Origin of the sequence: Rhodopseudomonas pseudopalustris (genome assembly GCF_900110435.1) — a bacterium.
Lineage (GTDB): Bacteria > Pseudomonadota > Alphaproteobacteria > Rhizobiales > Xanthobacteraceae > Rhodopseudomonas > Rhodopseudomonas pseudopalustris.
Window position 1 is genome coordinate 451,907 of sequence record NZ_FODT01000001.1, and the last position, 111,845, is coordinate 563,751.

The following is a 111,845-nucleotide window of genomic DNA, read 5'->3' on the forward strand; positions in this document are numbered from 1 at the left end:
CTTCGGCTCCAGGCCTCGCCGCCATACGCGCGTTTCAGGCTGTCGATCCGCTGCCTGCACCCGAATTGTCCTGACTTTCCGCTTTCGCCTGGATCGGCGCAAAGCACCAATGTTAAAATGCGCTTTGAACCGCGCCAGGTCAAATTACCGTTCAATCATTTACGGCTTGCGCAGGCTCGGGTTTCGGGGCCTGCTATGCCTAACGCCGGCTTGGCGAGAATCGGCGGACCGATCCGGCAAAAGCGGCGTCGCGCGCAATTGACGAGACCAGGTCGGTCCCGTATAAGCCGCGCCAACTGTCCGCGATGGCCCGGCTCGACCGGGGCGGTTCATTTTTTGGGCTGCTTACGGCTCATCTGTGAGCCTCATCATCGGGCTTACCTCAATCTTCTGAATAACTTACCCGGCCTGCGGAGAACGACCCGTGAAGCGGACTTATCAACCGAGCAAATTGGTGCGCAAGCGCCGTCACGGCTTTCGTGCCCGTCTTGCCACCGCTGGTGGCCGAAAGGTGCTGGCGGCGCGCCGCGCCCGCGGACGCAAGCGTCTGAGCGCCTGAGCGGGCCATCCCGAGATCAGATCATGGACCGGTTACGGCAGCGGGCGGACTTCATCGCCGTTGCCGGCGGGCTGCGGATCAGTGGGCCTGCCTTCGTGCTGCAAGGCCGACGCCGCGATGACGAAGGCCCGGTCCGGGTCGGGTTCACCGTGACCAAAAAGATCGGCACCGCGACCGAGCGCAACCGGATTCGCCGCAGAATGCGCGAATTGGTCAAGCGCGCGGACCGCAGTTTCATGCTGCCAAACAGCGATTATGTGCTGGTCGGCCGCCGTGCGGCGTTGAGCCGCGACTTTGCTGTCATGCTCGGCGATTTGCGCTCCGCGCTCGACCGCATTGCGCGGCGATCGTCGAAACCGGATTGAAGCGAGACCTGACCCGATGACCGACAATCGCAACACCATCCTCGCCGTGATTCTGTCGGGCCTCGTGTTGCTCGGCTGGCAGTACTTCTTCAACATCCCGCAGATGGAGAAGCAGCGCGCCGCACAGCAGGCGCAGCAGCAAGAGGCTGCCAAGCAGCAGACCCCGCCGGCGGCCACGACTCCCGGCGCGCCGAATGCTCCGGCGGCTCCGGGTGCTCCGGGCGCGCCTGCCAACCAGCCGGCCGCCAATGCGCCGGTGGTCAGCCGTGACGCCGCGATTGCGGCCTCGCCGCGGATCAAGGTCGAGACCCCGCGGCTCGACGGCACGCTGTCGCTGAAGGGCGCGCGGATCGACGATCTGTCGCTGAGCCAGTACCACGAAACCGTCGATCCGAAGTCGGCGCCGATCCATCTGTTCTCGCCGTCCGGCAGCGCCAATCCCTATTACGCCGAGTTCGGCTGGGTCGGCGCCGCGGGCTCGAACGTCAAGCTGCCCGACCAGAACACGCTGTGGGAGCAGGAAGGCAGCGGCGCGCTGACGCCGGCCAATCCGGTAACGCTGAAATGGGACAACGGCGAGGGCCTCACCTTCCGCCGCCAGATCGCGGTCGACGATCGCTACTTGTTCACGATCAAGGACGACGTCACCAATGTCGGCGGCGGCCCGGTGACGTTGTATCCGTTCGCGCTGATCTCGCGCCACGGCACCCCGCATGTCGAAGGCTTCTACATCCTGCATGAAGGCCTGATCGGCTATCTCGGCGAGCAGGGTCTGCAGGAATACGGCTACGCCAAGATCGACGAAGCCAAGACGGTCGGTTTCAAGGCCACCAACGCCTGGATGGGCATCACCGACAAATACTGGGCGTCGGCGCTGCTGCCCGACACCAATGCGCAGCTTCAGGCGCGGTTCTCCTCGAACCAGGTCGGCGCCACCCGGACCTACCAGACCGACTATCTCGAAGACGCCAAGACCGTTCCGATTGGCGGCACCGCCACCGCGACCGCGCGGCTGTTCGCGGGCGCCAAGGAAGCGCGCGTCGTCGGCATCAACTTCCCGTTCGCGGGGCTCGGCGGCTACAACCAGCAGCTCGGGCTGAACCATTTCGACCTGCTGATCGACTGGGGCTGGTTCTACTTCATCACCAAGCCGATGTTCCTTGCGCTCGACTTCTTCTTCCACCTGGTCGGGAATTTCGGCGTCGCCATTCTGCTGGTGACGGTACTGGTCAAGCTGATCTTCCTGCCGCTGGCGAACAAGTCCTACGCCTCGATGGCGAAGATGAAAGCGATCCAGCCGCAATTGCTTGCGCTGAAAGAGCGTCATCCGGACGACAAGGCGAAGCAGCAGCAGGAGATGATGGAGATCTACCGAAAGGAGAAGATCAATCCGGTCGCCGGCTGTCTGCCGGTGCTGCTGCAGATCCCGGTGTTCTTCTCGCTGTACAAGGTGTTGTTCGTCACCATCGAAATGCGGCACGCGCCGTTCTTCGGCTGGATCCACGACCTCTCGGCGGCCGATCCGACCAACCTTTTCAATCTGTTCGGTCTGATTCCCTATGATCCGAGCACGCTGCCGGTGATCGGGTCGTATCTGGTGCTCGGCGTCTGGCCGCTGGTGATGGGCTTCACGATGTGGTTCCAGATGAAGCTCAACCCGCAGCCGCCGGATCCGACGCAGCAGATGATCTTCGCCTGGATGCCGGTGATCTTCACCTTCATGCTGGCGCACTTCCCGGCGGGTCTCGTGATCTACTGGGCCTGGAACAACACGCTCTCGGTGATCCAGCAGGCCTACATCATGCGCCGCAACGGCGTGAAGGTGGAGCTGTGGGACAATCTGAAATCCGCCGTCGTCAAACCAAAGAAGACGGCCTGACGTAGCACCTGACGTCGCTGTCACCCTTCGGCGCGCGACGCTTCGCGTCGCGCACCACAGATGACGGCTCCGGAAACCGGCATCCCCGTTTACGGATCATGCTCTGGAGCTTTTCCGGTTCTGATAGAATCAGAACCGGAGCTCTGACTTTTTGGTCTGACGCGTTTTCTTCACGCGAACCGGTACCCGCTTCGCTCGAAAACGCTCTAGGACTCACCGTGGCGCCGTCATCCCGAGGTGCGAGCGCAGCAAGCCTCGAAGGATGACCCGCTGCAAACGGGACGTCATCATATGACCGACGCGATCAATCCAACGCTGATCGAACGGGGCCGCAAGGTCTTCGCCGGCGACTGGCATTTCATCTGGGCGTCGCCCTCGATCGAGACGCTGCCGCCAATGGCGGGCCTCGAGGTCGCCTTCGCCGGCCGCTCCAATGTCGGCAAATCCAGCCTGATCAACGCGCTGACCGGCCGCAATGCGCTGGCGCGGACCTCCAATACGCCGGGCCGCACCCAGGAGCTGATCTTCTTCGACGGCCCAAAGGATGCCGGCCTGCGGCTGGTCGACATGCCGGGCTACGGCTACGCCGCCGCCTCGAAGGCGAAGGTGGCATCGTGGACGTCGCTGATCCACAGATTCCTGCAGGGCCGGGCCACGCTGGCGCGGGTCTATGTGCTGATCGACGGCCGCCACGGCCTCAAGGACGTCGACCTCGACATCCTGAAGACGCTCGACAAGTCCGCGGTCAGCTATCAGATCGTGTTCACCAAAGCGGACCAGGTCAAAGCAGCCGAACTCGAACAGCGGATCGCCGCCACCAAGACCGTGCTGGCGAAACATCCCGCCGCTTTTCCCGAATTGCTGATGACCTCCTCGCGGACCGGCGCCGGAATGCCTGAGCTGCGCGCGGCGATGATCCGCCTGCTCGACGAACGCGGCGCATGACGCCGCTGCTGCGCGTTTTGATCGTCTGCGCCGGAATCGCAGGCGCCGCCGGCGTGGCGCTCGGCGCCGCCGCCGCGCACGTGCCGGATGCCTCCCGGCTCGCCCCGGCGTCGTCGATGCTGCTGTTCCACGCCAGCGCCATTCTGGCCGCCGTCCTGCTATGCGAGCGCGGCATCGTCCACCGCATTCCCGGACTAGCTGCCGGGTGCGGCTTCGTCATCGGCGCCGCCTTGTTCGCGGGCGACCTTTCGCTGCGGCAGTTCAGCGGCCACGCGTTGTTTCCGATGGCCGCGCCGACCGGCGGCATCCTCCTGATTGGGAGTTGGCTGCTGCTTTCGGTCGCGGGGCTGTGGCCGCGGCGCTGACGGCGAACGCGGGCTGCGGATTCCGCACCCGGACCATGATCCCGAAAAGTGGATACCGGTTTTCCGAAACGATCATGCGCAGACAGGAAACCAGCGCGGCATGACGATTCAGGGATGCGTCATCCTGCTCTAGGATCGGCCGCGCCGAAATGCTAGCGGTTCTCCCCGCCAACCGTTCCGAGAATCCTACGACACAGCGAAAGACCCGCTTCATGACCGACGCGCCCGTTATCAGCCCGATCGATCAGGCCCGGATCCTGTCCGAGGCGCTCCCGCATATGCAGCGCTATGACGAGGAAACCATCGTCATCAAATATGGCGGCCACGCCATGGGCGCCGAAAACGACGCCAAGGCCTTCGCCCGCGACATCGTTCTGCTCGAGCAGACCGCGGTCAATCCGGTTGTGGTGCATGGCGGCGGTCCGCAGATCGCCACCATGCTGAAGCGCCTCGGCATCAAGTCGGAATTCGCCGCCGGGCTGCGCATCACCGACGGCGCCACTATCGAGATCGTCGAGATGGTGCTGGCCGGCTCGATCAACAAGCAACTGGTCGGCTACATCAACGAGGCCGGCGGCAAGGCGGTCGGCCTGTGCGGCAAGGACGGCAACATGGTCACTGCCTCCAAGGCGACCCGTACCATGGTCGATCCGGATTCGCGGATCGAGGAAGTGGTCGATCTTGGCTTCGTCGGCGAGCCGGAGAAGGTCGATCTGACGCTGCTGAACCAGCTGATCGGGCACGAGCTGATCCCGGTGCTGGCGCCGCTCGCCACTTCGGCCACCGGCCAGACCTTCAACGTCAACGCCGACACCTTCGCGGGCGCGGTCGCCGGCGCGCTGAAGGCGAAGCGGCTGTTGTTGCTGACCGACGTACCCGGCGTGCTCGACAAGTCGAAGCAGCTGATCCCCGAGCTGTCGATCAAGGACGCGCGCAAGCTGATCGCCGACGGCACCATCTCCGGCGGCATGATCCCGAAAGTCGAGACCTGCATCTACGCGCTCGAACAGGGCGTCGAAGGCGTCGTCATCCTCGACGGCAAGGTCCCGCACGCGGTGCTGCTCGAATTGTTCACCAATCAGGGCACCGGCACGCTGATCCACAAGTGATGACGGGCGCAAAGGCCACCAGTTCGTGTCCCGGGCGCGGCGCAGCACGAAGTGCTGCACCGCAGACCCGGGACCCCGGTTCGGCTGAGCCACACAAACCGGGACCCCGGATCATCAGCGCACCACGCCGCGAAGGGCGGCGCGCTGCGCTGCATCCGGGGCACGCTTGTCTTTTCGTCGCAACACTACTCGCATCATTGGCTGGCAACACCGCCGCCCATGCCGACCTCAAGCTCTGCAACCGCATGAGCTATGTGATCGAGACCGCGATCGGGATCGACGACAAGGCGACGACCGCGACGCGCGGCTGGCTCCGGATCGATCCGGCGCAATGCCGCGTCGTGCTGCAAGGGGCGCTGAGCGCCGATCGGGTGATGCTGCATGCCCGCGCGCTCGCGGTTTACGGCGCGTCGCCGATCCCCCAGAACGGCACCGACCGACTATGTATCACGCCGGAGAACTTCGTGATCGCCGCCGCACGGCAGTGCCGCAGCGGCCAGACGCTGGCGCCGTTCACCGAGATCAAGCCGACGCAGCAGGACGACGGCAACATGGTCGCGTATCTCGCAGAGGACAGCGAATATGACGACGAGCAGGCCAGGCTCGCGGCGATCCAGCGGCTGCTGGTGATCGCGGGCTACGACGCCGCCCCGATCGACGGCGTCGATGGCCCGAAGACGCAAGCCGCGCTCGCCGCGTTCCTGAAAAGCCGCGGCCTCAAGCCTGACATCGTCAGCGCGCCGGATTTCTTCGACACCATGATCAAGGCGGTGGAGTCGCCATCGGCGACCGGCCTGACCTGGTGCAACGACACCAGGAGCAGGATCATGGCCGCGATCGCCGAGGACGACGGCAAGACCATCACCAGCCGCGGCTGGTACCGGATCGAGCCGGGCAAATGCCTGCGTCCCGACCTCAGCGCCCTGCCGAAGCGGGTGTTCAGCTTCGCCGAAGCAGTCGACGGCAATGCACGCCCGATCACCCTCAAGGACAAGCCGCTCAACTGGGGCGGCGCGACGCTGTTGTGCACGCGCGAGAGCAAATTCGAGATCAGCGAGCAGGGCGACTGCTCGGCGCGCGGACTGAACGCCACCGGCTTTGCGCCGGTCGACCTCTCCGGCGGCGGCAAGACAGTGCGGTTTGCGACGCCATGACGAAGCTCTCGAAGCGCGGCTTCGGCCATGTCGACACCTGGGTGTTCGACCTCGACAACACGCTGTATCCGCATCACGTCAATCTGTGGCAGCAGGTCGACGGGCGGATTCGCGATTTCGTCGCCGACTGGCTGAAGGTGACGCCGGAGGAAGCGTTCCGGATCCAGAAGGATTACTACAAGCGCTACGGCACCACGATGCGCGGGATGATGAGCGAGCACGGCGTCAGCGCCGACGATTACCTCGCTTACGTGCACGCGATCGACCATTCGCCGCTCGAGCCCAATCCGGCGATGGGCGCTGCGATCGCGCAATTGCCCGGCCGCAAGCTGATCCTGACCAACGGCTCGACCGATCACGCCGGCAAAGTGCTGGAGCGACTCGGCATCGGCCATCATTTCGAGGCAGTGTTCGACATTGTCGCCGCCGAACTCGAACCGAAGCCGGCGGCGCAGACCTATCACCGCTTCCTGACGCTGCACGGCGTCGATCCGGCGAGGGCTGCGATGTTCGAGGACCTCGCCCGCAATCTCGCAGTGCCGCACCAACTCGGCATGACCACGGTGCTGGTCGTGCCGGATGGTAGCAAGGACGTGGTGCGCGAGGACTGGGAGCTCGAAGGCCGCGACGCCGCCCATGTCGATTACGTCACCGAGGATTTGACCGGATTTCTGGCGGGGTTGAACGAAGCGGTATGAATCCTGCTTCGCGCCTCGCCTTGACTCTCTCTGTCCGAATCCGGACAACACCTCACCAAAACTCTCCCTAACAAGCCGCCCAAGGACCTTTCGATGTCGCTCTCCGCCCTGGAAAACACCATCAATACCGCTTTCGACGCGCGCGATACGATCAGCGCCGCGACCAAGGGCGAGGTCCGTGACGCGGTCGATCAGGCGCTCGACCTGCTCGACCGGGGCGAGGCCCGCGTTGCCGAGCGTGACGCGTCGGGGACCTGGACGGTCAATCAATGGCTGAAGAAGGCGGTGCTGCTGTCGTTCCGGCTGAACGACATGCACACCATCGCGGGCGGCCCCGGCGGCGCGACCTGGTGGGACAAGGTGCCGTCGAAATTCGAGGGCTGGGGCGAGAGCCGGTTTCGCGAAGCCGGCTTCCGCGCCGTGCCCGGCGCGATCGTGCGCCGCTCCGCCTTCATCGCCAAGAACGCGGTGCTGATGCCATCCTTCGTCAATCTCGGCGCCTATGTCGACGAGGCCACGATGGTCGACACCTGGTCGACGGTCGGCTCCTGCGCCCAGATCGGCAAGCGCGTGCACATCTCCGGCGGCGTCGGCATCGGCGGCGTGCTGGAGCCGCTGCAGGCCGGACCGGTGATCATCGAGGACGACTGCTTCATCGGCGCGCGCTCCGAAGTCGCCGAGGGCGTGATCGTGCGCCGTGGCGCGGTGCTGGCGATGGGCGTGTTCCTCGGCGCCTCGACCAAGATCGTCGACCGCGAGACCGGCGAGGTCTTCATCGGCGAAGTTCCGGAATACGCCGTGCTGGTGCCGGGCGCATTGCCGGGCAAGCCGCTGAAGAACGGCACGCCGGGCCCCTCGACCGCCTGCGCGGTGATCGTCAAGCGCGTCGACGAACGCACCCGCTCAAAGACGAGCATCAACGAGTTGTTGCGGGACTGAGAGGCCCAGTGACCCATCGGTGATTCTCGACTGATCAACAGCCTGAAGAAGACGTTGGCGGCAACGCTCGACAAATCCAGCGCCCGACTAACGTCTGCAACGCAAAGTTGAATTTCATGATGACCGGTCCGATTTCTATGGGGTAGAAAGCGACGGCCCTCGGCGCGGATCAAGTTGCTCTGGGCCCTTAGAAATTCGGGGTATGGAGCTTCTCATGGCTGAATTCCGTCGGATCATCATCAAGACTGCTGAAGTCATGATGGTTCTACTTGTCATCATAACAATTCTCGCGACAGCAGGTCTCGGTGCAATCTCCGGCAGCGAGACCAGCGGAGCACTCGCTGTGGCTGGTTTCGTGCTGGGTGGGGTCGGCGGTCTGATCGTCTCGTCAATCTTCGCGTCATCGTTCTTCCTCATTCTCGAAATCGCCGAAAACACCCGGCAGGTGCTGAGATACTACGAGCCCAAAGTTGACGGCGCGAGCCGCTGACGACTATCAGGGGCGGCATGACATCATCGCGTGACGCCCTCTCCATCGCTCAAGCCCTGCTGCGCTGTCCGTCTGTCACGCCGGCCGACGCCGGCGCGCTCGGTGTGCTGGAGACGCTGCTGAAGGACGCCGGCTTCACCACGCATCGCGTGACCTTCAGCGAGCCCGGCGCCGCCGACATCGACAATCTCTACGCACGGATCGGCGATGGCGCGCCGCATCTGTGCTTTGCCGGCCATACCGACGTGGTGCCGCCGGGCGACGCAGACGCGTGGAGCCACGGCGCGTTTTCCGGCGATGTCGAAGGCGGTCTGCTGTACGGCCGCGGCGCGGTCGACATGAAAGGCGGCATCGCCTGCGCGGTCGCCGCCGTGCTCGATCATCTCGCCGCCCATGGCGGCCGGCCAAAGGGATCGATCTCGTTCCTGATCACGGGCGACGAGGAAGACGTCGCCGTCAACGGCACCGTCAAGCTGCTGCAATGGGCGGCGGATCGCGGCGAGACATTCGATCATTGCATCGTCGGCGAGCCGAGCAATGTCGAGGCGATCGGCGACACCATCAAGATAGGCCGGCGCGGCTCGCAGTCCGGCGTGCTGATCGTCGACGGGCTGCAGGGCCACGTCGCCTATCCGCATCGCGCCTCGAACCCGGTGCCGGATATCGCGGCGCTGATCACTGCGCTGAACGACGAGCCGCTGGATCAGGGCTCGGCGCAGTTTCAGCCGTCCAATCTCGAATTCACCTCGGTCGATGTCGGCAATCCGGCGACCAATGTGATCCCGGCGCAGGCGCGGGCCAAGTTCAACATCCGCTTCAACGATCACCACACCCAGGATTCGTTGAAGGCGCTGATCGAGCAGCGGCTGGCGGCGGCGTGCGGCAACCGCATCCGCGCGCGGATCGAGTGGCTGCCGTCGAACGCCGACGTGTTCGTCACCAAGCCCGGCAATTTCACCGATCTGGTCACCGCATCGATCGCCGACGTGACCGGCCGCACGCCCGATCTCAACACCGGCGGCGGCACCTCGGACGCGCGGTTCATTGCCAAATACTGCCCGGTGGTGGAGTTCGGCCTGGTCGGCCAGACCATGCACCAGATCGACGAGCGCACGCCGGTCGCGGATCTCGACCAGCTCACCGCGATCTATCGCGGCGTGCTGGAGCGATATTTCAAGTCATAACTCACCACCGTCATTCCGGGTTCGCGCTACGCGCGCCCCGGAATGACGTCATTGAACAAGGCACAGCGCGCTCCCTCTCCCGCTTGCGGGGGAGGGCTGGGGTGGGGGCGACGCGAGTCGTCGACTCTCGGCCTCGTCGAAACGCCCTCTAACCCGGATCATTGCTTCGCGCTGATCCGACCTCTCCCCGCAGGTGGGAAGAGGCGAGGAACTTAGTAATCCACCTTCACCAGATACAGCCCGTCCGGCGGCGCGACCGGGCCGCAGGCGGAGCGGCGGCGGGCGGCCAGCGCAGCCGCGAGATCGTCGGCGGTCCAGCGGCCCTCGCCGACCCACACCAGCGAGCCGACCATCGAACGCACCTGGCTGTGTAGATAAGAACGCGCCGAGGTGACGATATCGACGTTGTCGCCGTCGCGGATCACGTCGAGCACGTCGAGCGTCTTTTCCGGCGAGGCCGCCTGGCATTCGGTGTCGCGGAAGGTGGTGAAGTCGTGCTTGCCGATCAGCACCTGCGCGGCGCAATGCATCGCGTCGGTGTCGAGCGGCTTCGGCACCCGCCACACCTTGCCGATCTCGAGCGCGAGATTCGAGCGGCGGTTGACGATGCGATAGCGATAGTGCCGCCGGATCGCGGAGAACCGCGCCTCGAAACTGTCCGGCACGATCTCCGCCGACAGCACCGCGACCGGATACGGTCGCACATGGGCGTTCAGCGCGTCGCGCAGCCGGTCGGCGCGAAACGGCTTGGCGATGTCGAGATGGGCGACCTGCCCCAGCGCATGGACGCCGGCGTCCGTGCGTCCCGCGCCGTGCACGCGCACCGCCGCGCCGCAGGTCGCCAGCGCCGCCGCCTCCAGCGCGCCCTGCACCGACGGCAGCACCGGCTGCAACTGCCAGCCGCAGAACGGAGCGCCGTCATATTCGATGGTGAGCTTGTAGCGGGGCATTCGACATCTCTGCTGGCCGAGGCGTTTTTTCACGTCCCCGACGTCATCGCCCGGCTCGACCGGGCGACCCAGTATTGCAGAGCGTTGTTAGCAACCGCCGACGCTCTGGGATACTGGGCCACCCGCTCTCGCGGGTGGTGACGGCCGGATGCGAGGGAGGGCCGACCCCAGGCTCAGACGATCACTGCGCCCGCCGCGATCGGCGTACCGCGCAAAAACTCGTCGGCCTGCATCGGCTGCTTGCCGGCGCGCTGCAATTGCAGCACCCGGATGGCGCCGTCCTGGCAGGCGATGGTGAGTCTGTCGTCCAGCACCTGCCCCGGCGCGCCGCCTCCGGTGGCCGACGCACAGCGCAGGATCTTGACGCGCACGGCTTCGCCGTCGATCGGCAGTTCGCACCAGGCGCCGGGAAACGGCGACAGCCCGTGGATGTGCCGCAGCACGGCCTGCGCAGGCCGCGCGAAATCGATCTTGGCTTCGGCCTTGTCGATCTTGGCAGCGTAGGTGACGCCGTGCTCGCTCTGCCGGGTGAGTTGCAGCTGATCGCGCTCCAGCGCCGCCATCGCCCGCACCATCAGATCGGCGCCGAGCCGGGCCAGCGAATCGTGCAGATCGGTGACCGTCATGGCGTCGGTGATGGCGATCCGCTCGGCCATCGCGACGTCGCCGGTGTCGAGGCCGGCGTCCATCTTCATCACCATCACGCCGCTCTCGGCGTCGCCCGCCATGATCGCGCGGTTGAGCGGGGCGGCGCCGCGCCAGCGCGGCAGCAGCGAGCCGTGCAGATTGTAGCAACCGAGCCTGGGCGCATCGAGGATCGCCTGCGGCAGGATCATGCCATAGGCGACCACGACCGCGGCGTCGGCGTCATGGCTGCGGAATTCGGCGAGCGCCTCGTCGGTCTTCAGCGTCTTCGGCGTCAGCACCGGAATGCCGAGCCGTTGCGCCTCCTGCGCCACCGGGCTGTGCTGCAATTTCATGCCGCGCCCGGCCGGCTTGGGCTCGCGGCTGTAGACCGCGGCGATGTCGTGCCCATAGGCCGACAGCGCCAGCAGCGTCGGCACCGCGAAGTCCGGCGTACCCATGAAGACGAGGCGAAGGGGCATGGCGTGAGGGTCCCGGACAGGTCTGGGCCGACGGAGGGCCGCGCGCCGCAACGCGTCGGCCGGTCATCTACGCGAGCGCTCAGACGTATTTGATACCGCGCTTGGCGGCCTTCTCGAACTTGCGCACGACCATGGCGCGCTTCAGCTTCGACAAATGATCGACGAACAGCACGCCGTCGAGGTGGTCGATTTCGTGCTGGATGCAGGTCGCGAACAGGCCGTCGGCGTCCTCTTCCTTCACATTGCCGTCGAGATCGGTGTAGCGGATCCGGACCACTGCCGGCCGCTCGACATCGGCGTAATATTCGGGGATCGACAGGCAACCTTCCTCGTAGACGTTCATCTCCGCCGAGGCGCCGACGATTTCCGGATTGATGAAGGCGCGCGGATCGCTCTTGCCGTTGCCCTCCTTGCGCACGATGTCCATCGTGATGAGCCGCACCGGCTCGGCGATCTGAATCGCCGCGAGCCCGATGCCGGGCGCGTCGTACATGCTCTCGAACATGTCGTCCGCGAGCTTGCGGATCTCCGGCGTCACCTCGGCGACGGGCTTTGAGATTTCACGCAGCCGCTTATCCGGCAGGATGATGATTTCACGCAGGGCCATGGCGGCGATTTAAGGCGCAGCGGCGGTCGGGTCAATCCGGGACCGACCGGAGGTTATGCCACTTTTGGCGCGAGCCGGGCTTAAAGATCCGTTCAGAGTAATGTTCTCTCTTCGTTCGCAAGGACTGTTTAGTCTGCTACGATCCGGCGATGAACGAGACCCTCTTCTATCTTGGCGACGCTCCGGTCAGCATTGGCGCGGCGCTGTTCGGCGCGAGCGCGATGGCGTTGCTGTTGCTGCTGGCGATCGTGCTGGTGATCGCGCACGGGCTGCAGAGCGGCAGCGCCGCGGCCCTGGCGCAGGCCCGCCGCGCCTCTGACCTGGAGCAACGCCTGTCGGACCTGATCAGGTTCCAGAGCGAAGCCAATGGCCGGGTCGACGCGATGGGCCGGGCGCTGGCGGGGCGGCAGGCCGAAATGGCGCGCGCGGTCAGCGAGCGGCTGGATACGGTCACCCACCGGGTCGGCCAGTCGATGACGCAATCGACCCACCACACCATGGAAAGCCTGCAGGCGCTGCACGAGCGGCTCGGCATCATCGATCGCGCCCACGACAACCTCACCGAGCTGACCGACCAGGTGACGTCGCTGCGCGACGTGCTCGCCAACAAGCAGGCTCGCGGCGCGTTCGGCCAGGCGCGGATGGAGTCGATCGTGCAGGACGGGATGCCGAAGGGCGCCTACGCCTTCCAGTACACGCTCTCCACCGGCAAGCGGCCGGATTGCGTGGTGTTCCTGCCCGACCAGCGGCCGCTGTGCATCGACGCCAAGTTTCCGCTCGAGGCGGTCACCGCGCTCCGCGAATCCCGCAGCGACGGCGAGAAGAAGGCGGCGTCGCAGCGGCTGCGGCTCGACGTGATGCGGCATGTCGACGATATCGCGGCCAAGTATCTGATCCCCGGCGAGACCCAGGACACCGCGTTGATGTTCGTGCCATCGGAATCGGTCTATGCCGAGATCCATGACGGCTTCGACGATGTGATCCAGAAGGCATATCGCGCCCGCATCGTGCTGGTGTCGCCGTCGTTGCTGATGCTGGCGATCCAGGTGATGCAGCAGATTCTGAAAGACGCGCGGATGCGCGACGCCGCGGATCAAATCCGGACCGAAGTGCTGAGCCTCGGCGACGATCTCGCGCGGCTGCGCGAGCGTGTCACCAAGCTGCAAACCCATTTCGGCCAGGTCAACGACGACGTCCGCCAGATCCTGATCTCGGCCGACAAGATCGAACGCCGCGCCGTGCGGATCGAGGAGCTGGATTTTTCCGCGGTCGAACCGTCGACCGGCACGCAAGCGCCGCTGGCGCCGGAAGCCAGAGACCTGTTCGCGTCCCGCGCGTTCAAAATCGACGAAGTCGCTTCAGACTGAGTCGGCGCCACGAAATCAACCGTCATCACCCGCGAAAGCGGGTGACCCCGTCTTCCAGATCGTCGGTGCTCAGCGAGCAATTCGCGATCATTCTTTCGTGCTTCGCAACGTAGGGCGGTGAGCACTGGGTCGCCCGGACAAGCCGGGCGATCACGGCGAACCCTGAGGCGGATGTCCGGCGCCCGTTCGAATCTGCTACCACCCTCGTATGACCGCTCCCGACGCCTCATCGAATCCAGAACCGCTCCCCCCCGTTGCCCCGGCGTCCACCTGGCGCGAGGCGATGACGGTGTATCTGCAACCGCGAGTGCTGATCGTCCTGTTTCTCGGCTTCTCGTCGGGCCTGCCGCTGGCGCTGTCGGGCTCGACGCTGCTGGTGTGGATGCGGGAGTCCGGCGTCGATCTCGGCACCATCGGGCTATTCGCGCTGGTCGGCACGCCCTACACGCTGAAGTTCATCTGGGCGCCGCTGGTCGATGCGCTGCACGTTCCGCTGCTGTCGCGGCTGTTCGGCCGCCGCCGCGGCTGGCTGGTCACCTCGCAACTGCTGCTGATCGGCGCGATCCTGCTGCTGGCGCTGACCGACCCGGCGCATGCGCCGCTGTTCGTCGCGATCGGTGCGCTGCTGGTCGCGGCTGCGTCCGCGACGCAGGACATCGTGGTCGATGCGTTTCGCGTCGAGAGCCTGCCGGAGAACGAGCAGGCCGCCGGCATGGCGTCCTATGTCGCGGCCTATCGGATCGGGATGCTGATCTCGACCGCGGGCGTGCTGTTTCTGGTCAGCGCCTATGAGGGCGCCGGGCTTGAGCGCTCCACGGCGTGGATGTGGGGCTATGTCACGATGGCCGGAATGGTGCTGATCGGCACCGTCACCGCACTGCTCGCGACCGAACCCGAGCAATCACGCCGCGCCGAAGCCGCCACCAGCGGCGAGACCGCGTTCACCCGGGTGACGCGGGCGGCGATCGGCGCGTTCTCGGAATTTCTCGGCCGCACCGATGCGCTGGCCGTGCTGGCTTTCGTGGTGCTGTTCAAATTCACCGACGCGTTCTCCGGCACGATGACCGCGCCGTTCGTGATTGACCTCGGCTTTTCCCGCAACGACTACGCCGCGATCGTCAAGGGCGTCGGCCTCGCCGCGACGCTGGTCGGCGGGTTTGCCGGCGGTTATCTGGCGCGGCGTTACACGCTCACGACCAGCCTATGGATCGGCGCGGTGCTGCAGGCGCTGTCGAATCTGGCGTTCGCGTGGCTCGCGACCGTCGGCGTCAATCAATGGGCGCTGGCGCTGGCGATCTCGGTGGAGAACTTCACCGGCGCGATCGGCACCGTGATCTTCGTCGCCTATCTGTCGGCGCTGTGCCAGAACCCACTGCACACCGCCACCCAATACGCGCTGCTGACGGCGCTGTCGGCGGTCGGGCGGACCTATCTGTCGGCGGGTGCGGGCTATGTGGCGCAGGCGACCGGCTGGCCTGCGTTCTTCATGATCAGCGTCGCGGTCGCGGCGCCGAGTCTCGTGCTGCTGATCTGGCTGCAGCGCCGCGACCATTTCGCAGCACTCGGACCGGTGAAAGTCTGACGCGATACGCCACGCCCGACGCCACCTCCTACTTCGCGACCATGCTCCACTTCGTCACCACGGCCTCGCTGTACTGCCCGGCCTCCTCGGCACAGGCGACCGCCTCGACTTTCAGCGCAATCTGCTTGCCGAGATGCGATTTGAGCTGCGCCGCCTGGGCGTCGCCGGCGGGCACGATCTGGAACGTTTCCGGCCCGTTCTCGAGATTGCACAGACCGGCCGGCGGCGGCAGCCGGCGCGGCTCGCTGACAAGCTGATACACCGGGATCTTCTTGCCTTTGCCGTTCGCCCGCGACCGCATCGCGGTGAGTTCGCCGTTGAGAACATCGCCGACCTGCATCGCCATGGGCTTCGGCAGCGCCGCCCGGCTCTCCGTGCCCTGCGCGTATGCGGGCGCGGCCGAGAGCGACAGAACGGCGGCGAAAATCATCGAGGGCTTCAGGATCAGGTCAGTCATCAGGTCCACTTCCAGTCGTTCAGAACAGGGTCCGCTGCCGCATCGCGGCCGACAGCGTGCCTTCGTCGAGATAGTCGAGTTCGCCGCCCACCGGGACACCATGGGCAAGCCGTGTCACCTTGACGCCCGCCTCCTGCAGCAGATCGGTGACGTAGTGCGCGGTGGTCTGGCCGTCGACGGTGGCGTTGAGCGCCAGAATGATCTCGCTGACCGCGGGATCATGGGCGCGCGCCACCAGCGCGTCGATCGTCAGATCATCGGGGCCGACCCCGTCGAGCGGCGACAACGTCGCGCCGAGCACATGATAGCGGCCGTTGGTGGCGGAAGCGCGTTCGAGCGCCCACAGATCGGCGACGTCGGCCACTACCACGATGATCGACGGATCGCGGCGCGGATCGGTGCACACCGTGCACGGATTCCGGGTATCGATGTTGCCGCAGCTCTTGCACACTTCGATCTTGTCGATCGCGACCTGCAGCGCCGAGGCGAGCGGCGTCATCAGCGCGTCGCGCTTCTTGATCAGATGCAGCGCGGCGCGCCGCGCCGAGCGCGGGCCGAGACCCGGCAACCGCGCCAGCAGCTGAATCAAACGCTCGATCTCGGGGCCTGCGACCGCAGTGGCCATCGGGACAGCACCATCCGTTACGGTGAATCAGATCGGCGACAGGCGTTGGCACGCCTGCCTGCGGGTCTGCCTGCACGTCTGCGAGACTGTGCGAATCGGTATCAGTCGAAAGACTAACCCAGGCCGAGGCCGGGCGGCAGGCCGAGCCCGCCGGTCAGCGCCTGCATCTTCTCCTGCATCGCGGCCTCCGCCTTGCGATGCGCGTCGGCATGCGCCGCAACCAGAAGATCTTCCAGCACTCCGCCCTCGTCGGGCTTCAGCAGCGACGGGTCGATCGAGACCCCGCGCACTTCCATCTTCGCGCTCATCCGCACCTGGACGAGGCCGCCGCCGGACGAGCCCTCGACCTCGATCTGGTCGAGTTCCGCCTGCATCGCCTTCATCTTCGACTGCAGCTGCGCCGCCTGTTTCATCATGCCGAGGAAATCAGCCATGATCGGTTCCTTTTCGAAAGAGCTATCAAGAGACCTAGGATTCGTCGTCGTCGTCGACCGGCTCGGCCGGGTCTTCGATCCCGGCATCGGCTTCGGCCAAGTCGGTGGCGAGCCGCCGCACCTCGAATTTGGCGCCAGGAAATTTCGCCAGCACTTCACGCACCCGCGGATCGCTTTCCGCGGCGCGTTCGCGTTCGTTCTTTTGCGCCTCGCTCTGCGACCGCAAGGTCGGCTGGCCGGGCTCGTTCGACACGATCACGGTCCAGCGCCGGCCGGTCCATTGTTCGAGCTTGCGGCCGAGGTCGTTGATCAGGCTGCGCGACGCGGTCCGCTCCAGCGCCAGTTCGAGCCGTCCATCGTCGATCCGCACCAGCCGGACGTCGGCCTCCAGCGCCATGCGGGTCATCACGTCGCGCTTCTCGGACGCCAATGCGACGAGCTGCGGGAAGGTCGTGATCTTCAGCGCGGCGTCCTGCTGCGGAGCTGCGGCGAGCGCGCTGATCTGCGGCCGGGCCATGCTGTCGGCGCCGCCACGCGCCATCGTCGGCGCGCTGCGCGGCGGCATCGCGGCGGCGGCGGGCGCCGCATAGGCTGAAACCACGGATGTGGCGGACACCGGCGGCGAGGATGCGCCGCGCGGCGCGGCGCTTCCGCCGGACGGCAGCGGCGTTGCGCTCCCACCATCTTGCGCGAGCATCCGGAGGGCTTCGTCCGGCGTCGGCAGATCGGCGGCGTAGGCGATCCGCACCAGCACCATTTCGGCCGCCGCGGCGGGCCGCGTCGCGCCCTGCACCTCAGCGATGCCCTTCAGCAGCATCTGCCACATTCGCGACAGCACCCGCATCGACAGCTTGGCGGCGAATTCGCGCCCGCGCAGCCGCTCGGTCTCGCCGAACGCGACATTGTCGGCGGTCGCCGGCACGATCTTCACGCGGGTGACGAAATTGACGAACTCGGCAAGATCGCTGAGCACCACCACCGGATCGGCGCCGGTGTCGTATTGATCGCGAAATTCCTGGAAGGCGCTGGCGATATCGCCGCGCGCCAGAGCGTCGAACAATTCGATCACCCGTGTGCGGTCGGCGAGGCCGAGCATCTGCCGAACCTGATCGGCGCGCACCAGCCCCGCCGCATGGGCGATCGCCTGATCGAACAGCGACAGCGAATCGCGCACGGAGCCTTCGGCGGCGCGGGCGATGATGCCGAGCGCTTCGGGCTCGACCTCGACGCCTTCCTTCGTGGCGATGCCGGCGAGGTGTTTCATCAGCACGTCGGCCTCGACGCGGCGCAGATCGAAGCGCTGGCATCGCGACAGCACCGTCACCGGCACCTTGCGGATTTCGGTGGTAGCGAACACGAATTTGGCGTGCTCCGGCGGCTCCTCCAGCGTCTTCAGGAAGGCGTTGAACGCCGCCGTCGACAGCATGTGGACTTCGTCGATGATGTAGACTTTGTAGCGCGCGCTGGCCGGCGCATAGCGGACGCTGTCGTTGATCTGGCGGACGTCGTCGACGCCGGTATGCGAGGCGGCGTCCATTTCCAGCACATCCATGTGCCGGCTTTCCATGATGGCTTTGCAATGCACGCCATGCACCGGCATGTGGATGGTCGGCCCCTTCACCGAGCCGTCCGGCAACTCGTAATTCAACGCTCGCGCCAGGATGCGCGCAGTGGTGGTCTTGCCGACGCCGCGCACGCCGGTGAGGATCCAGGCCTGCGGAATCCGCCCGGTGTCGAAGGCGTTGGAGACGGTGCGCACCACCGCTTCCTGGCCGATCAGATCCTCGAAGCTGTTGGGACGGTATTTGCGCGCCAGCACCCGATAGGCGCCGGCCGGAGCTGCGCCCAAACCGAGGCCGGTCTGTTCCGAATCGCCTGAAGGGATCGCGGGAGGGCCGGAATCGGTCATCGGTCGTTCCCCACCGAATCTGTCCGTACCGAATTTGTCCGCAAAGCGTCGTTCCGCAATGTGTTCTCTCTCGGGGCCGCATTGCGGAACGGGGCGGAGGCTGTACGGCGGGGGTTCATCCGGTTGGCCCGACACCCGACACATGCCCGGCACCTGGCAAACCCTGCCAGGTCGGGCCGATACGCCACCTTGGATAGACCGGCGCGCGCAGCGGCCGGAAAAATAGGTAGGAGACTGACGAGCGACCCGATCCGGACCTCGTTAGGGCTGCTTCCTTCCGGACCTGACCCGGTTGGCGAGTGGCTCGTCCACCGCCAATCTCCCGGTCCCTATTTGGAGGCAAACGGGCCGGAATGCAAGCGGGCGGCCGCGACCTTGAACCATCGGCCAAGCAGGTCGCGCGGCCGGCCTGCGCGCGACCGGACCGATCCGCGGCTTTCGCCGCTCCGGCCGGCTTGATATGGATGTGTCGGGGTCCGTACCCGCAACCACGCAAGAGCCCGCTTGCCAACGGGCCGATGGAATCGACATGCCCTCCGACTGGTCGCTGAATTCTCAACTCGAGAAAGACACCATCAACATCGGCGACCTGCCGCTCAGCCGCGTGCTGGTGATCAAGGACGCGCATTATCCGTGGCTGCTGCTGGTGCCGCGCCGCGCTGACGCGGTCGAGATCATCGATCTCGACGAGGTCGAGCAGGCGCAGCTGATGACCGAGATCTCCCGGGTCGGGCGCGCGCTCAAGGAGGTCACCAAATGCGACAAGCTGAACATCGCAGCGCTCGGCAACATGGTGCCGCAGCTGCATGTCCACATCATCGCGCGCCGCTCGAGCGACGCCGCCTGGCCGCGCCCGGTGTGGGGGGTGATGCCGCCGCTGCCGCACGATCCAGAGGAAGTGCAGCAATTCATCAGCGCGCTCCGGCGCAAGATCTGGCTGGGCTGAACCGATGAGCAGCGCGTTTCCGCTCGGCCAGCCGGCTTTCGTCAGCAACATCCTCGACCGCGCCGCGCATCTGCGCGCCGATGACGCCAGGCTGATGGCGATGGAGGACCGCAGCGACACCCGCGCCTATGTGGTGCATCGCGATTCGCTGGTGGTGAAGCACGAGGACGGCGGCCCGCGGGCGCTGCTGTCGATCAAGGAGGCGCTGGCGCTCGGCGCCAATCCGGGGACGATCTTTCTCGGCCTGCGCGACGGCGCGGCGGTGTTCGGCATGGGGATCGGCGCGGCGGCGATCGAGACATTGGTGACCCGCAGCGACGCCGGCATCGCCGAACTGCGCGGCATGGCGATGCAGGGGATGCTGCCCGAGGAGCAGCTCTCGGCGATCGCAATGGCGAAGTCGATGGTGAACTGGCATCAGCGCCACGGCTATTGCGCCAATTGCGGCCAGCGCACCGCGATGGCGCAGGGCGGCTGGAAGCGCGATTGTCCGGCTTGCAAGGCCGAACACTTTCCGCGCACCGATCCGGTGGTGATCATGCTGGTGACGTCGGGCGACAAATGCCTGCTCGGCCGCCAGAAGCAGTTTCCCGTTGGGATGTATTCGTGCCTCGCCGGCTTCGTCGAAGCGGCGGAGACGATCGAGGATGCGGTGCGCCGCGAGATTCTCGAAGAGTCCGGCATCCGCTGCGCCGATGTGCGCTACTACATGACGCAGCCCTGGCCGTATCCATCCTCGCTGATGATCGGTTGTACGGCGATCGCCACCACCGAGGACATCACCATCGATTTCACCGAACTCGAAGATGCGCGCTGGTTCTCGCGCGACGAGGCCGCACAGATGCTCAATCGCCAGCACCCGGACGGCCTGGTCGGGCCGCACCCGTTCGCGATCGCGCACCATCTGGTCGGCCGCTGGCTGGAGCAGGACACATGACCGATAAAGCCAAGCGAAAACCCCGCATTCTGTGCATCGGCATTCCGGTGCGCGATCTCACTTTCAGGGTCGAGGCGGTGCCGGGTCGCGGCAACAAGGTCCCCGCCAGCGCCTATAAAGAGATTGCCGGCGGCAACGCGCTCAACGCCGGGATCGGCATCGCCCGGCTCGGCGGCGCCGCGACGATGTGCGGCCCGATGGGCGACGCCGGCGAGACCGCGGCGACCTTCATGTTCGACAAGCTCGGCGAGGAAGGCATCGCGACCGATCGTCTGATCCACATGCCCGGACTGGTGACGCCGATCTCCGCGGTGCTGGTCGACCCGACCGGCGAACGCACCATCGTCACCTTCCGCGATCCGAAGCTGTGGAACGTCGATCTGCCCAGCGCCGAGACGCTGCTCGCGGATTGCGATGCGATCATGATCGAGAGCCGCTGCGCCGGATTCGCCACGCCGGTGTGCGCCGAGGCGATCCGGCGCGGCATTCCGGTGGTGGTCGATATCGACAGTGCGATGTCGCTGAACGAAGGCCTGCTGACCGCGTCGTCGCATCTGATCTTTTCGGCCGAAGCACTGCACGCCACCGCCGGCATCAATGACGACGCGGCGGCTTTGAAAAAGGTCGCGACGCTGACGCATGCGTTCATCGCCGTCACCCGTGGCCCGAAGGGCACGTTGTGGCTCGACGCCGATCAGAATTTCCAGGAGACTCCGGCGTTCCCGGTGCACTCGGTCGACACGCTCGGCGCCGGCGACATCTTCCACGGCGGGTTCGCGGTGGCGTTCAGCGAAGGCCAGGACATCCCGAGCGCGCTGCGCTTCGCCTCGGCCGCGGCGGCGCTGAAATGCACCCGCCCCGGCGGCGCCTTCGCCTGCCCCGATCGCGCCGAGGTCGAGGCGTTTCTCGCCGCCCAGCCGCGCTGATCGATCAAGCCGCCCTGATCGAACAAGCCACGCCGATCATCCCGCCGGCTGCGGCCGCCGTGATGGCGGCCGATAGTAAGCTTCGGGAATTTCGCCGAGCACGGAGTGCTGCAGCCTGCCGAGCGCCAGGCCGTAATACTGCTGAAAGCTCATGATCAGCGGCCGCCATTTGTCGGGATCGATGCGGTCGTCCTGTCCCTCCATCACGATCGAGGGATGGACGTGGATGCGGACGACGCTCAGCTCCAGCGCGACCAGATGGCCCCGCCACACCACATCCTCCTCCGCCATCGGGTGAGCCTGCATCAGCCGCGCCTCGATCTGGACCGGGCATTCCAGCGCGCGCGGCGCAGCCACCGCGTCGCCCTTCTGCGGCGTCAGGCGACTCACGCCGAATTTGTCGGCCTCGAAGCGATAGCCACGGTGGAGCTTCCCCTGCGGCACCGGATCGGAGCCCGTCGTGCGCGCCAGGCGGTCGACAGCGCCGACCAGATCGGACGACGGCAGATTGAGCACGCACTCGCCGCTGCGCAGGATATTCCCGGTGGTCTTGGAATTGCTCGCCAGCCCGAGCATACAGCGCTGGCCGACCCACCACGCCGACGACATCGGCGCCAGATTGAACGAGTCGTCGTCATTGCACGATCCGATCAGCACCACCGGCGTGCCGAAGTACAAGATCGCAGGGTCGATGATTTGCGACGACAAACGAAAATCTTTGCGTGCGGCCAGCGTCATGTCAGTCCTCCCGTTCGATGAGGTCTGATCTAGGCTGTTAGTTGAGCGTCACCCACCCGTTTCCCGATGATGCAGTCAGCGGCGAAGCGGCGACCAGTCCGGCGGCGCCAATTCGAAATGCTCGAACGCGAAGCCGGGCGCCACCGTGCAGCCGACCAGGGTCCAGTCGCCGGTCGTGACCGCAGCCTGCCAGGCGAGCGGCGGCACGATCGCCTGCGGCCGTTCGCCGGCCGCGACATCGGGGCCGAGCCGAATCGCGCGATGGCCGTCGGCGTCGGCGATCTCCAACGCCAGCGCCGCGCCGGCGTAATAGTGCCAGACCTCGATCGCATCGATGCGGTGCCAGTGCGAGCGCTCGCCGCTCGCCAGCAGGAAGTAGATCGCGGTCGAGAAGCTGCGGCCGGAGGCGTCGCAGCGCGGGTCGCGAAAGGTCTCGCGAAAATGGCCGCCTTCGGGATGCGGCTGCAGCTTCAGCCGCGCAATCATCTCGGCCGCCGACGGCATCGGCGCGCTCACGAGTTGTTCTTGCGCTCGCGGAGTTCGCCGAACACGTCGGCCGCGCTTTCACCCGGCAGACCGACCGCGGCGGCGACCGACGGCACGTCGGCGCGCAGGAACAGATTGGCCTGCTTCTCCTCGCCGAGCGTCACCGGAATCGTCGGCTTGCCGGCGGCGCGCTGCTGCTCGACCTGTTTGGCGCGCGCCTGCAATGCGGCGTTGTCGGGCTCGATGGTCAGCGCGAACTTGACGTTCGAGGCGGTGTATTCGTGGCCGCAATACAGTTTGAAATCGTCGGGCAGCTCGCGCAGCTTCAGGAGCGACTCCCACATCATCGGATAGGTGCCCTCGAACACCCGGCCGCAGCCGATCGAGAACAGCGTATCGGCGGCGAACAGCGCGCGGTCGTCGTCGAACACGTAGGAGATGTGATCGAGCGTATGGCCCGGCGTCTCCAGCACGCGCGCGCTCAGCCCGCCGACGCGAACGACATCGCCCTCCTCGACGCGCAGATCGATGTCGGCGATCTTGGCATTGGCGTCGTGCGGCGCGACGACGCGGCACTGATACTTCTTCTTCAGCTCGGCGACGCCGCCGACGTGATCGCCGTGATGATGCGTCACCAGAATGTCGGTCAGCTTCCAGCCTTCCTTCTCCAGCGCCGCGATCAACGGCGCGGCTTCCGGGGCATCGATCGAGGCGGTGGCGCCGCTCGACGGATCGTGAATCAGATAGCCGAAATTATCGGTGAGGCAGGGAACGATACGGATGTCGGCAGCCATGAGATCTCCCGGAAATTGGCGCAGCGAACGCTGCCCGCCGCTGTTGCGGGTCGCGGGTCGACGCAGCACAAAGTCTACCACGGACGGCGACCGGGACGAAATCCACGCAAAACTGCGTGGCCACGCCGCAGTCAACCACTTTGCCGGAGCGTCGGCTGGCGTGGTAAAAGCCGCGCATGACGATCGACGTTGTCAATCTGCGCGATTTTTACTCCAACCGTCTCGGCCTTGTGGCGCGGCGCCTGATCAACCGCGGTATCCAGACGCGTTGGCCCGACGCGCGCGGTCAGCGGGTGCTCGGGCTCGGCTATCCAACGCCGTATCTCGGCCTGTTTCGCGACGATTGCGAACGCTGCATCGCCTTCATGCCGGCGGCCCAGGGCGTCTTGAAATGGCCGACCGCGCGCGCCACGCTGTCGACGCTGGTCGAGGAACGTGCGCTGCCGCTGCCCGACGCCGCGGTGGACCGCATCCTGCTGGTGCATTCCCTGGAGATGTCCGAGGACCCCGACGCGCTGCTGCGCGAGGTCTGGCGGGTGCTGGCGCCGTCCGGCCGGCTGCTTGCGGTGGTGCCGAATCGCCGCGGGGTCTGGGCGCGCAGCGACAACACCCCGTTCGGCCATGGACGGCCCTATTCGCGCTCACAGATTTCCGACTTGTTGCGCCGGACCTGGTTCACGCCGGTCGGCTGGAGCGAGGCGCTGTTCATGCCGCCGCTCGAGCAAAGCTGGCTGCTGCGCTCTGCGCCGGCGTGGGAACGAGTCGGCGCCGCGGCCTCGCTGCCGTTCGCCGGCGTCCATGTCGTCGAGGCCACCAAGCAGGTGGTGCGCCCGATCCAGGCCAAGCGCGAGCGCACCCGGCTGATTCCAGCGCTGGGGCCGTCGCTGGTGCCGTCGCCGATGCAGGCCGACGACTCCGATCTGCCGGCTCGGCCGCGCTGAACGCAAAAGGGCCGCGCCGAAGCGCGACCCTTGCAATCCTGAGATATTGGTCGACCGGGCCTATTCGTTGCCGGGCGTGGCGTCTTCCGCCGGCACGGGAGCCGCGGCTGCGGCGCCTTCGCCACGCGGAACATGCGGCCGCCGGCGTCGGCGCGGCGGGAAACGCTCGGCGCCGCCGGCGCCCTCGAACGCCGCAGGGCTGATCTGCGGCTGCGGACCGGTGATGAACGACGGCAGGCGATCGACGGCTTCGACGCTCGGCTGCGGCTGTTCGGCGCGCGGCGTAAACTGCGGCTGCGGACGATGCTCGCGCGGCTGCGGCTGTTCGCGCGGCGCAAATTGCGGCTGCTCGGCGCGGGGCTGCTCGCGCGGCTGATAGGGCTGTTGCTGCACCGGAACGAGACCGGGCTCGGCGCCGAAGTTCGAGTAATCGGCCTCGCCCTCGTCGTCATTGTCCGACATGTCGTTGTCGACGCGCTGCTGCTGCTGCGGCTGATTCTGCCGGAACTGCTCCTGGGCAGCGGCGATCAGCCGGAAATAATGCTCGGCGTGCTGATAGTAGTTTTCCGCCGCGACCGGATCGCCCGAGGAACGCGCATCGCGTGCGAGCTGAACGTATTTCTCGGCGACGTGAGATGCGGTCCCGCGGATCTTGATATCGGGTCCATTCGACTCGAACACCCGAGTCATCGGGTTCTGGCCGCGCCGGTTGTTATTGTTGTTATTATTATTGTTGCTACCGCTGTTGCGGTTACGCAGCCGCTTGTTGTTCTGCCCGTTTCTCATGTCTTACCTTCTTACCAAACCCCGATTGTGTCCCGATGTCGTGTGCACGATTGTCATGCCGTGCATCGCCGGCGTGCGACGACGCCGGACGCACTGCGCCCACCCGAATAGCTGACCCGCCTGGTATCGTTAGCGCCGTGTGTCGCGTTCAACAAAGACGCGTTCCCCAACTCCGGAGCGCCGTGCCGCGCTGGCCGGACCAATCAACGAGCCCGCCAAAGCAGGCTCAGCTTCGCTTGTGTGAGTTGTTCAAGCGTAAAATCAGGCTTTCGTTCGCTTCGCGGTCGCGAGCAGCGCGGCTGTCTCAGCCTTCGCGCTCTTTCGAACCCGCCGTTTGGGAACCCTTTCGATCCGGGCTCTCGACAAGAACTCTGTTCTTTTCTGGCCTTTGACCGCAGACCCGCGGGACCAGTCACCCCGGACCGATATCCTAGCCGGAACGTAGTCGCTCTCAGCCGATATTCCAAGCGTTTTTTGCAATCTATTCCGACATTAACCTATCAAATTACGCCCCATCAGCGCCCGAAAAATGCCGCCGAGATCGCGGCGAGGCGGCCCCGAGACGGTGAGCCCGGCGGCCCTCATCAGCGCGGCGACTTCGTCGCTCTGTCCCTGCCCGAACTCAACCACCAGCGCCCCGCCCGGGCGCAGCAACCGCATCGATTCGGGGACGATCCGGCGGTAGGCGTCGAGTCCGTCGTCGCCGCCATCCAGTGCACGGCGCGGATCGTGATCACGGACCTCGCGATCGAGCGCGGCGATGTCGCGCGCCGGAATGTAAGGCGGGTTGGAGACGATCAGGTCGAACGGGCCGATCAGCGCCGACGCGTAGTCGCAGACGGTGAAGCCCGTGCGATTCGACAGACCGAGACGGATCGCATTGCTCTGCGCGGCTCGTAGTGCCCCGAGGCTGATATCGGTCGCGACGCCGAACGCGGCGGGACACTCCGACAGCAACGCCAGCAGGATCGCGCCCGAGCCGGCGCCGATGTCGAGAATCAGCGGTCGCGCGGGCGCCTCGGCGCGGAGATACTCCAGCGCGACCTCGACCACCGTCTCGGTGTCGGGCCGCGGCACCAGCGTGTCGGCGGACAGCGTCAGTGGCAGCCCCCAGAATTCGCGAGCGCCGAGAATTCGCGCCACCGGCTCGCCGGCGAGGCGGCGCGCCACAAAGCCGTCGAGCAGCTCCGCATGATCGGGCGCGAGCAATCTCTCGGCCTGTACGATCAGCCCGGTGAGATCGAGGCCCGTCACCTCCCCGATCAGCAATCGCGCGTCGAGCTCCGCCGATTCGATGCCGGCGTCCTTCAACCGCCGGCCGATCGCGCGGCGCGCGGCGGCAATGGTCCTGACTGCGGGAGATCCGGTCACGCGCGGCGCGCCGCCGGACGCGAACCTCGACGCGGCCGCCGCCTAGGCCGCATGGCCCTGCGCCGCGAGCTGGGCGGCCTGGTGCTCGGTCGTGAGCGCATCGATCAGTTCGCCCAGCGCCTCGCCGGCGATCACCTGCGGCAGTTTGTAGAGCGTCAGATTGATGCGGTGGTCGGTGACCCGGCCCTGCGGAAAATTATAGGTGCGGATCCGCTCCGAGCGGTCGCCGGAGCCGACCTTCTCCTTGCGCTCGGCCGAGCGCGCGGCATCGAGGCGCTGCTGCTCGGCGTCGTAGATCCGCGAGCGCAGAATGTTCATCGCCGAGGCGCGGTTCTTATGCTGCGAGCGGCTGTCCTGCATCATCACCACGATGCCGGTCGGCAGATGGGTGATGCGGATCGCCGATTCGGTCTTGTTGACGTGCTGGCCGCCGGCCCCTTGCGCCCGCATGGTGTCGATCTTGAGATCGTCCGGCTTGATGTCGACGTCGACCTCCTCGACCTCGGGCAGCACCGCGACCGTCGCGGCCGAGGTATGGATGCGGCCCTGCGTCTCGGTGTCCGGCACCCGCTGGACGCGATGCACGCCGGATTCGAACTTCAGCTTGGCGAAGGCGCCGCGGCCCTTCACCTCGGCGATGATTTCCTTGAAGCCGCCCATCGAGCCTTCGGAGGCCGAGATCACCTCGACGCTCCAGCCCTGCAGCGCGGCGAATTTCTCGTACATCCGGAACAGGTCGCCGGCGAACAGCGAGGCCTCGTCGCCGCCGGTGCCGGCGCGGATTTCCAGCATCACGTTGCGCTCGTCCATCGCATCCTTGGGCAGCAGTGCGACGCGGATTTCCTGGATCAGTTCCTCGCGATGGGCGTCGAGCGCGTCGCGTTCGGCTTCCGCCATCGCCCGCATCTCGGAATCCGTGTCGGGATCCTCGAGCAGCGCGTCGACATCGCCGAGTTCGTCACGGACTTCCCGATACGCCTTCACCGCCTCGACCAGCGGGTTCAGCTCGGATAATTCGCGGGTGATCCGCACATATTCGCTGGCGCCGACCTCGCCGAGCAGTTGCGCTTCGAGCGAGGCGTGATGCGCGAGAAGAACGTCGAGTTTGGCTTCGGGCAGTTTGGACATGGATGGGTCTCGGACAACGGAAACGGCACAGCGGCGGCGCGGACGGCGTCGCTACAAAGAGAGCCCGTGAGCCTCGGCGAATTCCGCGAGCTTGTGCCGGATCGAGACGCTGCCCGCGGGCGCGTCGAGCAGCGGCAAGATCGCCGCCTCGGCCTTGGCGGCGTCGACCTCCAGGATCATCGCCTTGATCGGGCCGTGCGACACCGCCGACACCGACAGCGCGCGGTAGCCGATCGCGATCAGCGCCAGCGCCGACAGCGGCTGCGACGCCATCTCGCCGCACAGCGACACCGAGCGGTTTGCGGCCTTCGCCTTGCGCACGATGTGGCGCAGCGCGCGCAGGATCGGCGTCGACAGCGTGTCGAAGCGATCCGACACTTTCGAATTGCCGCGATCGACCGCGTACAGGAACTGGAACAGATCGTTGGAGCCGACCGAGATGAAGTCGACCTTCTTCAACAACTCGTCGAGCTGATAAAGCAGCGCCGGGACCTCGACCATGGTGCCGACGTCGACGCGCTCCGGCAAGGTGTGGCCGTGCTGACGCAGATAGGTCAATTCGCGCTCGACGATCGCCTTGGCGGCGTCGAACTCCGCGACCTCGGAAATCATCGGGAACATGATGCGCAAGGAGCGGCCGCCGCCGGCGCGCAGCAGCGCGCGAATCTGGCTGCGCAGCAGGCCCGGCCGGTCGAGCCCGAGCCGGATCGCGCGCCAGCCCAGCGCCGGATTCTCCTCGACCACCGTCTCCATATAAGGCAGCGCCTTGTCGCCGCCGATATCGAGCGTGCGGAACGTCACCGGTTTCGAGCCGGCGGCGTCGAGCACGGTGCGATACAGCGCGAGCTGGTCGCTCGAGCGCGGCAGGCTCTGGCCGATCATGAACTGCAGCTCGGTGCGAAACAGGCCGATGCCGGACGAGCCGGTGTCGTCGATATGCGGCAGGTCGATCGCGAGGCCGGCATTGATCATCAGGTCGATCGGCTGGCCGTCCTTGGTGACGCAGGCCAGATCGCGCAACGCCGAATACTGCGCCTGGCGGCGGGCGCGGAAGCGCACGCGCTCGCCATAGGCGGCCTCGACTTCCGCCGATGGCCGCACATAGATCGAGCCGGAGGTCGCATCCACGATGATCGCGTCGCCGGGATCGGCGATGCCTGGCGCGTTCGGAACTTCGCCGACGGCGGCGATGCCGAGCGCGCGCGCCACGATCGACACGTGCGAATTCGCGGTGCCCTCCTCGAGCACCAAGCCTCGCAGCCGGGTCCGGTCGTAGTCCAGCAGCGCCGCAGGTCCCATCGAGCGTGCGATCAGGATGGCGTTGTCGGGCAGTTGCTCGCGGGACGGCGCATGATTCTGTCCGACGAGCTGGCGCATCAGCCGGTGGCCGAGATCTTCGAGATCGTGCAGGCGGTCGCGCAGATAGGGGTCGGTCGAGCGCAGCATCCGGGCGCGGGTGTCGGACTGCACGCGCTCGACGGCCGCCTCCGCGGTCAGGCCGGTCGCCACCGCCTCGTGCAGCCGGTGCGACCAGCCATGGTCGTTGGCGAACATCCGGTAGGCTTCCAGCACCTCGCGATGCTCGCCGCCGTCGGCGACGTCGCCGCGCTCCAGCAACCGGTCGAGATCGGCGCGCAATTTCGCCAAGGCGGCATCGAGCCGCTTGATCTCCTTGGGGAGATCCTCGGCGATGTAATTGGTGATGACGACGCGCGGCTCGTGCAGCACGACATGGCCGAGCGCGATGCCGTCCGACAGGATCGCGCCGGTCTTGTGGATCGAGTGCCGCGCCGCCGGTTCGGCGCCGGGCTGCGCCAGGGCGGACAATTCGCCCGAGGCGATCATCTCGGCGAGCACCATCGCGGTGGTCTGCAGCGCCTCGACTTCTTCTTCGACATAAGTGCGCTTGGCGCGGTTCTGCACCACCAGCACGCCGAGCGTGTTGCCGGCGCGCAGGATCGGCACGCCGAGGAAGGAGTGATAGATTTCTTCGCCGGTTTCCGGGCGGAACGAGAACGCCGGGTGGCTTTGGGCGTCGGAGAGATTCAGCGGCGTCGCCTCGGAGGCGACCAGGCCGACCAGGCCTTCATGCGCGTTGAGCACGGTCTGGTGCACGGCTTCGCGGTTGAGGCCTTCGGTGGCGTAGAGTTCGAGCGTGTTGTCGACCCGCAGCACATAGGTCGAGCACACCTCCGCCACCATGTTGGCGGCGATCAGCACCACGATCTTGTCCAGCCGTTCCTGCGCGGAGACTTGCTCCGCCATGGTTTCACGGAGCCGTCTCAGCAAGACGCGGGGGCCGCCCGACGTGCTCCGCATGTGCCGATATCTCCTTTGAACAGCAATCCCGACGCCGGCTGCGGCGCCGGCGACGAACCTCTCGACGCGACGTCGCAGGCTACGCGCCGCACCAGCCTAGCCCGGCGCGGGCCGGCAACGAGCCGTTTGACGGCCCGGGCCAGCTTCGCAACGAAGCCGGAACCGGCTTTCTCAGCCGCCCTGGCCGCGCCGCGCGCCCTTCAGGCCGTATAGCGAATTGACGCTTGATTTGCCAAGCAAAACGCCTGCCACGAGCGAGGGCAAACGGCGCCCCGCCCGGCCTGAAATCACTGCAAAATTGTTCTAAACTTGATCCAACCCGTACAAAGTATGCAACGTCCGCACCGCGAGTTCGGTGTAGGCGGCGTCGATCAGCACCGAGAACTTGATCTCCGAGGTGGTGATGGCGCGAATATTGATGTTCCGGGCGGCCAGCGCGGCGAACGCCTGAGCCGCGACGCCGGCATGGCTGCGCATCCCCGAGCCGATCACCGACACCTTGGCGACATCGGTCTCGCTGTCGAAGCGGGCGTAGCCGATCTCATCCTGCGCAGAGGTGATGGTCTGCTTGGCGCGGGCGAAGTCGGCGGCCGGCACGGTGAAGGTCAGGTCGGTGGTCTTGCCGTCCTCCGACACGTTCTGCACGATCATGTCGACATTGATGTTGGCGTCGGCCAGCGGCCCGAAGATCGACGCCGCCACGCCCGGCTTGTCCTCGATCCGGCGCACCGAGATCTGGGCTTCGTCCTTGGAAAAGGCGATGCCGGTGACGACGTGGTTCTCCATGATAATCTCCTCGCTGCAGATCAGCGTGCCCGGCGGCGTGCCGTGCGGATCGATGTCTTCCGGTTTGTCGAACGAGGACCGCACGAAGATCGGCATGTTGTGCACCATGCCGAGTTCGACCGAGCGGACCTGCAGCACCTTGGCGCCCTGCGACGCCAGTTCCAGCATTTCCTCGAACGCGACCTTGTCGAGCCGCTTCGCCTTCGGCACCACCCGCGGGTCGGTGGTGTAGACGCCGTCGACGTCGGTGTAGATGTCGCAGCGGTCCGCCTTCAGCGCCGCCGCGATCGCCACCGCCGAGGTGTCGGAACCGCCGCGGCCGAGCGTGGTGATGCGGCCGGTCTCGGGATTGATGCCCTGGAAGCCGGCGATCACCGCGACTTCCTTGCGGTCGCCGAATCGCTTGATGATCTCGCTGCCGTCGATGTCGGTGATCCGGGCCGAGGCGTGGGCGTCGCTGGTGCTGATCGGCAGCTGCCAGCCCTGCCAGGACCGCGCCTGGATACCGACCGCCTGCAGGGCGATCGCCAGCAGACCCGACGTCACCTGCTCGCCGGACGCCACCACGGCGTCGTATTCGCGCGCGTCATGCATCGGCGAGGCTTCACGGCACCAGGCGACCAGCTCGTTGGTCTTGCCGGACATCGCCGACACCACCACGGCGACCTCATGCCCCGCATCGACCTCGCGCTTGACGTGGCGCGCGACGTTCTGGATGCGCTCGATATTGGCGACGGACGTGCCGCCGAATTTCATCACCAGCCGGCCCATGACGAATAGTGCAATCCCTGCAGACAACGAGTAATGATAGCGCCGAGTCCGCGAGGTGGGCGCCGCGAGGCGCGTATACACAGCGGCGGGGTTTCGGGCAAGCAATCGGGCCGCCACGGCGGAACCGACCGGAATATTCCGCCGGGGCGGACGTTTGTCGGTCGAATCAAGGGCATCGGAATGGGACGGACGATCGAGATCCTGCGCCCCGGGCGGAAAGTCCTGTTTTCCCTTCCACCCAGCTGGATCATGTCCGTGCCGGCGGTCGCCGGCGCGGCGCAGGATCCTGACCAGACCGCCGCCGCACCGCTGGCGTTCCAACATTTCAGACCCGCGCGATAGGAGCACGGCGTATCCCATGGCACTGCAATCCGAATCCACCGGCCCCGTCTCGCCCTCCGTCGATCCGGCCGAAATCGCTAAATTCTCCAGGCTGTCGGCGGAATGGTGGGACCCGACCGGCAAGATGGCGCCGCTGCACCGGATCAATCCGCTGCGGATCAGCTTCATCCGCGACGCCGCCTGCCGCAAATTCGAGCGCAACGCCAAAAGTCTGAGCTGCCTGTCCGGGCTGCGGATGCTCGACATCGGCTGCGGCGCCGGCCTGCTGTGCGAGCCGTTCACCCGGCTCGGCGCGCAGGTGATCGGGATCGATCCGTCGGCGACCAATATCGCGGCCGCCAAGCTGCACGCCGACAAGTCGCATCTGGCGATCGACTATCGCTGCACCACGGTGGAGGAGATCGACCCGCGCGAGCGCTTCGACATCGTGATGGCGATGGAAGTGATCGAACACGTCAACGACGTGCCGGCGTTCCTCGGCCGCTGCGCGGCGCTGATGAAGCCGACCGGCATCATGCTGGTGGCGACGCTCAACCGCAACTGGAAGAGCTTCGCGCTCGCCATCGTCGGCGCCGAATATGTGATGCGCTGGCTGCCGCGCGGCACCCATCAATGGGACAAGTTCGTGACTCCGGACGAACTCGAGCAGCACCTGCAAGGCCTCGGCCTCGTCGTCACCGAACAGTCCGGCCTCGTCTTCAACCCGCTCGCCGACCGCTGGCGGCTGTCGACCGACATGGACGTGAACTACATGGTGGTGGCGGAGACCGCACCGTAATCTCGCATTCGTCGTAGGGTGGGTTAGCGCGCAGCGCGTAACCCACCGGGGGTCACGCATCACGCAAAGATGGTGGGTTACGGCGCAAGGGCGCCTAACCCACCCTACGTCAAACTCCCCTCAAGATAATCACCGTCGGCGCACTCGGCAGGGTGTCGCGTGAGATCCGCAGGCTACGTTCGCCGCGCTGATCGATCGCGAACGACTTGCCGATGCGCTGCATGAACTCGTCGAGCGGCGTCATGAAGCGGTGCATCGGCAACACCACCGAGGCGCGCAGCCGCTTGGTGATCTCCGAGATGCCGTCGAGCGACATCGTGTAGCTGCCGTCGATCGGGACCATCAGGATGTCGATCCGTCCGATCGCCGCGAAATGACTGTCGTCGAGCGTGGTGTGCAGATGGCCGAGATGGCCGATGCACAGGCCTGCGACCTCGAAGATGAAGATCGAATTGCCGTCCTTGATCATGCCGCCTGCGCCATCGCCGAAGATGGTGCGGCGGATGTCGGTGGTGACGTTGCGGATCAGCACGTCGCCGAATTGCAGCCGGACGCGCGCGGGCTGGCCGTCCTCGCCCCAGCCATGCAGCACATGGGCGATGTTGCGATCCGGAGACAGCGTGTAGTGCGTCGCGTGGGCGCGGTTCATGGTGACGACGTCCGGCGCCCGGCCGGTGTCGTAGGTCCCGCTGTAATCGGTCGCGATCATCACGCCGCCCGGGCTTTCGATCGTGTAGGTCGAGTGCCCGCGATAGGTGATCAGCACCTGATCGGCCGCAGCCAGCCGGCGCAGGCTCGCCGGCATCACGCGCGGTGGCGCCTGGGCCATCGCCAGGCACTCGCTGCCGCGAAAGCCGTCCTCCGCCGAGGCCGGTGACATCAGCGCGGCGCAGAGCACGGTGAAGGCGGCGAGGCAGCGCAGCATGGCGTCACTCCGGTCGGACCCCGCCGAAGTGTAGCGTCGAATCGCCGAGATACCAGCGCGCGGATGCCGCGCAACGCTGGCATGACCCGGTTCCGGTTGACCGCGGCGACCTGTCCGGCCACGGTGCCGCGCCCTCCAGCCCCGATCCGTTCATGCTCAGCCTCGCCTCGCTCTGGATTCCGTTCACGCTCGTCGCCGCGATCGGTCAGGTCGCGCGCAATGCGATGCAGCGTTCGCTGACCGGGCCGCTCGGCACCTGGGGCGCGACCAATATCCGCTTCCTGTTCGGCTTTCCGTTCTCCATCGTGTTCTTCGTGGTGGTGATCGTCGCGACCGGCGACACGGTCGCCTGGCCGGGGCTGGCGTTCTGGCCGTGGCTGCTGCTCGGCGCGCTGTCGCAGATCGCCGCCACCGGGCTGATGCTGGCGGCGATGAACGAGCACTCCTTCGTGGTGACCACCGCCTATCTCAAGACCGAGGCGATCCAGACCGCGATCTTCGGCTTCGTCTTCCTCGGCGACCATCTCGGCGTGCTGAAGGTGGTCGCGATCCTGATCGCCACGATCGGCGTGGTGACCACCGCGCTGCGGCCGGGAGCCGCGCGCAACCTTGCGAGCCTGCGGCCGACGCTGCTCGGGCTGACCGCGGCCGCAGCCTTCGCGCTGTCGGCGGTCGGGTTTCGCGGGGCGATCATCGTGGTGCCGGGGGTGAGCTTCGTCACCGCGGCGACGTTCACATTGGTATTTGCGCTCGGCGTCCAGACGCTGGTGCTGACGATCTATCTGCTGGCGCGCGCGCCGCAGGTTTTGCGCGATATCCTGCAACTGTGGAAGCCGTCGATGCTGGCGGGCTTCACCGGCGCGCTGGCCTCGCAGTTCTGGTTCCTCGCCTTCGCGCTCACCGCCGCCGCCAATGTCCGCACGCTGGCGCTGGTCGAGGTGCTGTTCGCGCAAGCGGTGGCTTACTACTCGTTCAAGCAGCCGCTGTCGGGCCGCGAGCTCGGCGGCATCGCGCTGATCGTGCTCGGCGTCGCGCTGCTGGTCGCGGCCTGATCATTTCACCGCGATGATCACCGCGCCGGCGGCGATCAAGGCGATGCCGAGCCAGTGGACGCCGCTCGGCCGCTCACCGAGAAAGGCGAAAGCGAACAACGCCACCAGCACCACGCTCAGCTTGTCGATCGGCGCGACCAGGCTCGCCGGCCCGAGCTTCAGCGCACGGAAGTAACACAGCCACGACGCGCCGGTGCACAGCCCCGACAACACCAGGAACAGCCAGGTCTTCGCTGTGATCGTCCCGCTCACGGAGAACTGCCCGGTGGCGGACAGCACCATCGCCAGCGCCGCCAGCACCACGACGGTGCGGATAAAGGTTGCGATGTCCGAATTGATATCGGCGACGCCGACCTTGGCGAAGATCGCCGTCAACGCCGCGAACACCGCCGACAGCAGCGCCCAGACTTGCCACGGCCAGATTGTTGCGGACATCACACCACCTTAGTCACCAAGCCACGCGATGATAGAAAGAGTTCGTCATTCCGGGGCGCGAGCGCAAGCTCGCGAGCCCGGAATCCATACTCCGCAGCATCAGCGGTGAGGACCGGTGCGTCGATCACTTCGTCGATATTGATAGCGCAGGGGGTTATGGATTCCGGGCTCGCGCAGCTTCGCTGCGCGCCCCGGAATGACGACAACGATCAATTCCGGTCTTCCGGCAGCACCGGCAGCGGCGCGACTTCGATGCCTTCGTCGATCAGGGCCTTCGCTTCGGCAGGCGAGGCCTCGCCGAAGATCGGACGGTGCTCGATGTCGCCGTAATGCATCTTGCGGGCCTCGTTGGGGAAGCTGTCGCCGACATTGTCGGCGGTCTTGACGATGTAGTCGCGCAGTTCCTTCAGCTTGGTGCGCAGCTCGCGCTCCTGCGCCAGCAACAGCGGCGTGGCGGATTCGGCAACCGGCGACTCCGCCGCTTGCGGTGCGACCGCCGTGCCGGCGGCGACTTCATGCGCCGGCTCCGGCGCGCGGCCACGGCCTTTCTTGCCGACGATCTGCGGCGCCATGATCGCCTTCTCGACCTTGACCGAGTCGCAGGCCGGACAGTTCACCAGCTTGCGCCGGACCTGTGAGTCGTAGGCCGACGAGCTCTGGAACCAGCTCTCGAACGAGTGACCGCATTCGCATCGCAGATTGTAGCGGATCATGTCTGGCCCCGGACCAGATGCAGATGCTCCGGGCCGTGCTTGGCGTCGACCACGGTGAAGCGGCGTCCGTGCTGCAGCGACGGCACCTTGCCGCGCGCTTTCGCAACTGCGGCCGGATCGATCCGCGCCATCACGAAGCCGGGGTCGACGCCGCCTTCGGCCAGCACCACGCCCCACGGATCGACGATCAGCGAGTGGCCATAGGTCTCGCGCTTGTTCTCGTGCAGCCCGCATTGCGCGGCGGCGAACACGAAGCAGCCGTTTTCGATCGCGCGGGCGCGCAGCAGCACATGCCAATGCGCCTCGCCGGTCGGCCGGGTGAAGGCCGCCGGCACGGTGATGAACGACGCGCCGGCTTCGGCCAGAGCGCGGTACAGCGCCGGGAAGCGCACGTCGTAGCAGATCGTCAGCCCGATCCGGCCCCACGGCAGATCGGAGATCACCGCGGATTCGCCGGGCTGGTAGTTCGTCGATTCGCGGTAGCTCTCGCCATTGCCGAGATCGATGTCGAACATGTGGATCTTGTCGTAGCTCGCCAGAACGGCGCCGGACGGATCGATCAGGAACGAACGGTTGACCGCGCGATCCGGCGTCGCGCGCAGCGCCAGCGAGCCGATATGCAGATGAATGTTCAACTCGCGCGCCAGATCGCGATAGGCCTTCAGCGACGCATCGTCGGCTTCATCGGCGAGATGCTCGAACAGCGCCTCGCGGTTGAGCTGCATCATGTTGCTCACCTCGGGTGTGAGCACGTAGTCGGCGCCGGCCGCGGCCGCCTCGCGGATCAGCTTCGTGCCCTGTTCGAGGCTCGGCCCCGGCAACAGCCCGGTGCGCATCTGCACCATCGCGGCATTGAACGGCACCTCGATCATGAGATGGCCTTTTCACCGGCCGCAAGTTCGCCGGCCAGCAGCGCGTCGAGCTTGCCTTCGCGGTCGAGCGCATAGAGGTCGTCGCAGCCGCCGACGTGAAAACTGCCGATGAAGATCTGCGGATAGGTGGCGCCGGGGCCGGCGCGCTCATCCATCTTCACCCGGAAGCCGGGATCGACCGAGACGTCGTACTCGGTGAACGCCGCCTTCTTGCGGTTCAGCAGCGACTTTGCGGCGCCGCAATAGCCGCAGCCGGGGCGCGTGAAGATTTCGATCGCAGCGGACATCGCAGCTCCAAAGGTCAGCAGGGGTCGGCGGTGTTGAAGCAAGACGCGGATTATATGGGAGATTTCAGCGTATCCACAACCCGGGCGAAGACCAGCACATCGACCGATCGGGCCTTGGCCCGGAGCAGCGCGCGGGCGCAGGCGTCGACCGTGGCGCCGGAGGTCAGCACGTCATCGACCAGCACGATCCGCCGGCCCTGCACCTCGGCCTTGCGCTCCGGCGGAACCTTGAACGCACCCTGCACATTGGCGGCGCGCTCCGCCCGCGACAGCCCGATCTGGTGCGCGGTCGGCCGGATTCGCTTCAGCGCCTCGATCGCCAATGGCAGCCCGGCCTGCCTACCGATCGCGCGGGCCAGCGCGCCGGATTGGTTGTAGCGTCGGGAAAACCCGCGCCGCCAATGCAGCGGCACCGGGATCAACAGATCGGCATCTGCGAGCAGCGGCTGGCCGGCATGGGCCATCCAGCGCCCCATGGTCGGCGCGAGATCGACGCGGTCGTGGAATTTCAGCGCGTGCACCAGCGTCTTCGCCACCTCGTCGTAACGCACCGCCGCGCGGGCGCGGGCATAGGCCGGCGGATCGGCGATCGCCTGCATCGACAGGAGACCGGGGCCGGGATCATAGACGAAGGGAATGCCGAGCTTCTCGCAATAAGGCGGCGCGATGAACGACAATTGCGACCAGCATGGCGCGCACAGGCCGTCGCCGGCCACCGGTTCGCGGCAGGCGACGCACAGCGTCGGCAGCGCGACGTCGAGCGCGAGATGCGCGGCGCGCGTCCAGATCCGGCGCACAGCGCCGAACGCCTTGAAAAGGCCGCCGCCGTCCGCTTTCGCACCCGAAGCCGTGATCGCCTCCGCCTGCATTGCGCGAGGCTAGCGCCGCCGCGCGCCGCGTCAAGGAAAACAACCGGGTAGTGTCCGGCGCGCGAATGGCGCAAAAGGACGGCACGCGCCGCACCATGTGAGGAGATCGCCGTGTCCGAGCCAGACGATAAATCCGCCGACTCCATCACCTATGTCGACATCCCGACCGCACCGCACGTCTATTTCGACATCGCTCCGGCGCATGGCGTCATGGCCAATGGCGTCGAGATCGAGCTCGCCGCGCGGACGCTGAATCCGCTGGCGGACGGCACCGTCGAGGTGAAATTCGTCACCACCGCGCGGCTGCGCTGCAGCCAGGCCGGCGCGTTGCATCTGCGCAACGCGCTCGACGCGGTGCTGAAAATGATCGAGGCCGCGCAGCAAAGCCCCGCTGCGGCGTCGAAGCTGAACTGATCATGGCGGCGATGCGGGCACGGCGGTTGCCGGGCACCGGCCTGATCATGGGCTGACGCGCATGACCGACGCCGCGCCTCTGTTGTTCGATCGCAGCCTGCTCGCGGCCCGGCTCGCGCGCGCCCGCGCGCTCGGGCCTGCGAGCTTCCTGCTCGACCGCGTCGCCGACGAGATGGGCGAGCGGCTGCACGCGGTGCTGCGCGATTTCAACGCGGTCGCCGACATCTGGACGCCGGGCGATGCGCTCCCGGCGGAGCGCTTTCCCGGCATCACCCGCGTCGCGATCGATCGCTCCGGCGACGAAGCCTTGCGACTTCCGCCCGGCTCGCTCGATCTCGCGGTGTCGGCGCTGGCGCTGCAATTCGCCAATGACCTGCCCGGCGTGCTGGCGCAGATCCGCCGCGCGCTGAAGCCCGACGGACTTTTGCTGGCGGCGCTGACCGGCGGCGATACGCTGACCGAGTTGCGTCAGGCCTTCGCCGCCGCCGAGGCCGAGATCGAGGGCGGGGTGTCGCCGCGCGTCGCGCCGACCGCGGATTTGCGCGATCTCGGCGCGCTGTTGCAACGCGCCGGCTTCGCGCTGCCGGTCACCGATATCGACCGCGTGGTGGTGCGCTACGATCACGCGTTTGCGCTGATGCAGGATCTGCGGCGGATGGGCGCCACCAATGTGCTGGTGGAGCGTCGCCGCACGCCGCTGCGCCGCGCGACGCTGCTGCGGATGGCCGCCATCTACGCCGAGCGCTTCGCCGACCCCGACGGCCGCATCCGCGCGACCTTCGAGATCGTCTGGCTGTCCGGATGGTCCCCGCATGAAAGCCAGCAACAGCCGCTGAAGCCCGGCTCGGCGAAAACGAGTCTGGAGCAGGCGGTGAGGGGAAATCAGCCCAAGTAACAAGTGCAGCGTCATGCTTCGAAGCTCGCCCTGCGGGCGAGCACCTCGGCATGACGACGAACTACATCAGCAACTCGATCAACGGCGGGATCAGCGGGATATCCGCTGGCGGCATCGGGTAGTCGCGCAGCTTGTTGGGCCGCACCCACGCCAGTTCCTGCCCCTCGCGCGGCATCACCAGGCCGTCCCAGCGCCGGCAGACATAGAGCGGCATCAGCAGGTGAAAGTCCTCGTAAGCATGGCTCGCGAAAGTCAGCGGCGCCAGGCAGGCTTCCTTCACGGTGATGCCGAGTTCCTCGTCCAGCTCGCGGATCAACGCCCCCTCCGGCCGCTCGCCCGGATCGAGCTTGCCGCCGGGAAACTCCCACAACCCGCCGAGCTGCTTGTGCTTCGGCCGCTGCGCGATCAGCACGCGATTGTCGGCGTCGATCAGCGCCACCGCAACGACGAGGAGGAGTTTCATACAGCGCCCCGCGTCAGCAGCACATTGCCCGCACATTTTTCGGCGTCATGCCCAGCGAAAGCGGGGCACCCAGGAGTCCAGAGCGCCAGTGATAGATCGCGAGCGCCACAGCGTACTGGGTCGCCCGCTTTCGCGGGCGATGACGGCCTACAAAGATGCAGCGCCGCGCCCTTCACGACCGATAGTCGCCGTTGATCTCGACGTAAGCCTTGGTGAGGTCGCAGGTCAGCACGCGATCCCGCCCCTTGCCGAGGCCGAGGCTGACCTTGATCTGGATTTCCGGCTTCTTCATCGCGGCCGAGACTTCGGCCTCGTTGTAGGACGGATCGCGCGCGCCGCTCTTCGCCACGCGGATGCCGTTGAACGCAATCGAAAGCTTGTCGCGATCGGCCGGCTCGCCGGCCTTGCCGACCGCCATCACCACGCGGCCCCAATTGGCGTCCTCGCCGGCGATCGCGGTCTTGACCAGCGGCGAATTGGCGATCGACATCGCGATCTTGCGCGCCGACGCCTGCGAGGTCGCGCCGTCGACGATGATCTCGACCAGCTTGCGGGCGCCCTCGCCGTCGCGCGCGACCTGCTCGGCGAGATCGGCCAGCACCGCATTGAACGCCTTGACGAACGCCTTCAGCCGCGGGTCGGACGCCCGCGAAATCTTCGGCGCGCCGGCCTTGGCGGCGGCGCCGGTGGCGAACGCCAGCAGCGTGTCCGAGGTCGAGGTGTCGCCGTCGATCGTCACCGCGTTGAACGTATCGGCGACCCCGGCCTTCAGCAGCGCCTGCAGGCAGGACGCCGACAACGGCGCGTCGGTGAAGACAAAGGACAGCATCGTCGCCATGTCGGGCGCGATCATGCCGGCGCCCTTGGCCATGCCGTTGATGGTGACCTTGGTCTTGCCGATCTTCACGGTGGCGGTCGCCACCTTGGGGAAGGTGTCGGTGGTCATGATCGCACGGGCCGCGTCCATCCAGCCGCCCGGCTGCGCGGTCTCGGCGAGCTTGCCCAGCACGCCGTCGAACTTCGTCGCGTCGAGCGGCTCGCCGATCACGCCGGTGGAGGCGAGGAACACTTCGGCCGGCTTGCAGCCGATCGCCTTGGACGCGATCGACGCCGTCAGCGTCGTCGCCTGCCGGCCGGTTTTTCCGGTGAACGCGTTGGCGTTGCCGGAATTGACCACCAGCACGCGGGCGCTGCCGCCCTTGAGCTTGTCGCGGCACCATTCGACCGGCGCCGACGGACATTTCGACTTGGTGAACACGCCGGCGACCGCCGTGCCGGGATCGAGCGCGACCAGCAACACATCGGTGCGGCCCTTGTAGCGGATGCCGGCCGCCGCGGTGGCGAGGCGAACGCCGGCGAGGTCCGGCAGCGTGGGAACGTTGGTCGGCGCGAGCGGGGAGACGGAAGAGGACATCGGGGCGCTTTCGGCAGGTTTCGCAACTCCCTCGACGCGGGAGCATCACCCCTCTCTCACAAGCGCATGGCAATGAGAAGAAGAATTCGGATCGAGGTCACTACATCACCACGAGTCGTCCCCGCGCAGGCGGGGACCCGTAACCCCTGGCCTACCAGGTGTTGCGAGACTTCTGCCACGGCGGCCCAATCGCGACGCTGCGGCGTATGGGTCCCCGCCTGCGCGGGGACGACGTGAGGAATAGTTACGCGTCTGAATGCGACCCGCGCTCAGACCCGTTCGAGCGATACCGACACTTTGGGGCCGTTCTTGATGGTCTGGTACACCACGCAATAACGCTCGGTGAGCTTCAGCAGCAGATCGAGCTTGTCCTGCGGCGCGTCGGTGCCGACGTCGAAGCGGAGACGAATCTCGCGGAAGCCGACCGGCGTTTCCTTGTCGATGCCGAGCGTGCCGCGGAAATCGAGGTCGCCCTCGGCCACCACGTCGCCGCGCGTCAGCGGCACCTCGATCGCGGTCGCGACCGATTTCAGCGTCACGCCGGCGCAGGCGACCAGCGCCTCGAGCAGCATGTCGCCCGAACACAGTTCGAGCCCGGAGCCGCCCGTCGCCGGATGCAGGCCGGCGGTCGCCAGCGCCCGCCCGGTCTCGACCTTGCAGGTGAGGCCGTCGCTGTCGACCGAGCCCTTGGCCGTCAGCGTGATCAGGGCTGCGTCCGGATCGGACTTGTAGCGTTCCTTGATCGGCGCCTGGGTGGCGCGCAGGGTGGCGGCGTCCATGGTGTTCTCTCCCTTGGGTTTCTTGTGGTCGGAATTTACGGACAGAGCGGCGGCGCTGTCACCACCACATCGCGTCGCCGACGTTCACTTTCGCCTCCGACCCCGGCGGCGCAAGGTCCAGCGAACGGTCGAGTGAGCTGTAGACCCGGTGCCTGAGGGTCTCGAACAGCGGCGAATTGCGGTCGCGCGGCCGCGCCAGATCGACCGCGATCTCCTCGAACAGCCGCCCCGGTCGGGGCCGCATCACCAGAACCCGGTCGGCCAGCACCACCGCCTCCTCGACGTCATGGGTGACCAGGATCAGCGTCGGCCGCGTATCGGCCCAGAGGTCGAGCAGATGGTCCTGCAGATCGCGGCGGGTGAAGGCGTCGAGCGCCGAGAACGGCTCGTCGAGCAGCAGCACTTCCGGCTGCGGCACCAGCGCGCGCACGATCGCGACCCGCTGCGCCTGCCCGCCGGAGAGTTCGCGCGGCCACGCTTTGGCCTTGTCGGACAGCCCGACCCGCGACAGCGCCGCCGCAACGCGACCCGCTCGCTGCCGCCGCGGCACGCCGTCGAGGCCGAAGCCGATATTGTCGGCAACGCTGAGCCAGGGCAGCAGCCGCGGCTCCTGGAAGATGATGCCGATCTTGGGATGCGGCGCCGCAATGGTCTCGCCGTCCAGCGTGATCGCGCCGGCGCTGGCGCGATCGAGCCCGGCGATCGCGCGGAGCAGCGTGGACTTGCCGCAACCGGAGCCGCCGATGATGGCGATGATCTCACCGAGCTGGATTTGCGCCGAGAACCGCTCGAGCGCGTGCACGCCGTTGGGATAGGTCTTGTCGAGGCCATCGAGCACCAGCATCAGGCCTCTCCCTCGTGCCGCCCGAACGCGTCCTGCCAGCGCAGCAGCGGCGCGCTGGCGATCTCGATCAGCCAGTCCGTGGTCTTGCCGAGCAGCGCGAAGATCACGATGGCGGCGACGATCTGCGCCGGCTTGCCGAGTTGCTGGCCGTCGATCAGCAGGAAGCCGAGGCCTTCCGACGCCCCCATGAATTCGGCGGCGACGACGAACATCCAGCCGAGCCCGAGCCCGACCCGCAGCGCCACCACATAGGCCGGCAGCACCGCCGGCAGCAGGATGCGCCGGATCATCGCCGGACCGGAGAGACGAAACGCGCGTCCGACCTCGACGATCTTGCGATCGACCGAGCGGATCGCGCCCATCACCCCGAGATACACCGGGAAGAACACGCCGACCGCGATCAGCGCCACTTTCGACGTCTCGAAAATGCCGAGCCAGAGAATGAACAACGGCACCCAGGCGATCGACGGGATCGCCCGCAGCGCCTGCACCGTCGGGTCGAGCAACTGCCGCGCCAGCCCCCAATAGCCCGAGACCGCGCCGAGCACGGTGCCGGCCAGCACGCCGAGCCCGAAGCCGCTGGCGACGCGGCCGACGGTGGCAACGATGTGCCGGGAAAGCTCGCCGCTTTTGGCCAGTTCCGCGATGGTCGCGAACACTTTCGACGGCGGCGGCACCAGCCGACCGTTCGAATAGCCGAAATGAACCAACAGCTCCCAGCCGAGCGCGATCGTCAGGGGTAGCAGCAGGCCCAGCAGCGGCCCACGCCAGCGCGGTGCACGGCGAGGCGCCCGCGCCCCATCGGCCGGTTCGATCGCATCAGAGCGCTGCAGCGCCGGAGTTTCGAGCGTCATGGCCATCGTGAGAAACGGTTCTCGCAGGGAATGGAAAGCCGGGACCACCCTCCCCTGAAAGGGGAGGGTCGGCGGCAGCCCGCACAGCGGGATGCGCGGCGGGGTGGGGTGGGGTGGCGAAGAGCTCATCCGCAGTGCCCGCGGCTCACCCCACCCCGCTCGCGACGCGAGCGACCCTCCCCCTCCAGGGGAGGGGCAGAGACTTAGTTGGTCGGCAGCGGGACCTGGTCGTCGATCAGTTGATCGAGCGTCGCCTTCACATCGACCGACGACTGAATCACCCCGGCCTGCTGCAGCGCCAGGCCCGCGGCCAGGATCGAGTCGCGCTGCGGCGCGCCGATCCGGCTATGGGTCAGCTCGGTGCGTTCCTTGAGCTGTTTGTCGACCACTGCTTCCGGCAGCTTGGTGACGCCGATGAATGCCTTCTTCACCTCGTCAGTGTTGGCGACCGCGTACTTGCGCGCGTCCTCGTAGACCGCGAGCACGCGGCGGACCAGATCGGGATTGTCCTTGAGGAACTGCTCCCGGACATTGAGGATGCCCCAGGTGTTGGCTTCAGGCTTGCGGAAGAACAGCTTCGCGCCCTCCTCGACTTCGGCCTGCGCCATCATCGGATCGAGACCGGCCCAGGCGTCGACGTCGCCGCGGATCAGCGCGGCCTTGCCGTCAGCGTGCTGCAACAGCACCGGCGTGATGTCGTTCTGACTGAGCCCGGCGTCGAGCAGCGCGCGCACCAGGAAGATGTGCGGATCGGTGCCGCGCGTCACCGCGACGCGCTTGCCCTTGAGGTCGGCGACCGAGGCGATCTTGGAATCCTTGGCCGTCACCAGCGCGGTCCATTCCGGCCGCGAATAGACATAGACCGACTTGATCGGATTGCCGTTGATCCGGGCGACCAGAGCCGCCGAACCGGCGGTGGAGCCGAAATCGATCGAGCCGGCATTGAGGAATTCCAGCGCCTTGTTGGAGCCGGCCGACTGCACCCAGACGACGCTGATGCCGTCCTTGGCGAATTCCTTTTCGAGCAGGCCCTGCTGCTTCAGAACGATCGAGACCGGATTATAGGTCGCCCAATCGATCCGGATTTCCTTCGGCTTGTCGGCCGCCGACGCCACGACAGGCAGGACGCCCGGCAGAAACGCGGCGGCGGCGATCAGCGCCGTGATGGCGCGCCGTGAGATGTTCGACATGGGTCCCCTCTCCCTTGGTAGAATTGCTGGCGCCGGCAGGCACAACGGCGCGGCCTTGCTGATCGCGTCAAAACATATATCTTTTCAATTAGTTAGAGTGTAGCGTCAACGAGAAAGAAGTTCTCGATTCGGGCGCGGCGCGGGAACGGCCTTTCCCGCGAGCGGTATAATTCAGCATGGAGCTACTGACTCCCAAACTTGTTCCGTGACAGCGCAGGCGCCGTCCGATATCCGGAGTCCTCATGGACAAAGTTGCGACACCTCCTCACCGGCCAGCCGGCGACGAACGGTTCGATACCCAGCGGATCACCGCCGAGATCGCGGTGCTGGCCGCGCAGCATGGCGGCAACGACCAGGCGTTCCGCAACGCGCTCGCGCAACTGATGAAGGCCGAGCTCGCCAAAGCGCGCGCCGAGGCCGAGGCGCAGTTGCTGCGCGATCGGCATGGCCGGCGCTGCGCCGAGCGGCTGTGCTTCGTGAAGGACGAGATCATCCGCCTGCTGTTCATGGCGGCGACGAAGTATTTGTATAATTCGCCGACGCCGTCGAGTTCGGAGCGGATGTCGGTGGTGGCGACCGGCGGCTACGGCCGCGGACTGATGGCGCCGGAATCCGACATCGATCTGCTGTTCATCCTACCCTACAAGCAGACCGCCTGGGGCGAGCAGGTCGCCGAGGTGGTGCTGTACTCGCTGTGGGACATCGGGCTGAAGGTCGGCCACGCCACCCGCTCGGTCGATGAATGCATCCGGCAGGCGCGGGCCGACATGACGATCCGCACCGCAATCCTCGAAACCCGCTTCCTCACCGGCGACAAGGCGCTGTACGCCGAGTTGGTCGAACGCTTCGACAAGGAAGTGGTCGAGGGTACCGCCGCCGAATTCGTCACCGCCAAGCTCGCCGAGCGCGAGGAGCGCCATCGCCGTTCCGGCCAGTCGCGCTATCTGGTCGAGCCCAACGTCAAGGACGGCAAAGGGGGCTTACGCGATCTGCACACGCTGTTCTGGATCGCGAAGTACGTCTATCGCGTGCGCGAGACCAGTGAACTGCTCGAACGCGGCGTGTTCGATGCGATCGAATTCCGCACCTTCCGCCGTTGCGAGGATTTTCTCTGGTCGGTGCGCTGCAATCTGCACTTCCTGACCCGGCGCGCCGAAGAGCGACTGTCGTTCGACCTGCAGCGCGAGATCGGCGTGCGGCTCGGCTACACCTCGCATCCGGGGATGCAGGATGTCGAGCGCTTCATGAAGCACTACTTCCTGATCGCCAAGGAAGTCGGCAATCTGACCGCGATCCTGTGCGCCAAGCTCGAGGACCAGCAGGCCAAGCCGGCGCCGGCGCTGTCGCGGATGATGGCGCGGCTGCGGCCGGGCGCGACACGCCGCCGCGTGCCGGAAAGCGACGATTTCGTCATCGACAACAATCGGATCAATCTCGCGGCGCCGGACGTGTTCAAGCACGACCCGGTCAATCTGATCCGGATCTTCCGGCTGGCGCAGAAGAACAGCCTCGCCTTCCACCCCGACGCGATGCGGACGGTGACGCGGTCGCTCGCGCTGATCAACGCGCAGCTCCGCGACGATCCGGAAGCCAACCGGCTGTTCATCGAGATCCTGACCTCCGACAATTCCGAGCCGGTGCTGCGGCGGATGAACGAGACCGGCGTGCTCGGCCGTTTCATCCGCGCCTTCGGCCGCATCGTCTCGATGATGCAGTTCAACATGTACCACAGCTACACGGTGGACGAGCATCTGCTCCGCTGCGTCGGCAATCTTCAGGAGATCGAGCGCGGCGGCAATGACGAGTTCATGCTCTCCTCCGACCTGACCCGCAGGATCCGCCCCGACCATCGCGCGGTGCTGTATGTCGCGGTGCTGCTGCACGACATCGCCAAGGGCCAGCCCGAGGATCACTCCACCGCCGGCGCCAAGGTAGCGCGGCGGCTGTGTCCACGCTTCGGCTTCAACGCCGCCGACACCGAGCTGATCGCCTGGCTGATCGAAAAGCATCTGGTGATGTCGACGGTGGCGCAGTCGCGCGATCTGTCGGATCGCAAGACGATCGAGAATTTCGCTGCCGTGGTCGAATCGGTCGAGCAGATGAAGCTGCTGACCATCCTCACCACCGCCGACATCCGCGGCGTCGGCCCCGGCGTCTGGAACGGCTGGAAGGCGCAGCTGCTGCGCACGCTGTATTACGAGACCGAGCCGGTGCTGACCGGCGGCTTTTCAGAGGTCAACCGCGCCGAGCGCATCCGCGCCGCGCAGGCGGAGTTCCGCGCCGCCTTCACCGAATGGCCGGAAGCCGAACTCGACGCCTATGTGGCGCGACACTACCCGGCCTATTGGCTCAAGGTCGAGCTGGCGCGCAAGCTGCGCCACGCCCGCTTCCTGCGCGCCTCCGAACAGGCCGGCAACAAGCTCGCGGTCAATGTCGGCTTCGACGAGGCACGCGGCGTCACCGAACTGACCATTCTGGCGGTCGACCATCCCTGGTTGCTGTCGATCATCGCCGGCGCCTGCGCCTCGGCCGGCGCCAACATCGTCGACGCCCAGATCTACACCACCACCGACGGCCGGGCGCTCGACACCATTTCGATCCGCCGCGAATACGATCGCGACGAGGACGAAGGCCGGCGAGCTACGCGGATCGGCGAGATCATCGAGGAGGTGCTGGAGGGCAAGCTGCGGCTCCCCGAGGCGGTCGCCCGCCGCGCCACCAGCAGCAAGACCAAGCTTCGCGCTTTCGTGGTCGAACCCGAAATCTCGATCAACAACAATTGGTCGGACCGCTACACCGTGATCGAGGTGTCCGGCCTCGACCGCCCCGGCCTGTTGTATCAGCTCACCACCGCGATCTCGAAGCTGAACCTCAACATCGCCTCGGCGCATGTCGCGACCTTCGGCGAGCGCGCCCGCGACGTGTTCTACGTCACAGACCTGCTCGGCGCCCAGATCACCGCGCCGACCAGGCAGGCCGCGATCAAGCGCGCTTTGGTGCATCTGCTCGCCAACGGCGACGCCGAACAGAAGCCGGCGGCGTGACGGCGCGTCCGCGGAACATCTCGACAGGCTGCGACGGACGACGCGGCCCGATCCTCCCGGTCGGCGGTGCGACAGGATCGACGCTCAATTCCTTGACCTCGATCAACTGCGCCTCGCCGACCCGCTGGTGACTACGCAAATGTCCTACGAAGCCTTCGTTCTCACATCGCTGCTGATCCTGCTGACCCCCGGCCCGACCAACACTCTTCTGGCTGCGTCGGGCGCGGCGATGGGCGTTCGCAAAGCGCTGTGGCTGGCGCTGGCCGAGGCGCTCGGCTACAGCATCGCGATCAGCCTGTTCGTCGCAGCGGCCGGTGCGCTCGAGGACGTGCCGATCGCACTGCCGCTGCTCAAGGCCGTGGCCGCAGGCTGGCTGTTGTTCTCGGCCGTGCAGCTCTGGACCCGACCAGCGACGCCCGATCGCGCGGATCAGCGCGGCGCCTTTTCGCGCGTCTGCGTGACGACGATGCTGAACCCGAAGGCGATGCTGGTCGGCACGGTGATCATCCCGGACGTGACGATCGGGCAAGCGCAAGCCGTGCTCACCTTCGTCGTTCTGTCGAGCGTCGCCGGCGCAGGCTGGATCGTCTCCGGCGCGGCGCTGCCGGCCGGCTTGCGGCGATACTCCTTCAAAAGCGCGGCCGTGATCATCGCGGCGTTCAGCTTCGCCGCGGCGGCGAGCGCCGTGCAGGGTTGAAGCCTCGAGCGGCCCGCGGTTCAGGGTGTCGACGATCTCCGTGGCGCGATAAGGCTTGCCGAAGAAGACACCGCCGCTCGGGATGCTGACGTCGGCCGAGGCGACCTGACCCGACACCAGTCGGCCGCCCGGCATCGACGGAATGGCGCTGGCCGCCATGTGCGAGAGCGATGGCCTCCGATCGCGATCATCTTGCGCCAGCGTTTTCGGGCGAAGCGGGCACCGGTTCACGTGACGAAAACGCGTCAGAACAAGAATGAGGGCTCCGGTTCTGATTCGATCAGAACCGGAGAAGTTCTAGGCCTGCAGCTCGGCGAGCGAGGCCGTGAACTCGACCTCCAGGCCTGAGCGATGATAGTTGAGAGCAGCGTCGCCGGTGCCGGACAGCCCCATGCCCAGAAGCCTGGAGCCGAAACCGCGGCGGGAGGGCGGGTCGATCCGGGGGCCGCCGGTTTCGTTCCAACGGAGGCGAAACCCGGCGTCTCCATCGGTCGTCTCGACCCGCCAGGCAATCTGCACCCGGCCCAATTCGTTCGAGAGTGCGCCGTATTTCACCGCGTTGGTCGTCAGTTCGTGGAGCAGCAGCGCGAGCGACAGCGCCGCCCGCGATCCCAACGTCACCTGCTCGCCCGAAATATCGAAACGTCCGACTTCGTTGAATGTGCAGATCGCGGCATCGACGATGTTGCGGACCTGCGCGGACCTCCAGTCCTGCTGCAGCAACACGTCATGCGCCATACTCAAGGCGAGCAGCCGGTCCGAAAAGGCCTTGACCGGCGCTTTGTCGGGAACTGACTTCAAGGTCTGCGACGCGACCGCCTGCACCAGCGCCATGGTGTTCTTCATGCGATGGCTGAGTTCGCTGTTGAGAATGCGTTGCTGCGCCTCGGCTCGAAGCCGGGACACGCCCATCTCGATCCGGTCTGCGATGTTTCGCAAATACGTCAGTGTTTCGGGCGACCAGGACCGCGGCTGCCTGGCGTGGACGATCAGCATCGCCACGGCGCGACCATGTTCGACGACCGGGATGTTGACCAGCGCCCGGATATCGAGCCTGAGCAGCGCCTCGGTGTGACCGGCCGTGGCAGGATCGGTCGTGACGTCGGTGACCACGAGGGCCTGCCCGTTCAGCACGCCCCGCAATAGGTTCGGGCCGTAATCGGCCAGGCGATGCCGACCGGCGGCGGACACGACGCCGTCGGCCGTCCAGTCGGGCTCGACCTCGACATACTCGCCGGCCTCGTCGAACCGGCCGAACGCCGCGCGCGAGACCCCGAGCGTTTCACCGACGACCGCGGCGGCGGCGCGCGTCATTTCACTGACGCTGGTCGCATCGCGAAGCCGGTCGCCGATCTCCAGAAGACCGTTGCGGCGTATCTCGGCTTCCTTCTGTTCGGTCAGCAGCGCGTCACGTTGCGCGACAGCGTGGCGGAGCTCGAGTTGCGCGACGACCTGACGGCCGAGATTGCGCAAGGCGCTGGTTTGCGCCGCCGTCAGTCCGCCCGGCCGGGCCTTGGTATCGATCGCGCAAAGGCTGCCGAGCACATGACCATCCGCCGTTCGCAGCGGCGCTCCCGCGTAAAACCTGATGAAGGGCTGGCCCGTCACCAACGGATTGTATTTGGTGCGCTCATCGATCGTGAGGTCGGGCACCACCAGCAGATCGGGCTCGATCAGCGCATGGGCGCACACCGAGCTGTTGAGATCGGTCTGGCACGCGTCGAATCCCACGCGCGCCTTGAACCATTGCCGGTCGTCGGTCACGAAGCTGACCAGGGCGACGGGGGTTTCGCAAATCAGCGTCGTCAACTCGACAACGTCGTCGAAGCCCCGTTCGGGCGGCGTATCGAGAATGCCGAAGCGGGATAAAGCCGCCAGCCTCTCGCGGTCGAACGTATAGTCTGGCGGTTGCAACTGAGCTCCAAAGTCGACTGACGTCAGACTTTTACCTGATCCCGAGGCCGAACAAGAAGAACTATCCGGACCGCCATCGGCCAAATCGGCGACCGAGGGACCCGCGAGGAAGCGGCGACGCCCGGGTTCCAGCGTACTACGTCGGCGACGATGGCGCCTTGCCGTCCAGCGCCAGCCGCAACATTCGCGCCAGTTCGGCTCGCCGATAGGGTTTTTCAAGGAACGGCGTCCCGTCCTCGTGGCCCCCTTGCAGCCTGAGCATGTTCCCGGTGTAGCCCGAGGTGAGCAGGACCTTGAGGTCCGGCCGATACTTGCGCAATTCGTCGGCAAGCTGGTAGCCATTGATGCTGCCCGCCAGCATCACGTCGGTGAATAGCAGATCGAATTCGAGCTCGTCATAGACCATCGCCATCGCCTGCGCAGCCGTGGCGGCGGCATGAACGGTATAGCCGAGCGCGGCGAGATCGGTCACCACATAGCTACGCACCAGAACATCGTCTTCGATCAGCAGAATCGATTCGTGACCGCCTTGCGCCTGTTGCGGCGCCGCGGCGTCACCCGGACTGTTCTTCGGATCAGCGCTGGGCAGATAGAGCCTGATCGTGGTGCCGACGCCTTCTTCGCTGTAGATCGCGATGTGACCGCCGGACTGTTTGACGAAGCCGTAGACCATGCTGAGGCCGAGCCCGGTGCCTTCGCCGAGCGCCTTGGTGGTGAAGAACGGCTCGAACACCCGATCACGGATCGCCGCCGGAATGCCGGTTCCGGTGTCGGTGACCATCAGCACCACGTAGCGGCCGGCAGCAACCTCGTCGTTGTGGTCGGCATAGGCCTGGTCGAGGTCGATATTGCCCGCCTCCAGCAGCAGTTTGCCGCCGCCCGGCATCGCGTCGCGGGCATTGATCGCGAGATTGATCAGCGCGCCGGAGAGTTGCGACGGGTCGGCCAGCGCCGACCGCAGACCGGGCGTCGGCTCGAACGCGATCTCGATATGGGAGCCGAAGGTCGCGCGCAGCAGCCGGGCGGTTTCGTGCATCAGCGCGTTGACGTCGATGCTGCGCGGCTGCAACGGTTGCTTGCGCGCGAACGACAGCAGCCCGTTGGTCAGATCGCTGGCGCGCGACACCGCCTGATCGACCATCACGGCGACGTCCTTGAGCGCGGGCCGATCGCTCACGCCCTCGGCGAGGATCTCGATGCCGCCGGTCAGCACGGTGAGGATGTTGTTGAGATCGTGCGCGACGCCGCCGGTCAGCTGACCGATCGCCTGCATTTTTTGCGCCTGGCGAAGTTGCCGCTCGGTTTCCTTCAACGCCGTGACGTTACGATAGACCACCACGGCGCCGTCGAACGCGCCGCTGGCGGTTTCGATCGGCCGGCCGCTGGCGGCGAGATGCACCAGTTGCGAATGGCCGACACGACGTAGCACCACGTCGAGGTTGTCGAAGCTCTCACCGCGCCGGGCGCGAGCGGACGGCGTCTCGTCGTCCGGAATCGGCGTCACGCCGTCCGGCCGGAGACCTTGGTAGTGTTGTCGCCAACGCTCCGAGCCGATCTCGGCGATATCGCCGAACAGGGCGAAGAAGGTCGGATTGGCGAACACCCGCCGGCCTTCGGCGTCCAGCATCAATACTGCATCGGCCATGCTGGCGACGATCTTGTCGAGCGCCTCCGACTTGGCGCGCAGCGCCGTGGTGGTGGTGTCGATCTCGGCGGCCATGTGCTCGAACGCGGCGGCGAGCGTCTTGGTCTCGCCGCCCAGCCCGCGCGGCATGGCGACGCGTCCGGTGCTGGCGAAATCATCGACCGCGGCGGTAATCTGCACCAACGGCTTGGCGAGCGAGCGCGACAGCAGCGCCGACAGCAGCACCGCCACCCCCGCAGCAAACAGCGCGACGGTCACAACGGTCTGTCGCAGCGCGGTTGCCGGCGCGATGATGCGCTCGAAGGCCTCGGTCTCGATCACGCCGACGCGCAGTCTGCCGACCAGCGGCGCGATCGCGATCGCGGCGGCGACCCGCGCGCCATCGGGCGCGGTCAGAACCGTGGCGGCGCCAGGCTTGTCGCCCAGCGCCTTCGCCAGATCGGGATAGTCGTCCTGCCACTGGCCGCGTGGTCTCGACGGAATCACCCGACCGTCGAGCAGATCGAGCAGATAGGGACCGCCGGCATCGACAAAGTAAGCCTTGGTGTTGTTGTCGGGCGAGGCCCGAATCCGCTCGAAGGTCGGCCGCAGATCGAAATCGAGCACGAGCATGCCGAATGGTTCGCCCTCGGGCATCCGCAGCGGCGTTGCGATCGAGACCATCGGCGCCAGATCGTCGTCGCCGGAGTTACCGGGCCCGGCGTGAATCGGCGAGGTGTAGACCTCTCCCTCGGACAGCGCGATGGTCCGGTCGAACAGTTCCTGGCCGACCCGCTCGAGCTTGTCATCCGGCACGACCCGGATGTCGCCGCCGGGACCGCTGCGATCGACGCGAAGCAATTCGCGACCACCGTCGGCGCTGACCAGGCTGAACCTTACGATGTCGGATTTCACGCTCATCTGGCCGAGATAGGCGTCGCCAAGACGGCGGAGCCATCTCGCCTCGGTGAGATCGTCCTGTGGATCGAGGCCGCCGTTGATGCGGGCACGGACGAGGCCTTGATGAGGCGGGAACGTCCGCGCCGCGAGGATTTCGAGTTGCAGCAGCCGGAGGATGCCGTCGAAAGCTCCGAGCCGCGCCTCGGCCCGGTCAGCCAGACGCGTGAGCCCGGCCGGCACCACCGCACGACCGACATTGTAGTAGGTCAGAATGCCGACCGCTGCGACCGCGCACAGCACCAGCGTCGTCATCACCAAGGTCAGACGCATCGACAAACGCATGCGTCGCATCTCCCGCCGATTGAAGCTTAATCGGCATGTCGCAGACTAACCGACAGCCGCACCGCGCGCTACCGAATCAAGCCGCGATAGCCGATGGTTCGGCCCCGTCGCGGCAAGCGGATTGCGCGCCTGCCGCGTTTCGAAATCACTCCGGAATCTGGCCGAAGCCCTCGCCCACCGGAATCGGTTTCAGCCGGATCAGCCGGGAATCCTCGACTGCGGCCTGGCGATGCTTGACCGCCTCGCGATATACCGGATCGCGGATCATCTCGACGAAGGCCGACACGCCCGGATATTCCGCGATGAAGACGTGGTCCCACCTCTCCTGCTGGGGACCGATCAGCATCAGTTCGAACGCGCCCTGCCAGACCACCCTGCCGCCCAGGCGCGAGAACACCGGCAGCGAGTCACGTCCATAGGCCGCATAGGCTTCCGCGCCGGTCGCCTCGCGGCCATCGGGATAGCTGGCGCGCGGCTTCAACCGCACCAGATTGAGCATATGGATCGGGCCGTCGCGATCATTCTCGCGAAACTGCGCGAATAATTCCTTGGTCGGATCGATATGCCCGGTCATTCCCCGCCCCTTGTGTTCTGTTCGGTGTTGCCTGTGCCACTATCACGCAACCGGCGCAGTGTCTTCAATCGGAAGTCCGTAGTGAACGCCACTGCCGAAACCTTCGTCGCACGGCTCTTCGCCAATCTTGCATGAGCATGGTTGCACTGCACGCGCGGGTCGAAGTGCGAACGATATGCACGGCGCCATTGCCAGAGCTCAGGCGCTGATCCACACTCCCTGCTAACGGCGGCTCGCAGAAGACCGCCGGTCACGAGCTAGGGAGTCAACCATCGATGAAGAGCCTGTATCGGGCCGCAGCCGCGGCTGTAGCTGCAATCGCTCTCACAGCCGCGCCCGCCGCGGCACAGAAGAAATACGACACCGGCGCCACCGACACCGAAATCAAGATCGGCCAGACCGTGCCGTTCTCCGGTCCCGCTTCGGCCTATGCCGGTATCGGCAAAACCCAGGCCGCCTATATGCGGATGATCAACGATTCCGGCGGAATCAATGGCCGCAAGATCAACCTCATTCAATATGACGACGCCTATTCGCCGCCCAAGGCGGTCGAGCAGGTGCGCAAGCTGGTCGAAGGCGACGAGGTTCTGCTGACCTTCCAGATCATCGGGACGCCGTCGAACGCCGCGGTGCAGAAATATCTCAACGGCAAGAAGGTGCCGCAGCTGCTCGCCTCGACCGGCGCGACCCGCTTCACCGATCCGAAGAGTTTTCCCTGGACGATGGGCTACAACCCGAACTACCAGACCGAAGCCCGGATCTATGCGCGCTACATCCTTAAGAACCACCCCAATGCCAAGATCGGCATCATGTACCAGAACGACGACCTGGGGCGTGATTACCTCGCCGGGCTGAAGGCGGGACTCGGCGACAAGGCCGCCGCGATGATCGTGGCGGAGACCTCCTACGAACTGTCCGACCCGACCGTCGACTCGCAGATCGTCAAGCTCAAGGCCGCCGGCGTCGACCTCTTCTTCAACGCCTCGACGCCGAAATTCGCCGCGCAGGCGATCAAGAAGGTCGCCGATCTCGACTGGCGGCCGATCCACATTCTCGACATCAACGCGAGCCCGGTGTCCTCGACGCTGAAACCGGCGGGCCTCGACATCTCCAAGGGCATCATCAGCGTCAACTACGGCAAGGACCCGGCCGACCCGCAATGGAAGGACGATCCCGGCGTCGCGAAATATCTCGCCTTCATGGACAAGTACTATCCGGAGGGTGACAAGATGTCGACGATCAACACCTACGGCTACTCGACCGCGCAATTGCTGGTCACCATCCTGAAGCAATGCGGCGACGACCTCACCCGCGACAACGTCATGAAACAGGCGGCGAATCTCAAGAACGTGACCGGCGACCTGTCGCTGCCCGGCATGGTGATCAACACCTCGCCGACCGATTATCGCATCAACAAGCAGCTTCAGATGATGAAGTTCAACGGCGAGCGCTGGGAGCTGTTCGGCCAGATCATCGAAGACGACCAAGCGATGTAAATCACGCTCATCGACATTGAACCGGTTCCCGGGCGACAAGCGCCATTGAAAGCTGCGCGCCCGGGAATTCCACTGCGTTCGCGACCTGCCGGACGCCGATCGAAGCAAAAGCCTAGTCGGCTCCGGCGCGCGAGACTTCTCATCTGATTCGCAACTAATCGCTCGCGCGGCGGATCGAGCCTGGCGTTGCGCCGTCTCATCGGGATGCACCTGGTAGTTTGCACAGGCTGTCGCGAGGACGTCGCGCAACTAATCGGTAACCAGATCGGCAGTGTTGATCGTTGGTTCGAGCAACGCGCGCGTCACTTCGTTCAAAACGCGACAGACAGACTGCAACGAATCGGAGTCGAATGGCGAGGTGGCGAATATGACCGGATGCGCGTGACGTCGGGAGCGCCGCAGCGCGGCGAGAGCACGATGAGAACAGAATCCAATCGCTATTTCACCATCGAGCAGCTCGAAGAGCTCGCAGTTGCGAAATACATCGAGGCAGCGCTGATGCCCGAGGGCGGCGAGCGCGAGGAACTGCTGCAGGAGGCCAAGCGCTTCGCCAGCCGCGCAAGGATGAAAAGCTGGCTGATGGGCGAAATCGGCATCACCCCGCCCCGCCGCGAATATCACTGAGTCCGGACTTTGGCGGTTTCGAGCCGATAGCGGTTTCGAGCGAAGCGGATACCGGTTCGCGTCGAGAAAACGCGTCGAAACATCAGGTTAGATCTTCGGTTCCAATTCAATCACACCCGGAAGCCTGCCAGCTTCGTCCCGGCGTCAGTCCCACGGGAACGCACTGACTTCGCGCTGCAGCCTGTCCATTGCGATCATCACCGCGGCGCCGGCGAATTCGCGGCTGGCTTGGCCGGGATCGACCGAGGCAACCTTCCAGTTGGCGCCGTTATTGTCCTCGTCCGGCTCGCAGGGGCGGATGCGGATGGCCTCGACCTTGCCGCAATGACGCTGCTGACGGACGTCCTGAAGCAACAGGGCCTCGATCTCCTCGGCGGTCTTCTGCATCCGGTTCATTGGCGGCTCTCGTTGTTGGCAAGTTTGCCGGCGATCTATCGCAGGCGGCTGCAAAGGCCGTTTGAGATGCCTCAAACGCGGCGCTATTGACGACAATCGCCGGCACGATGGAACCCGGCTTTAACCATCGCTTTACCGGGCTTTAAACCCGGTCCGCTACGGTCGCGCATCGGTCGGCGTGAGCGTTGCGGATGGCGTTGGGCAAGAAGAAAGCCGGCGAACGGCGGGAGCCGAAATTCGGCTTTGCTGAATCGCTCGCCCATTTGCGCCTCGGACCGCAGGACCGGGTCAGCGTCGCGGACGATGACAGGCCGAAAAAACCCAAGGCTCAGGCCGGCAAATCCGGCGGCGGCGGGCGCGGCAAGTCCCGCGGCAAATCGCGTAAAAAGGGCGGCCTGCGCAGCCTCGTGACCCGGACAGTATACTGGACCGCGGTCGCCGGCATCTGGGCGGTGCTGGCGGTGGTCGGAATCATGGTCTGGGTGGGCGCGCATCTGCCGCCGATCCAGTCGCTGGAAATCCCCAAGCGCCCGCCGACCATCACCATCGTGGGCGCAGACGGCAGCCAGCTTGCGGTGCGCGGCGAGATGGCCGGCACCAATGTGTCGCTGAAGGATCTGCCGCCTTATCTGCCGAAGGCGTTCATCGCGATCGAGGACCGGCGGTTCTATTCGCATTTCGGCGTCGACCCCATGGGCATCGCGCGCGCCGCGGTCGCCAACGTCATGCATCGCGGCGTGTCGCAGGGCGGCTCGACCCTGACCCAGCAGCTCGCCAAGAACCTGTTCCTGACCCAGGACCGCACCCTGACGCGCAAGCTGCAGGAGGTCGAACTGGCGCTGTGGCTGGAGCGCAAGCACGCCAAGGCCGAGATTCTCGAACTGTATCTCAACCGGGTGTATTTCGGCTCCGGCGCTTATGGGGTCGAAGCCGCGGCGCGGAAATATTTCGGCAAATCGGCGAAGGAGGTCTCGCTGGTCGAGGCGGCGATGCTCGCGGGCCTCGTCAAATCGCCGTCGCGGCTGGCGCCGAACCGCAATCCCGAGGGCGCCGAAAAGCGCGCCCAGCTCGTCCTCGCCGCGATGGCGGAGGCCGATTTCATCACCGACAAGCAGGCCCGGGCCGCGATCGCCAATCCGGTCTACACGGTGGCGCCGACCGGCGCCGGCACCCTCAATTACGTCGCCGACTGGATCGGCGAGGTGCTCGACGATCTGGTCGGGCAGATCGATCAGTCGATCGTGGTCGAGACGTCGATCGATCCGAAGCTGCAGACCGAAGCCGAAGCCGCGATCATCGACGAACTCGCGGCCAAGAGCGTGAAGTTCAAAGTCTCGCAGGGCGCGCTGGTGGCGATGACGCCGGACGGCGCGGTGCGGGCGATGATCGGCGGCCGGAACTACGCCGACAGCCAGTTCAACCGCGCCGTCACCGCCAAGCGGCAGCCGGGCTCGGCGTTCAAGCCGTTCGTGTATCTCACCGCGATCGAGGCCGGGTTGACGCCGGACACGATCCGGCAGGACGCGCCGCTCGACCTCAAGGGCTGGCGGCCCGAGAACTATACGCATGAGTATTTCGGCGCCGTGACGCTGACGCAGGGGTTGGCGATGTCGCTCAACACCGTCGCGGTGCGGCTCGGGCTCGAAGTCGGGCCGAAGAACGTGGTGCGCACCGCGCATCGCCTCGGCATCGCCTCGAAGCTCGACGCCAATCCGTCGATCGCGCTCGGCACCTCGGAAGTCTCGCTGGCCGAACTGGTCGGCGCCTATGCGCCGTTCGCCAATGGCGGACTGATGGCGTCGCCGCATGTCGTCACCCGGATTCGCACCGCGAGCGGCAACAAGCTGCTTTATGCGCGGCCGAGCGATCCGCCGAGCCGCGTCGTCGATGCCCGCGCGGTGGCGATGATGAACACCATGATGCAGGAGACGCTGCAATCGGGCACCGGGCGCAAGGCCGATCTGCCGGGCTGGAGCGCCGCCGGCAAGACCGGCACCAGCCAGGATTTCCGCGACGCCTGGTTCATCGGCTACACCTCGACGCTGATCACCGGGGTCTGGCTTGGCAATGACGACAACTCGCCGACCAAGAAGGCGACCGGCGGCGGCCTGCCAGTCGACGTCTGGACCCGCTTCATGCGCGCGGCCCTGCAGGGCGCCGCGCCACAACCGCTGCCGGGCGGCTGGGTCGAAGCGCCGGCGACGATCGCTCAGTCGGGACCGCGCGGCGAAACACAGGTCATGAACGTCGCGCCTCCGAGCGGACGCGCTCCCCAACCGACCCGAGCCAACGTGCGCCCCGAAGCGGACACCGGGTTGGATGGCTGGCTGATGGATCGGCTGTTCGGACGGTAGGCCAAGCTGCGAGCGACCCGCGAAAGGCGTTCGCTCAGGTCGCAGAACACGTCATCGCTGTTCAACCGGCATGATTCCCGACACTTCGGACCGGGATGATTGTCGACAGTTTTTGGTCCGCGTGTTCCGGTGCGTAGCACAGCCCGTCTCGGGGCGAAGCGCAGCGGCGGTTGCGCCGCCCACTCCAAGACCACACCAAGAACAGAAGCACGGCGCCCGCGCCGGCCGCGGCAGGGCTCCCTCTCCCGCTTGCGGGGGAGGGCTGGGGTGGGGGAAGCCGCGGGCAATGCGCTCGCGTGTCACCGAGAACGCAGATCGCGCGCGCAGCTCAGTCGCTGATGCCGTAGCGGTGCAGGTCGTTGCCGTGGGTATCGAGCCAGGTCTTGGCGCGCTCCATATGCGGGCAGACCTTGCCGACCACCCGCCAGAACCGGGCGGAGTGGTTCATCTCGACGAGGTGGGCAACTTCGTGCGCGGCCAGATAGTCGAGCACATAAGGCGGCGCGAGGATCAGCCGCCACGAGAACGACAACGATCCCGCCGAGGTGCACGAGCCCCACCGGCTCGACTGGTCGCGGATCGACAGCCGCGTCACCTTGACGCCGAGTTCTGGGGCATAGCGATCGCAGGCCTTCTGCAGATCGTGACGGGCCTCGCGCTTGAGGAAATCGTGGACGCGCCGATCAATGTGCTCGGCGTCGCCGGCGACGCAAATGATCCGTTCGCCGGAATCGCGGGTCTCGGTCCATACCGTGCCGCGGCCGGTGCGATGAACGATCTTGTGGTCGTGACCTCGCAGCGGCACGAGCGTACCGGGCTGGAACGGCGCCGCCTTCGGCAGACGCCCGAGACGCGCCGCGATCCACGCGCCATGGCGCTGCGCGAAGTCCTTGGCGTCGGTGAGCGTGCCGCGCGGCGGCATCGTCAGGATCGCTTCACGATCGCTCGGATGAATCCGCAGCGTGTAGCGCGTCGCACGGCGATGGCGCCTGATGCGAACGGCGAAAAACTGCGAGCCGTGACGAACGGCGATGGTCGACGGCTCGGTCGGCCGTCGATAGAGAAGTGCGCGGAAGGCCATTTCTGCAGATCCGGACAACAGGAGGTGCCCTGGAGTCTGCCATATCCGCCGCCATTGGAAGCGCTCGGCGCAAAAACAAATCATTTGCCCAATATACAGGGTGATCGCGCTTCGATCCCCCTAGTGGATGGGCCTCGGAACCTGATTTTTTAGCGAATTTAGATTCAAATTTATTACTTGAATCGTGACTCAGTACTCATTCGTTGGGAACCCGGTGAATCCGGATTCCCACAATCCCTATAGCGACTGACTGATTGCGCTTCCTTTTGATTCAACAACGCAAACCAGCATCGCCGCGATGACGATCCCCAATCCGCGATGATGATCGCGGCGTGACGAGTTACTCCGCAGCGGTCGCGCGCGCGCCGCTCGCCGACGACAGCATGAAATCCGAAATACGCGGCACGATTTCCGAACGGAACCGCGAGCCGTTGAACACGCCGTAATGTCCGACGCCCTTCTGCACGTAGTGCACGCGTCGCTCGTCCGGAATCGAAGTGCACAGCGTATGCGTCGCTTCGGTCTGTCCGAGACCGGAGATGTCGTCGTTCTCGCCTTCGACGGTCATCAGCGCGACGCGCTTGATCTTCGACGGCTCGACCAGCTTGCCGCGATGGGTCATCTCGCCCTTCGGCAATGCGTGCTTCACGAACACCAGATCGACGGTCTGCAGGTAGAACTCCGCAGTCAGGTCCATCACCGCGAGATATTCATCGTAGAATTCGCGGTGCTTGTCGGCGAGGTCGCCGTCGCCCTGGACCAGATGATTGAACAGGTTCTTGTGCGCGTCCATGTGGCGATCGAGATTCATGCTGATGAAGCCGTTGAGCTGCAGGAATCCCGGATAGACGTCGCGCATCACGCCCGGATGCGGGAACGGCACCTTGGTGATGACGTGGGAGCGGAACCAGTCGATGCCCTTTTCGGCGGCGAGGTTGTTGACCGATGTCGGATTGCGCCGGGTGTCGATCGGACCGCCCATCAGCGTCATCGACAGCGGCACGAACGGATCGTCGTTGGCCTCCATCACCGACACCGCGGCGAGCACCGGCACCGACGGCTGGCACACGGCGACGACGTGGACGTTCCCGCCCAGCGTCTGCAGCATCTCGATGACGTAATCGACATAATCGTCGAGATCGAACCGGCCGGCGGCGACCGGCACCATCCGGGCGTCGGTCCAGTCGGTGATGTAGACCTCGTGGGTCGGCAGGAAAGCTTCCACCGTGCCGCGCAGCAGCGTCGCGTAGTGGCCCGACATCGGCGCCACGATCAGCACCCGCGGCTGCGGATGGCGCAGCGGGTGTTCCAGCTTGCGTTCGAAATACAGCAGGCGGCAGAACGGCTTTTCCCAGACGTTGTGGATTTCGATCGGCACGCGCATGCCGTTGACCTCGGTGTCGTCGAGGCCCCATTCCGGCTTGCCGTAACGGCGCGTGGTGCGCTCGAACACTTCGCAGGCGGCGGCGATCGATTTGCCCAGATCGGTGTGGGACCAGGGATTCAGCGGGTTCTTGAACATCAACCGCGCCGCATCCGACATCGCCCGCGCCGGATTGAGCGAGGCATGGGCGAGTTCGTAGAACCAGTACATCGGCGTGGTCATCGCCGGACTAACTTCCGCCGGCATCTCCGGCGGACGACCAAATTCACCAATCACCGGCATAGTATTTGTCCCTTGGGCTCTTCTTGCGCCGCAACATAGTGGCTGCTGAGTAGGGGTGCGTCAATCCGTACATCGAATGATCGGCCTGAACTTTGACCCTGATCACTAAAATGTAGTGATGATCGGCGTTTCTCCGCGGCGCCGAGCACTGGCGGCGAGCCCGAAAACGCCAGCACAACCCGCCACCTGCAGCATGATCCCTAAGAGGGGACACCGGTTTTCGGAGAACGCCATGCGCAAACTAGCTGCTCGCCTCCATTGAACATTACGGCCGTTGTTGCGTCGAAGAAGTCTCTTACGATACAGATCCCGCCATGACGAACACGCCCGCTCGGCGATGCCCGCTACACGCCCGACAAGCAGGCCCTCGCCGCTTCGCACGTCGCTTCGCCAAGGCGTTGCGACCGTCAGAGCCTCCCAGGATCACGGCTTCGCCAAGCCGCACCGCACGCGCCCGGCCTCGATCGAGCGCCAGCCGCCTTGCGTAGTAGCGCCTCCCAGGGTCGCCGCGCCGACCCGCGCGCGATCGGCGATGATCTCTTTGCCGGCCGCGCGCCTTCCATTCACCCTGTCGTTCCAAGGGCAAGACATGCACAATCGGTACGGAAAACTCGCGTCCTGGGTCTACAATCTGGACAAGCCGGTCGGCCGGTCATTCGGCGACGTGGAATTTTATCGGCAACGTCTGGAAGACGTTGACGGCCCCGTGCTGGAGCCCGCCGTCGGCAACGGCCGGATTCTCGTCCCGCTGCTCGAAGCCGGCCTCCGGATCGAAGGCTTCGATGCCTCCGATGAGATGCTCGGCTATTGCCGCGATGAGTGCGGGAAACGCCATCTCTCCGCGGGCTTGACCCGGCAGAGGTTCGACGATTTCTCCTACGACACGCGTTTCGCCGCGATCATCATGCCGGCAGGATCGTTTCAGTTGATCACCGACGCAGCTTCGGCTGCCGCCGTGCTGAAGCGATTCCATGATCATTTGGCTCCGCAAGGGAGATTGATCATCGACCTCGATCCGATCGGCGGCTTCCTCGGCGCTTCCGGCTCGATTCGTTCGTGGGCGACCGACGACGGCGACCTGCTGACCTTGACCGATCATCGGGTCGAAACCGACTTCATCGCGCAGACGACGCTGTCCCACCTTCGCTATGAGCATTGGCAGGACGGCAGCCTGACCCGAACCGAGCTCGATCTGTTCAAGCTGCGCTGGTGGGGCGTCAACGAGTTTTCGCTCGCGTTGCAGGCTGCCGGCTTCAGCGACGTTCAGGTCTCGGGCAATTACCAGCACGGACGCGCGCCGCAACCGGGCGACGACATCATCAGCTTCGAGGCGCGCCGGGCATAAACGCCTTCGCCCTCACCATGAACCGGCGCTGACGCCCGCCGCGAACGCCCTATTCGCCGGTCTGGATCAATGATCCGTGCCGGCGCGCGCTGTTCAGCATCACCAGGAAGCTGATGAAGGCGGCGGCGAACAGCACTGCGTTGAGCCCCAGCGACCACAGCATCAGGTCGACGCGGAACTGATGCTCCATCAGCAGCGCGCGCATCCCCTCGAACACATAGGTCGGCGGCAGCGTCCAGGCGACCAGTTGCAGCCAATGCGGCAGCACCGACACCGGATAGTACACGCAAGCGAGCGGCATCACGCCGAACATCAGCGTCCAGACGATGCTCTCGGCGCCGAGCCCGTTGCGCAGCACCAGCCCCGATACGAAGATGCCGAGCGCCCAGCTGGTGAAGATCAGGTTGCAGAAGAATGCAATCAACGGAAGCCCGAAGCCGAGCAGATTGAAATCGAAGAAGATCATCGCCAGCAGCGTCATCGGCACGATGCCGATCGCCAGCCGGATCAGGCTCATGATCATCAGCGACGCCAGGAATTCGATCGGCTTCAGCGGGCTCATCATCAGGTTGCCGAGGTTGCGCGCCCACATCTCCTCGAGGAACGAGATCGAAAAGCCGAGCTGACCGCGGAACAGGATGTCCCACAGGATCACCGCGCCGATCAGCGTGCCGCCGGCGCGGGCGAAGAACCCGGCGTTCTGCGCGATGTAGCTCTGCAGAAATCCCCAGGTGATGATCTGCAGCGCCGGCCAGTACACAAGTTCCAGCAACCGCGGCCACGACGACAGCAGCAGGTACCAATAGCGCAACACCATCGCTTCGATCCGGTGCCAGGCGATGCCGTGACCGAGTTCGAGGCTGTTGATCAGGCTTCTCATCGGCCGCTCCCGGCGGCGCGGCCGCGGGCGACGTCGAGAAACACCTCTTCGAGCGTCGCGCGGTTGTAGCGCGCCATGATCGCCGAGGGGCTGTCGTCGTCCTCGATCCGGCCGCGCTTCATGATGATCACGCGGTCGCACAGCCGCTCGACCTCGAGCATATTGTGCGAGGCGAGCAGGATCGAGGCGCCGTGCTGCTTGCGATAGGTTTCGAGATGCGAGCGGATCCAGTCGGCGGTGTCGGGATCGAGCGAGGCGGTCGGCTCGTCGAGCAGCAGCAGTTCGGGACGGTTGATCAGCGCCTTGGCCAGCGCGACGCGAGTCTTCTGCCCCGCCGAGAGCTTGCCGCTGGCGCGATCGAGGAATTCGCCGAGGTCGAGATCGGCGGCAAGTTCGGCGATCCGCCCGGGCAGATCCTTCACCGCATAGAGCTTGCCGAACACAATGAGATTCTGCCGCACCGTCAGCCGCGACGGCATGTCGACGTAAGGGCTCTCGAAATTGATCCGGCCGAGCACATCGGCGCGACGTTCCGGCATCTCATGGCCGAGCACCCGGACGCGGCCCGAGCTCGGCAGCACCAGCCCCATGATCATGGATATCGTGGTGGTCTTGCCGGCGCCGTTGCCGCCGAGCAGCCCGGTGATGCTGGCGCGCGGGACGCGGAACGAGATATCGTCGACCGCGCGCGTGGTCTTGTAGACCTTGACCAGATGCGCGACTTCGATCGCCGCGGCGGCAGGCGCGTCGGTTGCGGGCGGTGCGGGCCTTGATGCGATCTCGAGGGTCATGACAGCGGCTTTTCTGACGATTGCGGCGGGACTGCGCAAGCCGTTGCGGCGGACGTCCGCGACCTCGGCGTGAATTGTGAACGCACGCGACGGCTTGTAGTGTCCATCCATGTCCGACGATCAGAATTCTTCCGATTTCCGCCATCCGCGCCGCCACGTCCGGCTCGACACCATTCTCCGGCTGCGCTGGCTCGCGGCGCTGGGCCAGATCTCCGCGATCTTCATCGTCGCCCAGGGCCTCGAATTCGACTTCGCGGTGCTGCCCTGCCTCGCCATCGTCGCCGCCTCGGCGGTGGTCAATCTCGGGCTGCAGATCGCTTTCAATCCGATGCAGCGGATGGAACCGATCTATGCGGCGCTGCTGCTGGCGCTGAACATCGCCGAGCTCGCGGGCCTGCTGTATTTCACCGGCGGCCTGCAGAACCCGTTCGCGTTCCTGTTCCTCGGCCCGGTGCTGATCGCCGCCACCGCGCTGCCGACCCGGTTTACGATTTCGCTCGGCATCCTCGCCGCCAGTTGCGCGGCGCTGCTCGGCTACGCCCACCAGCCGCTGCCCTGGGCCGGCGAAGAAGCGGTCCAGCTGCCGGAGATCTATTTGATCGGGGTCTGGCTCTCGATCCTGCTCGCGATCGGCGTCACCAGCGTCTACACCTTCCAGGTCACCGAAGAGGCGCGCAAGCTCGCCGATGCGCTGTCGGCGACCGAGCTGGTGCTGGAACGCGAGCAGCATCTCACCCAGATCGACGGGATGGCCGCCGCCGCCGCGCACGAACTCGGCACGCCGCTGTCGACCATCTTCCTGATCTCGCGCGAACTCGAGAAGTCGGCGCCGCCGGAGATGGTCGGCGATCTGCGGACGTTGCGCGAACAGGCGCAGCGCTGCCGCGAAATCCTCGCCAAGATCTCGCACCTCAACGCCGCCGGCGCGCCGTTCGACCAGATGCCGCTCTCGACGCTGATCGAGGAGGCCGTGGCCCCGCACCGCGATTTCGGCGTCGCGATCAAAATCCGCGTCGCGGTCTCCGGCGTCAGCGAGCCGGTGGTGATGCGCAACCCGGCGATCCTCTACGGAATCGGCAATATTCTGGAGAATGCGGTCGATTTCGCCCGCGAGACGGTCGAGGTGAACGCCTGGTGGAATGCCGACACCGTCCAGATCATGATCTCGGACGACGGCCCGGGCATCAAACCGGACCTCTTGAAGCGGATCGGCGAGCCCTATCTGTCCCGCCGCCGGCACCCCGACGACGCCCACACCGAACGGTCCGGGCTCGGCTTGGGCGTGTTCATCGCTCGTACGCTGCTGGAGCGGACCGGCGCCAAAGTGTCGTTTCGCAACAAGCTGTTTCCCGACCACGGCGCCGTGGTCCAGCTCACCTGGCCCCGCAACCGTTTCGAAAATTCGGAAATCCCCGCCGTCGCAGAGGCTTGAGGTCGGTTTGAGGGGCGCGCGGTCCGGTCGCAGGCCGCCCCCTTGGCAGCGCGGCGCCCGGTCGCCATATCTTACGCGTCGACGCTCAGGAGATCCCGCGCCGTGAACGCCATTCCCGAATTGAACGACTTGACCGATCGCTCGCTGCTGATCGTGGAGGACGACAAGCCGTTCCTCGAGCGGCTATCGCGGGCGATGGAGACCCGCGGCTTCGCCGTGACGTCCTGCGACAGCGTGTCCAGCGGCCTCGCCCAGATCGGCAAGGCGGCCCCGGCCTTCGCGGTGGTCGATTTGCGGCTCGGCGACGGTAACGGCCTCGATGTGGTCTCGGCGCTGAAGCGCGAGCGCCCCGATGCGCGCGCCATCGTGCTGACCGGCTACGGCAACATCGCCACCGCGGTCACCGCGGTAAAGATGGGCGCGGTCGACTATCTGTCGAAGCCGGCGGATGCCGACGACGTCGTCGCCGCCCTGCTGGCGAGCGGCACCGAGAAATCCGAACTGCCGAACAATCCGATGTCGGCCGACCGCGTGCGCTGGGAGCACATTCAGCGGATCTACGAGATGTGCAACCGCAACGTCTCGGAAACCGCGCGCCGCCTCAACATGCACCGCCGCACCCTGCAGCGAATTCTGGCCAAGCGCGCGCCGCGCTGAGGCGATCGCTTCAACCTCTCCCCTGGCAGGGCGCAACCTCTCCCGCTTGCGGGGAAGGTCGGATCGCGCCAGCGATCCGGGTGGGGGAAAGCATCTCCGAACAACGCCGGCTCACTGCTCGGGTCGCCCTCTCCCCAGCCCTCTCCCGCGAGCGGGAGAGGGGCGCGCGCTGCGGCGCTCGGAAATGCCTTACCCGTCCCCAAAACCCTGCGGATCGCTCAAACGGTTGAGCCGCTGCGCCGCGGCGAGCGCGAAGCGCAGCATCATCAGCTTGCGGGTCGGCGCGGGCAATTTGTGCTCGGGCGCCTCGCAATGCATGTGCGCGCCATAGCCGTCGGCGACGATCAGTCCGGTATCGGCGGGAAAGATCTCGCACGGCAGATCCTGCGTGAAGGCGAAGAACAGCCGGTCGCAATGCGCGCGATAGTCCGGCCATTTCTGATCCGCGCGAAGATCCTCCACCGACGATTTGATCTCGACGATCCAGATCTCGCCGCGCTCATTGAGCGCCACCAGATCGGCGCGGCGTCCCGACGGCAGCGGCAATTCGCTGACGCAGGCGAATCCCAGCGAGCGCAGCAGCCGGCTGGCGCCGCGCGCCACTTTCAGGGCGGTTTCCGACTGCCGCAGATCCGGCGGCAAAACCATGTGAACGGCATTCGATTCCATCGCGACCAAGTCTAGCCGATTTCGACGCGGGTCCCCAAGCGGCTCCGCGCGCGAAATCCGGCCGCAGAATCATCGCCGCAAACGCCGCAATCGGCGACGCGCGGCGATGCCTTGAAACGCGGGCTCTGGCGGGGCAGTTGGAGACGATCGAATGAAAAGCATCACAATGTTACGGGCGCTGGCCTTCGCGGCGCTGATCGCGCCGCTGGCGATCCCCTCCGCCGCGCGCGCGCGGCCGGCGGTCGAGGTCGCCTTCGTGCTCGACACCACCGGGTCGATGAGCGGATTGATCGAAGGCGCCAAGCGCAAGATCTGGTCGATCGCGACCGCGATCGTCGACAGCAATCCGGGCGCCGATATCCGGATGGGGCTGGTGGCGTATCGCGACATCGGCGACGACTACGTCACCCGCAACGTCGAGCTGACGCCTGATATTCAGGATCTCTACGCGCGGCTGCTCGAATTGCAGGCGCGCGGCGGCGGCGACTGGCCGGAGAGCGTCAACGAGGCGCTCGACGTCGCAGTCAACAAGCTGCGCTGGAGCAAGGACGGCGACACCCGCCGCATCGTGTTCCTGGTCGGCGACGCGCCGCCGCATATGGACTACGCTCAGGACACCAAATATCCGACCACGTTGTCGGTGGCGCGGCAGAAGGACATCATCGTCAACGCGGTGCAGGCGGGTGCTGCGCGCGACACCGAACGGGTGTGGCACGAGATCGCCGACGGCGGTCGCGGCCGCTACATCCCGATCCCGCAGGACGGCGGCCAGATCGTGGTGATCGAGACGCCCTACGACCAGGATATCATCATCCTGCAGAACCGGATCAATGGCACCGTGATCCCCTACGGCCCGGCGCCGTTGCAGAAGCGCACCGAGGAGCAGACCCGGCAATTGTCGAAGGTTGCAGCCGCAGCGCCGGCCGCGGCCTCCGACATGGCGAGCTACATCAACAAGCGGGCCCGCACCTCGTCGGAGGCCGTCACCGGCGGCGGCGATCTCGTCAGCGACGTGATGGCCGGGCGGCAGAAACTCGATCAGGTCAAGGACGAGGAACTGCCCGACAACCTGCGCGCCCTGCCGGCGGAGCAGCGCACCGCCAAAATCGAAGCTGAAATGAACCAACGCAAGGCGCTGAACGAGAAACTCGCCACGCTGGTGAAACAACGCGACGCCTATCTGTTTGCCCAGCGCGACAAGCAGCCCAAACAAGCCTCATCCTTCGACCGCGAAGTCGAAGCGACGCTGAAGGCGCAGCTGAAGCGGTAGCGCCGCCGGAGGCGCAGTGCACTGACCGCGCCTTCCTCAACCAACGTCGTCCCCGCGAAAGCGGGGACCCAGTATCCCCGAGCGTCCGCGGCAGTTCACGACAGCTCCAACGGGCGCCCTGGATACTGGATCGCCCGGTCGAGCCGGGCGATGACGGGGGTGGAGTTTGTGGCCCCCGCGATTTTGACTTGGCCATTCCGGCAGGGCATTGTCGGGGCATGAGCACGCAATCCGACACCAAAACCAAAGCCGGCGCGGCGATCATTCCGGTCACGCCGTTTCAGCAGAACTGCACATTGTTGTGGTGCGAGGCCACCCGCAAGGCGGTGGTGGTCGATCCCGGCGGAGACGTCCCGGAGATTCTGGCTGCGATCGAGAAGACCGGCGTCAGCGTCGAGAAAATCTGGCTGACCCACGGTCATATCGATCACGTCGGCGGCGCCGCCGAACTGAGCGACGCTCTCGGGGTTCAGATCGAAGGTCCGCATCGGGACGACCTTTTCCTGCTGGAAAACGTCGTCAATAGCGGCCGCAGCTTCGGCATCGGCGGCGTCCGCGACGTCACCCCGGATCGCTGGCTCGACCACGGCGACAGCGTCAGCGTCGGCGAACTGACTTTCCAGATTCTGCACTGCCCCGGCCATTCGCCGGGCAGCGTGGTGTTCTTCAACGATGCGATCCGGTTCGCGCTGGTCGGCGACGTGCTGTTCGCGGGCTCGGTCGGCCGCACCGACCTGCCCGGCGGCAACCATGCGACGCTGATCAGTTCGATCACCGACAGGCTGCTGCCGCTCGGCGACGACGTCGGCTTCATCTGCGGCCACGGCGCGGGCTCGAGCTTCGGTCAGGAACGCCTGACCAATCCGTTCCTGAACGGCGCAATGTAACGCCTCGGCGACGCTAGGCTTTTCCGGTTCTGATAGAATCAGAACCGGAGCTCTAACTTTCTGTTCTGACGCGTTTTCTTCACGCAAACCGGTACCCACTTCGCTCGAAGACGCTATAGGCGTGATCGGCGCCTGGCGTCATCGGAGCTTGGCGTTCGCTCTCGGGTCTTTGCGACCTCTTCATAACAAATCAGTTCGCACCGCGAACCACTGCGCCATCCGAACCTTTGGTTCGCGGCTGCGGCTGCGTTTGTGACGTAGTCGACCTCGGCGCCAGACAGACAACCGCTCAGAACTGTGCAATTCAGCACAGATCAGGGCAATAGACGCCGGATGACGCCCGACATATCATCTGTTTCTGATATTTTATTATCCAATGAGCTAAACGAATTATCAGTTCTGATCTGTTATCAGTTTCGACAACGTACGACAGATCCGAACGATCTTTCGGCAAGAGGCGGTAGTCGGGATGACAGTCGAGCTCCTCAGCGAACCTCTCAGCGAATTCCGCGCATTGGATACGTCCGACCCTGTCGAGCTCGCGCAGGCGCTGTGGACGGTCTACGGCGTCCGCCATTTCGAAGCGCCCCCCGCGGGACACTTCCGCATCCGCGGTAATTTCATACAACTCCAGGACATCGCGCTCGGCTTCACCTCCGGCCACGCGCCCTTGACCGTCGACTTTCCCGAGGCCGATTTCGCGCGCTTGCAAATCGGGCTGGCGGGTCAAGCGAGCACCCGCAGCGCGGGCGTCACGACGGCGGTCGACAGCCGGCAGGGCTGCATCACCTCGCCGGGGCGCACGGCCCGCACCGAGTTCGGCGAGACCTACGAGCAGCTGCTGCTCCGGGTGAAGAATGGCGCGCTCGAGCGCAAGCTCAGCGCCCTGCTCGGCACCAAGCCGAAGCGCACGATCGAATTCGAGCCGGCGGCGACCAACGATTTGCCACAGGCGGCCAATCTGCGCCGCATGATCGCGTTCGTAAGCAGCCAGATCAATTCGCCGTCGGCGCCGTTGCCGGCCCTGGTCCTCGCCGAATTGCAGGACGCCATTACGCTGCTGTTGCTGTCCACCTACCGGCATAATTTCAGCCGATTCCTCGAAGCTGACTCGCCAACCGCCGCGCCAAAACATGTTCGCAAGATCGAGGAGTACATCGAGGCGAACTGGATGAAGCCGATCACCATCGAAACCTTGGTCGATCTCACCGGTATCAGCGCGCGCGGCGTCTTCAAGACGTTCCAGCGCAATCGCGGCTATTCGCCGATGGCTTTCGCCAAGCAGGTTCGGCTGCAACACGCCCGCGCAATGCTGACCCAGGGGCGAACGCAAACCACCGTGACGGCTGCCGCCTTCGCCTGCGGCTTCGCCAATCTCGGCCACTTCGCCAAGGACTATCGCGAATTGTTCGGAGAGCGCCCCTCGGAAACGCTCGGGCGATCCAGCACGTCGCTCTGACGTGACATCGGTATCGGCCGGCAAGACGAAGCGGGCCGCCCGATAGGGGCGACCCGCGCGCTTGGTCGATATCGTCGTCAGGCTTTACGCGGTGACGCGACGATCCGTTACTCGATGATCTCGACGATTCGACGGGTGCGCGGCTCGACCAGAACGGTGCGGCCGTTGACCACCGTGTAGCGATAATCGCGCGCTGCGCTGAACTGATCCGGAACCTCGTAGTACGTCACGCCGTCGGCAGGCAACACGGCGCCGACGCGAACGTCTTCGCGATAGGAGTAGGACGGACGGCGCTGATCGACCACATAGCTGCGGAAGCGCGGACGATCGTCGACGCCGAGGATGCCGGCGACTCCGCCAACGACACCGCCGATGGTAGCCCCGACGACCGCACCGACCGGACCGGCCGCGCGCTCGCCCTCACGCGCGCCGCGCTCGACGCCACCCGGGACGCCCTGGGCGTTGACGATTGAAGGCGTGGCAAGTGACAGAACGACGACAGCGGCGCCGGCAAAACGATTCATCATGATTAAACTCCAATTCGGGAAAGGTGCATGACAAGTCGCCGCGGGGGAATCAGTTCCGCCGAAGAGGCAGCCCCCGATCTCGCAGCTCCGATGAATGGAGTTTCAACTGTCGACGCCTTCGAGCACGCGGTAGCCCTGATCCGCACCGTTCCGACGGAAACTCCGCCGCTGCCGCCGTTCGGAACCGTCGGCCGGCCTCGGCCGGCTTCCTTGCGACACCCGGCAGTGATTACTTCATCAATCCGGCCGCCGTCAGCGCGCGGGTGATCACCGCGTTGACGTCGAAGCCGCGGCGACGATCGCGTGGCGGTTCCTGAGTCCGGCGCGCGCCGGCTGCAGCGCGCGGTTTGGATTGGCCGGCCTTCGGCTCGGCAGCGGCAGCAGCCGCGGCGCGATCGGGTCTGGCTGCGGGTTGGCGCACCGATTTCGGCTGATGAACCTGTGCGGTGAGGCCGAAGAATTCGGCGATGTGAAACGACGACGAAATCCCCGTTTCGAGCAGATACGCGCCGGCGACGCCGAAATGCTCATCATTGGCGCGGCCGAGCGGCGTGCCATGCGCCATGTCGGTGATGGTGTAGGACTCCACCGCCGTTTCGCCGCTGGAGTTCCACCAGATCCGGTGCGGGAAGCCATCGATCTTGCGCTGCGCCATCGGCGCCTCCGGCAAGCCGTGCAGATCCAGCCATTGTCTCACCAGCGCGTCGGCATTGCCGGAATCGACGGTGCGATCGGCGCTGCCGTGCCAAACCGACAGTTTCGGCCAGGGTCCGCGATGCGACGATGCCTGGCGCACGAGATCGCCGAGCTGATGCGCGGAATGCGGCGACGCATGACGCATCTCCTTCAGCGCCTGCCGCACCGTGCCGGCGACCCCGTAGGGCAAGCCGGCGATCACCGCGCCGCCGGCGAACACGTCCGGATAGGTCGCGAGCATCGCCGCGGTCATCGCCCCGCCGGCCGACAGCCCGGTCACGAAGATCCTTGCCCGGTCGATCTGATGGGTCCGCGCGAGGTGCTCGACCATCTGCCGGATCGAGCCGGCTTCGCCATGGCCGCGCCGGATGTCGTCGGGGACAAACCAGTTGAAGCACAGATTGGGATTGTTGGCCCGCGTCTGCTCGGGCATCAGCAGCGCAAAGCCGTAGCGCTCCGCCAGCGTCGACCAGCCGGCGCCGACATCGTAGCCGGTGGCGGTCTGGGTGCAGCCATGCAGAACGACCACAAGGGGAATGCGCTGCGACAATCCCTCGGGGATGAACGACAGCATCCGCAGCTGTCCCGGATTGTCGCCGAAATCGGTGGTCTCGGTCAGCGGGCTGGCATCGCCGGCGCCGGAGCCAGCGCCCAAGCTACTGAGACCGTTGAATTTTCGGAGATGGGCGAGGAAGTCGATGGTATTTTTAAGGGACACGGCAGCTCCTGATCCTTCAGCCCGGTTGAGCGGCATATAGTTGTTGCACTGCAATATGAAATGGGCCGGGCGGTATTTTGGATTCTGCTGCGCCCATGCCGCGCTGACATCGATCAGGACAGCCCTCGTCCGGAGCCGGGACCAAGCCACACGCAAAAAAGCCTGCGCGCCGATCAGCGCGCAGGAAGCGAGGAAGCAGCCGATCGGAGATCGCTTACTTCTCCATATTGTTCATCTTGTCGGACTTCATGCTCTTCTTGGTGGCCTTGGCCTTCGAGCTCTTGGACATGCCGGTGGTGGTCTTCTTCATCCCGGGGTCGGACATCCCGCCCTTCGACATGCCGTCGTTCATCTTCATCGAATCCTGCGGTGCGGGACCGGTGGTCTGGGCGGCCGCCTGACCGATCGGCAGGCCGCCGATCGCGGCCGAGCAAATCGCGGCGAGAACAATCTTCTTCATCTCACGCTCCTTTTGCGTTGAACGTGACTTAACGACGCATCGAGATGGAATGTTCCTGTCGCAGGTGCGCAATCGTACGGTTCGTCCGCCCGCGAGATTCAAACGCGCCCGACCATCAAAGCGCACCGAGGAAATGCAGCGCAAACCCCGCGGATGCGCAGATCAGCAGCACCGTCGCGGTGCCCATCCTGAAACCGAACACCGCCACGATCGCGAGTGCCGACAGCAACGCCGCCGATGGGTTGATGCTCGACAGCACCGGCAGCTCCAAAGTGAGTCCCGCCACCGACAGCTTCCGCACCTCGCGGAAGATGGTGTGAATGGCGAACCAGAGCGCGAGGTTGAGCATGACGCCGACCACCGCCGCGGTGATCGCTGCGAGCGCCGCCGACAGCGCCGCATTGCCGCGCAGCCGTTCGACATAGGGCGCGCCGAGAAAGATCCAGAGGAAGCACGGCGCGAAGGTGACCCAGGTGGTGAGCAGACCGCCGAGCGCGCCTGCGACCAGCGGCGGCAGCGCGCCCGGCATTCGAAACGCCGCAACGAAGCCGACGAATTGCAACACCATGATCAGCGGCCCGGGCGTGGTCTCCGCCATGCCGAGTCCATCGAGCATCTCGCCGGGCTTGAGCCAGCCATAGTGATCGACGGCGAGTTGCGCCACATAAGCGAGCACCGCATAGGCGCCGCCGAATGTCACCAGCGCCATCTTGGAGAAGAACACCGCGAGCTGACTGAAGACATTGTCAGGGCCGAGCCCGATCAGCAGCGCCGCGACCGGCGTCAGCCACAGCACCAGCCACACCAGCGCAACGCGCAGCGCTCCGCCCGGCGTGCCGCCGGCCGCCGTCACCGCGTCGACCCGAGCGCCGTGATCATGGCTCGCGACCGCCGCCGTCGATGATGTCGGCGAACTGAAGCCTGCGAGGCCGGCGCGGCTGCCGATCCAGCCGATCAGGCCCGCGCCGAGCACGATCAGCGGAAACGGCACGTCGAACACGAAGATCGCCAGCAGTGCGAGGGCGGCGAGCGCGCGCATCGCACTGGTCTTCAGTGCGCGGGCGCCGACCCGCGACACCGCCTGCAGCACGATCGCCAGCACCGCCGCCTTCAGGCCGAAGAACAACGCCGCGACGATGCCGAGCTGGCCGAACGACACGTAGATGACGCTGAGCGCCATGATCGCGAGCGCGCCCGGCAGGATGAACAATCCGCCGGCGATCAGCCCGCCCCGCGTGCCGTGCATCAGCCAGCCGAGATAGGTGGCGAGCTGCTGCGCCTCCGGCCCGGGCAGCAACATGCAGTAGTTGAGCGCATGGAGAAACCGCTCCTCGGAGACCCAGCGCTTTTCGTCGACCACGATCCGATGCATCACCGCGATCTGGCCGGCCGGGCCGCCGAACGACAGCAGCGCGATCTTCGCCCAAGCGGAGGTGGCCTCCGCAAGCGAGACGCCGGGAGCGGCCGAATCGGTCGTGCGTGGCTGCGAAGCGCTACTGCTCAAGCGCTCGTCGCCGTGCTGCGCCGGCCGGGCTCTGCCGCGAGCGTCTGATCGATCACGCAGATGCTGACCTCGCACATCGCGACCGAGACGAGGTCGCCGCCGCGCTGGAACTCTCCGGCCAGCGCCGCAAGCTGCGTCTGCAACAGCCGCAGCGTCTGCATCGGGACGATGACGTGGGTCGGGCCGATGGCGGCGAGCCGTGCCCGCAGTCGGCGCAACTCGGCGTCGGCCTCCGCCAAACGCGATTCGGCGCGCGCGATCCGCCCGGTCAGGTCGGCTCGCTCGACGGCGAAGCTGTGCTGGGCGCAGACGAACTTGTCCTGCAGATCGGCCAGCGCCTCCGCATGAGGCGCCAATTCCTGCCGGGCCGCCATCGCCTCGGCTTCGGCGCGACGGCGCAGCGCCAGATTGTCGGCGTTATCAGCGGTTTGCTGGTGCAGCAACGCCTCGGTCTGGCGGACGCGATCGATCAGTTCGTCGATCAGGCCGGCGGCGTGGCGCAGATAGCTGGCGCTCTGGCCGACCGCGACCAGCTCGGAAAACCGCCGCAGGAATTTCGCGGTGTCCTGTTCGCTCGGAGATTCGGGCAGCAACTGGGGTCTGCTCATGCAGATCGCCGGGCAAGTGCGAGAGGGAGAACGCGGCGGACGCGCGACTCAGCGTAGCGTCAAGCTAACAACGAAGTGATGCAGCCTCAACGATCTCCTTCCCGGCACAGCACGTCCGCTGTTTTCCGGCGGCGACTTCGAATCATCCATCACGACGGCCGTACAGCCCAAGTGCCCAGGACAGGCTCAAGCGCTCAAGTGCTCAATTGCTCAATTGCAGCCGAATCGTCGCTCCATCGCTTTGATCTCGGCGATCCGGTCGCGGACGTTGACCGACAGAGGCACGTCGCCCTCGTAGTCATACGAGCAGCCGCGATTGCCGAAATAGCCGATCGCGCGCGACGTCTTGAAGCAGTAGCCGGCCTCCTTGTAGTAGCTGTTGCGCTCCACCCATAGCGCCTGACAGCTCTGGGCGCTGACCGGCGAGGTCGTCACGCCGGCGCCGGCGATCACCAGGCACGCAACGGCGATCAAGCGCGACCGCAAGATGAGCCCGGGCAAGCCGGCCCGGTCGGGTGCGGATCTGCTGGCCATCGTCATCGTCCTTTCCGTTTGCTGGTTCGTCGACCGGCGCAGCCACGCGCGGCCTCCGGAAGGCTGAGACGGCGGCGGTCGCCGATCCTTGATCGGGAACAATTCGTGGGGAACAGGAAAACCGGCGTGTCCGGTCGGGTGACCAAGGTCGATTTGACAATCGCCCGGAAAACCCCGAGCAAAACCCGCCCATCGCGAATGGTGGCCCGGCCGCGCCGGCGCTGCCGGCTGACCCGGACCGGAGTGAGTTGTGTCTGACACGATGTACGACGTCTTCAAATTCCTCCACGTTGTCGGCGTGGTCGTGCTGGTCGGCAACGTCACGATCACCGCGTTCTGGAAGGCCTTCTCCGATCTCACCCGCGATCCGAAGATCGTCGCCCACGCCCAGCGCGGCGTCACCGTGTCGGATCTCATCTTCACCTTGCTCGGCATCGTGCTGGTGATGGTCGGCGGCTATGGCGCGGCGATCGTCAAGGACGTCCCGCTGTTTTCCTCGTTCTGGCTGGTCGCCGGGCAGATCCTGTTCGCCATCTCCGGAATGATGTGGCTCGGCATCCTGGTCCCGCTGCAGATCCGGCAGGCGCGGCTCGCCCGCAGCTTCGCCGACGGCAGCGAAATCCCGGAGCGCTACTGGCGCGACACCCGGACCTGGCTGATCTGGGGCATCATCGCCACGGTGCCGCTGGTCGCCGCGATCTTCGTGATGGTGGTGAAGTTCTGACGGCCCAGGCCGCTGGCGGAAAGGGATTCCCGATGCCCGTCGAACAGATCGCGCCCGTGGTCGATCGCGAGGCGCTGCTGCCCGGCGCGCAATTCATCGACGCCTACAGCGTCACGATCGGCGACAATGCGCTCGACGCCCGCGAGGCCGCGACCCGGATGGTCGAGCACGGGCCGCGCTGGATCGGCACGCTGATGCGGCTGCGCAATATCGTGGTGACGCCGTTCGGACTGAAGACCCCGGCGCCCGGCGGATCGGCGCGCGGCGACCGCATCGGCTCCTTTCCGGTGCTGAGCGAAACCCCGACCCGGATCGTCGCCGGCTTCGACGACAGCCATCTCGACTTCCGTATCGTGGTCGATGTCGTGGACGGCGCGGCCGGCCGCCGCGTCATCGCCTCGACATTGGTGCTGACACATAATCGGCTCGGCCGGACCTATCTGGCGGCCATCATGCCGTTTCACCGCCTCGTGGTGCGCGCGATGCTCGGTCGGGTTGCGCAATGAAGCGGCGGCGGAACTTCGGGGGACGCCGACGGTTGCCGAAGGTGGACGGCGAAACCAACCATAACGGCGGCCTGTCCGCCCCGGACGAGAAGACGGCGGCGCTGGCGCGCGCCTTCGACAGCGCGTGGGAACGGTTCATCGCGACCGAGGGCGCCGAAGCCGACACCGATGCCAACCGCAAACGGCTGGCGTCGAAGATCGTGGCGCTGTCGCGCGCCGGCGAGGCCGATGAAGACAGGCTGGCGCAGTCCGGCTTGATCCATCTGTCGGTGCTGGCCGAGGCCGCGCGTCTCGGCAGCCAGCCGCCAGCGCCCATTGACGGAATCGGCACATCACAGCAGGCGACGCACGCGCAGGCGTTCAGCCCGCAGACCGTCGCGGCGATGTCGGCGGCGCTCGAGCAATGCGTCGAAACGCTGCCGCTGCAGACGCCGTCGAGCGCACTGCAATTCCTGTCCGCTCGAATTCTCGAACAGGCCTCGCGCGGCGAGCAGGATCCGGAGCGGCTCAGCCGCCACGCGCTGGAAGCCCTGCGCAACCGCTGAGCCGCCCTATGATCGCGATCGCGCGCAGCAGGCGCCGGTTCGCGTCAGGACATCAGGAGAACAAGCCGGAGCTTCAGACTGCGGCAGGCGTCTCGACAACGGGGCGGGCCGCCCATTCCGCCACCCGCATTTCGAGGTCGCGGAAATTCTGGGTCAACTGCTCCATCGCAAAACCGAGCGCGAAGAACCGCTCCGCCTGCTCGCCGGACAGATCGCGCGTCAGCCCGTCTTGGCGCACCGTCTGGACTTCGGCCGCATAGGCGTCGAGCGCCGACGACACCGCCCGCAGCGGCGGCGGCGCGCGGCGATCGCGCAGCGCCGAAGCGCTGGCCGCCAGATGCAGCGTCGCGGCGGCCCGGAACGAATCGAGGCACGGGCCGAGCCGTTGCTGCAACGGCGGCGGCAACGGCGCAGCAACGGCGCGGCCGACCATCACCAGATCGTGCCGAAGCCGGAGCAGGGTGCGGATCAGCGGCGCCATCTGCGGTCCGCGCGACAGGCCGGTGGCGCGCTCATGCTCGGCCTCGTCGCCGATCTCGTTGAGCGTCACCAAAGCGGCGCCGATGCCGTCCTGCAGCCGGTGCAGCGCGTCGTTGTCGAGGCCGCGAATCAGGCCGGCGAGCAATTCGCCGAGCGCGACCGCCATCAGATCGAGCGCCTGCGCAGCGGCGCCGAGCGCCTGCGCCTGCGCCCGCGACGGCAGCACCAGGAACGACACCAGCAGACCGACCAGGGCGCCGACCGTGACTTCCAGCACCCGGTCGATCGCCGAATCCAGCGGCGACACCTGCGTCATGGTCGGCACCAGCAGCACGATGATCGCGGTGACGGTGGCGACGTTGAGGTTCGGCTTGATCGCCGACAGCAGCGCCAGCGGCGCCACCGCCAGCGCCAGCACGCCGAGCAGCGCGAGTTCGCTGGAATGCGGCACCAGAATGGTGATGGCGCCGCCATAGATCGCGCCGCCGATGGTCCCGACCAGATAATCGAACGCGATCTTGACCGACCGGCCGACGCTGAGCTGGGTGACGATGATCGCGGTCAGCACCGCCCAGAGCGGCAGCCGCAGATGCAGCGCCTGCGCCGCCGCGAGCGCCAGCAGCGCGCCGAGCGTGATGCGCAGCGCCAGCCCCCATTGCGGCCGGCGCGGTCGCCAATGTGCGGGATATCGAGACCAGAAGCGCTTCATGAGGGTGATCGGAATCGGTTGTTTCGATGGATGTCGTTGGACGTCGCACAGAGCATAGCGGCGGTTGCGGTGCAAATCGGGCACGACCGCATCCCCGCTTTGCAGCCGCACGGCTTGAACGACACCTGTTCCCCGCCTAGTTTGCCGCGCAAAATAACTGGAGCCCCCATGGCCAACGAAACCGCCACGCTCGCCGGCTACGTCGCCGCGCTTCGCTTCGAGGATATTCCGCAGGACGTGCTGGCGCGGGCCAAGGTGCTGACCCTCGATTTCCTCGGCAGCGCGATCCGCGCCCGCCGCGAGGCCGAATCGACGCCGTCGCTGCTGGCGATGCTGCAGGCTTTGTCGCTCGACGGCGACGGCGCGGCCACGGTGTTCGGCGACGCCAAGCGCTGGACTCCCGCGATGGCGGCGCTGCTCAACGGCGCGCTCGGCCATTCGCTGGATTTCGACGACACCCATGCGGATTCCTCGCTGCATCCGTCGGCGCCGGTGGTGCCCGCCGCCTTCGCGGTCGGCGAACTGGTCGGCGCATCGGGCCGCGAGGTGCTCACCGCGATCGTCGCCGGCTATGAAGTGTGCTGCCGGCTCGGCAATGCGCTCGACCCGACCTCGCATTATGCGCGCGGCTTCCACCCGACCGCCACCGCCGGCGCCTATGGCGCGGCGGCCGCGGCGGCCAAGCTGTTCGGCCTGACCCAGGACCAGATCGTCGCAGCGTTCGGCGTCTCCGGCAGCCAGGCCGCCGGCTCGCTGCAATTCCTGGTCAATGGCGCCTGGAACAAGCGCTATCAGGTCGGCGCTGCGGCGATGAACGGCGTGATCGCAGCGACGCTGGCGAAGAACGATTTCATCGGCGCGACCGAATCCGTCGAGGGCATTCACGGCCTCTTGGTCGGCTACACCGACACGCCGCATCATGACAAAGCGGTCGCCGATCTCGGCCGCGTCTACGAGACCATGAAGATCGGCGTGAAGCCGTATCCGAGCTGCCGCTACACCCACGCCGCGATCGATGCGCTGATCGCGATGCGCCGCGAACACAATCTGACGCCGGACCAGGTCAGGCGCGTCGAAATCGGGCTGCATCGCAACGGCATCACCCTGACCGGCGACGCCGCGACCAAGCGGCATCCGTCGTCGATCGTCGGCGGCCAGTTCTCGATGTTCTTCACCGGCGCGCTCGCGCTCGAGCAGGGCAGCTTCGGCTGGGACGATTACACGCGGCTCGGCGATCCGGCGATCGACGCCCTCGCCGACAGATTCGACGTGGTCCAGGACGCCCGGCTCGAAGGCAAGACCCACCCGTTCGGCGCGCGCGTCTCGATCACCACCGACGACGGCGTCCACGAACGGATCTATGCCGATCCATCCGGCGAACCGAACGCGTTCCCGACCGATCAGGCGATGGCGCAGAAGTTCCTGCAGCTCGCCCGCCCGGTGCTCGACGGCCGCGCGCAACAATTCGCGGATGCGATCCTGACGCTGGAGCGGTTCGATCGGGTGGCGACCGCAACGGCGCTTGGCCAACCCGCAAGCTGAGGTATTGACTTACTTCTTTTCGGGAGTAGCTATGGCCCCTGGCGGCAACACGCGCGGGGAGCGGGCCCATGCAGCGTTTCGTCTGCGAACAGAATATTCTGCATTTTCAGAAACTTCTCGACGGGCCGACCGACGCGACGCTGCGCCGGACATTGCTGACCCTGCTGTCGTCCGCCAAACGCGAGCTTGCGCTGCTCAATTCCCACACCTCGGGCGCCGATCTGTCGCCCGCGTTGTCCCGCCGCAAACACACCGGCGACCTCGAATCGGTGCTCAGGCAACTCCGGCCCAGCTTCGAAACATCCGCACATCCCTACATGCTGATCCATCCAGGCCCGGGACTGAAGATCATCGACATCAACGCCGCCTTTAGCCGCGCCACCTTCTCGGATCGCCGCGATATTGTCGGCAGACAGCTGTTCGAGGTGTTTCCCGACAACCCGGCGATCGGGACCGCCGACGGCGTCAGCAATCTGTACGCATCGCTGCGCACCGTGGTCGAAACCGGCCAGCCGCACGCGATGATCGTGCAGCGCTACGACGTTCGCAATCGCACCGGCAATTTCATCGAGCGCTACTGGCAGCCGATCAACACGCCGGTTCACGATTCCGGCGAACGACTGATCTGCCTGTTGCATCATGTCGAGGATGTCACCGCCGAAGTGCTGGCGAACTAGACATCCCGTTGGCCCTCTGAATCGTCATCCTGAGGCGTACGCCGAGGGCGGGCCTCGAAGGATGCGGCGGCCAAATGCCCCGCGATTACTTGCGGCCGCATCACCAATCCATCGCGCGCCGCAGCGACCCGCCGGTCCGATCACGAAGCCGTGGCGAAACCTTCCGCGACCTTACGCGTCTGGAACAGGTCGCGTGGAGTCTCTATGATTTCCACCGCAGCTCGCGGTCCGCGCGCGACAAAATTCAAATCGAAGCCAGGGGAGACATCCATGCCGTCAGCGAGCGTCGATCGCGCGTCGGAGATTCTCGGCGGGCTGCTCACCAGCCTCACCGAACGCGGCCGCAATCTGTTCCGATCGAGCGGCGACCAGCCGAAGACCAAAGAGGAGCTGATCGCGCTCGGCGAGGCGCTGCTGTCCCGTCGCGGCGAGGCCACCGGCGTCGCGATGGCGAGTTCGCTGCTATCAGGTTACGACGGCGCCACCGACGAGGATCAGCTCGGCTTCCTCGATGCGCTCGCCGAACATTTCGGGCCGGACCTCGCGCAGCTCACCGCGGCCGTCGAGGCGTTTCATGTCAGCGGCGCGTCGGCGGACGCAGCCGGACAATTGCTCAAGGCCGCCGAGCCGCGCCGGCAGGAGCTGATCCGTCGCCTCAATCTCGCGCCGGGCGGCACCGCGTCGCTGGTGCAGATGCGCGAGACGGTGCTGTCGCATCTACGCGACCATCCGCAGCTCAAGCATGTCGACGATGATTTCGTGCATCTGTTCACCTCGTGGTTCAATCGCGGCTTTCTGGTGCTGCAGCGGATCGACTGGAATACGCCGGCCAACATTCTCGAAAAGATCATTCGCTACGAGCAGGTCCACGCCATCCATAATTGGGACGATCTGCGCGCGCGGCTCGCCCCGGCGGACCGGCGCTGCTACGGCTTCTTCCATCCGCAGCTCGTCGACGAGCCGCTGATCTTCGTCGAGGTGGCGCTGACGCTCGACCGGCCCGCGGCGATCGCGCCGCTGCTCGATCTCGGTCGCGAACCGATCGCCGCCAGGTCGGCGACCACCGCGGTGTTCTACTCGATCTCCAACACCCAGAAGGGTCTCGCCGGAATTTCCTTCGGCAACTTCCTGATCAAACAGGTGGTCGAGGAGATCAAGCGCGAGCTCCCCAATGTGCAGAGCTTCGTCACGCTGTCGCCGGTGCCGGGCTTCGCCAAATGGCTGAAGCGCGAACGCGCCGCGGACGAGTCGGCATTGCTCGACGACACCGCGCGCGCGGCGCTCGAGGTGCTGGATACGCCGGACTGGTTCGATCAGCCGGAGCTCGCCGAGCAGATCAGGCCGATCATGCTGCCGCTCGCGGCCGCTTACTTCCTGCAGGCCAAGAACCCGCGCGGCCAGCCGCAGGATCCGGTGGCGCGGTTCCATCTCGGCAACGGCGCGCGGCTGGAGAGCCTGAACTTCCTCGGCGACCGCTCGCCGAACGGGATGCGGCAATCCCATGGCCTGATGGTGAACTATCTCTACGCGCTCGGCGAGATCGAGGACAATCACGAGGCCTTCGTCGAACGCGGCCAGGTCGCCGCCGCCTCGGCGGTGCGGCGGCAATTGCCGTCGAAGCCGCTGTCGAGCGAGCCGCGCAAGAGCAACGGCGCCGCCAGACGCGACGGCGCGCAGACCCCGGCGTGACGCCCAGACCGGCGAACGATTGAAGCTTTTACATTCGGGAGACGCGACCATGAGCTGGATGCCCACTGACGACCCGTTGCTCGGCGACCCGAAAACCTGCGACGCGCTCGAACTGATCATCGTGCCGCGCACCCGCGATCTCGGCGACGGCTTCGCGGTGCGCCGCGCGCTGCCGCACGGCAAGCGGCAGATGGTCGGGCCGTTCATCTTCTTCGATCATTTCGGCCCGGTGCAGTTCATTCCCGGAAAGGGCATGGACGTGCGGCCGCATCCGCATATCGGCCTTTCCACCGTCACCTATCTGTTCGACGGCACGATCATGCATCGCGACAGCGAGGGCAACATCCAGGAGATCGCGCCCGGCGCGATGAACCTGATGACCGCCGGCCGCGGCATCGCGCATTCCGAACGCACCCCCGAAATGCAGCGCCGCGACGGCCAGTCGATGCTCGGCCTGCAGAGCTGGATCGCGCTGCCGGCCGGCTCCGAGGAGATCGCGCCGTCGTTCCAGCACTTCGCCGCCGCGACGCTGCCGACCGTGACCGACACCGGCTTCACCGCACGGGTGATCGCAGGCAACGCCTTCGGCGAGGCCTCGCCGGTGACGATGGTGTCGCCGTGGTTCTACGTCGAGGTCAACGCCCGCGCCGGCGCCACCGTGCCGCTCGATCCCGACCACGAGGAGCGCGCGATCTACCTCGTCGACGGCGAGATCGAAATCGCCGGCGACCGCCACAGCGGCCCCAGCCTGCTGATCTTCCGCCCCGGCGACCGCATCACCGTCCGGGTCGTGACCGACACACGGATGATGTTTCTCGGCGGCGGCGCGCTGGAAGGACCGCGCCATATCTGGTGGAATTTCGTCTCCTCCAGCAAGGAGCGGATCGAACAGGCCAAACAGGACTGGAAAACCGGCCGTTTCGCCGCTGTTCCGGACGAGAGCGAGTTCATTCCGCTGCCGGAATGATACACTCTCGGCTTGGTTCGTTCGCGCCGCCGGTCCACCGGCGGACGCCTGTTGCCTGAAAGACCGCCATGACCACGATGCTGACGAGCGACCTGCCCCTGAACAAGATCGGGCGCGGCAAGGTGCGCGACATCTACGCCGTCGACGACGAGCGGCTGCTGCTCGTCACCACCGACCGGATCAGCGCGTTCGACGTGGTGATGGACGAGACCATTCCGATGAAGGGCGCGGTGCTGACCCAGATCAGCGCCTGGTGGTTCGATCAGCTCGGCGGCGTGGTGCCGCACCATATGATCAGCGCCGACGCCGCCGAGATCATCGACGCCGTCCCGGCGCTGAAGGATCATCGCGCCGCGCTCGCCGGGCGGGCGATGCTGTGCCGGCGCACCACGGTGTTTCCGATCGAATGCGTGATCCGCGGCTACATCACCGGCTCGGCCTGGAAGGAATACGCCGCCTCCGGCACGCTGGCCGGCGAGACGCTGCCGGCCGGCCTGCAGGAGAGCGAGCGCCTCGCGCCGCCGATCTTCTCACCGGCGACCAAGGCCGAGACCGGCCATGACGAGAACATCACCATCGCCCGGATGCGCGAGATCGTCGGCGACGAGACCGCCTATACGCTCGAGAGCATGACCCGCGCGGTCTACACCCAGGGCGAGGCGATCGCCCGCGAGCAGGGCATCATCATCGCCGACACCAAATTCGAATTCGGCCGCGATGCAAATGGCCGGATCATCCTGATCGACGAGGTGATGACGCCGGATAGTTCGCGGTTCTGGGCCGCCGACAGCTACGCGCCGGGCCGGTCGCAGCCGTCGTTCGACAAGCAGCCGCTGCGCGACTATCTCGACGCCGAACGCCGCGCCGGCCGCTGGAATGGCGAAGCGCCGCCGCCGAAGCTGCCGGCCGAGGTGGTCGCCGCGACCAGCGCCCGCTATCTCGACGCCTATCGCCGGTTGACGGGGACTGATCTGGTGGTGAAGTAACAGCTTCCGTCATCCCGGGGCGCGCGAAGCGCGAGCCCGGGATCCATACCCCCCTGGCGTCGCGGCCAGGCACGACGACTCGACACAAGTGCATCACCATCAGCACTGGGAATATGGATTCCGGGCCTGCGCCCTGCGGGCGCATCCCGGAATGACAACCGAGGGGGCTGCCTTTTACAATGATCAAGGCTGGCTGCCGAGCCGCAGCTGATATCCCCCCTGACCTCGCAAGACGATGGAGTTTCCGATGCCCCAGAACACGGTGTTGATCGAACGCGAAGGCCCGGTGACGATCATCTCGATCAACCGGCCGGAGCGCCGCAACGCGGTCGACGGCGCCACCGCGCAGAAGCTGTTCGACGCGTTCCTCGCCTTCGACGCCGACGAGACCGCCTCGGTCGCGGTGTTCACCGGGGCCGGCGGCAGCTTCTGCGCCGGCGCCGACCTCAAGGCGGTGGCGGCGGGCGACATCGAGAAGAAGCGCGAGATCGCCGGCCACAACACCATCGCGCCGATGGGTCCGAGCCGGCTGCGGCTGTCGAAGCCGGTGATCGCCGCGATCGAGGGCTATGCGGTGGCCGGCGGGCTCGAACTGGCGCTGTGGGCGGACATGCGCGTCGCCGCCGAGGACGCCACCTTCGGCGTGTTCTGCCGCCGCTTCGGCGTGCCGCTGATCGATCTCGGCACCATCCGGTTGCCGCGGCTGATCGGCCATTCGCAGGCGATGGACATGATCCTCACCGGCCGCCCGGTCTCCGGCATCGAGGCGCACCGGATGGGCCTCGCCAACCGCCTGGTCCATCGCGGCGAGGCGGCGCTGCACGCCATTACGCTGGCCAAGGAGATCGCCAAATTCCCGCAGGCCTGCATGCGCGCCGACCGGCTGTCGGCGCTGCAGCAATGGGACATGCCGGAAGAAGACGCGATCATGAACGAGATGCGCGGCGGCCTGCAGGTGATCGCCAGCGGCGAAACCCTGTCCGGCGCCGAACGCTTCACCGCCGGCGAAGGCCGCCACGGCAAGTTCTGACGGCGCGGGTCGGCCACAAGTACCCCGTCATGCTGAGGCGCCGCCGCGCAGCGGCGGCCTCGAAGCATCGGCCGCAAGTAACGATCCGAACGACGCGCCTCCTCAGATCAGCTTCAGCCCCTTCAAACTGGCGTGGCCGTTCTTGCCGACGATGATGTGATCGTGCACGGAGACGCCGAGCGGTTCGGCGATCGCGACGATCGTCCGGGTCATCTGGATGTCGGCCTGCGACGGCGTCGGATCGCCCGAAGGGTGGTTGTGCACCATGATCACCGCCGTCGCCGACAGTTCCAGCGCGCGCTTGACGATCTCGCGCGGATACACCGGCGTATGATCGACGGTGCCGACCTGCTGCAATTCGTCGGCGATCAGCTGATTGCGCTTGTCGAGAAACAGGATGCGGAATTGCTCCTTGTCGGCGAACGCCATCGTGGTGCGGCAGTAATCGATCACCGCCGACCATGACGACAGCACGGTGCGGCTCTTGACCTGCCCCTTGGTGACGCGCGCCGCCGCCGCCGCGACCAGCTTGATCTCGGTGATCGCCGCCTCGCCGAGCCCTGAGACTTCGCGCAGCCGCGGCTCGGGTGCGTGCATCGTTTCGGCGAACGAGCCGAATCGCGCGATCAGCGCCTTCGCCAGCGGCTTGACGTCGCGGCGCGGCAGCGCGCGGAACAGCACCATCTCGAGCAGTTCATAGTCCGACAGCGCGTCGGCGCCGGCCTCGCGAAAGCGCTCGCGCAGCCGCTCGCGATGGCCGTGATAATGCGGCGCCTCGGCGAAGCCGCTCTGGCCCAATTGCTCGTCGCTGTTTGCTGGCATACCCGCGCCGCGCTTGCTGATCAGCCTCAACCATGCCGTGCGCCACGCCTTTTGCAACCGGAAATACGCCGTGGTCCAACAACCAGGACAGTCAATCCGCGGGCCGAAGCCGGCTCGTCGGCGAGCCGGGCTTCGGCGCTATGCGGCGCGCACTGAATCGAGGAACCTGCCGACTTCCTGCTTCAGCCGATTGCTGTCGTTCGACAGCGACTGCGCCGCCGAGAGCACATGTGACGAGGCCGATCCCGTTTCGCTGGCGCCGTTCTGAACATCGGCGATATTGGAGCTGACCCGCTGGGTGCCTTGCGCGGCCTGCTGAACATTGCGGGAGATTTCCAGCGTCGCGGCGCCCTGTTCTTCCACGGCGGAGGCGATCGTCGCCGAGATTTCCGACAGTCTCTCGATGGTGCCGCTGATCTCCTTGATGGCTCCGACCGATTCCTGGGTCGCGGCCTGGATGCCGCTGATCTGCTGGCCGATATCGCCGGTCGCCTTCGCGGTCTGCTCCGCGAGCGCCTTCACCTCGGAAGCGACCACGGCGAAACCCCGTCCGGCCTCTCCGGCGCGCGCGGCCTCGATGGTGGCGTTGAGCGCCAGCAGGTTGGTCTGCCCGGCGATGGTGTTGATCAGCTCGACCACGTCGCCGATGCGGGCGGCCGCCTTCGACAATTCGCCGACCCGGTCGTTGGTCCTGCGCGCCTGATCGACTGCCTCGCTCGCCATCCGCGCCGAATCTTGCACCTGCCGGCTGATCTCGTTGACTGAAGCGCTCAGTTCCTCCGTCGCCGACGCCACCGACTGCACGTTGGTCGAGGCCTCCTCCGATGCCGCCGCGACCAATGTGGCGAGTTGCTGAGCCCTCGTGGCCGTCGACGTCAGTTTGCCGGCCGACGACTCCAGTTCGCTCGAGGCCGACGAGACGGTATCGATGATGCGGCCGACGGCGCCTTCGAAATCGTCGGCGAGCTTGTGGGTGTCTTTCCGACGCTGCGACGCAGCGATCTGATCCTGCTTCAGCAGCGCCTCCGCCTCGGCTTGGCCCTTTTCCTCCGCCTTGACCTTGAAGCGCTCGACCGCGCGCGCCACTTCGCCGAGTTCGTTGCGGGCGTCGAGGCCCGGCAGCGCCACGTTGAAGTCGCCTTCGGCCAGCTTGTTCATGGAGACGCTGAGCGAGCGCAATGGCCGGGCGATGCCGCGCAGCATGACCCAGCCGATCACCAGCGCGCTGACCAGCAACAGCCCCAGGAACACGATCGACACGGTGCGATAGAGCGCAGCCTTGGCCTCTGCGATCGCCACATTGGCGCCGGTACGGCGGTCGAGCAGCACGAAGAATTCGTCGATCGGCGCCATGATCTGCGCCTTGTACTTGTGGTAGTCGGCTGAATGCACCAGCTCGCGCGCCATTGCGGTGTCCGGCGCGCCGGTCTTTGTGAACTTGCCGTCACGGTCCTCGAACCTGCCTTTCACCGCGTTCATTGCGATGGTCTCGAGCTTGATCAGTTCATTGGAGTTGTTCTGGGCCTGTTTCAGCTTGCCGAACTCCTCCGCGGAGAATCCGCCCCGTTCCATCAGTTGCTGCAGCGAGGCGTTCACGCCATCGGGGCGCGGTTTGCGACCGTCGGCCGCCATGAAATCCCAATAGATGCGCTGATATTGATCGGGCCGCGGCTTCTCGCCATTGCGGATGGCGAGCACGTCCCAATACTGCTGTTCGAATTTGGCGTCGCCGGTCACGACATAAGTGCGCACCAGGCGCGTCAGGTCATCGGAACTCTGCCGAAGTTCGTCGGCCAGCAGATAGGATTGATAGCGCGACGTTTGCGCTTCGGAGATTTCGCCCTGCGCCCCCTGATAGAGGAAGAACGACGACAAATTGAGGAAGACGATCAACGCCAGCCCGAGGAAAACCGCAACCGACAGCGCTCTGATTGAAACCCGGGCCATTTTCTCTCCCCAACTGACCGTTCGCCAGCCCACCGGGTCTAAGTCGGCTTGGTGAAGTTTCTGCTACCAACGCCGGCGGCACTGATGCTACGCAACGAACCTCGTAGTACTACTTAGCGGCAATCAGTCGGCGTGATCGCGATGAGTTGGCGCAGATGAATGCGACCACTGACAACCGGCAGATGAACGGCGCCGGCCAGTTTCCGAAGCCACGGCGGATCTGAAGGTCCGCGAGGTTCCGGCAATGGGTTCCCGAACTGGTCGGGCGAGCGAGTCGTCGCCGCTTCGCGGTTGTTACGAAGCAGCCGGGAACCAATTCGGGTCCCTGCGCTTGAGTCCGCTTCGTCAGGTTCCGCGTATGTCGCGTCGTGTGTCAGTGGAGTAGGCGTCAATGGCCCCCCGCGCCAATTGGAAAGGCTTTTTGCGGCTTTCGCTGGTGACCTGTCCGGTGGCGCTGTTTCCCGCCACCTCGGACGCTGAGAAGATCAGCTTCAACCAGATCAACCGCAAGACCGGCAACCGGATCAAATACACCAAGGTCGACGCCGACACCGGCGAGGAGGTCTCCTCCGACGACATCATGAAGGGCTACAAGGTCGATACCGACAGCTACATCGAGATCACCAAGGATGAGCTCGATGCGATCGCGCTGGAATCGACCCGGACGATCGAGATCGATCAGTTCGTGCCGAAATCGGAAATCGACGATCTGTACCTGGTGCGACCGTACTACATCGTCCCCGATGGCAAGGTCGGACACGACGCCTATGCGGTGATCCGCGAGACCATCCGCACGATGGACCGGGTGGCGCTGGCGCGGGTGGTGCTGACCAATCGCGAGCATGTCATCGCGCTGGAGGCCCGCGACAACGGCCTGATGGGGATGCTGCTGCGCTATCCCTACGAGGTGCGCGACGCGTCCGAGTATTTCGACGACATCCAGGACGTCAAGATCACCAAGGACATGCTCGACCTCGCCCGTCACATCGTCGAACAGAGGTCCGGCCATTTCGAGCCCGACAAATTCGAGGATCACTACGAGGCCGCACTGACCGAACTGATCAACCAGAAGCGCAACGGCCAGCCGATCGCCCCCAAGGCGCGCCCGCGCGGCGACAATGTCGTCGACCTGATGGACGCGCTGCGCAAGAGTCTCGGCGGCGCCAAGCCCGCACCGGCGGCCGGGAAAGCCGCCTCTGCCGAGAAGCCCGCCGCAAAACCCGCCAGAACGAAAAAGCGCAAGACCGCTCCCAACCAAAAGGAAATGCTGCTCCCGATCAGCGGCGCCAAATCCGCCGCCGCAAAGCAAGACGCCGGCAAGGCCAAGAAGCCCGCGCGCAGTTCGACAGCGAGTAGCAAGGCGCGGAAAACGGGATAGTTCTTACGCTCTCCCAAAAACTTCAGTGCTTGGGTCGCCACCACCCCAACCCTCCCCCGCAGGCGGGAGAGGGAGTCCGGCCGGATGCGCGGCAGGCTTCATCGGCTGGAAGCGATCCACCACAATTTCCCCAAGCACAACGCGCCCCCTCTCCCGCTTGCGGGGGAGGGCTGGGGTGGGGGAAACCGCGGGCAGTGAGCGCGTGTCGCACACAGGCACGGCGCGCCGCGGCTTTGTCCAAGCTACGGCTGACGCGAGCGACGCGCGCCGCTCAGCCCTGCAATGGCGGCTTGTCGAGGCCCTTCGGCGACAGCGTGAAGATCTCGCAGCCGTCGGCGGTGACGCCGATCGAGTGCTCGAACTGCGCCGACAGCGAGCGATCGCGGGTCACCGCGGTCCAGCCGTCGGACAGGATCTTCACGTAAGGCTTACCGAGATTGATCATCGGCTCGATGGTGAAGAACATGCCGGGCTTCAGCACCGCGCCCTGCCCCGGGCTGCCGACATGGATGATGTTCGGCTCGTCGTGGAACAGCCGGCCGAGGCCGTGGCCACAGAAGTCGCGCACCACGCTCATCTGCTGCGGCTCGACGAAGCTCTGGATCGCATGGCCGATGTCGCCGGTGGTGGCGCCGGGCTTGACCGCGGCGATGCCGCGCATCAGCGACTCGTAGGTGACCTCGATCAGCCGCTCGGCTTTGCGGGCGATCGGACCGATCGGATACATCCGGCTGGAATCGCCGTACCAGCCGTCGACGATCATCGTCACGTCGACATTGACGATGTCGCCTTCCTTCAGCGGCCGGTCGCCCGGAAGGCCGTGGCAGACCACGTGGTTGATCGAGGTGCAGGTCGAATAGCGATAGCCGCGATACATCAACGTCGCCGGAAAGGCGCCGTGGCTGAAGGCGAAATCACGGACGAAATCGTCGATCAGCGAGGTCGGCACGCCGGGTTTGACGATATCGACCAGCTCGTCGAGGCATTGCGCCACGATTTGCCCGGCTTTGCGCATTCCGGCAAAGCCGGCGGCGCCGTGCAATTTGATCTGCCCGGTTTTGCGCAGGGAGGTTTCGGAGGCGTCCACGTAGCTCATCGGGCTGGTCTGGTTCGGGAAAACGGAGGATTTGAGGCCAATCTAGTCATCGCAGCGTTTCGCGCAAGCGAATGCAGGGCCGATCGGCAAAGAAGGCTCATTGCGGCACCTCGACGATGGTCTCGGCCGGCAGCGCGCCGTTGCGAACCCGGATTTCCCGCACCGGGTATGGAACACCGATGCCCTCGCGCTTGAAAGCGTCCCACAGCCCGAGCATCGCCTCGCTCTTGACGCCGTCCATGCCGTCGGGCTCTCCGATCCAGAAAGTCAGCGCGAACTTCATGCCCGTTTCGGTGAATTCGGTCAGGATACAGCCCGGGGACTTGGCCTTCGACGCGCGCGGCACCGCGGCGGCGACGTCGATCGCGAGCCGGCAGACGGTACGCGGATCGGCGTCGTAATTGGTCGCAAAGGCGACCTTCACCAGTGTGTTCTTGTCCGTATAGGTCCAGTTGACCACCTTTTGGGTGATCAAGTCCTCGTTCGGGATCAGGAATTCGCGGCCGTCGCCGGCGGCGACCGAGATGTAGCGAGTGTTCATCGCGCTGATCCTGCCGGAATTGTCGCCGATGGTGACGAGATCGCCCGGCTTCACCGATTTGTCGACGAGCAGGATCACGCCGGAGATGAAATTGGCGAAGATCTTCTGCAGGCCGAAGCCGATGCCGACGCCGACCGCGCCGGAGAACACCGCCAGCGCCTGCAGATTGATGCCGACCGCGCTCATCGTCAGCGCGATCGCGGCGGCCATCAGGCCGATCCGCATCAGCTTGATCAGCAGCACCTGGATCGACGGAGTGAGATCGCGCGACTGGTTGATCCGGCCTTCGAAGAAGTTGCTGGCGATACTGGCGAGCCACAGCGCGATCGCCAGCAGCACGCCGAGCTTGAGGATCAAGAACGGCGACAGCCGCAGCTCGCCGATCACGATCGCGACCGAATCCAGCGCGTCGAGCACGGGAAACAACTGCCCGATGATGCTGAGCGCCGCCACGCACCACGCCGATAGCGACACCACGCGGATCAGGAACGGGTTGCGCAGAATGCTGGTGACCAGCCGGATCATCAACCAGGCCAGCGCCAGCTTGGACGAAACGCCGATCAGATAGCTGCGGCTCGGCCAGGTCATCTGCAGCATCGCCAGCCGCACCGCGATCACCACCAGCGCGAAGATCGCGGTCCAGGCGCTGTCGATTACCACCCGCAGGAACATCCGCAGCGGCGCCGGCCACCCCATCGTCAGCGTGGTCATGTCGACCCGCGCCTTGATCAGCGCGCCGCCGCCGAGCCCGATGCCGAGCGCGGCGAGGATCATGCCGAGCTGGGCATAGAACCACGGGGAGGTGATTTCGGCGCCGACCGAACTCGCGGCCGCCAGCAGCGCCTCATAAGCCTGGGTGAGATCGATCATGGACGGTGCCGCGCTCCGGGGATTGCGACTTCTCTTAGCGGCCGGCCGGGATTTCGGCCAGCAGCTCGGAGCCCGGCGCGCCCTCACCCCAGCCCTCTCCGCAAGCGGGAGAGGGAGCGCGCTGTGTGGGCTGCGACGCTGTGCGTTCTTTCTGATCTGGTAAGGGCACTGCATCTGCGGTGCGTTCGGGCACTTCGTTGCCCCGGCCGCGGCCAAACTCCCTCTCCCGCTTGCGGGGGAGGGTTGGGGTGGGGGCTCGCGGGCACTGCGTTGGTTCGAGCCTAACTGTCGTCTCGGCTGAGCGATCGACAATCGCATGACCGGAATTGATCACCCTGCCGAGAATGCGGTTGGCGATGCAGCAATGACGGCGATAAGGATGCGACAGCGGTGATTTGCTCGTTTACACAGAGGCGATGGATTCTCTCGACACGGTCAGCATAACGATCCTGCTCGGCGCGATCCTGGTGATGGCGGGCATCCTGTCGAGCCTGCTGGCGCTGCGTTTCGGCGCGCCGTTGCTGCTGGTGTTCCTCGTGCTCGGTATGCTGGCCGGCGAGGCCGGGCCCGGCGGTCTGAGGTTCGACGATCTCAGCACCACCTATCTGGTCGGCTCGGTCGCGCTGGCGCTGATCCTGTTCGACGGCGGGCTGCGCACGCGATTCCAGACCATCAAGGCGGTGCTGGCGCCGTCGATGGGGCTGGCGACGGTCGGCGTGCTGCTGACGGCGCTGATCACCGCGCCGGTCGCCCATTACGCGCTCGATCTGAGCTGGACCGAGGCGCTGCTCGCCGGCGCCGTCGTGGCCTCGACCGACGCCGCCGCGGTGTTCCTGCTGGTGCATTCGCAGGGGCTGCGGCTGCGGCCCCGCGTCGGCGCGACGCTGGAGGTGGAATCCGGCACCAACGATCCGTTTGCGGTGTTTCTGACGCTGATGCTGGTCGAGCTGATCACCCGCGGCGGCAGCACGATCTGGTACGTGATGTTCGAGTTCGTCCGCGAAGCCGCGCTCGGCACGGTGATCGGCGTGGTCGGCGGCCGCGCCGTGGTGATGGCGCTGAACCGGGTGGCGCTGCCACAGGGGCTGCACGCGCCGTTCGTCACCACTGCCGCGCTGGTGGTGTTCGGCGCCGCGCAGATGCTGCACGCATCGGGCTTTCTCGCGGTCTATCTCGCCGGCATGATCATCGGCAATCAGCCGACCCGCGCGCACAATTCCGTGGTGGCTTTTCTCGACGCCGCGACCTGGCTGGCGCAGATCGTGATGTTCGTGCTGCTCGGCCTGCTGGTGTCGCCGCAGCGGCTGATGATGAGCATCGGGCCGGCGGTGCTGGTGGCGCTGGCGCTGATGCTGGTGGCGCGGCCGGTCGCCGTGTTCCTGTGTCTGGCGCCGTTCCGCTTCAACTGGCGGGAACGCCTGTTCATCGCCTGGGTCGGACTGCGCGGCGCGGTCGCGATCTTCCTCGCCTCGATCCCGATGATGGTCGGGCTGCCGAAGGCGCATCTGTATTTCGACGTCGCCTTCGTGGTGGTGATCATCTCGCTGCTGCTGCAGGGCTGGACGCTCGGGCCGGCGGCGCGAAAGCTGCACATCGCGCTGCAACGCACCGACCGCGGCCCGCGCCGTATCGAACTCGATCTGCCCGGCCAGCTCGAGCAACAGCTTGTCGGCTATGCGGTGCGGCCGAAAAGCCTGTTCCTGCGCCGCGGCCTGGTCCCGTCCTGGTCGAAGCCGACGCTGGTGATCCGCGACGAGCGCATCCTGACGCCGGAGGAGGCCGATCCGGTCGCGGCCGGCGATTACGTCTATCTGCTGGCCCCGCCGGAAAAGGCTGAGGCGCTCGACCGCTTCTTCGTCGACATGCCGCCCTCGACTGCGCCCGATCCGCATCTGCTCGGCGATTTCGTCGTGCCCGGCGAGACCACGCTCGGCGATCTCGCCGCCGCCTACGGGGTGAGCGTGCGGGCCGGCGAAGAAGCGCTGACGCTGGCGGATTATTTCGACATCCATCTCGACCGCGCGCCGACCGTCAATGCCACGGTGGCGCTGGATTCGATCGTGCTGGTGGCGCGCAGCCTCGGCGGCGGCCGGGTCAATGTGGTCGGCCTGCGGCTGCCGGAAGACGACGACGCGCCGCCGCCGACGCGCGTTCAAAAGGCCCGGCGCAAGCTGTCCAAGGTGTGGTCGACGCTGTCGGGGGTGTGATCAGTCCGGCTTCTGGTCCGGCGCGTTCAGCACCGCGCGGCATTCCGCCGGCAGGTCGGCGAGCGTCATCGGCTTCCTCGGCTTGGGCGGCTCCTTCGGCGGCTTCGGATGCAGCACCGCGTCCGAGAACCAATAATCGAGATCGGCGCCGCAGCCCTCGCCTTGCGGCGGTTCGGGCTGCGCCTCGCAGCCGATGGCGCCGGGCGGGCATTTGATCCGGATGTGGAAGTGATAGTCGTGGCCGTACATCGGCCGCACCTTGTTCAGCCAGCCGCGGTCGCCTTTGGCCTCGCGGCACAGCGCCTTCTTGATCGCGGCATTGACGAAGATGCGCTCGACCGCGGGCTCCTGCGCGGCGGCGCGGATCACCCGGTGATGCGTCGGCGTCCAGGCAGCGGGATCGATATCGAGCCGGTCGCGCCGCACCATCATCACCGCGGACATCTCCTCGCGCTCGTTGCGCGACAATTGCCGGTTCGGCATCGGCGTCAGCCAGATGTCGGCGTCGAGCCCGACCTGATGGCTGGCGTGGCCGGTCAGCATCGGCCCGCCGCGCGGCTGCGACATGTCGCCGACCAGAATGCCGGGCCAGCCGGCCTCGCTGTTCGCCCGCTTCGACAGCCGCTCGACCAGCGCCACCAGCGGCGGATAGGCCCAATAGCGGTTGCGCGACAGCCGCATCACCTGCCAGGTGGCGCCGGTCAGCGGCAGCGCCTCGCCGCCGGCGAGGCAGCCCCTGGCGTAGAATCCGATCGGCCGCGCCGGCAGCGCCGCCGGCAGATAGCGCCGGGCGAACAGCTCGCGCGCGGCGAGCTCGGGATCATTCGGATTGGCGAGCGGCGGCAGCGGCCTCGGATTGACCGTGCCCTTGTCCTGCGCCCACGCGGCCGCAGCCGAGGCGCTGAGCAGCGCGGCGGCAAGCAACCATCGGGCGGGAATCGATCGGCGACGCATCGCCATCCTATAGCTGAATCGGCCGGTCAAATCAGCCATGCGACCTCCAGGCGATCAGCGCGGCCATCGGTCTCACGAAGGGGCGCAAGCAAAGCCTGCATATGATACCGTGCTGGCACCCTCCGTTAACTTGAAACTAACCAGTTGCACAGGTGGCGCAATTTCGGGCTGAAACGCCCCCTGCGCCTCTCCGTTGCGCAATAGCCGTGCAGCACGCATTCTGACACCTGCGAACACCCGCCTGAAGTTTGCAAATCGCTGCGAAGCGTCCTGCACTGCCTTGTTTACAGGCAGGCCCACCCGACACGCAGCGACATCTGACAATGTCGGTCAAAACGCTACACATTTCATTCAGACACATCTTGCACAACCGGTTCGCAGATCGCGTGTGGGGCGTGGGGAAATGCCGCAAATTCGGCTGAAGGCGAACAAGACCTCGAAAAGGTGCGCGGGCGCAGCGGTCCGGAAGCGCCGCCGCGCCGTGCGGAAAGGCCCCGGACCATCAACCGTTCCGAAACGGCCGGTGCGCGCGGGCCTGGCCGCCGAGCGTGAGCGCGCCGTCGCGCAGGCGCTGGCCGAGGCGCGCAAATCGCATGAGCGGCTGCGCGAGGCGATCGACCTCGTACCGCAGGGAATCGTGTTTCTCGATTCCGAAGGCCGCTACATTCTGTGGAACAAGCGCTACGCCGAGATCTACAAGGCCAGCGCCGATATGTTCAAACCCGGCGCGCGGTTTCAGGACACGCTCCGGGTCGGCATCGCGCGCGGCGACTATCCGGAGGCGATCGGCCGCGAGGACGACTGGATCGCCGAGCGGATGCAGCGGATGTTTCATCCGAGCCACAGCCACGAGCAGATTCTCGCCGACGGCCGCTGCATCCAGATCGAGGAATGCACCACCTCCGACGGCGGCGTGATCGGCCTGCGCGTCGACATCACCGAGCTCAAGCAGCGCGAAGCGTCGTTCCGGCTGATGTTCGACAGCAATCCGGTGCCGATGATCGTCTGCGCGCTGCGGGACGAACGCATCCTCGCGGTCAACGACGCTGCGGTCGCGCATTACGGCTATTCGTCCGTCGAATTCGCCCAGCTGACGCTCCGCCGCCTGCAGGCGTTCGAGTCCGATCTGCCCTGGGCCGGCGATCACACCGACGACGAGCGCGCGGCGCGAACCTGGAAGCACGTCAAGGCCGACGGTTCGCTGATCGATCTGGCGATCTATTCGCGGCAGCTCACCTATAACGGCGAGCCGGCGGTGCTGCTGGCGCTGATGGACATCACCGAACGCAAGCGCGCCGAGATGCGGCTGGCATTCATGACGCATCACGACGGGCTGACCGGGCTGCCGAACCGCAATCTGCTGCGCAAGCGGCTCGACGAATTGCTGGTCCACACCCGGCGCGCCAGCGACAAGATCGCGGCGCTGTTCATCGGCATCGACCATTTCAAGGCGGTCAACGACACGCTGGGCCACGCGATCGGCGACAAGCTGTTGCGCGGCGTCGCGCGGCGGCTGCGCTCGACATTGCGTGAGGAGGACCTGCTGGCGCGGCTCAACTCCGATGAGTTCGCGGTGGTGCAGACCGGGATCAGGCGGCCGCAGGAGATCACGCTGCTCGCCAAGCGGCTGCTGAACGCGATCGCCGAGCCGTATCTGCTCGACGGCCATTCGGTGGTGGCCGGCGCCAGCATCGGCATCGCAGTCGCGCCGGTCGACGGCGACGATTCGGAAAAGCTGCTGATGAACGCCGACATGGCGCTGTCGCGCGCCAAGAACGACTCACGCGGCAGCTTCAGCTTTTTCGAGCCGGGGATGGACGCCCGCGCCCAGGCCCGTCGCAAGATCGAGACCGAGCTGCGCACCGCGCTGCGCAACGAGGTGCTGCGCCCCTATTATCAGCCGCTGGTAGAGCTCTCGAGCGGCCGGATTTCCGGCTGCGAGGCGCTGGTGCGCTGGCCGCATCCGGACCGTGGCATGATCTCGCCGGCGGAATTCATCCCGGTCGCCGAAGACACCGGCCTGATCAACGCGATCGGCGCGCAGGTGCTGCGCCAGGCCTGCCTCGACGCCTCGCGCTGGCCCGGCGACATCCGGGTCGCGGTCAATCTGTCGCCGCTGCAGTTCAGGGTCGGCAATCTGATGGCGACGGTGATGGACGCGCTGAAATACGCCGGCCTGCCGCCGCATCGGCTCGAAATCGAGATCACCGAGACGCTGCTGCTGGAGAAGAGCAGTCAGGTGATCGCCACGCTGCACGCGCTGCGCGCGCTCGGCGTCCGCATCTCGATGGACGATTTCGGCACCGGCTATTCGAGCCTGAGCTATCTGCGTAGCTTCCCGTTCGACAAGATCAAGATCGATCAGTCGTTCGTACGCGACCTGTGCAACAATCGCGAGGCTCAGGCGATCGTCCGCGCGATCATCAGCCTCGGCATGGGGCTCGGCGTCACCATCACGGCCGAAGGCGTCGAGACCGAAGCCGAATTGAGCTGGCTGCGCGCCGAAGGCTGCCACGAGGCGCAAGGCTTCCTGTTCAGCGCCGCGCGGCCGAACGAGGAGATCAAGGGGCTGCTCGATCTGCAACAATCCGCCGTGCCCGACCAGCAATTCGCCGCCGCCCGCGTCGCTTAGAGCGTTTTCGAGCGAAGTGGATACCGGTTCGCGTGAAGAAAACGCGTCAGAACAAAAAGTTAGAGCTCCGGTTCTGATTCTATCAGAACCGGAAAAGCTCTAGCAGCCCGGCGAACCAGGCGGCCCATCCTTCGAGGCTCGCTGCGCTCGCACCCCAGGATGACGGAGAGCGCCTTGCGAAGCTCAGGATGACGCTTCGAGGGGCGCGAGCGTGCGGGGCTCTGGATGTTGCCAGTGCGTGCGGCTCATGATCACGGCCGGCGCCTGATTTGCGCCGCCCATTGCCGGCGCTTCCGCGTCAATCGTTTCAGGAGCGAACGACGACGCATTTTCCAGGTCGTCTTGAAACGTGTTGAACGGGCCCGCCACCTCCGCGAGCGGCTTCTGCTTGTCGGCCCAATGCAGCGACGTGTAGTCGAAGCCGTTGATGATGGTCGGCTTGACCACTTCGAAATAGGGCGAGATGTCGAAGTCGCGCGGCATGTACAGCGACGAATCGCGGATGTGCAGGATCTCGCGGCGCGCCTTGCGGCTGCCGGCGCGGGTGATCTTCGGCAGGATCGGATAGCGCACCGAGTCGAACGCCTGCGCGATCAGCGCCGAGCAGATGATCTTGGTCGGATCGCCGGAGCCGAGCGCGATCATCCGCCGGCGCCAGCGTTGCGGCACCGGCAGCGGAACCAGATAGCGCATCAGATCGATGATGTTCTTGGTGTCGTAGCCGAAGCCGATCCGGTTGATCGCGTAGCGGCACACCGTATGGCGGTCCTCGTGGGACAGGCCGACCGGGCGACAGATTCGGGTGTGATAGCTCAGATGCCGCGACAGCGGCGACGAGGAGACGCCCTCGCCGATATTGGCCTCGATCAGCACATGCGGCTCGCCGTCGGGCTCGGTCGCGCCGTCGATCGGCCCGACATACAGCGCGGCGTGCGACCAGGTCGACTGCGTGAGGTATTTGATGATGCCGGAGATCCGCGCATTGCCTTCGACCAGCAGCACGTCGCCGGGCTGCATGATGCTGCGCAGGTGATCAGGATCGCTCGGCGTGAACGGCTCGTAGCCCGGCTCTTCCTTTTGCAGGTAGTTGGCAATGACCTTGCCGATGGCATCGAGCACAACGCCCATCTGTTCACTCCCCGCGGCATCGAAACGCTGCTGTTGCCCGGTTCATGATTGTCGAGAGCCGTTGCAATTTAGTTCATTGGCTTGCGGGCGAGCACACCATTGCTTCACCATGACCGTTGCCGCGCCGCGGCGATTGCGGCAAGTTGCCGGGCAGAGCTCAGCGTCCCATGGCGGCGCTCAGCGGCCACGGCGCAATGCGAAACATCCAGGAGTCCAAGGTTTTGCCGAGCTTTGCGGCTACACGGAACATCGCGTGGCGACGGCAGACGCGGTGGTGCGACGCCCGGTCGTTCCAGGATCGCCGGGCCTGCGCGCAAAAGTCTTCGGAAACCATGCCATGACAATCTCCCGACGCAGCCTGCTCGGCGCCGCCGCCGGCCTCGTAGTCCTACCAGCGTTCGCTTCGCGCGCCTTCGCGGCGCTGCCGCGCGAGGTCGATGTCGTCGTGGTCGGCGCCGGCGCCGCCGGCATCGCGGCGGCGCGGCGGATCGTGGCGGCGGGCCGCAAGGTGATCGTGGTCGAGGCCGGCGCGCAGGCCGGCGGCCGCTGTCTCACCGACCCCGACGGCTTCGATGCGCCGTTCGATCGCGGCGCGCGCTGGCTGCACAATCCGGACAGCAATCCGATCATCCGGCTGGCGCGCAGCGTCGGCGTCGACATCGTGCCGGCGCCGCCGGGCCAGAAGATCCGGATCGGCCGCCGCAACGCGCGGGCGCGCGAGACCGAGGACTATCTGGCGACGCTGGTACGCGCCAGCCGCGCGATCGACGACGCCGCGCGCGGCAAGGTCGACGTCGCCAGCGCCGCGGCGCTGCCGAACGATCTCGGCGATTGGGGCGCGACCATCGCATTCGTGCTCGGCCCGCATGTCAGCGGCAAGGATCTCAAGGAGCTGTCGGCGCTGGACGAATCGCGGGCGCCGGACCGCAACGCGCTGAGCGGCGCGCGGCAGGGACTCGGCACGCTGCTGTCGCGGCTGGCCGCGCCGCTGCCGCTGGCGCTGTCGACCCCGGTCACCCGGATCGTCTGGAACGGCCGCGACACCGGCGTCGAGACCGCATCGGGCCGGATCACCGCGCGCGCGGTGATCCTCACCGCCTCGACCAATGTGCTGGCCTCCGGCGCGATCAAGTTCACGCCGGAGCTGCCGAAGCGTCAGCTCGACGCTGCCGCCAAACTCGGGCTCGGCAGCTACGACCGCATCGCGCTGCAGTTCAAGGGCAACCCGCTCGGCCTGTCCCGCGACGAGGTGATCGTCGAGCAGAGCAACAGCGCGCGCACCGCGGCGCTCTACGCCAATATCAACGGCTCGTCGCTGTGCACCGTCGATATCGGCGGTGCGTTCGGGCGGGATCTGTCGGCGCAGGGCGAAGCGGCGATGCAGGCGTTCGCGCTGGAATGGCTCGGCAAGCTGTTCGGCAGCGACATCACCGCTGCGGTCGAACGCAAGGCCGCGACGCGCTGGAACGCGTCGCCCTTCGTGCTGGGTGCGATGTCGGCGGCGGCGCCCGGCGGCCAGCCGTCGCGCAAGGTGCTGGCCGAGCCGCTCGGCAATCTGTTCATCGCCGGCGAAGCGACCAGCGAAACGCTGTGGGGCACCGTGCAGGGCGCCTGGGAGTCCGGCGACCGCGCCGCCGAGGCCGCCTTGAAGCGGATCGGCGCGCTGAAGTCCGACGAGCCCGCCAAGCCGGAGCGCAAGCCGAAGAAACGCCGCACCTACGAAGCCACCGGCGCAGCCGAGCAATGGCCGGGACTACGGTAGACGCGCAGCGCCGCGCTCACGCGCAACAATTACTCACTGCCCGCGAGCCCCCACCCCACCCTCCCCCGCAAGCGGGAGAGGGAGCGCGCTGTGCGTGTTGCTAATCGGGAGGATGAACGGGATCGCCTCGACGATCGCGGCAGAACTCCCTCTCCCGCTTGCGGGGGAGGGTGGGGTGGGGGCGCGACGCGAGCACTGCGACCGTAAGCGCGACCCACTCGCGACGAACTATCCGCGCAGCACGCCGCCGGTTTTCTTCGTCACCTCGGCGACGATCTTCGCACCGACCGCGTCGATCTCCTGATCGGTCATGGTCTTGTCGCGCGGCTGCAGCGTCACTGCGATCGCCACCGACTTCTTGTCGGGATCGACGCCCTTGCCTTCGTAGACGTCGAACACGACGACCGAGCTGATCAGCTTCTTGTCGATGCTCTGCGCGGCGCGGACGATGTCGGCGGCCTGAACCTTGCGGTCGACGATGAAGGCGAAGTCGCGCGACACCGGCTGGAATGCGGACAGCTCCAGCGACGGCTTGGCGCGGGTCGGCCGCTGCTTGGCGGCGGGGATGTTGTCGAGGATCACTTCGAACCCGACCAGCGGGCCGTCGGCGTGCAACTGCTCGAGCACGCGCGGATGCAGTTCGCCGAAGTAACCAAGCACGTTCTGCGGCCCGATCTGGATCGCGCCGGAGCGGCCGGGATGCAGCCAGGCCGGCAGCGCCTTGCCGGTCGCGATCTGCAGGCCCGCCATCGGCGCGCCGGCGGCGGCGAGCACCGCGAAGGCATCGGCCTTGGCGTCGAGCGCGGAGGCCGGCGCCGAGCCGGACCAGTGCCGGCCGAGCCCGTTCGATGAGGCGACGCCGCGACGCACGCCGCTCGCCGCGACGAACTGATCCTGCGGCCGGTCGCCCTTGAAGATCTGCCCGACCTCGAACAGCGCCAGATCAGGCGTGCCGCGATCGGCGTTGGCCTGCGCTGCGGCGACGAGGCCCGGCAGCAGGCTCGGCCGCATGTCGGACAGATCCGACGCGATCGGATTGGCCAGCGCCAGTTCAGGCTGGCCGCCGCCGAAGGCTTCGGCGCTGGGCTTGGCGATGAACGACCAGGTCACCGCCTCGGTCAGGCCGCGCGCGGCCAGCGCACGCTTGGCGCGGCGGGTGCGGGTCTGGATCGGCGTCAGCACCGGCTTACGCGGCGCGTCGCCGCGCTCGAACGGCGTCATCGGCACCTTGTCGACGCCGACGATGCGGACGATTTCCTCGACGATGTCGGCCTTGCCGTGCACGTCGCTGCGCCACGACGGCGCCGCCACCTTCACCACCGCGCCCTGGCCTGCGACCATGAAGCCGAGATGGGTGAGGATGCGCCGCGCCTCGGCGAGCGGCACGTCGATGCCGGCGAGCCGCTTCACCTCGGACAGCGGGAAGTCGATGATGCGATCTTCGCCGAACGTCCTGCCGACGACCACCATCTCGGACGGCGTGCCGCCGCAGAATTCGATCACCAGCCGGGTCGCGAGATCCAGCCCCGGCACCATGAAGGCCGGATCGACGCCGCGCTCGAAGCGATAGCGCGCGTCGGTGTTGATGCCGAGCTTGCGGCCCGATTGCGCGATGTTGATCTCGTTCCACAGCGCCGATTCGATCAGCACGTCGGTGGTCTCGGCCGAGCAGCCGGAGGCTTCGCCGCCCATGATGCCGGCGAGCGATTCGACGCCGTGATCATCGGCGATCACGCAGACGCCCGGGTCGAGATTGTAGTTACGCCCGTCGAGCGCCAGCAGCGTCTCGCCGTCCCTGGCGCGGCGCACCACGAGATTGCCCTTCACCTTGGCGGCGTCGAACACGTGCAGCGGCCGCGACCGGTCGAAGGTCAGGAAGTTGGTGATATCGACCAGCGCGTTGATCGGGCGCAGCCCGATCGCGGTCAGTCGCTTTTGCAGCCATTCCGGCGACGGGCCGTTCTTGACGCCGCGCACCAGCCGCAGCGCGAAGCCGGGGCAGAGCTTGTCGTCCTCGACGCTCACTTGCACCGGGCAGGGGAATTCGCCCTTGATCGGCTTGATGCCGGACTCTTTCAGCTTGCCCATATCGGCGGCGGCGAGATCGCGCGCGATGCCGTGGACGCCGGCGCAATCCTGCCGGTTCGGCGTCAGATTGATGTCGAGCACCGGATCGCCGAGCCCGGCCCACTCCGCATAGGCCTTGCCGATCGGCGCATCCGCCGGCAATTCCATGATGCCGTCATGATCCTCGGAGATCTGCAACTCGGCGGCCGAGCACAACATGCCGCGGCTCTCGACGCCGCGGATATTGCCGACGCCGAGCGTGATGTTCTTGCCCGGAATGAAGGTGCCGGGCGGCGAGAACACCGTGATCAGCCCGGCCCGCGCATTCGGTGCGCCGCACACCACCTGCACGGGCGCGCCGCCATCGCCGGTGTCGACGCTGCAGACCTGCAGCTTGTCGGCGTTGGGATGCTTCTCGGCGCTGAGCACCCGCGCAATCGTAAACGGCGCCAGGGCCTTGGCCTTGTCGGTGATGTCCTCGACCTCGAGCCCGATCATGGTGAGCTTGTCGGCGAGCGCGGTGAGCGTCTCGTCGGTGTCGAGATGATCCTTCAGCCAGGAGAGGGTGAGTTTCATGGGTTGTGACTTCCGTCTGGCGCTGTGCTGGCGTCGTGCTGAATGCTGAAGCTGCGACAAGCGTCGCCCTCACCCCAACCCTCTCCCGCAAGCGGGCGAGGGGGCGCGTCGTGCCGGATGGAGGGGCCGCGTGTCATGCTGTTAGTCCGCATCGCCCGCCGCAGGGCGCTGCTTGGAATCGATCTGTTCAGGGCGCTGCTTCGCCGCGCGCTTGGCGCGCTCCCTCTCCCGCTTGCGGGGGAGGGTTGGGGTGGGGGCACTTGCCGCAAGCTCAGCAGCGATGCTCTGCAACACCCCGTCGCGATTACTCATCACCTCGGCATTGCTGAACCGAATAATCCGAAATCCGCGCGCCTCGATCGCCGCCGTGCGCGACGCATCAGCGGGTTCGCCGGCGTCGGAAAAATGCTGGCCGCCGTCGAGCTCGACGACGAGCTTGACCGAATGGCACGCGAAATCCGCGATGAAAGGTCCGATCGGCACCTGGCGGCGAAACGAGAAACCGTTGAGCTGCTTGTCGCGCAGCGCCGACCACATCAGCCGCTCGGCGTCGGTCGATGTCTTGCGCAACTCGCGCGCATGGCGGCGCAGGCTCGGAGATACTTTCCAGCTCGGCTGCTTCGGATCGTCCATCGCAAGCTCCGTGCCCGTGTCGCCCTCACCCCAACCCTCTCCCGCAGGCGGGAGAGGGAGCGCGTCGTGCGGCGATGAGAGGGCTTTCATCATCTCAACGACAAATCTTATTCAACGAACGGCGCCTGCACTTAAGCGAATAGTCGCCACAGCCGCTGCCTGCCCCCTCTCCCGCTTGCGGGAGAGGGCCGGGGTGAGGGCACTTGCCCCACGCACAGCGCCCGAATGCGCCAAACTCACGAACTCAATCCCCCCGCCAGCGACGGGATATCCAGCGGCTTGAAGCCGTAGTGAGTGAGCCAGCGCGAATCGGCTTCGAACAATTGCCGCAGATCGCTCATGCCGTATTTCAGCATGGCGATGCGGTCGATGCCCATGCCCCAGGCGAAGCCCTGATACACTTCCGGATCGATGCCGCAGGCGGTCAGCACGTTGGGGTGGACCATGCCGCAGCCGAGAATCTCCAGCCAGTCCTCGCCCTCGCCGAAGCGGATCTCACCATTGCCGCGGCGGCACTGGATGTCGACTTCCAGCGACGGCTCGGTGAACGGGAAGAACGACGGCCGGAACCGCATGTTGACGTTGTCGACCTCGAAGAACGCCTTGCAGAACTCCGCGAGGATCCATTTCAGATGGCCGAGATGGCTGCCCTTGTCGATGACGAGGCCTTCGACCTGATGGAATTGCGGCGTATGCGTCGCGTCCGAGTCGATCCGATAGGTGCGGCCCGGACAGATCACCCGGATCGGCGGCTTCTGCGACAACATCGTGCGCACCTGCACCGGCGAGGTGTGGGTCCGCAGCAGCATCCGCGAGCCGTCTTGCTTCGGATTGAAGAAGAAGGTGTCGTGCATCTCGCGGGCCGGATGGCCCTCGGGGAAGTTCAGCCGGGTGAAGTTGTTGTCGTCGGTCTCGATGTCCGGACCTTCGGCGATCGCAAAGCCCATATCGGCGAAGATCGCGGTGAGTTCGTCCCAGACCTGGCTGAGCGGATGAATCCGGCCCTGCTCCGCCAGCGGCTCACGCAGCGGCAGCGTGACGTCGATGGTTTCGGCGGCGAGCTTGGCGTCGAGCGCTGCGGCCTTGAGCAGATCGCGCCGCGCGGTCAGCGCCTGCGTGACCGCCTCCTTGGCGAGGTTGATCGCCGCGCCTTCGGTCTTGCGCTGCTCGGGGTCCATCTTGCCGAGCGTCGCGAGCAACGCCGAGATCGAGCCCTTCTTGCCGAGCGCGCCGACACGCACCGCTTCGAGCGCGGCTTCGTCGGACGAAGCGGCGATATCGGCGAGGATCTGGGTTTGCAGGTTTTCGAGATTGGACATGAGCCGCCGTTCCCCTCAAGAAGTCATGCCCGGGCTTGACCCGGGCATCCATCGCTTCTCGAAAATGATGGATCGCCGGATCAAGTCCGGCGATGACGGTCAACCTTGTATCAACCTCAGGCTGCTCATGCAGCCTTGCAGCCTCAGGCCGCGAGCGAGGCCTTGGCCTTCTCGGCGATCGCCTGGAACGCCGCCGGTTCGGTGATCGCCAGATCCGACAGCACCTTGCGATCGACGATCACGCCGGATTTGGCGAGGCCGTTGATGAACACGCTGTAGGTCATGCCGAGCGGACGCACCGCGGCGTTGATGCGCTGGATCCACAGCGCGCGGAACGTCCGCTTCTTGCGCTTGCGATCCCGGAACGCGTATTGGCCGGCCTTGTCGACCGCAGCCTTGGCGGCGCGGATCGTATTCTTGCGGCGGCCACGGAAACCCTTGGCGAGCTTGTAGACCTTCTTATGCTTGGCGTGAGCCGTCACACCGCGTTTGACGCGAGCCATGACTGATCTCCTTCATCTGAATTGGGTTTGGTTGGCCGCGCGGACGCGGCCCGATGAGGTTGCCGCGCAAATGCGCGGCGTGAACGGTCAGGCGTTCGGCAAGAAATACTTCTTGATGTTGTCGCCGTCGGTCTTGAAGATCACGCGCGTCCCGCGAAGCTGACGGATCTGCTTCTTCGTGCGCTTGATCATGCCGTGGCGCTTGCCGCGCTGGGCGGACATCACCTTGCCGGTGGCGGTTACCTTGAAGCGCTTTTTAGCGCCCGATTTGGTCTTCAGCTTGGGCATTTAGCTCTCCTGTGCCACGCGCAATCTGCGCCCGAGGGGCGCTGCGCCGGCTGAAATTGCTCGTTAGAGCGTTGAAGTTGCTCGACTTATTCCTCGCGGAACAAATCGGCAGGGAACACCGCCACGGCAGCCCTTGATCAGCCGGGCGATGAAGGCTGCGCTTATGGCAGAGCGGAGCCGGATTGGCAACGCATAACGCCGGCCGGCGCTGATGTCCGGCCGCCAGCCGGCGCGACCGACCCAAAATAAGCTCGATGCAGGTTCATTCGGCGCGTATCGTCGTCGCAGATCCAGGCGACGCGTCACCGGATTCGCACCGGGCCGACATCAGCCGGTCGCGGGCTTCTGCTTTGGGAGACCCCTATGAACGCCCCTGCCCGTTCCCATGCGAGACGGTTCTTCCCCGGCATCACCCGGACCGGCCTGCTCGCCGCGGCCGCCCTGCTGGCGGCGCTCGTCGCCGCGTCGGGCGACGCCGAGGCGGCGAAGCGCCGGGCCGGCGGCAATTTCGACGGCGTCTGGAACGTGGTGTTCGCCACCCGCGCGGGCAATTGCGGCCCGACCTACAACGCGCCGTTCGCCGTGCAGGGCCGCCGCGTCTCCTCGGCCGGTGGCGGCAAGGTCACCGGCGGCATCACCGGCGGCGGCAACGTCGCGGTCAGGCTTTCGGTCGGCGCCTCGGTCGCCAATGGTCGCGGTCGCCTCGCCGGCAATTCCGGCACCGGCACCTGGAGCGGCCTGATCGAGGGCGACCGCTGCAGCGGCACCTGGCAGGCGACGCGCGGGTAGTTGCGGTTAGCGTGAAGCGAGAGCGTTTTCGAGCGAAGTGGAAACCGGTTCGCGTTAAGAAAACGCGTCAGAACAAAAAGTTAGAGCTCCGGTTCTGATTCTGTCAGAACCGAAAAAGCTCGAGCGCTGCGACCTGCGGCTTCCCCCACCCCAACCCTCCCCCGCAAGCGGGAGAGGGAGCGCGCCGCGCTTGGTGAGAAGCACTGCCTTTCCCCGCTTGCTGCAGACCCCCTCTCCCGCGTGCGGGAGAGGGCTGGGGTGAGGGCGACGCAGACACTGAGCCGCAATCCCCAAAAGAAAAGGCCCGCCAGATCATCTGACGGGCCACACGCGTACTCAAATGTAAAACGGGCTTGCTGCGCCTCAGCGCGGCGCCAGCACCATGACCACCTGACGGCCTTCGAAACGGGCGTCCTGCTCGACCTTGGCGATTTCGGCGACGTCGGCCTTCACCTTTTCCAGCAGCTTGGTGCCGATTTCCTGGTGGGCCATTTCGCGTCCGCGATAGCGCAAAGTGATCTTCACCTTGTCGCCTTCCTCGAAGAAGCGCTGCATCGCCTTCATCTTCACGTCGTAGTCGTGGTCGTCGATCATCGGGCGGAGCTTGATCTCCTTGATCTCGACGATCTTCTGCTTCTTGCGCGCCTCGGCGGCTTTCTTCTGCGCCGAGTACTTGAACTTGCCGTAGTCCATGATCTTGCAGACCGGCGGACTGACGTTCGGCGAAATCTCGACCAGATCCATGCCTGCTTCCATTGCCATCTTGATCGCGACAATGGTCTCGACCTTGCCCTGGTTAATACCGGCCTGGTCGATCAGCTGGATCTCGTGATTGCGAATTTCATCGTTGGTGCGCGGCCCATCCTTAGCAACGGGGGGCGGGGCTCTGTTGGGACGGCGAATGGTCGATTCTCCAATATTGTGAACGTTGGTGGCGAACGATCAATCAGGGCATGTCACAGAAGCATTTGCGGCTATGCCGATCAGATCGAGAGCTCCATATAGGTCAGAGCGCAACCCGACGCAAAACCAACTTCGCCCCGGTTCAACGCCGAGGCCATGCCCGTTCTGATCGCCGCGCAGTGTGACGGAAGAACCGACAACCGGCAAGCCAACTTCCGCATAAGCGGCGGAAAGACAGGCCGATTCGCGGCATTTCCGCCACGCCGGACCTGGGTTCGGCGTTGACGGCGCGACGGCGGTGACTGCAAACCAACTTCGCAACGAGGCCCTTGATCCATGACAAACTCCGCAGCAGCCCCGAATGGGTCCGATCCAGCCTTCATCAGCGTCGGCGAAGGCGCCGCCGAGCGCCGGATCGCCGTCCGGGCGCGCGCGGGTCACGCTCCCGGCCTGTTCTGGCTCGGCGGCTTCAACTCGGACATGACCGGGACCAAGGCCGTCGCGCTCGACGAATGGGCCGCCGAACGCGGCCAGGCCTGCGTCCGGTTCGATTATTCCGGCCATGGTTCCTCCTCGGGCGCCTTCGCGGACGGCACGATCAGCCGCTGGCTGGAAGACAGCCTCGCGGTGTTCGACCGCTTCGCGACAGGCCCGCAGGTGGTGATCGGCTCGTCGATGGGCGGCTGGATGGCACTGCTGCTGGCGCGCGAATTGATCCGCCGCGGCGGCGAAGCCCGAGCGAAGCTCGCCGGCCTGGTGCTGATCGCACCGGCGTCGGATTTCACCGAAGCGCTGATGTGGAAGGGCTTTTCGCCCGAGATCCGCCGCCAGATCGAGACTGAAGGCGCCTGGATGCGGCCGTCGGACTATGGCGACGCCTATCCGATCACGCGCGCGCTGATCGAGGACGGCCGCAACCATCTGCTGCTCGGCGGCGCGATCAGCGTCGGCTGCCCGGTCCGCATCCTTCAGGGCAAGCAGGACCCCGACGTGCCGTGGACCCACGCCTTCGCCCTGACCGAGCGGCTGCCCTGCGAGGACGTCGTGCTGACCCTGATCCAGGACGGCGACCACCGCCTGAGCCGGCCGCAGGACATCGCGCGGATGCTGGCGGCGGTCGAGGAGATCGGGTGAGCTGAGAAGTTTGGTGAGCCAAATAACCCTCTCCCCTTGTGGGAGAGGGTGGCGAGCGCAGCGAGCCGGGTGAGGGGTCTCGCGAGCACTGCGCCCGCCGTGCCCCCTCATCCGGCACGGACTGCGTCCGTGCCACCTTCTCCCACAAGGGGAGAAGGAAGTGCCCCGACCCACTCCGCGCGCACGCTCTCGTCCGGCTCGTCGCCGAGCCGTGCCGCCTTCAGCGCCGCGAACTGATCGCCGGGCAGCAACTGCGCCAGCGCCCACACCGCCGCGCCACGCACCACCGCGCTGCCGTCGCCGAGCAGCCGCTCGGCCTCGCGGGCAAGCTCCGCATCACCCGAATTACCGATCGCGATCAGGACGTTGCGGATGAAGCGGTCGCGCCCGATGCGCTTCACCGGCGACTTGGTGAACAGCGCCCGAAACGACGGATCGTCGAGCCGCACCAATTCCCCGAGCGAAGGCGCGCGCAACGCGTCGCGCGCCGCCAGCTTCGCCTCGCGCCCGACCTGCGCGAACTTGTTCCACGGGCAAGCCGCCAGGCAATCGTCGCAACCGTAGATATGGTTACCAATCGGTTGACGAAATTCGTGCGGGATCGGCCCCTTATGCTCGATCGTCAGATACGAGATGCAGCGCCGCGCATCGAGCCGGTAGGGCTCGGGGAAGGCCGCGGTCGGGCAGGAATCCAGGCAGGCCCGGCACGAACCGCAATGATCGCGCTCGGCGGCGTCGCGCGGCAGCTCGAGCGTGGTGAAGATCGCGCCGAGAAACAGCCACGAGCCCAGTTCGCGCGACACCAGATTGCTGTGCTTGCCCTGCCAGCCCAGCCCTGCGGCCTGCGCCAACGGCTTCTCCATCACCGCGGCGGTATCGACGAACACTTTGACCTCGCCGCCCGCGGTCGCGACCAGCCAGCGCGCGAGCTGCTTCAGTCGCGCCTTGATCACATCGTGATAATCGTCGCCCTGCGCATAGACCGAGATCGCGCCGCGATCCTTGGCGCCAAGAATGTGACGCGGATCACTCTGCGGACCGTAATTGACCCCGAGCATGATCACCGAGCGCACCTCGCTCCACATCACCCGCGGATCGGCGCGACGCTCGGGACGATCGGCGAGCCAGGCCATCTCGCCGTGAAAACCGGAGGCGAGGTAATCGCGTAGTCGATCGAGAGCGTGTGGGATCGAATCCGGTGCGCAGATGCCGATCGCGTCGAAGCCGAGCGTCTGCCCCTGTTTCGCCACAAGCGCCTTGAGTTCGCCCTGAGGGGCGGCAGCGGCAAAAGCGGTGGTGGAATCAGCGGTCAGAAATCCAGATCCACATAGGTCCGCGACGCCGGCACCCCCGCCAGCCATTCGCTCAGCAGCGGACGGAACGACGGCCGCGACTTGATCCGCGCGTACCAGGCCTTTGCCGCCTCGTCCTCGATCCATGGCACATCGCCCAGATAGTCGATTGCCGACAGATGCGCCGCGGCCGCCAGATCCGCATAAGTCATTCTGTCGCCGGCCAGAAAGTTCCGCGTCCGCGCCAGCCAGCCGATATAAGCGAGATGATAGCGGACATTGGCGGTCGCAGCGCGGATCACGTCCATCGCGGGCGGCCCGCCGCCGTCCTCTTCGCTCATAAAGCGCTTGTAGATCCGCTCTGTCACCAGCGGTCCACTCGCCTCCTCGAAGAATTTCTCGTTGAACCACGCCAGCAGCCGACGAACTTCGATCCGCTCGGCCGTCCCATGCGGCAACAACCGGCGATCGCCGAGCGCTGCGCCGTGTGACTCATCGAGAAACTCGGCAATCACGCCCGCGCCGGGAATCGGCGGCTGCCCTTCGGCGACCAGGACCGGCGTCGTTCCCGCAGGATTAAGTGCAAGAAACGCCGTGCGCCGTTCCCACGAGCGCTCTTCCACCAGCCGCAGGTCGAGGCCGTGTTCCCCGAGCGCGAGCCGGACAAACCGGGACTGCGGGCAAAACGGGTGGTGGAACAGGGTATACATGACAACCTTGATAGTTTCGCAGGCTTAACAAACGGTGGCCAGGACGGCGACCATGACATGCGATTCGGCGCGGCTGCGAAGGCGGCAAACTACCGAAGCACAGCCGTGTGGCAAGCCGACTTTGTCGTCATTTTTGACGTTGCGGCATGCAAACGAATAAGCGACAACGGCGCGCCTCTTGCGAGCCCCATCCCTCCCAGCGGACGATCCCATGCTTTTCGATATCTTCAGGGCCGTCATCCTCGGCGTGGTCGAAGGCGTCACCGAATTCCTCCCGGTCTCCTCGACCGGGCATCTGCTGCTGGTGGGGCGGTTCTTCAATCTCGGCGAAGACAGCTTCTGGAAGAGCTTCGCGGTGCTCATCCAGCTCGGCGCGATCCTCGCGATCCTGTCGATCTATTTCGCGAAATTGTGGCGAATTGCGCTCGGGATGTTTTCCGATCCGGCCGCGCGCCGATTCGTCATCGGCGTTCTGGTCGCGTTCCTGCCGGCGGCCATGATCGGCGCCGTG

Annotated in this window: 106 protein-coding genes and 1 other RNA gene (2 of these 107 running past the window's edge); 48 read left to right on the forward strand and 59 right to left on the reverse strand. The window is 66.1% G+C overall.

The annotated features are described in order from the left end of the window. Positions 1–60 carry the beginning of a sensor histidine kinase gene (locus BMY71_RS02110; RefSeq protein WP_011500500.1) on the reverse strand. Its footprint begins 1,428 nt before the window's first position, so 60 of the gene's 1,488 nt are visible here — the first part of the coding sequence; the start codon lies at positions 58–60; its stop codon lies off the left edge, out of view. Positions 61–424: 364 nt separating this feature from the next. On the opposite strand from BMY71_RS02110, the gene rpmH reads away from it, so the two are divergent. From rpmH to dapE, 11 genes are all read left to right on the forward strand, one after another. Next, a complete protein-coding gene (rpmH, locus tag BMY71_RS02115) occupies positions 425–559 on the forward strand; it encodes a 50S ribosomal protein L34 (RefSeq protein WP_008542748.1) in 135 nt (44 codons plus the stop codon). Positions 560–582: 23 nt separating this feature from the next. Further along, entirely contained in the window at positions 583–924 is a 342-nt protein-coding gene (rnpA, locus tag BMY71_RS02120; protein ID WP_041805060.1) for a ribonuclease P protein component, read from the forward strand. A gap of 16 nt (positions 925–940) precedes the next feature. After that, positions 941–2,803 carry a membrane protein insertase YidC gene (yidC, locus tag BMY71_RS02125; protein WP_092681391.1) on the forward strand — a complete coding sequence of 621 codons (1,863 nt, stop codon included), beginning with the start codon at positions 941–943 and terminating at the stop codon, positions 2,801–2,803. A gap of 291 nt (positions 2,804–3,094) precedes the next feature. Next, a complete protein-coding gene (yihA, locus tag BMY71_RS02130; protein WP_092681393.1) occupies positions 3,095–3,748 on the forward strand; it encodes a ribosome biogenesis GTP-binding protein YihA/YsxC in 654 nt (217 codons plus the stop codon). Further along, a complete protein-coding gene (locus BMY71_RS02135; RefSeq protein ID WP_092681395.1) occupies positions 3,745–4,113 on the forward strand; it encodes a DUF423 domain-containing protein in 369 nt (122 codons plus the stop codon). Before yihA ends, BMY71_RS02135 begins: the two co-directional genes overlap by 4 nt. Positions 4,114–4,325: 212 nt before the next feature. Then, the gene (gene argB, locus BMY71_RS02140; protein ID WP_011500505.1) at positions 4,326–5,222 is read left to right on the forward strand and encodes an acetylglutamate kinase; all 897 of its coding nucleotides are present in this window, start codon (positions 4,326–4,328) and stop codon (positions 5,220–5,222) included. 197 nt (positions 5,223–5,419) lie between these two features. Next, on the forward strand, positions 5,420–6,376 hold the full coding sequence (locus tag BMY71_RS02145; protein WP_041805061.1) for a DUF1036 domain-containing protein: 957 nt from the start codon (positions 5,420–5,422) through the stop codon (positions 6,374–6,376). Continuing rightward, positions 6,373–7,074, forward strand: a complete 702-nt coding sequence (locus tag BMY71_RS02150) for a pyrimidine 5'-nucleotidase (protein WP_092681397.1) — start codon at positions 6,373–6,375, stop codon at positions 7,072–7,074. The genes BMY71_RS02145 and BMY71_RS02150 overlap by 4 nt, the downstream gene beginning before the upstream one ends. A 93-nt stretch (positions 7,075–7,167) precedes the next feature. Continuing rightward, on the forward strand, positions 7,168–8,013 hold the full coding sequence (dapD, locus tag BMY71_RS02155) for a 2,3,4,5-tetrahydropyridine-2,6-dicarboxylate N-succinyltransferase (RefSeq protein WP_011500508.1): 846 nt from the start codon (positions 7,168–7,170) through the stop codon (positions 8,011–8,013). Positions 8,014–8,227: 214 nt separating this feature from the next. Further along, the gene (locus BMY71_RS02160) at positions 8,228–8,503 is read left to right on the forward strand and encodes a hypothetical protein (protein WP_139202586.1); all 276 of its coding nucleotides are present in this window, start codon (positions 8,228–8,230) and stop codon (positions 8,501–8,503) included. 17 nt (positions 8,504–8,520) lie between these two features. Then, positions 8,521–9,687, forward strand: coding sequence for a succinyl-diaminopimelate desuccinylase (dapE, locus tag BMY71_RS02165; RefSeq protein WP_092681399.1), 1,167 nt, complete (start codon positions 8,521–8,523; stop codon positions 9,685–9,687). A gap of 212 nt (positions 9,688–9,899) precedes the next feature. Here dapE and truA read toward each other — a convergent pair whose 3' ends face one another. The 3 genes from truA to def all read right to left on the reverse strand — a co-directional run bounded on the left by truA (position 9,900) and on the right by def (position 12,350). Beyond that, positions 9,900–10,637: a tRNA pseudouridine(38-40) synthase TruA gene (truA, locus tag BMY71_RS02170; RefSeq protein ID WP_092681400.1), complete on the reverse strand. Its 738-nt coding sequence runs from the start codon at positions 10,635–10,637 to the stop codon at positions 9,900–9,902. 173 nt (positions 10,638–10,810) lie between these two features. Then, complete coding sequence (gene fmt / locus BMY71_RS02175) at positions 10,811–11,743, reverse strand: methionyl-tRNA formyltransferase (protein ID WP_092681402.1); 933 nt, start codon at positions 11,741–11,743, stop codon at positions 10,811–10,813. A 79-nt stretch (positions 11,744–11,822) separates the two neighbouring features. Then, the gene (def, locus tag BMY71_RS02180; protein ID WP_011500514.1) at positions 11,823–12,350 is read right to left on the reverse strand and encodes a peptide deformylase; all 528 of its coding nucleotides are present in this window, start codon (positions 12,348–12,350) and stop codon (positions 11,823–11,825) included. 149 nt (positions 12,351–12,499) lie between these two features. Here def and BMY71_RS02185 point away from each other — a divergent pair, with 149 nt between their 5' ends. Further along, positions 12,500–13,717 carry a DNA recombination protein RmuC gene (locus BMY71_RS02185; RefSeq protein WP_092681404.1) on the forward strand — a complete coding sequence of 406 codons (1,218 nt, stop codon included), beginning with the start codon at positions 12,500–12,502 and terminating at the stop codon, positions 13,715–13,717. 208 nt (positions 13,718–13,925) lie between these two features. Then, positions 13,926–15,299 (forward strand): AmpG family muropeptide MFS transporter, encoded by a 1,374-nt coding sequence (locus BMY71_RS02190; RefSeq protein ID WP_092681406.1) that lies wholly within the window; start codon positions 13,926–13,928, stop codon positions 15,297–15,299. A gap of 28 nt (positions 15,300–15,327) precedes the next feature. Here the strand turns inward: BMY71_RS02190 and BMY71_RS02195 are convergent, their stop codons facing one another. From BMY71_RS02195 to ffs, 5 genes are all read right to left on the reverse strand, one after another. After that, positions 15,328–15,756, reverse strand: coding sequence for a hypothetical protein (locus BMY71_RS02195; RefSeq protein ID WP_092681407.1), 429 nt, complete (start codon positions 15,754–15,756; stop codon positions 15,328–15,330). A gap of 19 nt (positions 15,757–15,775) precedes the next feature. Beyond that, on the reverse strand, positions 15,776–16,381 hold the full coding sequence (gene recR, locus BMY71_RS02200; RefSeq protein WP_011500518.1) for a recombination mediator RecR: 606 nt from the start codon (positions 16,379–16,381) through the stop codon (positions 15,776–15,778). Positions 16,382–16,494: 113 nt separating this feature from the next. Beyond that, a complete protein-coding gene (locus tag BMY71_RS02205) occupies positions 16,495–16,815 on the reverse strand; it encodes a YbaB/EbfC family nucleoid-associated protein (RefSeq protein ID WP_011500519.1) in 321 nt (106 codons plus the stop codon). A 34-nt stretch (positions 16,816–16,849) separates the two neighbouring features. Continuing rightward, entirely contained in the window at positions 16,850–18,724 is a 1,875-nt protein-coding gene (locus BMY71_RS02210; protein ID WP_092681409.1) for a DNA polymerase III subunit gamma/tau, read from the reverse strand. Positions 18,725–18,950: 226 nt separating this feature from the next. Beyond that, positions 18,951–19,047, reverse strand: an RNA gene (ffs, locus tag BMY71_RS02215) — signal recognition particle sRNA small type. 206 nt (positions 19,048–19,253) lie between these two features. On the opposite strand from ffs, the gene BMY71_RS02220 reads away from it, so the two are divergent. The 3 genes from BMY71_RS02220 to BMY71_RS02230 are packed head-to-tail and all read left to right on the forward strand — an operon-like array spanning position 19,254 to position 21,533. Next, on the forward strand, positions 19,254–19,670 hold the full coding sequence (locus BMY71_RS02220) for an HIT domain-containing protein (RefSeq protein WP_175557589.1): 417 nt from the start codon (positions 19,254–19,256) through the stop codon (positions 19,668–19,670). 4 nt (positions 19,671–19,674) lie between these two features. Next, on the forward strand, positions 19,675–20,607 hold the full coding sequence (nudC, locus tag BMY71_RS02225) for an NAD(+) diphosphatase (protein WP_092681411.1): 933 nt from the start codon (positions 19,675–19,677) through the stop codon (positions 20,605–20,607). Further along, positions 20,604–21,533: a sugar kinase gene (locus BMY71_RS02230; RefSeq protein ID WP_092681413.1), complete on the forward strand. Its 930-nt coding sequence runs from the start codon at positions 20,604–20,606 to the stop codon at positions 21,531–21,533. The genes nudC and BMY71_RS02230 overlap by 4 nt, the downstream gene beginning before the upstream one ends. 36 nt (positions 21,534–21,569) lie before the next feature. On the opposite strand, the gene BMY71_RS02235 is transcribed toward BMY71_RS02230, so the two are convergent. The 3 genes from BMY71_RS02235 to gloB all read right to left on the reverse strand — a co-directional run bounded on the left by BMY71_RS02235 (position 21,570) and on the right by gloB (position 23,551). Further along, complete coding sequence (locus tag BMY71_RS02235) at positions 21,570–22,271, reverse strand: flavin reductase family protein (protein ID WP_092681414.1); 702 nt, start codon at positions 22,269–22,271, stop codon at positions 21,570–21,572. 75 nt (positions 22,272–22,346) lie between these two features. Next, the gene (locus BMY71_RS02240) at positions 22,347–22,775 is read right to left on the reverse strand and encodes a cupin domain-containing protein (RefSeq protein ID WP_092681723.1); all 429 of its coding nucleotides are present in this window, start codon (positions 22,773–22,775) and stop codon (positions 22,347–22,349) included. A gap of 8 nt (positions 22,776–22,783) precedes the next feature. Then, complete coding sequence (gene gloB / locus BMY71_RS02245; protein ID WP_092681416.1) at positions 22,784–23,551, reverse strand: hydroxyacylglutathione hydrolase; 768 nt, start codon at positions 23,549–23,551, stop codon at positions 22,784–22,786. 176 nt (positions 23,552–23,727) lie between these two features. Here gloB and BMY71_RS02250 point away from each other — a divergent pair, with 176 nt between their 5' ends. Next, positions 23,728–24,492: a class I SAM-dependent methyltransferase gene (locus BMY71_RS02250; RefSeq protein ID WP_092681418.1), complete on the forward strand. Its 765-nt coding sequence runs from the start codon at positions 23,728–23,730 to the stop codon at positions 24,490–24,492. 60 nt (positions 24,493–24,552) lie between these two features. Here the strand turns inward: BMY71_RS02250 and BMY71_RS02255 are convergent, their stop codons facing one another. From BMY71_RS02255 to BMY71_RS02275, 5 genes are all read right to left on the reverse strand, one after another. Next, positions 24,553–25,278, reverse strand: coding sequence for a DUF4167 domain-containing protein (locus BMY71_RS02255; RefSeq protein ID WP_011500528.1), 726 nt, complete (start codon positions 25,276–25,278; stop codon positions 24,553–24,555). A 492-nt stretch (positions 25,279–25,770) separates the two neighbouring features. After that, positions 25,771–26,649 carry a peptide chain release factor N(5)-glutamine methyltransferase gene (gene prmC / locus BMY71_RS02260; RefSeq protein ID WP_092681420.1) on the reverse strand — a complete coding sequence of 293 codons (879 nt, stop codon included), beginning with the start codon at positions 26,647–26,649 and terminating at the stop codon, positions 25,771–25,773. 42 nt (positions 26,650–26,691) lie between these two features. After that, on the reverse strand, positions 26,692–27,777 hold the full coding sequence (prfA, locus tag BMY71_RS02265; protein ID WP_092681422.1) for a peptide chain release factor 1: 1,086 nt from the start codon (positions 27,775–27,777) through the stop codon (positions 26,692–26,694). A 51-nt stretch (positions 27,778–27,828) separates the two neighbouring features. Continuing rightward, positions 27,829–30,096 carry a phosphoenolpyruvate--protein phosphotransferase gene (gene ptsP, locus BMY71_RS02270; RefSeq protein WP_011500531.1) on the reverse strand — a complete coding sequence of 756 codons (2,268 nt, stop codon included), beginning with the start codon at positions 30,094–30,096 and terminating at the stop codon, positions 27,829–27,831. 303 nt (positions 30,097–30,399) lie between these two features. Continuing rightward, complete coding sequence (locus tag BMY71_RS02275; protein ID WP_092681424.1) at positions 30,400–31,653, reverse strand: aspartate kinase; 1,254 nt, start codon at positions 31,651–31,653, stop codon at positions 30,400–30,402. Between the two features lie 358 nt (positions 31,654–32,011). Between BMY71_RS02275 and ubiG the strand changes: the two genes are divergently transcribed. Then, complete coding sequence (gene ubiG, locus BMY71_RS02280) at positions 32,012–32,773, forward strand: bifunctional 2-polyprenyl-6-hydroxyphenol methylase/3-demethylubiquinol 3-O-methyltransferase UbiG (RefSeq protein ID WP_092681426.1); 762 nt, start codon at positions 32,012–32,014, stop codon at positions 32,771–32,773. Between the two features lie 109 nt (positions 32,774–32,882). Here the strand turns inward: ubiG and BMY71_RS02285 are convergent, their stop codons facing one another. Further along, a complete protein-coding gene (locus tag BMY71_RS02285) occupies positions 32,883–33,698 on the reverse strand; it encodes an MBL fold metallo-hydrolase (protein ID WP_092681428.1) in 816 nt (271 codons plus the stop codon). Positions 33,699–33,850: 152 nt separating this feature from the next. Here BMY71_RS02285 and BMY71_RS02290 point away from each other — a divergent pair, with 152 nt between their 5' ends. Further along, complete coding sequence (locus tag BMY71_RS02290; RefSeq protein WP_092681430.1) at positions 33,851–34,750, forward strand: EamA family transporter; 900 nt, start codon at positions 33,851–33,853, stop codon at positions 34,748–34,750. Here the strand turns inward: BMY71_RS02290 and BMY71_RS02295 are convergent, their stop codons facing one another. From BMY71_RS02295 to BMY71_RS02315, 5 genes are all read right to left on the reverse strand, one after another. Beyond that, positions 34,751–35,185 carry an EamA family transporter gene (locus BMY71_RS02295; protein WP_092681432.1) on the reverse strand — a complete coding sequence of 145 codons (435 nt, stop codon included), beginning with the start codon at positions 35,183–35,185 and terminating at the stop codon, positions 34,751–34,753. A gap of 209 nt (positions 35,186–35,394) precedes the next feature. Next, entirely contained in the window at positions 35,395–35,898 is a 504-nt protein-coding gene (locus tag BMY71_RS02300; protein ID WP_011500537.1) for a DUF1178 family protein, read from the reverse strand. Next, entirely contained in the window at positions 35,895–36,770 is an 876-nt protein-coding gene (locus tag BMY71_RS02305) for a carbon-nitrogen hydrolase family protein (RefSeq protein WP_092681434.1), read from the reverse strand. Before BMY71_RS02305 ends, BMY71_RS02300 begins: the two co-directional genes overlap by 4 nt. Continuing rightward, a complete protein-coding gene (gene grxC / locus BMY71_RS02310; protein WP_011500539.1) occupies positions 36,767–37,057 on the reverse strand; it encodes a glutaredoxin 3 in 291 nt (96 codons plus the stop codon). The genes BMY71_RS02305 and grxC overlap by 4 nt, the downstream gene beginning before the upstream one ends. A 50-nt stretch (positions 37,058–37,107) precedes the next feature. Continuing rightward, entirely contained in the window at positions 37,108–37,926 is an 819-nt protein-coding gene (locus BMY71_RS02315) for a ComF family protein (protein ID WP_092681436.1), read from the reverse strand. A gap of 111 nt (positions 37,927–38,037) precedes the next feature. On the opposite strand from BMY71_RS02315, the gene BMY71_RS02320 reads away from it, so the two are divergent. After that, a complete protein-coding gene (locus BMY71_RS02320) occupies positions 38,038–38,340 on the forward strand; it encodes a hypothetical protein (RefSeq protein WP_092681438.1) in 303 nt (100 codons plus the stop codon). Between the two features lie 61 nt (positions 38,341–38,401). Then, positions 38,402–39,235: a methyltransferase domain-containing protein gene (locus tag BMY71_RS02325; protein WP_092681440.1), complete on the forward strand. Its 834-nt coding sequence runs from the start codon at positions 38,402–38,404 to the stop codon at positions 39,233–39,235. Between the two features lie 61 nt (positions 39,236–39,296). On the opposite strand, the gene BMY71_RS02330 is transcribed toward BMY71_RS02325, so the two are convergent. The 6 genes from BMY71_RS02330 to BMY71_RS02355 form a co-directional block, all read right to left on the reverse strand. Continuing rightward, positions 39,297–39,698, reverse strand: coding sequence for a (deoxy)nucleoside triphosphate pyrophosphohydrolase (locus BMY71_RS02330; protein WP_092681442.1), 402 nt, complete (start codon positions 39,696–39,698; stop codon positions 39,297–39,299). A gap of 172 nt (positions 39,699–39,870) precedes the next feature. Continuing rightward, positions 39,871–41,112 carry a bifunctional glutamate N-acetyltransferase/amino-acid acetyltransferase ArgJ gene (argJ, locus tag BMY71_RS02335; RefSeq protein WP_092681444.1) on the reverse strand — a complete coding sequence of 414 codons (1,242 nt, stop codon included), beginning with the start codon at positions 41,110–41,112 and terminating at the stop codon, positions 39,871–39,873. Between the two features lie 269 nt (positions 41,113–41,381). Further along, positions 41,382–41,891 carry an OsmC family protein gene (locus BMY71_RS02340; protein ID WP_011500545.1) on the reverse strand — a complete coding sequence of 170 codons (510 nt, stop codon included), beginning with the start codon at positions 41,889–41,891 and terminating at the stop codon, positions 41,382–41,384. A 58-nt stretch (positions 41,892–41,949) separates the two neighbouring features. Beyond that, positions 41,950–42,735 (reverse strand): ABC transporter ATP-binding protein, encoded by a 786-nt coding sequence (locus BMY71_RS02345; RefSeq protein ID WP_092681446.1) that lies wholly within the window; start codon positions 42,733–42,735, stop codon positions 41,950–41,952. Further along, on the reverse strand, positions 42,735–43,595 hold the full coding sequence (locus BMY71_RS02350) for an ABC transporter permease (RefSeq protein ID WP_092681448.1): 861 nt from the start codon (positions 43,593–43,595) through the stop codon (positions 42,735–42,737). Before BMY71_RS02350 ends, BMY71_RS02345 begins: the two co-directional genes overlap by 1 nt. A gap of 197 nt (positions 43,596–43,792) precedes the next feature. Next, positions 43,793–44,779, reverse strand: a complete 987-nt coding sequence (locus tag BMY71_RS02355) for an aliphatic sulfonate ABC transporter substrate-binding protein (protein ID WP_092681450.1) — start codon at positions 44,777–44,779, stop codon at positions 43,793–43,795. Between the two features lie 242 nt (positions 44,780–45,021). Here BMY71_RS02355 and BMY71_RS02360 point away from each other — a divergent pair, with 242 nt between their 5' ends. Continuing rightward, a complete protein-coding gene (locus BMY71_RS02360; RefSeq protein ID WP_011500549.1) occupies positions 45,022–47,823 on the forward strand; it encodes a [protein-PII] uridylyltransferase in 2,802 nt (933 codons plus the stop codon). 139 nt (positions 47,824–47,962) lie between these two features. Continuing rightward, a complete protein-coding gene (locus tag BMY71_RS02365; protein ID WP_041805064.1) occupies positions 47,963–48,520 on the forward strand; it encodes a LysE family translocator in 558 nt (185 codons plus the stop codon). A 297-nt stretch (positions 48,521–48,817) separates the two neighbouring features. On the opposite strand, the gene BMY71_RS25165 is transcribed toward BMY71_RS02365, so the two are convergent. From BMY71_RS25165 to BMY71_RS02380, 3 genes are all read right to left on the reverse strand, one after another. Next, positions 48,818–50,653 (reverse strand): GAF domain-containing protein, encoded by a 1,836-nt coding sequence (locus BMY71_RS25165; protein WP_347336019.1) that lies wholly within the window; start codon positions 50,651–50,653, stop codon positions 48,818–48,820. Continuing rightward, positions 50,571–53,300, reverse strand: coding sequence for an ATP-binding protein (locus BMY71_RS02375; protein ID WP_092681454.1), 2,730 nt, complete (start codon positions 53,298–53,300; stop codon positions 50,571–50,573). The genes BMY71_RS25165 and BMY71_RS02375 overlap by 83 nt, the downstream gene beginning before the upstream one ends. Positions 53,301–53,445: 145 nt before the next feature. Then, entirely contained in the window at positions 53,446–53,874 is a 429-nt protein-coding gene (locus BMY71_RS02380; protein WP_092681456.1) for a DUF1330 domain-containing protein, read from the reverse strand. Positions 53,875–54,149: 275 nt separating this feature from the next. Here BMY71_RS02380 and BMY71_RS02385 point away from each other — a divergent pair, with 275 nt between their 5' ends. Further along, positions 54,150–55,370 carry an ABC transporter substrate-binding protein gene (locus tag BMY71_RS02385; protein WP_011500554.1) on the forward strand — a complete coding sequence of 407 codons (1,221 nt, stop codon included), beginning with the start codon at positions 54,150–54,152 and terminating at the stop codon, positions 55,368–55,370. Between the two features lie 186 nt (positions 55,371–55,556). Next, positions 55,557–55,994, forward strand: a complete 438-nt coding sequence (locus BMY71_RS25170) for a hypothetical protein (RefSeq protein WP_244525959.1) — start codon at positions 55,557–55,559, stop codon at positions 55,992–55,994. Between the two features lie 144 nt (positions 55,995–56,138). Here the strand turns inward: BMY71_RS25170 and BMY71_RS02395 are convergent, their stop codons facing one another. Then, a complete protein-coding gene (locus tag BMY71_RS02395; protein ID WP_092681458.1) occupies positions 56,139–56,390 on the reverse strand; it encodes a hypothetical protein in 252 nt (83 codons plus the stop codon). Between the two features lie 191 nt (positions 56,391–56,581). Between BMY71_RS02395 and BMY71_RS02400 the strand changes: the two genes are divergently transcribed. Continuing rightward, a complete protein-coding gene (locus BMY71_RS02400; protein WP_011500557.1) occupies positions 56,582–58,744 on the forward strand; it encodes a transglycosylase domain-containing protein in 2,163 nt (720 codons plus the stop codon). Between the two features lie 328 nt (positions 58,745–59,072). On the opposite strand, the gene BMY71_RS02405 is transcribed toward BMY71_RS02400, so the two are convergent. Together BMY71_RS02405 and BMY71_RS02410 are read right to left on the reverse strand one after the other, a co-directional pair. After that, entirely contained in the window at positions 59,073–59,909 is an 837-nt protein-coding gene (locus BMY71_RS02405; RefSeq protein ID WP_092681460.1) for a M48 family metallopeptidase, read from the reverse strand. Positions 59,910–60,165: 256 nt separating this feature from the next. Next, entirely contained in the window at positions 60,166–61,491 is a 1,326-nt protein-coding gene (locus BMY71_RS02410) for a polyhydroxyalkanoate depolymerase (RefSeq protein ID WP_092681462.1), read from the reverse strand. A gap of 589 nt (positions 61,492–62,080) precedes the next feature. On the opposite strand from BMY71_RS02410, the gene BMY71_RS02415 reads away from it, so the two are divergent. Next, complete coding sequence (locus BMY71_RS02415) at positions 62,081–62,836, forward strand: methyltransferase domain-containing protein (protein ID WP_092681464.1); 756 nt, start codon at positions 62,081–62,083, stop codon at positions 62,834–62,836. Between the two features lie 49 nt (positions 62,837–62,885). Here the strand turns inward: BMY71_RS02415 and BMY71_RS02420 are convergent, their stop codons facing one another. Continuing rightward, a complete protein-coding gene (locus tag BMY71_RS02420) occupies positions 62,886–63,716 on the reverse strand; it encodes an ABC transporter permease (protein WP_011500561.1) in 831 nt (276 codons plus the stop codon). Continuing rightward, complete coding sequence (locus BMY71_RS02425; RefSeq protein ID WP_092681725.1) at positions 63,713–64,507, reverse strand: ABC transporter ATP-binding protein; 795 nt, start codon at positions 64,505–64,507, stop codon at positions 63,713–63,715. Before BMY71_RS02425 ends, BMY71_RS02420 begins: the two co-directional genes overlap by 4 nt. A gap of 109 nt (positions 64,508–64,616) precedes the next feature. Here BMY71_RS02425 and BMY71_RS02430 point away from each other — a divergent pair, with 109 nt between their 5' ends. Both BMY71_RS02430 and BMY71_RS02435 read left to right on the forward strand, forming a co-directional pair. Then, on the forward strand, positions 64,617–65,939 hold the full coding sequence (locus tag BMY71_RS02430) for an ActS/PrrB/RegB family redox-sensitive histidine kinase (RefSeq protein ID WP_011500563.1): 1,323 nt from the start codon (positions 64,617–64,619) through the stop codon (positions 65,937–65,939). Positions 65,940–66,041: 102 nt separating this feature from the next. Next, positions 66,042–66,596, forward strand: a complete 555-nt coding sequence (locus BMY71_RS02435) for an ActR/PrrA/RegA family redox response regulator transcription factor (protein ID WP_011500564.1) — start codon at positions 66,042–66,044, stop codon at positions 66,594–66,596. A 189-nt stretch (positions 66,597–66,785) separates the two neighbouring features. Here BMY71_RS02435 and BMY71_RS02440 read toward each other — a convergent pair whose 3' ends face one another. Then, positions 66,786–67,265, reverse strand: a complete 480-nt coding sequence (locus BMY71_RS02440) for an MmcB family DNA repair protein (RefSeq protein WP_011500565.1) — start codon at positions 67,263–67,265, stop codon at positions 66,786–66,788. A gap of 151 nt (positions 67,266–67,416) precedes the next feature. On the opposite strand from BMY71_RS02440, the gene BMY71_RS02445 reads away from it, so the two are divergent. From BMY71_RS02445 to BMY71_RS02455, 3 genes are all read left to right on the forward strand, one after another. Further along, positions 67,417–68,535, forward strand: coding sequence for a vWA domain-containing protein (locus tag BMY71_RS02445; RefSeq protein WP_092681466.1), 1,119 nt, complete (start codon positions 67,417–67,419; stop codon positions 68,533–68,535). Positions 68,536–68,753: 218 nt separating this feature from the next. Continuing rightward, entirely contained in the window at positions 68,754–69,422 is a 669-nt protein-coding gene (locus BMY71_RS02450) for an MBL fold metallo-hydrolase (RefSeq protein WP_092681468.1), read from the forward strand. Positions 69,423–69,891: 469 nt separating this feature from the next. After that, the gene (locus BMY71_RS02455; protein ID WP_011500568.1) at positions 69,892–70,881 is read left to right on the forward strand and encodes an AraC family transcriptional regulator; all 990 of its coding nucleotides are present in this window, start codon (positions 69,892–69,894) and stop codon (positions 70,879–70,881) included. A 107-nt stretch (positions 70,882–70,988) separates the two neighbouring features. Here the strand turns inward: BMY71_RS02455 and BMY71_RS02460 are convergent, their stop codons facing one another. From BMY71_RS02460 to BMY71_RS02485, 6 genes are all read right to left on the reverse strand, one after another. Further along, the gene (locus tag BMY71_RS02460; protein WP_092681470.1) at positions 70,989–71,408 is read right to left on the reverse strand and encodes a DUF1236 domain-containing protein; all 420 of its coding nucleotides are present in this window, start codon (positions 71,406–71,408) and stop codon (positions 70,989–70,991) included. 229 nt (positions 71,409–71,637) lie between these two features. After that, positions 71,638–72,822 (reverse strand): extracellular catalytic domain type 1 short-chain-length polyhydroxyalkanoate depolymerase, encoded by a 1,185-nt coding sequence (locus BMY71_RS02465; protein WP_092681727.1) that lies wholly within the window; start codon positions 72,820–72,822, stop codon positions 71,638–71,640. A 214-nt stretch (positions 72,823–73,036) separates the two neighbouring features. Then, on the reverse strand, positions 73,037–73,282 hold the full coding sequence (locus BMY71_RS02470; RefSeq protein ID WP_092681472.1) for a hypothetical protein: 246 nt from the start codon (positions 73,280–73,282) through the stop codon (positions 73,037–73,039). A gap of 115 nt (positions 73,283–73,397) precedes the next feature. Next, entirely contained in the window at positions 73,398–74,786 is a 1,389-nt protein-coding gene (gene chrA, locus BMY71_RS02475) for a chromate efflux transporter (RefSeq protein WP_092681474.1), read from the reverse strand. Beyond that, positions 74,783–75,394, reverse strand: a complete 612-nt coding sequence (locus BMY71_RS02480; RefSeq protein ID WP_139202588.1) for a hypothetical protein — start codon at positions 75,392–75,394, stop codon at positions 74,783–74,785. Before BMY71_RS02480 ends, chrA begins: the two co-directional genes overlap by 4 nt. A 210-nt stretch (positions 75,395–75,604) precedes the next feature. Further along, complete coding sequence (locus BMY71_RS02485) at positions 75,605–75,928, reverse strand: YARHG domain-containing protein (RefSeq protein WP_175557591.1); 324 nt, start codon at positions 75,926–75,928, stop codon at positions 75,605–75,607. A 262-nt stretch (positions 75,929–76,190) separates the two neighbouring features. Between BMY71_RS02485 and BMY71_RS02490 the strand changes: the two genes are divergently transcribed. Genes BMY71_RS02490 through BMY71_RS02500 form a run of 3 tightly spaced genes read left to right on the forward strand, consistent with a single transcriptional unit; the run spans position 76,191 to position 77,703 of the window. Continuing rightward, positions 76,191–76,652 carry a DUF2269 family protein gene (locus BMY71_RS02490; protein ID WP_092681478.1) on the forward strand — a complete coding sequence of 154 codons (462 nt, stop codon included), beginning with the start codon at positions 76,191–76,193 and terminating at the stop codon, positions 76,650–76,652. Positions 76,653–76,684: 32 nt separating this feature from the next. Continuing rightward, entirely contained in the window at positions 76,685–77,158 is a 474-nt protein-coding gene (locus tag BMY71_RS02495; RefSeq protein ID WP_092681480.1) for a DUF2867 domain-containing protein, read from the forward strand. Positions 77,159–77,199: 41 nt separating this feature from the next. Beyond that, a complete protein-coding gene (locus tag BMY71_RS02500; RefSeq protein ID WP_244525969.1) occupies positions 77,200–77,703 on the forward strand; it encodes a hypothetical protein in 504 nt (167 codons plus the stop codon). Positions 77,704–77,776: 73 nt separating this feature from the next. On the opposite strand, the gene BMY71_RS02505 is transcribed toward BMY71_RS02500, so the two are convergent. After that, positions 77,777–78,892, reverse strand: coding sequence for an FUSC family protein (locus tag BMY71_RS02505; protein WP_011500578.1), 1,116 nt, complete (start codon positions 78,890–78,892; stop codon positions 77,777–77,779). 168 nt (positions 78,893–79,060) lie between these two features. On the opposite strand from BMY71_RS02505, the gene BMY71_RS02510 reads away from it, so the two are divergent. The 6 genes from BMY71_RS02510 to BMY71_RS02535 all read left to right on the forward strand — a co-directional run bounded on the left by BMY71_RS02510 (position 79,061) and on the right by BMY71_RS02535 (position 85,783). Next, positions 79,061–80,434 carry an MmgE/PrpD family protein gene (locus tag BMY71_RS02510; RefSeq protein WP_092681484.1) on the forward strand — a complete coding sequence of 458 codons (1,374 nt, stop codon included), beginning with the start codon at positions 79,061–79,063 and terminating at the stop codon, positions 80,432–80,434. A 68-nt stretch (positions 80,435–80,502) separates the two neighbouring features. Continuing rightward, positions 80,503–81,111 carry a PAS domain-containing protein gene (locus BMY71_RS02515; protein ID WP_092681486.1) on the forward strand — a complete coding sequence of 203 codons (609 nt, stop codon included), beginning with the start codon at positions 80,503–80,505 and terminating at the stop codon, positions 81,109–81,111. Positions 81,112–81,381: 270 nt separating this feature from the next. Further along, entirely contained in the window at positions 81,382–82,800 is a 1,419-nt protein-coding gene (locus tag BMY71_RS02520; RefSeq protein WP_092681488.1) for a malonyl-CoA decarboxylase, read from the forward strand. 49 nt (positions 82,801–82,849) lie between these two features. Beyond that, complete coding sequence (locus BMY71_RS02525) at positions 82,850–83,767, forward strand: pirin family protein (RefSeq protein WP_092681490.1); 918 nt, start codon at positions 82,850–82,852, stop codon at positions 83,765–83,767. A gap of 68 nt (positions 83,768–83,835) precedes the next feature. Beyond that, positions 83,836–84,753, forward strand: a complete 918-nt coding sequence (locus BMY71_RS02530) for a phosphoribosylaminoimidazolesuccinocarboxamide synthase (RefSeq protein ID WP_092681492.1) — start codon at positions 83,836–83,838, stop codon at positions 84,751–84,753. Between the two features lie 247 nt (positions 84,754–85,000). After that, positions 85,001–85,783 (forward strand): crotonase/enoyl-CoA hydratase family protein, encoded by a 783-nt coding sequence (locus tag BMY71_RS02535; protein ID WP_092681730.1) that lies wholly within the window; start codon positions 85,001–85,003, stop codon positions 85,781–85,783. 102 nt (positions 85,784–85,885) lie between these two features. On the opposite strand, the gene radC is transcribed toward BMY71_RS02535, so the two are convergent. Both radC and BMY71_RS02545 read right to left on the reverse strand, forming a co-directional pair. Further along, positions 85,886–86,605, reverse strand: a complete 720-nt coding sequence (gene radC, locus BMY71_RS02540) for a RadC family protein (protein ID WP_092681732.1) — start codon at positions 86,603–86,605, stop codon at positions 85,886–85,888. A 138-nt stretch (positions 86,606–86,743) separates the two neighbouring features. Continuing rightward, complete coding sequence (locus tag BMY71_RS02545) at positions 86,744–88,552, reverse strand: methyl-accepting chemotaxis protein (RefSeq protein WP_092681494.1); 1,809 nt, start codon at positions 88,550–88,552, stop codon at positions 86,744–86,746. A gap of 391 nt (positions 88,553–88,943) precedes the next feature. Between BMY71_RS02545 and ku the strand changes: the two genes are divergently transcribed. Then, a complete protein-coding gene (ku, locus tag BMY71_RS02550) occupies positions 88,944–89,930 on the forward strand; it encodes a non-homologous end joining protein Ku (RefSeq protein ID WP_092681496.1) in 987 nt (328 codons plus the stop codon). A gap of 271 nt (positions 89,931–90,201) precedes the next feature. On the opposite strand, the gene map is transcribed toward ku, so the two are convergent. Together map and BMY71_RS02560 are read right to left on the reverse strand one after the other, a co-directional pair. Further along, on the reverse strand, positions 90,202–91,026 hold the full coding sequence (gene map / locus BMY71_RS02555; RefSeq protein ID WP_011500588.1) for a type I methionyl aminopeptidase: 825 nt from the start codon (positions 91,024–91,026) through the stop codon (positions 90,202–90,204). A gap of 97 nt (positions 91,027–91,123) precedes the next feature. After that, positions 91,124–92,437, reverse strand: a complete 1,314-nt coding sequence (locus BMY71_RS02560) for a mechanosensitive ion channel family protein (protein ID WP_092681498.1) — start codon at positions 92,435–92,437, stop codon at positions 91,124–91,126. A 416-nt stretch (positions 92,438–92,853) separates the two neighbouring features. On the opposite strand from BMY71_RS02560, the gene BMY71_RS02565 reads away from it, so the two are divergent. Further along, positions 92,854–94,644 carry a potassium/proton antiporter gene (locus BMY71_RS02565; RefSeq protein WP_092681500.1) on the forward strand — a complete coding sequence of 597 codons (1,791 nt, stop codon included), beginning with the start codon at positions 92,854–92,856 and terminating at the stop codon, positions 94,642–94,644. Here the strand turns inward: BMY71_RS02565 and mepA are convergent, their stop codons facing one another. Then, on the reverse strand, positions 94,645–95,598 hold the full coding sequence (gene mepA / locus BMY71_RS02570; protein WP_092681734.1) for a penicillin-insensitive murein endopeptidase: 954 nt from the start codon (positions 95,596–95,598) through the stop codon (positions 94,645–94,647). Between the two features lie 403 nt (positions 95,599–96,001). Between mepA and BMY71_RS02575 the strand changes: the two genes are divergently transcribed. Continuing rightward, positions 96,002–98,230, forward strand: coding sequence for a putative bifunctional diguanylate cyclase/phosphodiesterase (locus BMY71_RS02575; protein WP_092681502.1), 2,229 nt, complete (start codon positions 96,002–96,004; stop codon positions 98,228–98,230). A 183-nt stretch (positions 98,231–98,413) separates the two neighbouring features. Here the strand turns inward: BMY71_RS02575 and BMY71_RS02580 are convergent, their stop codons facing one another. Continuing rightward, the gene (locus BMY71_RS02580) at positions 98,414–99,358 is read right to left on the reverse strand and encodes a YiiX/YebB-like N1pC/P60 family cysteine hydrolase (RefSeq protein WP_092681504.1); all 945 of its coding nucleotides are present in this window, start codon (positions 99,356–99,358) and stop codon (positions 98,414–98,416) included. Positions 99,359–99,695: 337 nt separating this feature from the next. Between BMY71_RS02580 and BMY71_RS02585 the strand changes: the two genes are divergently transcribed. Further along, the gene (locus BMY71_RS02585; protein WP_092681506.1) at positions 99,696–101,120 is read left to right on the forward strand and encodes a flavin monoamine oxidase family protein; all 1,425 of its coding nucleotides are present in this window, start codon (positions 99,696–99,698) and stop codon (positions 101,118–101,120) included. Between the two features lie 228 nt (positions 101,121–101,348). Here the strand turns inward: BMY71_RS02585 and pheT are convergent, their stop codons facing one another. The 5 genes from pheT to rpmI all read right to left on the reverse strand — a co-directional run bounded on the left by pheT (position 101,349) and on the right by rpmI (position 106,506). Beyond that, complete coding sequence (pheT, locus tag BMY71_RS02590; RefSeq protein WP_092681508.1) at positions 101,349–103,763, reverse strand: phenylalanine--tRNA ligase subunit beta; 2,415 nt, start codon at positions 103,761–103,763, stop codon at positions 101,349–101,351. A 141-nt stretch (positions 103,764–103,904) separates the two neighbouring features. Further along, on the reverse strand, positions 103,905–104,396 hold the full coding sequence (locus BMY71_RS02595; RefSeq protein ID WP_092681510.1) for an endonuclease domain-containing protein: 492 nt from the start codon (positions 104,394–104,396) through the stop codon (positions 103,905–103,907). A gap of 236 nt (positions 104,397–104,632) precedes the next feature. After that, positions 104,633–105,715 carry a phenylalanine--tRNA ligase subunit alpha gene (gene pheS, locus BMY71_RS02600; protein ID WP_092681512.1) on the reverse strand — a complete coding sequence of 361 codons (1,083 nt, stop codon included), beginning with the start codon at positions 105,713–105,715 and terminating at the stop codon, positions 104,633–104,635. 143 nt (positions 105,716–105,858) lie between these two features. Continuing rightward, on the reverse strand, positions 105,859–106,218 hold the full coding sequence (gene rplT / locus BMY71_RS02605; RefSeq protein WP_092681514.1) for a 50S ribosomal protein L20: 360 nt from the start codon (positions 106,216–106,218) through the stop codon (positions 105,859–105,861). 87 nt (positions 106,219–106,305) lie between these two features. Continuing rightward, a complete protein-coding gene (rpmI, locus tag BMY71_RS02610) occupies positions 106,306–106,506 on the reverse strand; it encodes a 50S ribosomal protein L35 (protein WP_011438945.1) in 201 nt (66 codons plus the stop codon). 363 nt (positions 106,507–106,869) lie between these two features. Here rpmI and BMY71_RS02615 point away from each other — a divergent pair, with 363 nt between their 5' ends. Further along, positions 106,870–107,295 (forward strand): hypothetical protein, encoded by a 426-nt coding sequence (locus tag BMY71_RS02615; protein WP_011500599.1) that lies wholly within the window; start codon positions 106,870–106,872, stop codon positions 107,293–107,295. A gap of 363 nt (positions 107,296–107,658) precedes the next feature. Here BMY71_RS02615 and infC read toward each other — a convergent pair whose 3' ends face one another. Next, complete coding sequence (gene infC / locus BMY71_RS02620; protein ID WP_041805071.1) at positions 107,659–108,198, reverse strand: translation initiation factor IF-3; 540 nt, start codon at positions 108,196–108,198, stop codon at positions 107,659–107,661. Between the two features lie 336 nt (positions 108,199–108,534). Between infC and BMY71_RS02625 the strand changes: the two genes are divergently transcribed. After that, positions 108,535–109,332 carry an alpha/beta hydrolase gene (locus BMY71_RS02625; protein WP_092681516.1) on the forward strand — a complete coding sequence of 266 codons (798 nt, stop codon included), beginning with the start codon at positions 108,535–108,537 and terminating at the stop codon, positions 109,330–109,332. 107 nt (positions 109,333–109,439) lie between these two features. On the opposite strand, the gene queG is transcribed toward BMY71_RS02625, so the two are convergent. Together queG and BMY71_RS02635 are read right to left on the reverse strand one after the other, a co-directional pair. Beyond that, positions 109,440–110,693, reverse strand: a complete 1,254-nt coding sequence (gene queG / locus BMY71_RS02630; RefSeq protein WP_092681518.1) for a tRNA epoxyqueuosine(34) reductase QueG — start codon at positions 110,691–110,693, stop codon at positions 109,440–109,442. Beyond that, positions 110,642–111,334, reverse strand: a complete 693-nt coding sequence (locus BMY71_RS02635; protein WP_011500603.1) for a glutathione S-transferase family protein — start codon at positions 111,332–111,334, stop codon at positions 110,642–110,644. Before BMY71_RS02635 ends, queG begins: the two co-directional genes overlap by 52 nt. 211 nt (positions 111,335–111,545) lie before the next feature. On the opposite strand from BMY71_RS02635, the gene BMY71_RS02640 reads away from it, so the two are divergent. Continuing rightward, positions 111,546–111,845: the beginning of an undecaprenyl-diphosphate phosphatase gene (locus tag BMY71_RS02640; protein WP_011500604.1), read on the forward strand. Its footprint extends 507 nt past the window's final position; the window shows 300 of its 807 coding nt (coding positions 1–300); it begins with the start codon at positions 111,546–111,548; the stop codon falls past the right edge of the window.

What these genes read in the sequence shown, in the direction of transcription:
- rnpA (WP_041805060.1), top strand. Translation starts at nt 583, where the DNA reads ATGGACCGGTTACGGCAGCGGGCGGACTTCATCGCCGTTGCCGGCGGG.
- yidC (WP_092681391.1), top strand. Translation starts at nt 941, where the DNA reads ATGACCGACAATCGCAACACCATCCTCGCCGTGATTCTGTCGGGCCTC.
- yihA (WP_092681393.1), top strand. Translation starts at nt 3,095, where the DNA reads ATGACCGACGCGATCAATCCAACGCTGATCGAACGGGGCCGCAAGGTC.
- BMY71_RS02135 (WP_092681395.1), top strand. Translation starts at nt 3,745, where the DNA reads ATGACGCCGCTGCTGCGCGTTTTGATCGTCTGCGCCGGAATCGCAGGC.
- argB (WP_011500505.1), top strand. Translation starts at nt 4,326, where the DNA reads ATGACCGACGCGCCCGTTATCAGCCCGATCGATCAGGCCCGGATCCTG.
- BMY71_RS02150 (WP_092681397.1), top strand. Translation starts at nt 6,373, where the DNA reads ATGACGAAGCTCTCGAAGCGCGGCTTCGGCCATGTCGACACCTGGGTG.
- dapD (WP_011500508.1), top strand. Translation starts at nt 7,168, where the DNA reads ATGTCGCTCTCCGCCCTGGAAAACACCATCAATACCGCTTTCGACGCG.
- BMY71_RS02160 (WP_139202586.1), top strand. Translation starts at nt 8,228, where the DNA reads ATGGCTGAATTCCGTCGGATCATCATCAAGACTGCTGAAGTCATGATG.
- dapE (WP_092681399.1), top strand. Translation starts at nt 8,521, where the DNA reads ATGACATCATCGCGTGACGCCCTCTCCATCGCTCAAGCCCTGCTGCGC.
- truA (WP_092681400.1), bottom strand. Translation starts at nt 10,637, where the DNA reads ATGCCCCGCTACAAGCTCACCATCGAATATGACGGCGCTCCGTTCTGC.
- fmt (WP_092681402.1), bottom strand. Translation starts at nt 11,743, where the DNA reads ATGCCCCTTCGCCTCGTCTTCATGGGTACGCCGGACTTCGCGGTGCCG.
- def (WP_011500514.1), bottom strand. Translation starts at nt 12,350, where the DNA reads ATGGCCCTGCGTGAAATCATCATCCTGCCGGATAAGCGGCTGCGTGAA.
- BMY71_RS02185 (WP_092681404.1), top strand. Translation starts at nt 12,500, where the DNA reads ATGAACGAGACCCTCTTCTATCTTGGCGACGCTCCGGTCAGCATTGGC.
- BMY71_RS02190 (WP_092681406.1), top strand. Translation starts at nt 13,926, where the DNA reads ATGACCGCTCCCGACGCCTCATCGAATCCAGAACCGCTCCCCCCCGTT.
- BMY71_RS02195 (WP_092681407.1), bottom strand. Translation starts at nt 15,756, where the DNA reads ATGACTGACCTGATCCTGAAGCCCTCGATGATTTTCGCCGCCGTTCTG.
- recR (WP_011500518.1), bottom strand. Translation starts at nt 16,381, where the DNA reads ATGGCCACTGCGGTCGCAGGCCCCGAGATCGAGCGTTTGATTCAGCTG.
- BMY71_RS02205 (WP_011500519.1), bottom strand. Translation starts at nt 16,815, where the DNA reads ATGGCTGATTTCCTCGGCATGATGAAACAGGCGGCGCAGCTGCAGTCG.
- BMY71_RS02210 (WP_092681409.1), bottom strand. Translation starts at nt 18,724, where the DNA reads ATGACCGATTCCGGCCCTCCCGCGATCCCTTCAGGCGATTCGGAACAG.
- BMY71_RS02220 (WP_175557589.1), top strand. Translation starts at nt 19,254, where the DNA reads ATGCCCTCCGACTGGTCGCTGAATTCTCAACTCGAGAAAGACACCATC.
- nudC (WP_092681411.1), top strand. Translation starts at nt 19,675, where the DNA reads ATGAGCAGCGCGTTTCCGCTCGGCCAGCCGGCTTTCGTCAGCAACATC.
- BMY71_RS02230 (WP_092681413.1), top strand. Translation starts at nt 20,604, where the DNA reads ATGACCGATAAAGCCAAGCGAAAACCCCGCATTCTGTGCATCGGCATT.
- BMY71_RS02235 (WP_092681414.1), bottom strand. Translation starts at nt 22,271, where the DNA reads ATGACGCTGGCCGCACGCAAAGATTTTCGTTTGTCGTCGCAAATCATC.
- BMY71_RS02240 (WP_092681723.1), bottom strand. Translation starts at nt 22,775, where the DNA reads ATGCCGTCGGCGGCCGAGATGATTGCGCGGCTGAAGCTGCAGCCGCAT.
- gloB (WP_092681416.1), bottom strand. Translation starts at nt 23,551, where the DNA reads ATGGCTGCCGACATCCGTATCGTTCCCTGCCTCACCGATAATTTCGGC.
- BMY71_RS02250 (WP_092681418.1), top strand. Translation starts at nt 23,728, where the DNA reads ATGACGATCGACGTTGTCAATCTGCGCGATTTTTACTCCAACCGTCTC.
- BMY71_RS02255 (WP_011500528.1), bottom strand. Translation starts at nt 25,278, where the DNA reads ATGAGAAACGGGCAGAACAACAAGCGGCTGCGTAACCGCAACAGCGGT.
- prfA (WP_092681422.1), bottom strand. Translation starts at nt 27,777, where the DNA reads ATGTCCAAACTGCCCGAAGCCAAACTCGACGTTCTTCTCGCGCATCAC.
- ptsP (WP_011500531.1), bottom strand. Translation starts at nt 30,096, where the DNA reads ATGCGGAGCACGTCGGGCGGCCCCCGCGTCTTGCTGAGACGGCTCCGT.
- BMY71_RS02275 (WP_092681424.1), bottom strand. Translation starts at nt 31,653, where the DNA reads ATGGGCCGGCTGGTGATGAAATTCGGCGGCACGTCCGTCGCCAATATC.
- ubiG (WP_092681426.1), top strand. Translation starts at nt 32,012, where the DNA reads ATGGCACTGCAATCCGAATCCACCGGCCCCGTCTCGCCCTCCGTCGAT.
- BMY71_RS02285 (WP_092681428.1), bottom strand. Translation starts at nt 33,698, where the DNA reads ATGCTGCGCTGCCTCGCCGCCTTCACCGTGCTCTGCGCCGCGCTGATG.
- BMY71_RS02290 (WP_092681430.1), top strand. Translation starts at nt 33,851, where the DNA reads ATGCTCAGCCTCGCCTCGCTCTGGATTCCGTTCACGCTCGTCGCCGCG.
- BMY71_RS02295 (WP_092681432.1), bottom strand. Translation starts at nt 35,185, where the DNA reads ATGTCCGCAACAATCTGGCCGTGGCAAGTCTGGGCGCTGCTGTCGGCG.
- BMY71_RS02300 (WP_011500537.1), bottom strand. Translation starts at nt 35,898, where the DNA reads ATGATCCGCTACAATCTGCGATGCGAATGCGGTCACTCGTTCGAGAGC.
- BMY71_RS02305 (WP_092681434.1), bottom strand. Translation starts at nt 36,770, where the DNA reads ATGATCGAGGTGCCGTTCAATGCCGCGATGGTGCAGATGCGCACCGGG.
- grxC (WP_011500539.1), bottom strand. Translation starts at nt 37,057, where the DNA reads ATGTCCGCTGCGATCGAAATCTTCACGCGCCCCGGCTGCGGCTATTGC.
- BMY71_RS02315 (WP_092681436.1), bottom strand. Translation starts at nt 37,926, where the DNA reads ATGCAGGCGGAGGCGATCACGGCTTCGGGTGCGAAAGCGGACGGCGGC.
- BMY71_RS02325 (WP_092681440.1), top strand. Translation starts at nt 38,402, where the DNA reads ATGACCGACGCCGCGCCTCTGTTGTTCGATCGCAGCCTGCTCGCGGCC.
- BMY71_RS02330 (WP_092681442.1), bottom strand. Translation starts at nt 39,698, where the DNA reads ATGAAACTCCTCCTCGTCGTTGCGGTGGCGCTGATCGACGCCGACAAT.
- argJ (WP_092681444.1), bottom strand. Translation starts at nt 41,112, where the DNA reads ATGTCCTCTTCCGTCTCCCCGCTCGCGCCGACCAACGTTCCCACGCTG.
- BMY71_RS02340 (WP_011500545.1), bottom strand. Translation starts at nt 41,891, where the DNA reads ATGGACGCCGCCACCCTGCGCGCCACCCAGGCGCCGATCAAGGAACGC.
- BMY71_RS02345 (WP_092681446.1), bottom strand. Translation starts at nt 42,735, where the DNA reads ATGCTGGTGCTCGATGGCCTCGACAAGACCTATCCCAACGGCGTGCAC.
- BMY71_RS02350 (WP_092681448.1), bottom strand. Translation starts at nt 43,595, where the DNA reads ATGGCCATGACGCTCGAAACTCCGGCGCTGCAGCGCTCTGATGCGATC.
- BMY71_RS02355 (WP_092681450.1), bottom strand. Translation starts at nt 44,779, where the DNA reads ATGTCGAACATCTCACGGCGCGCCATCACGGCGCTGATCGCCGCCGCC.
- BMY71_RS02360 (WP_011500549.1), top strand. Translation starts at nt 45,022, where the DNA reads ATGGACAAAGTTGCGACACCTCCTCACCGGCCAGCCGGCGACGAACGG.
- BMY71_RS02365 (WP_041805064.1), top strand. Translation starts at nt 47,963, where the DNA reads ATGTCCTACGAAGCCTTCGTTCTCACATCGCTGCTGATCCTGCTGACC.
- BMY71_RS02375 (WP_092681454.1), bottom strand. Translation starts at nt 53,300, where the DNA reads ATGCGTTTGTCGATGCGTCTGACCTTGGTGATGACGACGCTGGTGCTG.
- BMY71_RS02380 (WP_092681456.1), bottom strand. Translation starts at nt 53,874, where the DNA reads ATGACCGGGCATATCGATCCGACCAAGGAATTATTCGCGCAGTTTCGC.
- BMY71_RS02385 (WP_011500554.1), top strand. Translation starts at nt 54,150, where the DNA reads ATGAAGAGCCTGTATCGGGCCGCAGCCGCGGCTGTAGCTGCAATCGCT.
- BMY71_RS02395 (WP_092681458.1), bottom strand. Translation starts at nt 56,390, where the DNA reads ATGAACCGGATGCAGAAGACCGCCGAGGAGATCGAGGCCCTGTTGCTT.
- BMY71_RS02400 (WP_011500557.1), top strand. Translation starts at nt 56,582, where the DNA reads ATGGCGTTGGGCAAGAAGAAAGCCGGCGAACGGCGGGAGCCGAAATTC.
- BMY71_RS02405 (WP_092681460.1), bottom strand. Translation starts at nt 59,909, where the DNA reads ATGATTTGTTTTTGCGCCGAGCGCTTCCAATGGCGGCGGATATGGCAG.
- BMY71_RS02410 (WP_092681462.1), bottom strand. Translation starts at nt 61,491, where the DNA reads ATGCCGGTGATTGGTGAATTTGGTCGTCCGCCGGAGATGCCGGCGGAA.
- BMY71_RS02415 (WP_092681464.1), top strand. Translation starts at nt 62,081, where the DNA reads ATGCACAATCGGTACGGAAAACTCGCGTCCTGGGTCTACAATCTGGAC.
- BMY71_RS02420 (WP_011500561.1), bottom strand. Translation starts at nt 63,716, where the DNA reads ATGAGAAGCCTGATCAACAGCCTCGAACTCGGTCACGGCATCGCCTGG.
- BMY71_RS02425 (WP_092681725.1), bottom strand. Translation starts at nt 64,507, where the DNA reads ATGACCCTCGAGATCGCATCAAGGCCCGCACCGCCCGCAACCGACGCG.
- BMY71_RS02430 (WP_011500563.1), top strand. Translation starts at nt 64,617, where the DNA reads ATGTCCGACGATCAGAATTCTTCCGATTTCCGCCATCCGCGCCGCCAC.
- BMY71_RS02440 (WP_011500565.1), bottom strand. Translation starts at nt 67,265, where the DNA reads ATGGAATCGAATGCCGTTCACATGGTTTTGCCGCCGGATCTGCGGCAG.
- BMY71_RS02445 (WP_092681466.1), top strand. Translation starts at nt 67,417, where the DNA reads ATGAAAAGCATCACAATGTTACGGGCGCTGGCCTTCGCGGCGCTGATC.
- BMY71_RS02450 (WP_092681468.1), top strand. Translation starts at nt 68,754, where the DNA reads ATGAGCACGCAATCCGACACCAAAACCAAAGCCGGCGCGGCGATCATT.
- BMY71_RS02455 (WP_011500568.1), top strand. Translation starts at nt 69,892, where the DNA reads ATGACAGTCGAGCTCCTCAGCGAACCTCTCAGCGAATTCCGCGCATTG.
- BMY71_RS02460 (WP_092681470.1), bottom strand. Translation starts at nt 71,408, where the DNA reads ATGATGAATCGTTTTGCCGGCGCCGCTGTCGTCGTTCTGTCACTTGCC.
- BMY71_RS02470 (WP_092681472.1), bottom strand. Translation starts at nt 73,282, where the DNA reads ATGAAGAAGATTGTTCTCGCCGCGATTTGCTCGGCCGCGATCGGCGGC.
- BMY71_RS02480 (WP_139202588.1), bottom strand. Translation starts at nt 75,394, where the DNA reads ATGAGCAGACCCCAGTTGCTGCCCGAATCTCCGAGCGAACAGGACACC.
- BMY71_RS02485 (WP_175557591.1), bottom strand. Translation starts at nt 75,928, where the DNA reads ATGGCCAGCAGATCCGCACCCGACCGGGCCGGCTTGCCCGGGCTCATC.
- BMY71_RS02490 (WP_092681478.1), top strand. Translation starts at nt 76,191, where the DNA reads ATGTACGACGTCTTCAAATTCCTCCACGTTGTCGGCGTGGTCGTGCTG.
- BMY71_RS02495 (WP_092681480.1), top strand. Translation starts at nt 76,685, where the DNA reads ATGCCCGTCGAACAGATCGCGCCCGTGGTCGATCGCGAGGCGCTGCTG.
- BMY71_RS02505 (WP_011500578.1), bottom strand. Translation starts at nt 78,892, where the DNA reads ATGAAGCGCTTCTGGTCTCGATATCCCGCACATTGGCGACCGCGCCGG.
- BMY71_RS02510 (WP_092681484.1), top strand. Translation starts at nt 79,061, where the DNA reads ATGGCCAACGAAACCGCCACGCTCGCCGGCTACGTCGCCGCGCTTCGC.
- BMY71_RS02515 (WP_092681486.1), top strand. Translation starts at nt 80,503, where the DNA reads ATGCAGCGTTTCGTCTGCGAACAGAATATTCTGCATTTTCAGAAACTT.
- BMY71_RS02520 (WP_092681488.1), top strand. Translation starts at nt 81,382, where the DNA reads ATGCCGTCAGCGAGCGTCGATCGCGCGTCGGAGATTCTCGGCGGGCTG.
- BMY71_RS02525 (WP_092681490.1), top strand. Translation starts at nt 82,850, where the DNA reads ATGAGCTGGATGCCCACTGACGACCCGTTGCTCGGCGACCCGAAAACC.
- BMY71_RS02530 (WP_092681492.1), top strand. Translation starts at nt 83,836, where the DNA reads ATGACCACGATGCTGACGAGCGACCTGCCCCTGAACAAGATCGGGCGC.
- BMY71_RS02535 (WP_092681730.1), top strand. Translation starts at nt 85,001, where the DNA reads ATGCCCCAGAACACGGTGTTGATCGAACGCGAAGGCCCGGTGACGATC.
- radC (WP_092681732.1), bottom strand. Translation starts at nt 86,605, where the DNA reads ATGCCAGCAAACAGCGACGAGCAATTGGGCCAGAGCGGCTTCGCCGAG.
- BMY71_RS02545 (WP_092681494.1), bottom strand. Translation starts at nt 88,552, where the DNA reads ATGGCCCGGGTTTCAATCAGAGCGCTGTCGGTTGCGGTTTTCCTCGGG.
- ku (WP_092681496.1), top strand. Translation starts at nt 88,944, where the DNA reads ATGGCCCCCCGCGCCAATTGGAAAGGCTTTTTGCGGCTTTCGCTGGTG.
- map (WP_011500588.1), bottom strand. Translation starts at nt 91,026, where the DNA reads ATGAGCTACGTGGACGCCTCCGAAACCTCCCTGCGCAAAACCGGGCAG.
- BMY71_RS02560 (WP_092681498.1), bottom strand. Translation starts at nt 92,437, where the DNA reads ATGATCGATCTCACCCAGGCTTATGAGGCGCTGCTGGCGGCCGCGAGT.
- BMY71_RS02565 (WP_092681500.1), top strand. Translation starts at nt 92,854, where the DNA reads ATGGATTCTCTCGACACGGTCAGCATAACGATCCTGCTCGGCGCGATC.
- mepA (WP_092681734.1), bottom strand. Translation starts at nt 95,598, where the DNA reads ATGCGTCGCCGATCGATTCCCGCCCGATGGTTGCTTGCCGCCGCGCTG.
- BMY71_RS02575 (WP_092681502.1), top strand. Translation starts at nt 96,002, where the DNA reads ATGCCGCAAATTCGGCTGAAGGCGAACAAGACCTCGAAAAGGTGCGCG.
- BMY71_RS02580 (WP_092681504.1), bottom strand. Translation starts at nt 99,358, where the DNA reads ATGGGCGTTGTGCTCGATGCCATCGGCAAGGTCATTGCCAACTACCTG.
- BMY71_RS02585 (WP_092681506.1), top strand. Translation starts at nt 99,696, where the DNA reads ATGACAATCTCCCGACGCAGCCTGCTCGGCGCCGCCGCCGGCCTCGTA.
- pheT (WP_092681508.1), bottom strand. Translation starts at nt 103,763, where the DNA reads ATGAAACTCACCCTCTCCTGGCTGAAGGATCATCTCGACACCGACGAG.
- BMY71_RS02595 (WP_092681510.1), bottom strand. Translation starts at nt 104,396, where the DNA reads ATGGACGATCCGAAGCAGCCGAGCTGGAAAGTATCTCCGAGCCTGCGC.
- pheS (WP_092681512.1), bottom strand. Translation starts at nt 105,715, where the DNA reads ATGTCCAATCTCGAAAACCTGCAAACCCAGATCCTCGCCGATATCGCC.
- rplT (WP_092681514.1), bottom strand. Translation starts at nt 106,218, where the DNA reads ATGGCTCGCGTCAAACGCGGTGTGACGGCTCACGCCAAGCATAAGAAG.
- rpmI (WP_011438945.1), bottom strand. Translation starts at nt 106,506, where the DNA reads ATGCCCAAGCTGAAGACCAAATCGGGCGCTAAAAAGCGCTTCAAGGTA.
- BMY71_RS02615 (WP_011500599.1), top strand. Translation starts at nt 106,870, where the DNA reads ATGAACGCCCCTGCCCGTTCCCATGCGAGACGGTTCTTCCCCGGCATC.
- BMY71_RS02625 (WP_092681516.1), top strand. Translation starts at nt 108,535, where the DNA reads ATGACAAACTCCGCAGCAGCCCCGAATGGGTCCGATCCAGCCTTCATC.
- queG (WP_092681518.1), bottom strand. Translation starts at nt 110,693, where the DNA reads ATGGCTGGCGGGGGTGCCGGCGTCGCGGACCTATGTGGATCTGGATTT.
- BMY71_RS02635 (WP_011500603.1), bottom strand. Translation starts at nt 111,334, where the DNA reads ATGTATACCCTGTTCCACCACCCGTTTTGCCCGCAGTCCCGGTTTGTC.